The following is a 111,641-nucleotide window of genomic DNA, read 5'->3' on the forward strand; positions in this document are numbered from 1 at the left end:
TAGGCCGCGAGCTGCTCCTCGGCCTTGGCGAACGGGCGGTCGTCGGGGGTGCCGAAGGTCTCCTCCGGCGGGCGGTGGCGCTGGCCGGCCATGTACAGGCCGCACAGGACGCCGTCGTCGGCGACGAGCGTGAGCGGTCCGTAGGGGCTGTCGATGACGGTGTGCTGCTTCATGGCGGGGTCCTCGTGCGGGGTGCTCGGGCGTCGGTGTCCTGGTCTCAGGATGGCCTCAGGAGCCTTACTGGGGCAGGAAGTTGATCGGATGGCTGTCGGTCGCCCACAGGTACTGCACCGCGTACGCCCGCCAGGGCCGCCAGCTCTCCGCGCGGGCGGTGAGCGCGGCCGGGGTGGAGGGCAGGCCCAGTTCCTTGGCGGCGCGCCGGATGCCGAGGTCGGTGGGCAGGAACGCGTCGGGGTCGCCGAGGGCGCGCATGGCGATGATGTCCGCCGTCCACGGCCCGAAGCCGGGCAGCGCGAGCAGCCGGGCGCGGGCCTCGGCCCAGTCGGTGTCCACGCCCAGGCGCAGGCCGTCGTCGGCGAGCAGCCGGACCAGGGTGGTGAGGGTGGTGCGCCGGGTGCGGGGCATGGCCAGGCCCTCGGGGTCCACGGCGGCCAGTGCCTCGGGCGAGGGGAAGAGGTGGGTGAGACCGCCCTCGGGGTCGTCGAGGGGTTTGCCGTGCGCGGTGACCAGGCGGGCCGCGTGGGTGCGGGCGGCGGCCGTGGACACCTGCTGGCCGAGCACGGCGCGGACGGCGAACTCGGCCTCGTCGACCGTGCGCGGAACCCGGCGGCCCGGTCCCTGGTCGACCAGCGGGGCGAGCAGCGGGTCGGCGCGCAGCCGCTCGTCGACGGCGGCCGGGTCGGCGTCCAGGTCGAGCAGGCGGCGGCAGCGGCTGATGGCCACGGTCAGATCGCGCAGGTCGCTCAGGGTGAGCCGGCAGGCGATGTGGTCGGGCCGGGGGGTGAGGGCGGCGATGCCATGGCCGTAGGGCAGCCGCAGCGTCCGCCGGTAGGCGCCGTCCCGCCACTCCTCCACCCCGGGCACGGCGGTCGCGGCGAGGTGGCCGAAGAGGTTGGACGGGTTGAGCGGGGCGCGGAACGGCAGCCGCAGGGTGAGCACGCCGGGGGTGCCGGTGCCGCTCGCGGGCACCCGGGCGCGCAGCTCGCTCGGGGACAGGGCGAAGACCTCCCGGACGGTGTCGTTGAAGGCGCGGACCGAGGAGAAACCGGCAGCGAACGCGATCTGGGCCATGGGCAGCGCGGTGGTCTCGATGAGCAGCCGGGCGGTCTGGGCGCGCTGGGCGCGGGCGAGCGCGAGCGGGCCGGCGCCCAGTTCGGCGAGGAGTTGCCGCTCCACCTGCCGGGCGCTGTAGCCGAGCCGGGCGGCGAGTCCGGGGACGCCGTCGCGGTCCACGACGCCGTCGGCGATCAGCCGCATGGCGCGGGCGACCAGGTCGGCGCGCTGGTTCCACTCCGGGGAGCCGGGGCTGGTGTCGGGCCGGCAGCGTTTGCAGGCGCGGAACCCGGCCTGCTGGCAGGCGGCTGCGCTCGGGTAGAACGTCATGTTCTCCGGCTTGGGCGGCACCACCGGGCAGCTCGGGCGGCAGTAGATCCGGGTGGTCAGTACGGCCGTGAAGAACCATCCGTCGAACCGCGCGTCCTTGGACCGCACCGCGCGCACGCAGTGCTCCCGGTCGAGGTGAGTGCCTGTCTGCATGCGTCCAGCATCGTCCACGGCCCCTCCCTGTGCTGGCGGAATTCCGACATCAACCCGGCCTGGCCCGGGGCTTCACCGTCTCAGGGGGCGGGGGCGGGGGTGTGCTGCCGCCGGAACCCGCCGATCCACTCGGCGGTGGCGCGCAGTCCGCCGAAGGTGTAGAAGTGCACCTTCACCACGCCGTGCCGGTCGGGATCGTAGCGGTCGGCCAGCGCGTGCAGGAAGCGGTCCGGGCCGGTGGTGCCCATGAGGTTGGTCAGCGAGAAGCCGTACTTGCGGGCGACGGAGGCGCTGGTGCCGACGCCGAACCGGGTGGCGTAGCCCAGCAGCCGGCGCACTCCGGCCGGTCCGGGGACGCCCACCCGGACGGGCAGGTGCACGCCCCGGGCGCGCAGGGCCTCCAGCCAGGCGAGGACCGGGTCCGCGTCGAAGCCGAACTGCGTGATGACGTCGCCGTCGCACCGGTCGGCGCCGATGGCGGCCGCCTTGTCCGTGAGCGCCGACCACAGGGCCCGGTCGGTGATGCCGGGGTGGCCTTCCGGGTAGCCGGCGATGCCGATGTGCCGGACGCCGTGGCGGCGCAGCAGTCCGGTGCGCAGGACGGCGAGGGCGTCCTCGTAGGGGCCCTCGGGGCGGGCGGGGTCGCCGCCGACGACGAACACGTTCGCGGCGGTGCCGTCGGCCGCGAGTCCGGTGAGGAACTCCTCCAGGGCGGAGCGGGAGGACAGCCGGCGGGCGGAGATGTGCGGTACGGGGACGAAGCCGAGCCGTTTGACCGCGCGGGCCGCCGTGAGCCGGGTGGCGGTGTCCTCGCCGGCCAGGAAGGTGATGTTGATCCGGGTGCCCGGCGGGATGCCGTCGCGTGCCTCCTCCAGCCGGGGCACGTCCTTGCCGGTCATCTCCAGGGAGAAGTCGTCCAGCAGAGCGGGGTTCATCGTGCTTCTCGGCTTTCGTACGGCTGTTCCCGGACCCGGCCGATGATGTCACGCGGGGCGCCGGGGCCGGCGGGCAGGGCAGCCTTCCGCCGGCGCAGGCCCCGTGCGTCTTTTGGACCTGTGCGTCGCGCCGTGTTTGGCCCTGGCGACCGGGCCAACGGAGGGGCAGGGTGGGGTTTCCGATCACCCGAGGAGGTCCCGTTGAGTGTTCCGTCCGATTCCGGCGTGCGAGCGGTGGTGGCGTGACCGTGCGGTTCCGGCATGCCGAAGCGGTCCGGGCCGCGTATCCCGAGTTGTCCGCCGGCGTCCTGTACGCCGCCGGTGTGGGCGCCCCTGTCGACACCGGTCCGCGTGCCGCCGCGTACACCGCGCGGGCCGTGGCGCGGCTGGCGCGGGCGGCCGAGGGCGAGTTTCCCGAGGTGCTGGCCTGGCGGCGGGCCTTCAGCCGGATGGGGGTGAAGCCGACCCAGGTCCGGTCGGCCTCGGAGTCGCTGCTGCGCCGGCTGCGCAAGGAGGGCGGGCTGCCGCGCATCCATCCGCTGGTGGACCTGTGCAACGCGGTGTCGGTGGCGTACGCGGTGCCGGTCGCGGTGCTCGACGTCGACCGGATCACCGGGCCGCTGCTGGAGGTGCGGCCGGCGCTGGGGGACGAGACGTACACGCGGTTCGGCGGCGGGGACGAGCATCCCGCGCCGGGCGAGGTGACCTTCGTCGACTCGGCGGGCCGGGCGCACGCGCGGCGCTGGACCCACCGGCAGAGCGGGCACTCGGCGGTCGGCGCGGGCACGGGGCGGGTGCTGGTGGTGACGGAGGCGATGCACGACGGCGGCGCGGACACCGTGGCGGAGGTGCTGAAGGCGGTCGAGGAGGAGGTGGCGGCGCACTGGGCGGCCGGCACGGCGTCGGCCGTCCTCACCCCGGACGCGCCGGAGTTCGTGTTCGGCCCCTGACCGGGCGCGGGGCGGTGCGGGAGGCGTGACAGCATGAGCGGCGTGGACAAGGGGCGGGACACGGTGGAGCCGCCGGCGCGCGGATCCGACTTCCTCCAGCTGGCCGCCGGCGACGTGCCCGAGGGCGGCAAGGCGGAGTGGCTGGCCGGGCGGCTGCGGGCGGCGATAGCGGACGGCCGGCTCCCGGTGGGCGGCCGGCTCCCGCCGACCCGCGTCCTCGCGGCCGACCTGCGGGTCTCCCGCGGCGTGGTGACGGAGGCGTACCGCCGCCTCGCCGAGGACGGCCAGACCGCGGGCCGCCGCCGCGCCGGCACGATCGTGCTCGCGGCCCCGTTCCTTCCGCCCCCGTCACCGGCTCCGGCGCCCGGGTCCGGCCCGGGGGGTGCCAAGGAGCGGGGGGTGCGCGGGGCCGGCAGGGACGGGAGCCCGCTGGGCTTGAGGGACGGCGACGGGCCGGGGGTACGCGACACCGGCGGACACGGGGACCCACCGGGCCTGAGGAACGGCGACGAACCAGGGATACGCGAGACCGGCGGACACGGGGACCCACCGGGCCTGAGGAACGGCGACGGGCCAGGGATACGTCAGGCCCGCGGGCACGGGGGCCCGCCGGAGGTACGTGACGCCGGTGAGCCCGGGGACCGAACCCCGGTCAGATTGTCCGGCGGCGCGTCCACGGACCCTGGCCGCACCGGGCCGGCCCACGGCGTCCTCGGAGACCAAGGCCCCGCCAAGTCCTCCCCCGGCACACCCGCCCACCGAAGCCCGGCCAAGCCGACCGACGGCACACCCGCCCACCAGAGCCCCGACGGACCCTTCCACCACACACCCGCCCACCAGAGCCCCGCCAGGCCCTCCCCCGGCACACCCGCCCACCGAAGCCCGGGCCGAGCGACCGGCCGCGGTTCCGCCCACCACAGCACCGCCAGGCCGGCCCACGGCGTACCCGCCGGCCCCGACCCCGCCTCGATCTTCCGCGGGGTGCCCGGAGTCGATGTGTTCGACGCGTTGCGGGCCGCCCCCGCCGACGTGGACTTCACGCCCGGACGTCCCGATCTGACCGCCTTTCCGCGGGCGGCCTGGTTGCGGGCGGAACGTGCCGTACTCTCCGGATCGGCCGCCGACCAGCTGGGGTACGGCGATCCGCGCGGCGCGCCCCCGTTGCGGCGGGCCGTCGCCGACTGGCTGGCGCGGATGCGCGGCGTACGGGTGGACCCGGAGTCCGTGCTGATCGTCGCGGGCACCGCGCAGGCGCTCACCCTGTTGCACCCGGTGCTGCGGGCGGACGGGGTCGACGCGGTCGCGGTGGAGGACCCCGGCTCGCTGGGCGCCCGCCAGCACCTGGCGAACGGGGGCCTCGCGACCCCGCCGGTGCCGGTGGACGAGGACGGCGTACGGGTGGACGCGCTGCGGGCGACCGGCGCCCGGGCCGTCCTGCTCACCCCCGCGCACCAGTTCCCGACCGGCGTCGTCACCAGCGGTGAACGGCGGCGCGAGCTGCTGGAGTGGGCGCGGGAGGGCGGGCTGATCCTGGAGGACGACTACGACGCCGAGCACCGCTACGACCGGCCCCCGGTCCCCGCGCTGCGCGCCCTGCTCGCCGACCGGGTCTGCTATCTGGGCAGCGCCTCGAAGCTGCTCGCGCCGGCGCTGCGGACCGGCTGGCTGGTGGCACCGGCCGGATACCATTCCGCGCTGGTCGACGCCAAGCGCTTCAACGACCTGGGCAACGCGGTGCTGCCGCAGCTGGTGCTCGCCCGGCTGATGGCGTCCGGTGAGCTGGAGCGGCACCTCAGGCTGGTGCGCGGACGCCATCGCGGACGGCGGGACGCGATGATCGCCGCCCTGGCCGCGCGGTTGCCGGGCGCGGTGGTGCACGGCGCGGCGGCGGGCCTGCACCTCACGGTCACGTACGCGGGTGACGTGCCGGACACCGAGTTCGCGGCGGCGGCGCTGGCGCACGGCGTGAAGTGCCATCCGCTGTCCTGGCACCGCCAGTCCCCCGGCCCTCCCGGTCTGGTCCTCGGCTACGCGGCCGGCTCACGCGGTGTCATCGCCGACGGCGTGGCACGGCTCGGCAGGGCCCTGCGCTCGCTGCGCTGACCGGCCGGACGGGCGCCCGGCGGACACCGTCCCCGTCAGGTGTCCTCGGCGACGGCGGAGGCGGCGGCGTTGTAGCGGGCCAGCAGGGTGCGCAGGGCCCTGACCTCCTCCGGGGTCCAGCCGGTGGTACGGGCGTCGACCTCGCGGTACATCCGGGCGTCGGCGCGGGCGAGGAGTTCCCGGCCCCGGTCGCTGGGCCGCAGCAGCTGGACGCGGCGGTTGCCGGGGACGGCCTCGCGCACCAGCAGGCCGGCCCGCTCCAGGGCGGTGACCTGGCGGCTGATCGTGGACTTGTTGAGACCGTAGAGCCCGACCAGGTCGCCGGCCCGGGCCCCGCCGCGCTCGGCCATCTCGGACAGCAGTGAGTAGTCGACGAAGCTCAGATCCGGGTGGAGCCGTTCGGCGTTGGCCCGGAAGCGCCGGGAGAGGGTCACCAGCTCCCGGACGAGCCCCGGGACCTCCGTGTCGTCGTCGGTCACGTGTGTCCGTCCTTCTCCGTACGCGGTCCTGTACGCATGATCACACAGACCGTCAGACGTTGCATTTTGCAACACTCAGCCCACGGCGTTAGAGTGGCCATCAGTTGCCATTTACAACTCACCGAGCGTGCGGCCCCGCCCGACCCCCTCCAGGGACGACCGGACGAGATGTTTGCCGCACTTATGCCCCTTATGCTCCGGATAGTCCGGAGGGGGCCAGGAGAGGCAGGCGAGAGTCATGCGAGCCGAGGACGTCGTCCGTGCACCGTCGACACCGCTGGATGCCCCGGCCTTCCCGGCGGGCCCGTACCGGTTCACCGACCGCGAGTACCTGAACATCACCTACCGGACGGACCCGGAGGTCCTGCGCCGGGTGGTGCCGGAGCCGCTGCGGGTGGCCGAGCCGCTGGTCCGCTTCGAGGTCATGCGTATGCCGGACGTCACCGGGCTGGGCGACTACACGGAGGCCGGTCAGCTCGCCGTCGTGGAGCACGAGGGCGAGGCGGGCGAGTACAGCGTCTCGATGCACGTGGACGGCTTCCCCGCCATCGCGAGCGGACGGGAGACCGGCGCCTTCCCGAAGAAGGCCGGCCGCCCCCGGCTGTACGTCGACCAGGACACCCTGGTCGGCACCCTCGACCACGGCACCCTGCCGGTGGCCCGCGCCACGATGGGCTACAAGCACCGGCCGCTGAACACCGAACAGGCCCGCGAGGAGCTGACCCGGCCGGTGTTCATGGTCAAGAAGCTGCCGCACTACGACGGTTCGCCGCGCATCTGCGAACTCGTCCGGACGCAGATCGACGACATCGTCGTCAAGGGCGCCTGGACCGGCCCCGCGCGGCTCCAGTTCTTCGCCCACGCGCTGGCCCCGCTCGCGGACCTGCCGGTGCTGGAGGTCCTCTCCGCCGCCCACGTCCTCACCGACCTGACCCTGGGCCGCGCCCACGTCGTCCACGACTACCTCGCCTGACCGCACCCGCACGCCGGGGAAGAGACACCGAGAGGAGAAGGGCGCGCATGTCCGACCACGACAGCATCGCCGGAATCCGTCACGTCACCGTCGTGGGGGGAGGTGTGATCGGCGCCTCCTGGGCGGCCCTGTTCCTCGCGCGCGGGCTCGCCGTCACGGTCAGCGACCCCCAGCCGGGTGTCGACGAGGCCGTGCGCGGACACATCGCGCAGGCCGCGCCCGCCCTCGGCGCGCTCGGCCTGGACACCTCGGACCTCACCGCCCGGCTCGCCTTCGTACCGGACCTGGCGGAGGCGGTCCGGGCGGCGGACCTGGTGCAGGAGAACGGGCCGGAACGGCTCGAAGTCAAGCACGCGATGTGGCGCACCATCGAGGAGCACGCCCCCGCCGGCGCCCTGTTCGCCACCTCCACCTCCGGCATCCCCGCCACCGAGATCGCCACCGTCCTGAAGGACCCGGGGCGGCTGGTCGTGGGCCATCCGTTCAACCCTCCGCACCTGGTACCGCTGGTGGAGGTCGTGCCGGGCGAGCGGACCTCGCCGCAGACCACCGAGCGCGCCCGCGCCTTCTACCGGGCCCTGGGCAAGCGCCCGCAGGTGCTGCGCAAGGAGGTGCCGGGGTTCGTCGCGAACCGGCTCCAGTCGGCGATCTTCCGGGAGTGCGTGCACCTGGTGAGCGAGGGCGTGGTCACCATGCAGGAGCTGGACGACATCGTCACCTCCTCGCTCGGCCAGCGCTGGGCGGTCGCCGGGCCCTTCCGCTCGTTCCACCTCGGCGGCGGCGAGGGCGGCCTGCCCCACTTCATGGACCACCTCGGGGCCGGCATGGAGCGCCGCTGGGCCGGCATGGCCGAGGAGCGGGTCGCGTTCGACGAGCGCACCCGGCGGTTGCTGACCGAGCAGGCGGAGGACTTCGGCGGCAGCGTCGCGGACCTCGCCGCCGAACGCGACCGCCGGCAGATCGCCGTCATGCGCGCCCTCGGCGAGGGCTACGACAGCTGACCGTAAACCACCCGACAGAGGCCGAACATGAGCACTGAAGCAGTCACCGCACGCATCCGGAAGGCCCTCGCCCACCCCGTCAGCCAGGAAGACGACGGCTTCGACATCCACGAGGCCCTGCGCGAGGTGCTGGCCTCGGCCGGCCTGCGCCCCGAGGACAGCGGCGGCGCCATCACGTTCATCGGCAGCGACCCGGTCGTGCCGAGCATCATGCGCCTGGGCGCCGTACCCGCCCTGGGGATGACCGCCAAGTCGGTCGCCCTGGCCGCCCTGTGGCGCCGGCGGGGCGGCGAGGGCCAGGACATCACCATGGACCTGCGCAAGGCCCCGCACCGGCTGTGCCCGTTCTACGACAAGAAGTGGGAGCTGCTCAACGGCTACCCCGGCGGCACCCCGTCCGACCCGGTCAACCCGCTCGGGTTCGACTTCTACCGGACCCGCGACGGGCGCTGGGTGATGCCGCTCAACCCCTACCCGAAGATCAAGAACGCGGTCTACAAGCTGCTGCGCACCTGGCCCGAGAAGCAGGCCGTGGCCGACGCCGTCGCACGGTGGGACGCCGCCGACCTGGAACGGGCCGGTGACGAGGCCGGTGTGGTCATGCCGATGCTGCGCACCACCGAGGAGTTCCTGGAGAACCCGGCGTACGAGTACATCGCCCGGGAACCGCTCATCAAGATAGAGAAGATCGGCGACGGCGTGCCCGAGCCGCTGAGCGCCGGCGCCGAGCAGCCGCTGTCCGGGGTGCGCGCCCTCGGCATGGGTCACATCATCGCCGGGGCCGGCGTCGGCCGGGACCTGGCCCAGCACGGCGCCGACGTGCTCAACATCTGGCGGCCGAACGAGCTGGAGCACGACTCGACGTACAACAGCGCCAACGTCGGCGTCCGCTCCGCCACCATCGATCCCTACGGCGCCGAGGGGCGCGAGCGGATCCGCCGGCTGCTGCGCGACGCCGATGTGTTCTACGCCAATCGCCGCCCCGGTTACCTGGAGAAGATCGGCCTGAGCGCTCAGGAGGCCGCGGCGATCCGCCCCGGCATCATCCACTGCAGCTTCTCCCTGGCCGGCGAGAGCGGGCCGTGGGCCCACCGGGTGGGCTTCGACCAGACCGCGGGCGCGCTCACCGGCATCATGCTGATGGAGGGCGAGGACGGGGTCGCGGCCGGGCCGACCAGCACGCCGGGGCTGCCGTACATCAGTGTCGTCAACGACTACGTCCTGTCCTGGCTGGCCACCACCGGCGCGGTCGCCGCGCTGATCCGGCGCGCCGAGGAGGGCGGCAGCTACCGCGTCACCCTCAACCTCACCCGCGTCGCCACCTGGATCCTCAGCCTGGGCGTGTTCGACCGGGCCTATGCCCGCAAGACCGCGCTCGACCCCGACCCGGACTCCCCGCACGCCTACCTGGACCCGGACACGTTCACCGCCGACACGCCGTGCGGCCGCTACCAGGGCGTCACCGATCAGGTGGTCATGTCGGGGACCCCGGGCCGCTTCCGCACCGTCCTGGTGCCGCGCGGCAGCAGCGCCCCGGTCTGGCTGCCCCGGCACGGCTGACGGGGACCGGGCCGCCACTCGCCATGGGGACCGGTCGCGGGCGTCCTGCACGGAGGGCGCCCGCGCCGGCCGTGGTGGCGCATCTCCCCGCCTGTCGATCCGCGCCGTCGCGTTCGGCTGTGCTCCGCGCGTGCCGGAGACGGTCAGCCGGGTCGGCCGGGACCGCCGAGTTCCCGGGCGAAGGTCTCGTACGCGTGGGTGTCGAAGAGGACGAAACGCGCCTCCTCGACGGTGGTCGGGGTGGCGCGTACGGTCGCGATCGCGATGCGGGCCGCGTCCTCCATCGGCCAGCGGTAGACGCCGGTGGAGAGGGCGGGGAACGCCACCGTGCGGGCGCCGAGTCCGTCGGCGACGCGCAGAGACTCGCGGTAGCAGGAGGCCAGGAGGTGCGAGCGGTCCTCCGTCGGCGACCAGACAGGGCCCACCGTGTGGATGACCCAGCGGGCGTCCAGGTCACCGGCCGTGGTGGCGACCGCCTGGCCGGTGGGCAGGCCCTTGCCGTACCGGGAAGCGCGCAGCGCGCGGCACGCCGCCAGGACGGCGGGACCGCCGCGGCGGTGGATCGCGCCGTCCACTCCCCCGCCGCCCAGGAGCGAGGAGTTGGCCGCGTTGACGAGGGCGTCGGCGTGCTGCCGGGTGATGTCACCCTGGACGAGGGTGATGGTGGTCATGTCTGTCCCGCCTTTCCGGGCGGCTCGGGCTCGCTCGCGTCGGGTCAGCTCTGTCTCAGTCTCCGCCAGACCGCCTTGGCCGCGTTGTGGCCCGACATGCCGTGCACCCCGGGCCCCGGTGGCGTGGCCGAGGAGCAGATGAAGACGGCCGGGTGGGGCGTGTGGTAGGGGAACAGGGACAGCTTGGGGCGCAGCAGCAGCTGGAGCCCGGAGGCGGCACCGCAGGCGATGTCCCCGCCGACGTAGTTGGCGTTGCGCGCGGCCATCTCGGCGGGCCCGGCCGTCGCGCGGGCCAGTACCCGGTCACGGAAGCCGGGGGCGAAGCGCTCCAGCTGGCGCTCTATGGCCTCGGTGAGGTCGCCGGACCAGCCGTTGGGCACATGGCCGTACGTCCAGAAGACGTGCTTGCCCTCGGGGGCCCGGGTGGGGTCGGCCACGCTCGGCTGCACGGTGATCATGAACGGCCGTTCGGGCGCACGTCCCTCGCGGGAGGCGGCGCGCAGGGCGGTGCCGATCTCGGCCCGGCTGGCGCCGATCTGGACGGTGCCGGCGACGCGGGCCTCGGACGCGGTCCACGGCACCGGGCCGTCCAGCGCGTAGTCGATCTTGAAGACGCTGGGGCCGTAGCGGTAGTTCGCGTAGTAGTCGCCGAGGCCGGCGATGCGGGCGAGCGCGGCGGGCGAGGTGTCGAAGACGTACGCGCGCGCGGGCGGCAGGTCGTCCAGGCGCTTGACCTCGAAGTCGGTGTGCACCGCACCGCCGAGGTCCTTCAGGTACGCGGCCAGGGCGTCGGACACGGCCTGGGAGCCGCCGCGGGCCACCGGCCAGCCGCGGGCGTGCGCGGACAGGGCGAAGACCAGCCCGATGGCGCTGGTGGCGAGGCCGCCCAGCGGTGCCATCACATGGGCGACGAGGCCGGCGAAGAGGGTCTTGAACCGCTCGTCCTTGAAGCGGCGCATCAGCCAGGTGGACGGCGGGAGCCCGGCCAGGCCGAACCGGGCGAGGGTGACCGGGTCGCGGGGCAGCGCGGTCAGCGGCAGGGACATGAAGTCCCGTACGAGGGTGTCCCAGTGGGCGAGCAGGGGCTCGACCAGTCTGCGGTACGGGCCCGCGTCGCGGGGTCCGAAGGAGGCGGCGGTCTCGGCCACCGAGCGGGACAGCACGGCCGCGGTGCCGTCCGGGAACGGGTGGGCCATGGGCAGCGGGGCGTGCAGCCATTCGAGGCCGTACCGGTCGAGCGGGAGGGCGCGGAACGCCGGGGAGTTGACGCCGAGGGGGTGGGCGGCCGAGCACGGGTCGTGCCGGAAGCCGGGCAGCGTCAGCTCCTCCGTGCGGGCACCGCCGCCCACGGTGGAGTTCGCCTCGAACAGGGCGACGGAGAAGCCGCGGCGGGCCAGCTCCACCGCGGCGGTCAGTCCGTTCGGTCCCGCACCCACCACGACCGCATCGAGCATCGACGGCACCTTCGGACTCCTTCGTCAGCCGACGGCCATTCGGGATCAGGATATGCCGGGGCACCGACACTCCCGGGGCCCGGGGCCCCGGGGCGGGTCAGGCGGCGGTGCGCAGCAGGGCGGCCACCCGGCGTGCGGTGGCGGCGTCCCGCGCGGCGGTGAACGGCAGGGCGTTGCCGCCGGTGACGCGGAACGGCTCTCCGGTCAGGGTGAGGTGCGCGCCGCCGGCTTCCTCGACCAGGAGCAGCCCGGCCGCGTGGTCCCAGGCGGCCTCCCAGGAGAACGCGACGGCGTCCAGCTCGCCCCGGGCGACCGCGAGGTACTCCAGGCCCGCGGAGCCGCACGGGCGCGGGGCGAGGCCGTCGGTCCACAGGGCGCGCAGCGCGCGCTTCTGCCGGTCGGTGGTGTAGTCCGGGTGGGACGTGGCGACGACGAGGTCCCGGCCGGGCGCGGGCGGGCCGGCGAACAGCCGCTCGCCGTCCAGGAAGGCGCCCTGGCCGCGGACGGCGGTGGCGAACTGGCCGCGCGCGGCGGCGTAGGTCCAGGAGGCGACCAGGGCGCCGCGGTGGGCGAGGGCCACGAGGGTGCAGAAGCCGTCGTCGCCGTGGACGAACTGGCGGGTGCCGTCGACCGGGTCGACGATCCAGACCGGGGTGTCGCCCTGGAGCGCCTCGTAGACCGCCGGGTTGGCGTGCACGGCTTCCTCGCCGACCACCACGGAGCCGGGCAGCAGCGCGCCGAGGGTCTCGGTGAGCCGCAGCTCGGCGAGGCGGTCGGCGTCCGTGACCAGGTCGTGCGGGCCGCTCTTCTGGTCCACCTCGTGCGCGGCGAGGCGGCGGAAGCGGGGCAGGATCTCGGCCGCGGCGGCCTCGCGGACCGCCTCCTCCACGTCGGCCGAGCGGCTGGCGAGAAACTCCTCGATGGTTTCCGTCTCTTCGATCATGTCTCCCATCAGACCACGCCCCACTGACAGCCCCCGCCCCGCGGGTGGCCCCGGAGTGGAATCGACGTGAACATGAGGGGTCCCGGTAAGGGGCCCGGGGGGCGAGGAGGCACGGCACCCGGGCAGCCGAGGCCCGCCGGTGTCGTGGGGTCCACGAGAGCCACCGGGTACGACCAGGAAGGACCGTCGGCACGGAGCCCGTGAGGACCGTCGGTCCCGACCTCGGGAGGGAGCGTCAGCGGCCGACCGCGTACCCCTGCATCCCCCGTGGGTTCGCCGCCGCCGACAGGATGCCGGTGTCCGGGTCCCGGGCCACCGCGCACAGCCGGCCTTCGGACCAGGCGGGGCCGACGGTGACGTCATGGCCGCGCCGGCGCAGTTCCTCGATCACCCCGGGGTCCATGCGGGACTCCACGGTCACGCTGCCGGGGCGCCGGCGGCGCGGGTGGAAGGAGCCGGGAAAGCTCTCGTTGTGCCAGTTGGGGGCGTCGATGGCGCCCTGGAGGTCGAGACCGCCCCGGACGGGGGCGCCCAGCGCGGCGGCCAGGAAGAAGTGCAGCTGCCACTGGTCCTGCTGGTCCCCGCCGGGCGTGCCGAACGCCAGGACCGGCACCCCGTCGCGCAGGGCGAGGGAGGGCGTGAGGGTGGTGCGGGGGCGGCGGCCGGGCGTGAGGGTGCCCGGCAGGCCCTCCTCCAGCCAGGTCATCTGCAGCCGCGTACCGAGCGGGAAGCCCAGTTCGGGCACGACGGGGTTGGACTGGAGCCAGCCGCCGCTGGGCGTGGCCGCGATCATGTTGCCCCAGCGGTCGGCCACGTCCAGGTGGCAGGTGTCGCCCCGGGTCGTGCCGTCGGCGGCCACCTGGGGCTCCCCGGTCACCTGGGCCTCTCCGGTGGCCTCGGCGAGGGTGGGCGCGCCGGGCAGCGCGGCGACGGTGGGTTCGCCGGCGCCCATCGGGTCGAACCCGGGCCGCGCGCCGGCCGGCACGCGCGCGAACGCGTGGGCGGGCAGCCTCGGGGGCCGCCCGCCGGGGCAGCCGGGGCGCAGGTCGTAGGACGCCTTCGCGCCGATCAGGGCCCTGCGTCCGGCGTTGTAGGCGTCCGACAGCAGCTCGGCGAGCGGCACCTCGGCGGCGTCGCCGTACCAGGCCTCGCGGTCGGCCATGGCGAGCTTGCAGCCCTCGATCAGCAGGTGGACGTAGTCGGCGGAGCCCGGGGCGGGCAGTCCGGGCGGGAGCAGGGCGAGCTGCTGGAGCAGCACCGGGCCCTGGCTCCAGGGGCCGGCCTTGCACACGGTCCAGCCGTTCCAGTCGTACGTCACCGGGGTCTCGTAGTGGGCGGACCAGCCGGCCAGGTCGGCCTCGGTGAGGGTGCCGGTGTGCCGTTCGCCGCTGGTGTCCAGGGTGGGCCGCCGGGCCTGCCGTACCAGGGCCTCGGCGATGAACCCGGAGCGCCACACCTCGCGGGCGGCGTCGATGCGTGCCTCCCGGCCGCCCGCGCGGGCGGTCTCGGCCAGCAGCCGCTTCCAGGTGGCGGCGAGCGCGGGGTTGCGCAGCAGCGTGCCGGGCCGGGGCGGCCGGCCGCCGGGCAGGTACACCTCGGCCGACGACGTCCACTCGGTCTCGAACAGCCGCCGTACGCTCTCCACGGTCGCGCCGACGTTCTCCACGGGCGCGTGCCCGTGTTCGGCGTAGCCGATGGCGTACCCGAGGACGTCCTCCAAAGACTTGGTGCCGTGGTCGCGCAGCAGGAGCAGCCAGGCGTCGAAGGCGCCGGGCACGGCGGCGGCGAGGGGTCCGGTGCCGGGGACGAGGTCCAGCCCCAGGCCCCGGTAGTGGGCCGGGGTGGCGCCGGCCGGTGCCACGCCCTGTCCGCAGAGCACGCGCACCGCGCCGCCCGCCGGGGCGAGCAGGATCGGAACCTCGCCGGCCGGCCCGTTCAGATGCGGTTCCACGACGTGCAGCACGAACGCGCCGGCGACGGCCGCGTCGAAGGCGTTGCCGCCGTCCTCCAGCACCGCCATCGCCGACTGGGAGGCCAGCCAGTGCGTGGAGGAGACCATGCCGAAGGTGCCCTGAAGGGTGGGTCGGGTCGTGAACCGCATCTCTCACCTCGGTGTGCGCGCGTCGGCCGGCCCGCCTCGACCGGCTGCCGGATCAGAAGCTGCCCCGTCGCGCGGCCGGCTACGCGTGATGAGGCGCCGGGGTGCCGTGGACGGGCGCGGCGCTCCGGGAACACCCCGGGCGGGCCGGACGTTGATCTCGTGCGGCAGGAACGGAGGCCAAGGCAGTGCACGGTGAGTACAAGGTGCCCGGCGGCAAGCTCGTCGTCGTGGACGTGGACGTCGAGGACGGCGTGCTGCGGCACGTGCGCGTGGCGGGTGACTTCTTCCTGGAGCCCGACGAGGCGCTGGACGCGGTGAACGGCGCGCTGGAGGGCGCCCCGGCGGACACCGACGCGGCGGGGCTGGCCGCGCGCGTCGACGCGGCGCTGCCCGCGGGGACGGTGATGTACGGCCTGACCTCGGAGGGCGTCGGCATCGCGGTGCGCCGGGCGCTCGCCCGCGCCACGGACTGGACCGACTACGACTGGCAGCTGATCCACGAGGCCCCGCAGTCCCCGGCCCTGCACATGGCGCTGGACGAGGTGCTGACCGCCGAGGTGGCCGCGGGCCGCCGACCGCCGACGCTGCGGGTGTGGGAGTGGGGCGCCCCGGCGGTGATCATCGGCAGTTTCCAGTCGCTGCGCAACGAGGTCGACGCGGAGGGCGCCGCCCGGCACGGCGTCGAGGTGGTGCGGCGGATCTCCGGCGGCGGCGCGATGTTCGTGGAGCCCGGCAACACGATCACCTACTCCCTGTCGGTGCCCGAGTCCCTCGTCCAGGGCCTGTCCTTCCAGGACAGCTACGCCTATCTGGACGACTGGGTGCTGGGCGCCCTCGGCGACCTGGGCATCCGGGCCTGGTACCAGCCGCTGAACGACATCGCCACCGACCAGGGAAAGATCGCGGGCGCCGCGCAGAAGCGGATGGTCGGCCCCGACGGCGGCCCGGGCGCCGTGCTGCACCACGTGACGATGTCGTACGACATCGACGCCGACAAGATGGTCGAGGTGCTGCGGATCGGGCGGGAGAAGCTGTCCGACAAGGGGACGAAGAGCGCGAAGAAGCGGGTCGATCCGCTGCGCCGGCAGACCGGCCTGCCGCGCGAGGCCGTCATCGACCGGATGATCGAGTCCTTCCGCGCGCGCTACGGCCTGGCCGCGGGCGTGGTCACCGACGAGGAGCTGGCCCGGGCCGAGGAGCTGGCGCGGACCAAGTTCGGCTCGCCCCGGTGGACGGCGCGCGTGCCGTAGCCCCCGGAGGTCCCGGCGCGTCGCGGACGGAGCGGCACGTCATGGCCGGTGTGCGTGATCGGGTGGGTACGGAGTGCGGTGGCACTTCCGCCCGCGGGCAGTCATGTGACACTGTCGTACCCCGTCCGCCCCGCGGACCCCTCCACCCCTCTCCTCCACGAGAAGTGTGCCGTGCGTTCCCTTCCTCTGCCGCTCGCTCTCACCGCGCGTCTGTCCCCGGTCGCGGTGCTCGCCTGCACCGGCTGGGTGCTGGCCTCCGGCCCGGCCGCACCGCCCGCCGCCGCACACCGGACGGCCCTGGCCCCGGCCGCCGGAACCTCCACGGCGGCCCCGTCCGCCACCGCGGCGCCCCCCGTGCACACCACCGCGCCCGCGCCCTGCGCCGCTGTGCCCGCCGCGGCCCTGAAGTCCCTGGTGCCGGGTGCGGAGCCGGCCGGCAAGGAGATCCCCTCGACGGACACCGAGCTGCGCCGCACCTGTTCCTGGAACGCGCTCCACGGCTACGACTACCGCTGGCTGGACGTGTCGTTCCAGATCGGCGCCTCGGACCAGGAGGCGCGGGAGGAGTACGAGCAGCGGGCCGCGGAGAGGAGCGGCGGCGGGGCCGTGCCGGGGCTCGGCGACAGCGCGTACAGCTTCGTCGGCCTCACCACGCAGGACGGGCAGCAGACCCGCGAGGGCGTGGTGCTGGTCCGCGTCGCCAACGCGCTCGTCGTCGTCACCTACAGCGGCAGCGACTTCGAGACCCGTAAGGCACCGACGACGGACGAGATCAACCAGGGCGCCATCAAGGCGGCGCGGTCCGCGGTGGCCACGCTGGACGGCGGCCGGGACTGAGCCCGGCCGCGCGCCCGCCGGTCACCGGCCGGCTTCCGTCCGTCGCGGTGTTCAGGTGGTGAGGGCGGGGATGATCCGGCTGCCGTAGACGTCGATCGTCGTCTCCTGGGCGTCGTGCATGTCGTACAGCGCGAACTGGTCGACGCCCAGGGCGCGCAGCGCGGTCAGTTTCTCGATGTGCCGTTCGGCGGGGCCGAGGACGCAGAACCGGTCCACGATCTCGTCGGGTACGAACGTGGTGTCCGGGTTGCCGCTGCGCCCGTGGTGGGCATAGTCGTAGCCCTGCCGGGCCTTGATGTAGCCGGTGAGTTCCGCGGGGACCTCGGCGGAGCGCTCGCCGTACCGGGCGACGAGGTCGGCGACGTGGTTGCCGACCATGCCGCCGAACCAGCGGCACTGGTCGCGGGCATGGGCGAGGGCCTCGGGCGTGTCGTCCTCGGTGACGTAGGCCGGGGCGGCGACGCAGATCGTCACCTCGGACGGGTCGCGGCCGGCCGCGGCAGCCGCGTCCTTGACGGCCTTCACCATGTACTCGGTCAGGTACAGGTCGGCGAGCTGGAGGATGAACCCGTCGGCCTCCTCGCCGGCCGTCTTCAGCGCCCTCGGGCCGTACGCGGCCATCCAGACGGGGAGTTCGGCGCCTTCCCTGATCCACGGGATGCGGATCCGGGTGCCGCCGAGGTCGGCCTCCTCGCCCCGGCCGAGGGCGCGGATGACCTTCATGGCCTCGCTGATCCGGGCCAGGGTGTTCGGCTTGCGGCCCGCGACCCGCATCGCGGAGTCGCCGCGGCCGATGCCGCAGACGGTGCGGTTGCCGAACATGTCGTTCAGGGTGGCGAAGGTCGAGGCCGTGACCTCCCAGGTACGCGTCCCGGGGTTGGTGACCATCGGCCCGACCGTCAGCCGCTCGGTGTTCGCGAGGATCTGACTGTAGATCACGAACGGCTCCTGCCAGAGCACGGCGGAGTCGAAGGTCCAGCCGTAGCGGAAGCCGTTGCGTTCGGCCCGCCGCATCAGGGCGACGACGCGGGAGGCGGGCGGGTCGGTCTGCAGCACCAGTCCGAAGTCCATGGTGTCCGCTCCTAGTTCAGGTACTGGCAGGTGGAGCGCGGGGTGAAGACGCCGTGCCCGGCGCGGCCGGTGTACACGCGCCGGTCGATGACGGGTTCGCCGCGCGAGAGGACCGTCTCGACGCGGCCGGTGACCCGCTTGCCCTCGTACGCCGAGTAGTCGACGTTCATGTGGTGGGTCGCGGCGGACATCACCTGCTCGGCGTGCGGGTCGTAGACGACGAGGTCCGCGTCGGCGCCCGGGGCGATGGTGCCCTTCTTCGGGTACAGGCCGAACATGCGGGCCGGGGTGGCGCAGGCGATCTCGATCCAGCGGCGGCGCGAGATGTGACCGTCGACGACGGCCTGGTGGAGCAGGTCCATGCGGTTCTCGACGCCCGGGAGGCCATTGGGGATCTTCGAGAAGTCGCCCCGGCCGAGGTCCTTCTGGCCGGTGAAGCAGAACGGGCAGTGGTCGGTGGAGACCACCTGGAGGTCGTTCGTCCGCAGGCCCCGCCACAGCGCGGCCTGGTGCTCCCGGGGCCGCAACGGCGTGCTGCACACGTACTTCGCGCCCTCGAAGCCGGGTTCCGCGAGGTTGTCGGCGGACAGGAACAGATACTGCGGGCAGGTCTCGCCGAAGACGGGCAGTCCCTCGTCGCGGGCCCTGGCCAGCTCCGCGACCGCCTCCGTCGCCGAGACGTGGACGACGTACAGCGGGGCCCCGGCGACCTGGGCGAGCCGGACGGCGCGGTGGGTGGCCTCGGCCTCCAGCAGCGCCTTGCGGACCTCCCCGTGGTGGCGGGGGTCGGTCTCGCCCCGGGCCAGCGCCTGCTGGACCAGCACGTCGATGGCGATGCCGTTCTCGGCGTGCATCATGATCAGCCCGCCGTTCCCGGCGGCGCGCTGCATGGCGCGCAGGATCTGCCCGTCGTCCGAGTAGAAGACACCGGGATAGGCCATGAACTGCTTGAACGACGTGACGCCCTCTTCGATCAGCAGGTCCATCTCCTTGAGCGTCTCGTCGTTCACATCGGAGACGATCATGTGGAAGGCGTAGTCGACCGCGCAGTTGCCCTCGGCCTTGGCGTGCCAGGTGTCCAGGCCCTCGCGCAGGGTGTGGCCGACGCTCTGCACCGCGAAGTCCACGATGGTCGTCGTACCACCCCAGGCGGCGGCCCGGGTGCCCGTCTCGAAGGTGTCGGCGGCGCGCGTGCCGCCGAACGGCATCTCCATGTGGGTGTGCACGTCGACGCCGCCCGGGATGACGTATCTTCCGGTGGCGTCGATCACGCGGTCCGCGGTCCAGCCCTGCGAGCCGGGCGTGGCCAGGGCGGCGACACGGCCGTCCTCGATGAGGACATCGGCGTGGATCTCGTCCGCCGCGGTGATGACGAGACCGTGGCGGATGACGGTACGGCTGCTCATGCTGCTCCTCGGTCGCTCGGCTCGGGTCAGGACCCGTCAGCGGCCCGCACGCCCCCCCGTGCGCGGTCACGCGGAACCACGGGCTGCTGCTCTAGTACGGGCTCCTGAGCGCGTCCTCCAGGATCGCCGCGCCCTCCTCCGCCTCTGCGACGGTGAGGGACAGCGGCGGGGCGATCCGCAGGGCGCTGCTGTCGTGCCCGCCGCCCTTGCCGATGAGCAGGCCGCCCTGGCGGGCCGCCTCCAGCACGGTGGCGGCCGCCCGCGGGTCGGCCTCGTCCGTGCCCGGCTTCACCAGCTCGATGCCGATCATCAGCCCGCGTCCGCGCACCTCGCGCACCCAGGGGAGCCCGGCGGCGGCCGCCCGGAGCCGTTCGAGGAGCAGTCCGCCGACCCGCCGGGCGTTGCCCTGGAGGTCGTGTTCGAGGAGGTAGGTGAGGTTGGCGAGGCCCGCGGCCATGGTGATCTGGGTGCCGCCGAAGGTGGAGATGCTGTGGGCGTCCAGGCAGTTCATGATCTCGGCGCGGGCGACGACCCCGCCGATGGACATGCCGTTGCCGATGCCCTTGGCGAAGGTGACGATGTCCGGCGGACCGCTGCGGGCGTGCGCCTGCCAGCCCCAGAAGTGGTCGCCGGTGCGGCCCCAGCCGGTCTGCACCTCGTCGGCGATCCACAGGATGCCCTGGGCGGCGAGCACCTCGCGGAAGGCTGCGAACAGTCCGTCGGGCGGCGAGGTGAACCCGCCGACGCCCTGGACGGGTTCGGCGATCAGCGCGGCGGGGGCCCGGGTGTGGCCGAGGACGTCCTTCAGGTCGGCGACGCAGGCGTCGATGAACGCGCGGTCGTCCAGGTGGGCGAACGGGCCCCGGCTGCGCACGCCGCCGTGGACGTACAGGGTCTGGAACGGGGACAGGGAGGTCGGGGACCAGCCGCGGTTGCCGGTGATGCCGACCGCGCTGAAGGAGCGGCCGTGGTAGCTGTTGCGCATGGCCAGGACGGTGTTGCTGCGCCGGTGGGCGGTGGCGAGCAGCAGGGCGGTGTCGTTGGCCTCGGTGCCGGAGGCGGTGAAGAACACCCGGGCGTCCGGGATGCCGCTCAACCGGGCGATGCGCTCGGCGAGTTCGACCATCGGCCGGTTGAGGTAGAGGGTGGAGGAGTGGACGATCCGGCCCGCTTGCTCGGTGACCGCCTTGGTCACCTCGGGCAGGGCGTGGGCGGTCAGCGTGGTGAGGATGCCGCCGAAGAAGTCCAGGTACTTGCGGCCGGCCGAGTCCCAGACGTGGCGGCCCTCGCCGTGGGTGAGTTCGATCGGGTCGTCGTAGTAGAGGGCGAGCCAGTCCGGCATGACACCGCGGTGGCGGGAGTAGAGGTCGCTCACGGCCGCACCAGCCCTTCGTAGGCGTCGGGGCGGCGGTCGCGGTAGAAGGCCCACTGTCGGCGCACGTCCTCGATGAGCCCGAAGTCCAGGTCGCGGACGAGGAGTTCCTCGCCCTTGTCGCTCGCCACCTCGCCGACGAACTGTCCGCGCGGGTCGACGAAGTACGACGTGCCGTAGAAGTCGTTGTCGCCGTACTCCTCCTGTCCGACCCGGTTGATGGCGGCGACGAAGTACTCGTTGGCGACGGCCGCGGCGGGCTGTTCCAGCTGCCACAGATGGGCGGACAGGCCCCGGTGGGTGGCGGACGGGTTGTACACCAACTGGGCGCCGTTCAGACCCAGTTGACGCCAGCCCTCGGGGAAGTGGCGGTCGTAGCAGATGTAGACGCCGACCTTGCCCACCGCGGTGTCGAAGACGGGCCAGCCGAGGTTGCCGGGTTTGAAGTAGTACTTCTCCCAGAAGCCCTTGACCTGGGGGATGTGGTGCTTGCGGTACTTGCCGAGGTAGCTGCCGTCGGCGTCGATCACGGCGGCGGTGTTGTAGTAGAAGCCGGACTGCTCGACCTCGAAGACCGGGACGACGAGCACCATGCCGGTCTCGCGGGCCAGGTCGCGCATGCGGCGCACGGTCGGGCCGTCCGGGACGGGCTCGGCCCAGCGGTAGTGCTCCGGCTCCTGGACCTGGCAGAAGTAGGGGGCGTTGAAGACCTCCTGGAACCCGATGATCCGCGCGCCCCGGCGGGCCGCCTCGCGGGCGTGTTCCTCGTGTTTCGCCACCATGGTCCCGGTATCGCCGGTCCAGGTGGCCTGGACCAGAGCGGCGCGGACGACGTTGGCCATGAGCTGCTCCTTCGACGCGACGTCAGAGCCTCTACGCCCGTAGAGCAGGGCCGTAGAGGGACGAACGTAAGCCTCCGGACGGCCCTTGCCAAGACCATCGTCGTCAAAGCGCGGAGTCGACCGTGTTTCACACTCCGGTGGAGGAGCCGGTCACCGGGTGGCGGGCGGGCGGCTCAGACGGGCACCAGGGCGCAGCGCGCCACCAGCTCGTCCATGGACAGGCCGAGGACCCCGGCGAGCGCGGCCACGGTGAAGAACGCCGGCGTCGGCGCCCGCCCCGTCTCGATCTTGCGCAGCGTCTCGGCCGAGAGGCCCGCCGCGGCGGCGACGTCCGCCATGCTCCGGTCGCCGCGCGCCTCGCGCAGCAGCAGCCCGAGCCGCTCGCCGCGTTCGCGCTCTTCGGGAGTGAGAGGGGTGCGCACCATGCCCCCATTGTGCCCCGGGCCGACCTCCCCCGGCCCGGCCGGTGTGCACCCAATTTAAATACCGGTATAGTAATTGGCATGGTGGAACTGAAGACCGAAGCGTCGATCGACGCGATGCACGCGGCGGGCCGGGTAGTCGGCCGCGCCCTCACGGCCGTACGGGAGGCCGCGGACGTCGGCGTCACGCTGCTGGAGCTGGACGAGGTGGCCCGGGAGGTGCTGCGCGAGGCGGGCGCGACCTCGCCGTTCCTCGGCTACCGCCCCTCCTTCGCCCCGACCCCCTTCCCCGCGGTGATCTGCGCCTCGGTGAACGACGCGATCGTGCACGGCATCCCCACCGGCTACCGGCTCCGCGACGGCGACCTGCTCTCCGTCGACTGCGGCGCCGTGCTGGACGGCTGGGCCGGGGACTCGGCGATCAGCTTCGTGGTGGGCCGCCCCCGCCCGGCGGACCTGCGGCTGATCGAGACCGCCGAGCGGGCGCTGGCCGCGGGCATCGGGGCGGCCGTCGCCGGCAACCGCGTCGGGGACATCGCGCACGCCGTCGGCCGGGCCTGCCGCACGGCCGGCTACGGCATCCCGCAGGGCTTCGGCGGCCATGGCGTGGGCCGTCGTATGCACGAGGAGCCCGACGTCCCGAACGAGGGCCGCCCGGGCCGCGGCATGCCGCTGCGCCCCGGCATGGTCCTCGCCATCGAGCCCATGCTGATCGCGAGCGGCAAGGACGGCTACCACGAGGACCCCGACGGCTGGACCCTGCGCACGAACGACGGCTCGCGGGCGGCCCACGTGGAGCACACGGTGGCCGTCACGGAGTCGGGCCCCCGGATCCTCACGGAACGGTAGACGCCCCGAAGGGACGCGGGGCGGCACCGCACTCCCGTGGGCGAAATGCCCGGCCGAACGGATCGTGTCATCGTGGGCATGAGCGACCCGCCCCAGGGTTACCCGGCTGCTCCGCATGTCGTCAGCGAAGGAACCCCACGCCATGACCAACGGCTACCCTCCTGACCCCTTCGGTGATTTCCTGGCCCGCTTCTTCGGCGGAGCCGTCGGCGGGGCACCACGCCACATCGACATCGGCCGTCTGCTCAGCCAGCCGGCCCGGGAGCTGGTCAGAGGGGCCGCCCAGTACGCCGCCGAGCACGGCAGCCGCGATCTGGACACCCAGCACCTGCTGCGCGCGGCCGTGTCGGCGGAGCCCACCCGGAGCCTGCTGAGCCGGGCGGGCGCGGACCCGGACTCGCTCGCGTCGGAGATCGACGACCGGGCGGGCCCGGTGCGGCACCCGCCGGGCGAGGGCCCGCCGCCGACGTCGCTGTCGCTGACCCCGGCCGTCAAACGGGCCCTGCTGGACGCGCACGACATGGCGCGGGCGGGCGGCGCCGGGTACATCGGCCCGGAGCACGTGCTCAGCGCGCTGGCGTCGAATCCGGACTCGGCGGCCGGGCACATCCTGAACGCGGCCCGGTACTCGCCGCGCTCGCTGCCCCCGGAGGCACCGGAGAGCGCCCAGCCCCGACCGGAGCGGCAGCGGCCCACCGGCACGCCCACCCTGGACAAGTACGGCCGTGATCTGACCGAGCTGGCCCGGCAGGGCCGGGTCGATCCGGTGATCGGCCGGGACACCGAGATCGAGCAGACCATCGAGGTGCTGTCCCGGCGCGGCAAGAACAACCCGGTGCTGATCGGTGACGCGGGCGTCGGCAAGACGGCCATCGTCGAGGGGCTGGCGGAGCGCATCGCCGACGGCGACGTGCCGGACGTGCTGGCCGGGCGGCGGGTGGTCGCCCTGGACCTGACCGGGGTGGTGGCCGGCACCCGCTACCGGGGCGACTTCGAGGAGCGCCTGAACAACATCGTGGAGGAGATCCGCGCCCACTCCGACCGGCTGATCGTCTTCATCGACGAGCTGCACACCGTCGTCGGCGCCGGTTCCGGCGGCGACAGCGGCGGGATGGACGCCGGGAACATCCTCAAGCCCGCCCTGGCCCGGGGCGAGCTGCACATCGTGGGCGCGACCACGCTGGAGGAGTTCCGCCGGATCGAGAAGGACGCGGCGCTGGCCCGCCGGTTCCAGCCGATCCTGGTACCGGAGCCGACGGTCACGGACGCGATCGAGATCCTGCGCGGGCTGCGCGACCGCTACGAGGCCCACCACCAGGTCCGGTACACCGACGAGGCGCTGGTCGCCGCCGTGGAGCTGTCGGACCGGTACCTCACCGACCGGCGGCTGCCGGACAAGGCGATCGACCTGATCGACCAGGCCGGTGCCCGGGTCCGGCTCGGCGCCGGGACGAAGGGCACGGACGTGCGCGCCATGGAGCGCGAGGTCGAACAGCTGCTGCGGGACAAGGACCAGGCGGTCGCGGACGAGGACTACGAACAGGCCAAGCAGCTGCGCGACCGGATCACCGGGCTGAAGCAGCGGATCGCGGCGGCCGGCGAGCACGACAAGGCCGACGAGGGCCGGCTGGAGGTGACGGCGGAGGCCATCGCCGAGGTGGTGTCCCGGCAGACCGGCATCCCGGTCAGCCGGCTGACCGAGGAGGAGAAGGAGCGGCTGCTCGGCCTGGAGGAGCACCTGCACCAGCGCGTGGTCGGCCAGGAGGAGGCGGTCGCCGTGGTCTCCGAGGCGGTGCTGCGCTCCCGCGCCGGGCTCGCCAGCCCGAACCGGCCGATCGGCAGCTTCCTCTTCCTCGGCCCGACCGGCGTCGGCAAGACCGAGCTGGCCCGGGCGCTGGCGGAGGCGCTGTTCGGCAGCGAGGAGCGGATGGTACGGCTGGACATGAGCGAGTACCAGGAGCGGCACACCGTCTCCCGGCTGGTGGGCGCCCCGCCGGGGTACGTCGGCCACGAGGAGGCCGGGCAGCTCACCGAGGTGGTGCGCCGGCACCCGTACTCGCTGCTCCTGCTGGACGAGGTGGAGAAGGCGCACCCGGACGTCTTCAACATCCTGCTCCAGGTGCTGGACGACGGCCGGCTCACCGACTCGCAGGGCCGGACGGTGGACTTCAGCAACACGGTCATCGTGATGACCAGCAACCTGGGCTCGGAGGCGATCACCCGGCGCGGTACCGGGATCGGGTTCGGGCCGGGCGGTACGGAGGCCGACGAGGAGGCGCGGCGCGAACGCATCCTGCGGCCGCTGCGGGAGCACTTCCGCCCGGAGTTCCTCAACCGCATCGACGAGATCGTGGTCTTCCGGCAGCTGACGGGCGACCAGTTGCGGCGGATCACCGATCTGCTGCTGGAGAGCACCCGGCGGCTGCTGGAGGGGCAGGGCGTGTCGGTGGAGTTCACGCGCGCGGCCGTGGACTGGCTGGCCGAGCGCGGCTACCAGCCCGAGTACGGCGCCCGGCCGCTGCGCCGCACCATCCAGCGCGAGGTGGACAACCAGCTGTCCCGGCTGCTGCTGAACGGCACCCTCTCGGAGGGCGGCCGGGTCACCGTGGACGCCGAGGACGGCCGCCTGCACTTCCGCACCGACCAGCCGGCCCCGCCCGCCCCCGACACCCAGGCCCGGCCCCCCGCCCCGGAGCTGTAGGCCGAAGCCCGGATCCTACGGCGCGGGGCAGCGCCCACTGGGAGGCTGGGGCCCGCCGAGTCCGACCGCCTGGATTCGGCCCCGCCGGGAGGCCGGGACCCCGCCCGGTGCCACCCCGCCAGGGCGCCGGCCCGGCCGGAGCGCGGTCATGCGCGGCCGGAGCCCGTGCCGCAGGCCCGGCCCATCGAAGGGCGCAGCCGGGTCCAGAGGCTGCCGCGCCGGGCGTGCTCCCCCCTTGGCGGTTGCCGCCGTTCCGCGGGGGTGCCCCTATGCAGTCTGTCAAGGTGGCGGGTTAGCTTGCTGGTGATGTCAGCTGGGGAAGGGGATGTGGTGGGGGCGTCGGGTGGAGGGCTGAAGGCGCGGGCCGTCGAGGAGTGACGGGACGTCTGTGACCTGCTGGATGCCGTTCGGCAGCGGCCGAAGGCATGGGTGCGTAACGGCTCGTTGCAGGAACTGGCGGTGATGATGTTCGGGTACCACCTCGCACTCCAGGTCCACGATGTTGATGAGGCGTTCATCCGATGCGGCGGGGTACGAGAGGCGCCGCACTGTGGACTGGGGTGCTGGCGTCGCCTTCGCCCGGTGGGCTACGCTCTGCGGCCATGAATACCGGGACGGCATTGCGCCACACACGGATTGGTGACCCGGTGCTCTACTGAGCGCCGTGCGGGCCGGTACGGGCCCGCTCTTCGATCGACGATCTTGCGCTGCCGCGCGTGCTCCGCCTCCGTCGTGTTGATCAGAGGTTCGACACATCAACCACGACAAGAGGATCCATGCCCACCAAGACGTTGCAGATTCCCACCACGGACGGCCGGGCCGACGCCTTCGCCGCCTTCCCCGACCGCGGCGAGCGGCACCCAGGGGTGCTGATGTACGCGGACGGCTTCGGCATCCGGCCCGTGCTGCGGGAGATGGCCCGCGAACTGGCCGGGCACGGGTACTACGTGCTCGTCCCCAACCTCTTCTACCGGCACGGCCCGGCACCGGTGATCGAACTTCCCGAGCACATCGGAGAAGAGGTCAGGCCCGCGCTCATGGCCCAGGTGATGCCCTTGATCGAGGCGCACACCGTCGAACGTGTCCTGAGCGACGCCAACGCCTACCTCAGGTTCCTCACCACCCAGCCCGAGGTCGGCGCCGGGCCGGTCGCGGTGACCGGCTACTGCATAGGCGGCCTCCTGGCGACGCGCACCGCCGCGGCGCACCCCGGCCAGGTGGCAGCCCTCGCCGCATTCCACGGCCCCGTGGGCGCGGACGGGCCCGACGCCCTCGCCGGGATCACCGCCCAGGTCCACTTCGGCCACGCCGAAAGCGACCTGACGCCCCAGGCCCTCGGCGAACTCAACCGGGCCCTGGACGCCGCGAAGGTCGACTACACCTCCGAGATCTACCCCGGCACCGTCCACGGGTTCACCATGTCCGACACCGACGCCTTCGACCCCGCCGGACTGCAGCGCCACTGGGACCGCCTGCTGCCCCTCCTCGACCACGCACTGGCCAACAGCTGACCGACCGAGTAGGGGCGCCGGCTCCGTGGCGAGCGCGACCAACTGCAGCAAACTGTCCGCCGTCACCTGGGCCGACAACTCGACCGACTTGGTACTCCGGCGGGAGGCGGTCCCGCCAGGGGGCGGCCCGCCGAGGGGCGGCCCCGTCAGGGAGCTGGCCTCGGCGGGCATCCTGGTCCACCGGCCGGAGGACTACCGGGCCGGGTGTACCACCATCGCCGAGCCCCCGCCGCGGCGGGTCTTCTCGGCGGCGGCCAGCCACCTGCCGTCCGGGAGGCGCTGGACGCCGGTGGCGGCGCCGATCTCGGGGGTGGGGTTGAAGGAGTGCCCGATGGCCTCCAGGCGGCGCTTCAGGTCGCTGTCGTACAGCCCCGGTTCCAGCTCGGTCTTCGCCGTGTTGCGCTGGCTGGCGCGCGGTGCGGCGATGGCGTCGACCAGCGGCAGGTGCCGGTCGAGGAAGCCGGTCAGGGTCTGGAGGACCGTGGTGATGATGGTCGCGCCGCCGGGTGAACCGAGCGCCACGACGGGCTTTCCGTGCCGGTCCAGCACGATGGTCGGGGCCACCGAGGAGCGCGGGCGCTTGCCCGGGCCGGGCAGGTTCGGGTCGTGGACGGCCGGGTTGGCGGGGGCGAAGGAGAAGTCGGTCAGCTCGTTGTTGAGCAGGAAGCCCCGGCCGGGCACCGTGATGCCGCTGCCGCCGGTCTGCTCGATGGTGAGCGTGTAGGCGACGACGTTGCCCCACTTGTCGGCCACGGTCAGATGGGTGGTGTTCTCGCCCTCGTACGTCGTCGGGGCCGCGGTGCCGCCCTTGCCGCAGGGCGCCGGCCGGCGCGGGTCGCCGGGGGCGAGCGGGCTGGTGAGGACGGCGTCGTCCTTGATGAGGCAGGCGCGAGAGTCGGCGTACCGCTGCGCCAGCAGCTGCCGGGTCGGTACGGATTCGAAGGCGGGGTCGCCGACCCAGCGTCCGCGGTCGGCGAAGGCGACACGGCTGGCCTCGATGAGGCGGTGCAGGTACCGGACCTGGTCCGCCTTCGACAGGTCGGTCCGCTCCAGGATGTTGAGGGCCTCGCCGACGGTGGTGCCGCCGGAGGAGGACGGGGCGATGGAGTAGACGTTCAGACCGCGGTAGGAGGTCCTGGTCGGGGCCTGGAGCTTGGCCCGGTAGACCGCGAAGTCCTTCTCGGCGAGCTTGCCGGGGCGGGCCTTCCAGCCGGAGGCGGGGTCCACGGGCGGGTGTTCGACGGTCTTGACGATGTCGTCGCCTATGTCCCCGCGGTACACGGCGGCCGTGCCCTCGCGGCCCAGCTGCTCGTAGGTGCGGGCCAGTTCCGGGTTCTTCAGGGTGGAGCCGACGACGGGGAGCCGGCCGCCCGGCAGGAACAGCTTCACGGTGTCGGGGAAGTAGCGGAACCGCGTCTCGTTCTCCGCGGTCTGGGCCCGGAAAGTCTCGTCCACCGTGAAGCCGTCGCGGGCTATTCGCTCGGCCGGTTTCAGGACCGTGCGCAGATTCTCGGTGCCCCACTCCTCCAGGGCCTTCTGCCAGGTGGCGGGGGTGCCCGGGGTGCCGACGCTCAGCCCGCTGCTGACGGCCTGGGCGAAGGGGAGCGGTTTGCCGTTCTCGGTGAACAGGCCGGAGTCCGCGGCGAGCGGCGCGGTCTCGCGGCCGTCGATGCTGTGGACGGTGCGGGTCCTCGCGTCGTAGTAGACGAAGTAGCCGCCCCCGCCGATGCCGGAGGAGTAGGGCTCGGTGACGCCGAGCGCGGCGGCCGTGGCGACGGCCGCGTCCACCGCGTTGCCGCCGCGCCTGAGCACCTCGATGCCGGCGGCGGAGGCGTCCGCGTCGACGCTGGCGACCGCTCCGCCGTACCCCACGGCCACGGGTGTCTTGGTGGGCGTCTCGCTCGCCGGGGCGGCGGGCGGCGCCGCCCCCACCGACACCGACACCACGGCGGCCGAAACCGCCAGAACCGCCAGTTTCCGTTTGCCTGGGCGACCCATGCGTACCTCCCGTCGGGACAGTCCGCGCAGCGTAACCAGAACGACACTGTACCGACAGTACGCCGGGGTATCCGGGCCCACCATGCCGGGGCTCGAACACGCGTACGGCGCGGGCCTGCTCGGGCCGGTGGCGGATGTCACACCGGCGAGCACAACCCGTCCGGCGCGCAGCTGACCTTCTCCTCGCCCGGGGACGACCCGTCACAGGTGTCCGTCCCGCTCCGCGAGCAGTGATCTCCGGCTGCCGCCGGACGAGCCTGGCCCGTTGAACTGCCGCCCCCCTCAGGGTTTCGGGGCCATGGGGGGCTCCCCACCGGGCAGCAGCGCCCCAGGGCCGGCCGGGGCGTGAGCCACCGCCTCGGTCTTGGGGCTGCGCTGCTCACGGCGGGACACCCAGCCGGCGAACCACGAGAGCAGCATGCACATCCCGATGTAGATCGGCGAGATCACCATCACCACGGGGATGAACGGCAAATCGTAGTCGAGGTTGGAGGCGATGAGTTTCCCGGCATGGAGAAACTCCTCGTAGGTGATGAGGAAGCCCAGGGAGGTGTCCTTCAGCGCGACCACCAACTGGCTGATGATGGCGGGCAGCATGGCGCGCACCGCCTGCGGCACGAGGACGTGCGCCATGACCTGCGTCTTGCGCATGCCGAGCGCGAACGCGGCCTCCCGCTGGCCGCGTTCGACCGCGTGGACGCCGGAGCGGAATACCTCGGCGAGCACCGAGCCGTTGTAGAGGGTGAGCCCGGCGACCAGCGCGGGCAGCGGCTGCACCTTCAGCGCCACGAAGATGAAGAAGATCATCACCAGGACGGGCATGGCCCGGAAGAACTCCACGAGGAGCGTGGCGAGCGCGCGCACCGGCCGGTGGTCCGACAGCCGGCCGGTGGCCAGCAGCCCGCCGAGGGCCAGGGAGAGGACGGCCGCGACGGCGAACGCCTTCAGGGTGTTGCCGAGGCCGCGCAGCAACAGCATCTGGATGCCCTGGTACTCGAAGGGCGTCCACTTGGCGGCGGTGAACTGGTGGGTGTGGAACAGCAGGTACAGGATCCAGGCGAGCAGCGCGAGGAGGACGGCGGTGGACAGGACGCCGTAGATGGCGTGCCGCCGCCGGGTGTGCGGGCCCGGGACGTCGTAGAGCGCGGAGGCCTCGGTCATCGGGCGACCCCCCACCGGCGCTCCAGCGCGTGGAACAGGGCGCTGATGGCGAGCGTGATGACGAGGTAGCCGACGGCGATCCAGACGAACGTCCAGATGATGTTGTAGCCGAGTTCGTTGAGCGTCTTGTACGTGCCGAGCAGTTCGGTCACGCTGAAGGCGCCCGCGATGGCGGAGTTCTTGGCGAGCGCGATGAGGGTGGAGCCGACGGGCGGGATCACGGACCGGAACGCCTGGGGCAGTACGACCAGCGACAGGGTCTGCCCGAAGGTCATGCCGAGGCTGCGGGCCGCCTCGCCCTGTCCCTTGGGCACGGTGTTGATGCCGGAGCGCAGCGCCTCGCAGACGAAGGCGGAGGTGTAGCAGCCGAGGGCGAGGACCGCGAACACCTCGAAGGGCAGGACGAGTCCGAACCGGGGCAGTCCGAGCAGCACCGCGAAGAACAGCAGGGTGAGCGGGGTGTTGCGGAGCACGGCGACCCACACGGCGCCGAAGATCCGCAGGGAGCCGACGGGCGCGACCCGGAAGGACGCCATCAGGAAGCCCAGGGCGAGGGCCAGCAGGGAGGCGTAGACGGTCAGTTCGAGGGTGCCGAGGAAACCGGCGCGGTACGCGGGGAAGTTGTCTGTCAGTACGTTCATGCCGTCCTCGCTCAGCCCGCCGGGTAGCGGTCGATGGCGGGCGGGTGGGGTGCGGGCACGCCGGACAGGCCGAGCGTGGCGTCGTACGCCTTCTTCCAGTCGCCGTTCTTCTCGCGGGCCGCCAGGGCGTCGTCGAGGGCGAGGCGCAGGGCGGTGTCGCCGCGCGGGACGCCGATGCCGTAGGGCTCCTTGGAGAAGGGCTTGCCGGCGAGCCGGAGTTCGTCGGGGACCTTGGCCGCGTAGCCGATCAGGATGGCGTCGTCGGTGGTGACCGCGTCGACCTGGTAGGTGAGGAGGTTGTCCACGCAGACGGAGTAGGTGTCGTAGGCGACGAGGACCGCCTTCGGGTAGTCGGCCCGGATGCGCTGGTACGGCGTGGAGCCGGCCGCCGAGCAGACGCGTTTGCCGGCGAGGTCCGCCGGGCCGTGGACGGTGTGCTCGTCCTTGCGGACCAGGAGGGACTGCCCGGCCATGTAGTAGGGGCCGGCGAAGCCCACGAGCTTCTTGCGGTTGGGGTTGATGGTGTAGGTGCCCACGTAGTAGTCGATCTGGCCGTTCTGCAGGGCGGTCTCGCGGTTGGCGGAGGCGATGGTGCGGAACCGGATGGTCCGGGGCGCGAGTCCGAGGGAGGCGGACATCATTTTGGCGATCTCGATGTCGAAGCCGGAGTAGGTGCCGGTGGCGGGGTCCTTCTCGCCGAGGTAGGGCTGGTCCTCCTTGACGCCGACGATGAAGTGGCCACGCCGCTGGGCCCGGGCCCAGGTCCGGGAGGCGGGCAGGCGGACGTCCCGGGCCACTCGGTAGTGCGGGAGTCTCCCGGCGGCCGGTCCCTTGCCGGGCGGGCTGCCCTCCTTGCCGCAGGCGGCGGCCAGCAGCACGAGCAGGGCGCACAGGGCGCGGGGCACACGGGTGGTACGGCACATGGGTCGCGGTCCCCCGGTCAGTGCTTGAGGATCTTGGAGAGGAAGTCCTTGGCGCGGTCGCTGCGCGGGTCCGTGAAGAACTCTTCCGGGCTGCGGTCCTCCACGATCCGGCCGTCGGCCATGAACACGACCCGGTTGGCGGAGGCGCGGGCGAAGCCCATCTCGTGGGTGACGACGACCATGGTCATGCCCTCCCGGGCGAGCTGGCGCATGACCTCCAGCACCTCGTTGATCATCTCGGGGTCGAGGGCGGAGGTGGGCTCGTCGAACAGCATCGCCTTGGGTTCCATGGCGAGCGCGCGGGCGATGGCGACGCGCTGCTGCTGCCCGCCGGAGAGCTGGGCGGGGTACTTGTCGGCCTGGTTCAGCAGACCGACCCGGTCCAGGAGTTCGCGGGAGCGCCGGTCGGCCTCCTCCTGCCGCCGCCGGCGCACCTTGACCTGGGCGAGGGAGACGTTGTGCAGGACGGTCCGGTGGGCGAAGAGGTTGAAGGACTGGAACACCATGCCGACCTCGGCGCGGAGCCGGGCGAGGGCCTTGCCCTCCGCGGGCAGTGGCTGTCCGTCGAGGGTGATGGTGCCGGACTCGATGGTCTCCAGCCGGTTGATCGTCCTGCACAGCGTGGACTTGCCGGAGCCCGACGGGCCGATGACCACGACCACCTCCCCCTTGCCGACCGTGAGGTCGACGTCCCTCAGGACATGCAGCTCCCCGTAGTACTTGTTCACGTTGCGCAGTTCGATCAACGGATCGACGGCCATCCGCAGCCCCGCTCGCTCTCGGCTGTGTCGGTTGCCGCAACCTATCCAGCCGGTGGAGCGGTCGGGGGACGACACGCACCTTCAGGGCATTAGCCGTATTTACGTCAGCGGGCGGCCCCGGGCCTGCCGACGGGGGCCGGGGCGGGCTCAGTCCTCGGCGAGCTCGGCGTACAGCTGGGACAGCTCGGGGACCCCGTTCACGGCCCACTCCTGCCCGGCCGGCCCCACCTCCACCGTCCGGCCGGAGGCGAGCCGTACGACGGGTTCGCCGTCGGGGCGGATCCGCCAGGCGGCGCCGGGCACCGTGCGCACCAGGACCGTGCCCAGGTACAGCCCGGCGTCATGGCCCAGCCAGGGCAGGATCTCGGGGTCGTCGCGCCAGCGCGGGACCATCTGGTCCAGGGCCTCCAGGGAGGCCGGGGTGTCGTCGAGACGGACACCCCCCTCGGCCGCCTGGGCGCGCAGCAGATCGCACTCGGCCAGCAGCGCGGCCACCGCCTCGGGATCGGCGGGCGGCGCCGCCGCACCGTCCTTCTTGTGCCGGGGGCCCAGGAACGGAAGACGCATGCCCCCAGCGTGGCATCACACGTCCAGGTCGACCACCACCGGCGCGTGGTCGGAGGCGCCCTTGCCCTTGCGCTCCTCGCGGTCGACGTAGGCGTCCTTGACGGCCTGGGCGAACGGCGCGTTGCCGTACACCAGGTCGATGCGCATGCCGCGGTTCTTGGGGAAGCACAGCTGGCGGTAGTCCCAGTACGTGAAGGGCCGGTCGTACTTCAGCGGGCGGGGCACGATGTCGTCCAGACCCTCCTCGCGCAGGCCGGCGAGCGCGGCGCGCTCGGCGGGGGTGACGTGGGTGGAGCCCTCGAAGGCCGCCGCGTCGAAGACGTCGTCGTCGGTCGGCGCCACGTTGTAGTCCCCGAGGACGGCGAACGGGCGGCTGCCCCGCGCGTCGCCGTGCACGGCCGCCTTCAGGGCCTCGAACCACTGGAGCTTGTAGGCGTAGTGCGGGTGCTCCACCTCGCGGCCGTTGGGCACGTACACCGACCAGACGCGGACCGGGCCGCAGGTCGCCGAGAGGGCGCGCGGCTCGGTCACGCCCTCGTAGCCGGGGTCGCCGGGCAGACCCTTGACCACGTCCTCGATGCCGACGCGGGAGAGCACCGCCACGCCGTTCCACCGGCCCGTCGCGTGGACCGCGGCCTCATAGCCCAGCTCGCGCAGCTGGTCGAACGGGAACTGTTCCTCGGCGACCTTGGCCTCCTGGAGGCAGAGCACGTCGGTGCCGCTGCTCTCCAGCCAGGCCAGCAGCCTCGGCAGGCGGGCGGTGATCGAGTTCACGTTCCAGGTAGCGATGCGCATGTCCCACAACCTACCCGGCGCCTGTGACAACGGGCTCAGACCTCCGCCGCCGCCCCGGGTGCCAGGCGCTGGTGGTCGGTGCCGCCCAGCCGGCCGAGGTGGCCCTCGTAGATCGGCAGGGCGAGGTCGGTGAGCAGGGCGTCGTGGACGTCGAAGGCGCGCCGCGGGGCGACCTCGCGGACGTAGTCGATCACTTCGGAGATCTTGTTCCAGGGGGCCATCACCGGGACCAGCAGGGTCTGCACCGGGCGGTCGGGGACGGTGAGGGCGTCGCCGGGGTGGAAGAGGGCGCCGCCGTCGATCAGATAGCCGACGTTGGTGACGCGCGGCAGGTCGGGGTGGATCACCGCGTGCAGTTCGCCGTGCACCTGGACGTCGAAGCCGGCGGCGGTGAAGGTGTCGCCGTGGCCGACGGTGTGCACCCGGCCCGGGAAGGCCGCGGAGATCCGCCCGGCGACCGACTCGAGCGTCCAGATCTCGGCGGCCGGGTTGTCCTCCATGGCGGCGCGCAGCCGGGACTCGTCGAAGTGGTCCGGGTGCTCGTGCGTGATCAGGATGGCGTCCGCGCCGAGCGCCGCGTCCTGTTCGGAGAAGGCACCCGGGTCGATGACGAGCGTCCGGCCCTCCTTGTCGAGGCGGACGCAGGCGTGGGACTTCTTCGTGAGCTTCATGTCTCCCATCTTCACGCCCGCGTCCGTCGCGCGCGCCGCTACCCGGCGGGTGTGGTCTCCTCCCGGATGACCCGCTGGGCGACCCGGAACGCGCTGTTCGCGGCCGGTACCCCGCAGTAGACGGCGGTCTGCAGCAGCACCTCGGCGATCTCGGCCGGGGTCAGTCCGCTGCGCAGGGCCGCGCGGGTGTGGGCGGCCAGCTCCTCCAGGTGGCCGCCCGCGACCAGCGCGCTCAGCGTGACGCAGCTGCGGGTGCGGCGGTCCAGGCCCGGCCGGTCCCAGATCTCGCCCCAGGCGTAGCGGGTGACGAAGTCCTGGAAGTCCCCGGAGAACGCGTCGGAGTCCGCCAGCGTGCGGTCCACGTGCGCGTCGCCGAGCACCTCGCGGCGGATCCTCAGCCCGGTCTCGTACCGGTCGGGCGGGCCGTCGGCCTCGGCGGGTTCGGCGGCCGGGGCGATCTCGGCGACCGGCGCGGCCTGCGCCGGCACGGCCGGGGCGGGTGCCGGGACGGCGGCCGCGGCGGGGGCGGCGGCCGGCAGGGCGGTCTGCCCGGTGTCGAAGGGCTGCTGCCAGGCGGTGGAGAAGTGGTGGACGAGCAGGTCGGTGACGGCGGCGGGCTGCTCGACCGGCACCAGGTGGGAGGCGCCGGGTACGACCGCGAGCCGGGCGTCGGGGATGCCGGCGACCAGGGTACGGGCCTCGGCCGGGCCGGTGACCTGGTCGTCGGAGCCGACCAGCACCAGTGTCGGCACGCCGACCCGGCCCAGCTCGGGCCGTACGTCGAAGGTGGCCAGGGCCTCGCAGGCGGCGATGTAGCATCCCGGGTCGGTGGTGCGCACCATCTGCACGGCCCACTCGGTGATCGCGGGCTGCGCGGCGGCGAACCCGCCGGTGAACCAGCGGTCGGGCGCGGTCCGGGCGATCGGGTCGAGCCCGTTGGTACGGACCACCACTCCGCGCTGCCGGAACTCGTCCGCGGTGCCGAACCGGGGGGAGGCCGCGACCAGCGCGAGCGAGGCGAGCCGCTCGGGGTGGCGCAGGGCCAGCTCGATCCCGACGGCGCCGCCGAGCGCGCAGCCCGCGTAGCCGAAGCGCTGCACGCCGAGCGCGTCCAGCGTGGCCAGCAGCCGGCCGGTGAGATCGGCGACGGAGCCGGCGGGGTGCGCCGGGGCGCCGCCGTGCCCCGGCAGATCGAACCGGAAGACCCGCCACTGCTTGGCCAGCTCCGGCACCTGACGGTCCCACATGTGCCAGGTGGTACCCAGTGAGGGACCCAAGATCAGGACCGGCGCGTCTTCTGGCCCGTCAAAGCGGTATTGCAGCGTGTTCGGTGGTGTCTCACTCACGCATCAGACCATCTCACGTCTCACGACGGCCCCTGAAATGAGGCTTGCGACTGCACAGGTCCGACCAGGTGGAAACCCTCCCGGGCCGCGTAGCGCTTGAGGCTTCGGACTCTCTCGCGCCGGGTCTTGCCTTCCTTGTTGCGACGTTCGTAGTGGTTTTGGGTGCGTGGGTCGACGCGCAGGCGAGTCTGTACGATCCGCCGCAGGGCCGCATTCGCTTGCCGGTCGCCGCCGCGGTTGAGGCGACGGTACTGCCGGCTGTCCGAGGAACGCTCGACGGGGCTGACCCCGCACAGCGCCGCGAAGGACGCCTCACTGCCCAGGCGTTCCCGATTGCCTCCGATCGTGATCAGCAAGGGGAGATTCTGGCCGTAGCACCCGGTGATCGCGGTGGGTACGGCGATGATCGCGGCCCAGCTCGTCACCTTCTTCATGATCAGGTCCATGCTGTTGGCCTGGACCGAGAGGTTCGTCTCCATGACCGAGGCCACCAGGTCCCGCAGTGATTCCGTCCACTCGGTCGCACGCAGCACGTGGTCGTAGACGTCCTGGTAGTACGGGACGAGAGGGTCGGTGATCAGGTGCAGGCCGGGGCGCATGAGCCCGTTGACCACCTCGCGCATCGGAAGCACGACGCGGCGCAGCCGGACGAGCGACTTACGCAGTGCGAAAACCCGGCGCTGCACGGCTTCGATCTCACGGCGCCCGGCCGCGAAGAGCAGGCCCTCCAGCTCCTCGATGCTGTCGTCCAGTTGCTGGACGGCGGCGAAAAGTCCGTCCACGAGATGGTCGAGCAGACCGTGCAGCAGGAATCCGACGCCGTGGCCGGCCAGGTCCGGGCTCTCGTCCCAGCGGGCGACGACGTCCTCGATGTCGAGGCCGTCGTCCTTGCGGACGGTGATCATGGCCTGGCCGGTGAGGAATACGGCGATCTCGCTGTACGTCAGCTGCGCATCGTCCGGGCTGACGGTCACGGCTTAGGCGCTGAGGAACTCGTGGGTGCGATAGCGGTCAAGTTTCGGCCGCTGTCCACGCTGGGCGGCATCCTCCAGAGCCAGTTCGTGGATGCCGAACTCCTGACCGAGCATGGTGAGTTCAGCGGCTCCGGGCCGGTGCAGGTCCATCCACAGGACCGACGCCGGATCAGCGAGATGCGCAGGGACGTCACTGACGGGAAAGTCCTCCAGTACCAGAGTGCCGTCGTGATACAGCCGGGTACGCGTCACCATGGCCCGAGGCTAGTGTCTTATATCCCTGTCATGCCGCTTCGCCCCGATTGCCAGCGCGGCAGGTTCATAGACAGCGGCCACCCTCCGGGGAGGACCTCACGACGTCAAAGCCCGGCGACATCCGCAGGCTCGGGCCGACGAGCACCGGGGTGCCGGTCCGAAGGCAGGGGATGTGGGTACCCCGGCCGCCGCATCACATCCGGCGCACACCGCCCGACCGGATGCGGCCCGTCAGCCGGGAAGGACACGCCGACAGCATGACCGCGTATACCCCTCCCCGTCGCCCACCTCCCCCCGCAGGCGGCAGCGATTTCGCCCCCCTGTCCAAGAAGATCGCCGAGGACGACGCCCTGCCCGCCATCATCACCGTCCCCACGGCCACCCTCGTCCTCGCCCTGCTCGAAGGCAGCCCGCACACCGGCCCATGGACGCTGCGGTGGACCAGTGCCGGGCATCCGCCGCCCCTCCTGCCGGCCCAGGACGGACAGGCGCAGTACCTCGAAGCCCGGCAGGGGCTCCTCCTTGGCGCCGGTTCGAGCACCGTCGGCAGCCGACCGAACGCCGCGCAGTCGCTGCCGCCGGTTCCGCCCTGCTGCTCTACACCGACGGCCTGATCGAAATCCCCGGCAGCGACCTCGACACCGGCCTCACCCGTCTGCGCCACCACGCCCTCGCTCTCGCCCACGAACCGCTCGACACCCTGTGCGATCAGCTACTCGACCGCATGCCACCCGGCAACACCGACGACGTGACCCTGCTCGCCCAGCGGATGCCGCCCTGAACCATGACGTGTGCAACTGGAGCCGTGGACGTTTATCTTGCGGAGCGGTCGCGAAGCGTTACCCCCTGGTCGAAGACGAGGAGACGGGTTCGCGTGAGACCCGCACGCGTGCCCTTCTTGGTTGGAAGGGATCCGGTGTGACGTGGACGCGACCGCTTGCAGTACGTCGGCCACACGACCACGCACGCACCGACTCACCGACGCGAAGGCGGTTGGTTTGCAGGGGCGAAGAGTGCCTCCCGCTTGGGCGCGGAGATTCCCTGGGTGACGGGCTGTGCCTCGACCGTCAGAGCGGCGGCGTCGCCCCCTCCTTGCTTCAGGTGCTCAGGAGGGGAGAAGCCGCCCGGCCTGCGCGCGCCACCTGCGGACGCCTTCAGCTCCTCCTCGGCGGTGTCGCCCTTGAGCGCGAGCATCTCGCCTTACGGCCGCAGCAGCGGAATGCCCCAGGCGGCCGGGCGGTCGAGCGGGGCCACGGCCCGGGCGGTCACCACATGGACCGGCGGGAACTTGCCCAGGACCCCCTCGGCACGGCCACGCGAGAAGCACTTGGCCTGGACCGACGCCCTCGTGCCGGAGCTCGCGTCCCGGATCGGCCCCGACGCCCCGGACGCGGACCTCAGGGCCCACACGATGATCAACACCGCACTGGGCTGCTTCGACGTCGCCCTGGTGCGCTGGTCCGAGGCCGGCGCAGACCTCTCCCTCGCCGGGCTCGTCGACGACGTGTTCGGGTTCGTGCGCATCCCGCACGCCTGACCGGCCCGCCGGGCCGCCCCTACGCCCCCGCCGCCCCGCGACGGCCACGCGCTTCGCCCCGTCAGGCAAGCCGCTCGGCTCCGCACGGCCGGGGCGCTGCCGCGCGCCCGCGACCGAGGGCGGCCCGGCCGCCCGGTCACGCCGCCGCACGGGCGCGACGACCCGAGACTCCGACACGGACAGACGACCCGGGGCTTTGACCGCAGACAAAGGCCCGTCCCCTGCGACGCAGCGCACACCTCTCAATGTTTGCATCACTCACATCAGGCGCTAATGTGAGTGGTGTAAACATTTTCGGTGCTCCATGCGAGAGAGAGACCCTTATGACCACCGACCTGTTCTCACCTCTCCCCCTGCACTCCGGGGTGGTGCTCAAGAACCGCATAGCGAAGGCGGCCATGGAAGAGAACCTGGCCGGAGACGGTCAGCTCCCCGACGAGCAGTTGTTCACGCTCTACCGGCGCTGGGCCGCTGGCGGCACCGGACTGCTGATCACCGGCAACGTCATGGTGCACGCCGAGGCGCTCACCGGGCCCGGCGGCGTCGTGCTCGACGAGAAGGCGCCCCTGGCCCCGTTCACCGAGTGGGCCAAGGCCGGCAAGTCCGGCGGCGGTGCGATATGGATGCAGATCAACCACCCCGGCCGCCAGGTGGCCTCCGACATGCCCGGCGTGGTGTGGGGGCCGACCGACATCGGCGTCAGCCTGGGCAAGCACAGCAGCCGCTTCGGCAAGCCGACCGCCATGACCCCGCAGCAGATCCGCGAGACCGTGGCCCGGTACGCGACGACCGCTCGACGCGCCGAGGAGGCCGGCTTCGACGGCGTCGAGGTCCACGCGGCGCACGGCTACCTGCTGTCCCAGTTCCTCTCCCCCCTGGTCAACACACGCACCGACCGGTGGGGCGGATCCCTGGAGAACCGCGCCCGGATGCTGCTCGACATCGTCCGCGCCGTCCGCGCCGCCGTCTCCCCCTCCTTCGCCGTCGCGGTCAAGCTCAACTCCGCCGACTTCCAGCGCGGTGGATTCGACGCCGACGACGCCCGCCAGGTCATCGCGTTGCTCGAGCCGCTCGGCGTCGACCTGGTCGAGCTCTCCGGCGGCAGCTACGAGAGCCCCGCCATGACCGGCCGCTCCGCCGACGCCCGTACCCGGTCCCGGGAGGCGTACTTCCTGGACCTGGCCAAGGACCTGGTCAGGACCAGCCCGCTGCCCCTGATGCTCACCGGAGGCATCACCAGGCGGGCGACCGCCGAGAAGGTCCTCGACAGCGGCGTCGCGGTCATCGGCATGGGTACGGCGCTCGCCGTCACCCCCGATCTGCCGGACCGCTGGGGCCGCAAGCGCGAGGCCGACCGGCAGATACGGCAGGTGAACTGGTCCGACAAGGCCCTCGCCTCCGCCGCGAGCATGGCCCTGGTGCGCCACCAGATGCGCCGTCTCGCCCGCGGCAGCGGCACCAGGCCCGGCACCCACCCGGCGATCGCCCTGGTCTCCGAACGGCGCTTGCAGCGCAAGGCGCTGCGCGGCTACCGCACCTGGCTGTCGAAGCGCCAGAACGCGACCTGAACGGCACCGCTCCACACCGCCGAGGCACGACAGGGAGTACGGGGATGACGCAGCCGGCCCAGCACGACGAGGACCTGAGCGAGGAGCGCTCGGGCGGCGGCTCCCTGTCACGCCCCGCCCCGGCAGAGGTGTCGTCTACCGAGCCCCACGAGGCGGAGAACACGCACGAGCCCGCGGCCCCGCCCGGAGCGGTGGCCACGGTGTGGTCCAGCATCCTCTCGACCGCGTACCGGCGGCTCGGCAAGGTGCGATGAGCGGGAGCTCCCCGTTACCGGAGCGGGAGCTCGCCGTTACGCGGGGGCATCCCCGGAACATTCCGCGAGAATTGCCCCGACCTCAGTGTTGACGCTGCAAACATGGCGTCCTGCAGTTCAATGTATACACCGCTTACATCGGAGTGGGAAAAGAGCACCATGTCGTCGAACCAGAAGGACATCGTCAAGGTCGACCTGGGAGGCCACGAGGTCACCGTCCCCAAGGACGGGATGTACGACCGCTACCGCATGGCCCCGGACCTGGACGCGATCGCCCGCGACCCGCGCGTCAGCAACGTGGACTTCTTCCGGAAGCTCCCGAAGATCAAGGTCGACTCCCCGATCGGCCCCACCCTCACCCCGAACTTCTACTACACCATCTCGACCGCCCGGCTCACGATGCTCGCGCCCTCCCGCGCGATCCGCTCCCGGCTGCCCGAGGAACTCTCGCCGCTGGAGATCGTGCCCGGCCTCGGCCTGGTCTCGGTCATGTTCTTCCGCTACGACGTGTGCGACATCGACTTCTACACCGAGGCGGCCGTCGGTATCGCGGTCAAGCCCGCGCGCCACGGCAGGCTCGGCTTCTTCGACCTCGTCACCGGCCTGAAGAACGAGCACCTCGACTCCTACGTCCTGTCGCTGCCGGTCAGCACCGAGATCGCCCAGGTCCGCGGCCACGACGGCTATGGATTCCCCAAGTGGGTCACCGGCCTCGACGTCGACATCAACCACCACCGCACGACCGCCCGCGTGGCCAACGACTCCGGCGGGGTCGACCTGTCGCTGCTGGCCAACACCCCCACCCAGAAGGCCTACGTGAGCGGGGAGCGCGTCGGCTCGCTGACCTCGTACACCCGGATCGACGGCGCGTGGCACTCCACGCTGAACCAGACCAACGTGCTGAACGCCGGCACGACGCGCAACACCAGCGGCATCGCCCTCCAGCTCGGCGAGGGCCGTATGTCCGACGACCTGCGGTCGCTCAAGCCGAAGCGGACCATCCAGTTCGACGTCATGACCGAGGGTCAGGCCGCCCTGCACATGCCGGTCCCCACCTCGGTCCAGAGCCGCGACAAGTAACAAAGGAGCTCCGCCATGCCCACCTCGTCCGCTGGCCCGACGACCGGTCTTCCCGCAACCGTCACCCCGTCCTTCCTCCAGCGGCTGACCGACCGCGTCTCGGCCGCGCCGAACGCCGCACGCGTCACCACCACCGCCCCCTACACCGGCGTCCCCCTGGCCGACCTCCCGGTCTCCACCCCCGACGACGTCGAGGCCGCGTTCGTCCGCGCCCGGACCGCGCAGAAGACCTGGGCCGCCACACCGGTCTCGGAGCGCAAGAAGATCCTGTTGCGCTACCACGACCTGATCCTGGCCCGTCAGGACGAGGCGCTCGACTTGATGCAGGCCGAGAACGGCAAGACCCGCCGCGACGCATTCCTCGAGGTCGTCGACATCGGCATCGTCTCCCGCTACTACGCGCGCAACGCCGCCAAGTACCTCCGCCCCAAGCGCCGCCACGGCGCGATACCGCTGCTCACCCACACCACCGAGCTGCGCCACCCCAGGGGCGTCGTCACCGTCATCTCGCCGTGGAACTACCCGCTGAGCATGGCCGCCAGCGACACAATCGCCGCCCTCATGGCTGGCAACGCGGTCGTCCAGAAGCCCGACACCCAGACCGCCCTGACCGCCCTGTGGTCGATGGACCTCATGTACGAGGCCGGTCTGCCCAAGGACGCATGGCAGATGGTGATCGGCCGGGGCATCTCCATCGGCGACGCCCTGATGAACAACGCCGACTACATGATGTTCACCGGCTCCACCGCCACCGGCCGCCAGATCGCGGCCGACGCCGGTCGGCGCCTCATCGGCGCCTCCCTCGAACTCGGCGGCAAGAACCCCATGATCGTCCTCGACGACGCGGACATCGAGAAGGCCGCCGACGGCGCCGTCGCCGCCTGCTTCCCCTCCGCCGGGCAGCTGTGCGTCTCCGTGGAGCGCCTGTACGTGGCCGAGTCCATCCGTGACCAGTTCGTCGCGGCGTTCACCCGGCGCACCAGGAACCTCAAGATCGGCGCCGCGTACGACTACAGCGTGGACGTCGGCAGCCTCACCACCCCGGCCCAGCTCAAGACCGTCACCGAGCACGTCGACGACGCCGTCGCCAAGGGCGCCACCATCCTCGCCGGCGGAAAGGCGCGGCCCGACCTCGGTCCCCTGTTCTACGAGCCGACGATCCTCACCGACGTCACGCCCGAGATGACCCTGTACGGCTACGAGACCTTCGGTCCGGTCGTCTCCGTCTACACCTACCGTGACGTCGACGAGGCCGTCTCCCTGGCCAACGCCACCACGTACGGCCTCAACGCCAGCGTCTGGAGCCGCAACGGAGCCCGCGGCCGGTCCGTCGCCGCCCGCGTCCACGCCGGCACCGTCAACGTCAACGAGGCCTTCGCTGCTGCCTGGGGCAGCATCGACGCCCCCATGGGCGGCATGGGCGACTCCGGACTCGGCCGCCGACACGGTGCCGACGGCATCCTCAAGTACACCGAACCGCAGACCATCGCTCACCAGCGCATCCAGGGCTTCTACCCACCGTCGGGCATCAGCCCCGAGTCCTGGGCCGGTCTCCTGACCAGAGCACTCAAGGCACTCAAGGCGGCCGGCGTCCGCTGAACCGCGACCGCCATCCAGGAGCTGCCCCGACGTGGGCAGTTCCAGGGGGACAGCAGACTCACCCTCTCCATCCGGTCCGTCGGGAGATGCGTACCCGATGGCATCGCAACTGCCAAGCTCGTACAGACCGGAATTTCTTCGGGAAAATGACCGCTGAGGCTTTGGAAGGACGCCGGCGCCGACAACACCACGCAACGGTGATCTACCGGCCCACGCCGTGCGCCTCGCACAGCCAGCCGCGACAGCGACGCAAGGCGTTGCGCTGTTGGAGCCGTTGAGGTGTCAGCGCGATTGCCGGGTGATTCGGGGTTGCCTCCGAGGGCGAGGCGGATACCAGGTGACGCGCTCGCGCCTTGTTGGCGGCGGACGCGAGGGTTGTGGGACCACGTCACGGTTCCATCCGCCAGTCAGGCCGGGGCGATGCAGGAGTGACTGGAACAGGTCACTGACCACCTGCTTCCCCCTTCCCTTTTCGATCACATACGATGTATGCGACGTTCACATGAGAAAGAGAACGTAAGCGGCGTAAGCATTAGGGACTGTGACCTATGTCTCATGACACGTATCATCACGGCGACCTGCGTGCCGCCTGCCTGCGCGCCGCGCGTGAGCTTCTCGAGGAGGACGGCAGCGCGGCTCTGTCGCTGCGCGCGGTGGCCCGGCGCGCCGGGGTGTCGGCCACGGCCCCCTACCGCCACTACGCCGACCGCGACGCGCTTGTTTCTGCGGTGGCTGCCGAAGGTTACCGGGAGCTGGCCCAACACTTGGCCGAGGCTCATCCCGCGCCCTCGACCCCCGACGAACTTGCCGCGGTCGCCGTCGCCTATGTTCAGTTCGCCTTGGAACACCCGGCCTTGTTCCGGGCCATGTTTGCCGAGCCCTGCGATCCGACCAGCGCGGAACGGGTCGCCGCGACCGCCGCTATTTCGGAGTACGTCCGCAGTATCGTCCGGGCCACCTTCCCCGGCGTGGACGCGGACGCCCTGTCCACCACCGTGTGGGCCCTGGTTCACGGCCTGGCGTTCCTGCACCTCGACGGCAAACTCGACTCCTCCACTCCCGGCATCGTCGCCGCACAGGTTCAGGCTGCCGTACATGCACTGTTCAGCGCGTCCCCGGCGATGGCTCAGGGAACGACCGGGCCGACGGCGATCTAGGCTGTCCGCAGTCTTGCCTGTCGAAACCGGCTCAGCGGTAGGTGCGCATGTGGCGTCTGTCGCCGGCGAAGTGGGCGTGCTCGTTGAAGGTCAGCAGCGTGGCTCCCGAAGCGCCCACGCTGGGAGGTGGGGGCGTCGCGGGTGATCAGGGCGAGGTGGTCGTACTCGTTCCCGTGACGCCTGTGTCGACGGCTCGGGGGTCAGGGAAGCAACGATGGCTTCGACCTGGACCGGCCGGTTGCGTGCCGGTGCCTGAACACTACCCGGACGGCACAACCGATCCTGGAACTCCGTCCAACTGCCCGCCGCCGCGCCACCTCAGCGAGCACCTTGAGCTGCTGGGCAGGAACACAGGAGGGCACCACGGCCAAGGCGAGTTTCCAGCGTCCACTGTCCACCAGGGCCCGCTTGGCGCGGGCGACGTGCAGAAAGTCGCCGATCAGCTTGACAGAGTCCGCCTCGCTCGGCACCAGTCTCGGCTGCCTGCGCACCCCGATGGACACAGCAGTCTCACGCAGTTCGCGCACCCGGGCGTCCGAGATCTTCACCATGCGTTGAGCTTCGCGGCGTGCGTGGTTTGTCCGTGCCTCCGCCTCGGGCTCCAGTTCGCCGGTGGGGCCACCTGCTTCTTGGCGGCTGGCTCCGCGCAACCATTGATGAATGGTCCCCTGTACACGCCATGCCGCTGGGCAAGGACTTCGAGCTTAGACCGCTTCTCATGAGGAGCGTTCCAGTACTCCTCCCGTAACGCCCTGATCTCCCGGTTGGACACCTCCGTCAGACGATCATGCATGTTCTGCTTCTTGACCCCACCTTGAGATGGTGCGGGTTACAGCAGCCCGGACCACTGCCTCCTGGACACAGATGCCGAACAACAAGATCACTGCCAATACGCGCCAGGGTCACACCGTGGTGCAGGACATGAGCGACCCTGGCAGCCTGCGTGTGCGCAGCCGGTAGCGGACCGTGCGGACGGTCAGAATCGTGATGACGCCTTTCCGGCAAGCCCCTATCGAGACACGTCCATCAGCCCGGGACCAACAGTGCGCAGCCCCCTGGCCGGCGGTCGGCACAGTGTGATCAGGACACCTCGGGTCAGAGATCTCAGGAGTCAGACCCCGCCGTAGGACAGGCACCCCCACCTACGGTTCTCGGCCCAACCGGCTTCCAGCCACGTCAGCCCGCTCGTTCGAGCGAATTGACTCGAAGCACCGGCCGCCTACCACCGGAACTGGCACCGTACCGCCGTCGTACGTCACTGCGAGTCGAAGGCGGGCCCTTGGAACGGCGGGTCAATGAGCGGCAGCTCTCGGTGTTGCAGTGGGTGGAAGCCGGGTGTCCTGCCAACGTATGGAGGACCAACTCCTACAAGACCACCTGTCAGGCGCTCCACAACCGGGGCCTGGTGACGGTCTCCCGGAAGGCCGGGCAGTGGAGCGTCGCCCTGACGAGCGCCGGTCGGCACTACCTGGCGCACGGCACGTACCCTCCCCTCGGATCACGCCCCCGGAAGACCCAGGCCGCCGCTCCACGACCCCAGTCCACCCGAGCGCAGAGGACTCCGGCCGCCGAGCGGAAGCCACGCCCTCCGTCACGGCCTCGTGTGCGGCAGCGGTCCCGGCTTGGAGCAGTGGCCGTCCCGCGTCGCCGCCGCACGCAGGTCCGGAAGGGTTCCGGAGACGAAGGAGCTGTACGGAAGCTGGTGCCGTGACGGGTACGAGATCAAGCTCGTGGATATCCCCGCCTGGCGTCTCGCCGTCCTCGACCCCGTCCCCGTGCCCTCGCGGCTCACTCGGCCGCACACCGTAATCCGGGCCATGCAGAACGAACGCCAGCCGCTCGGCCTGACCAAGCCCGTCCAAGGACGCGCGCTCCGACTCGTCCAGGCACTGATCACCGCCGCCGAGGCCGAAGGACACACCTGCGCGGCCGGCCAAACCGGCTTCGCACCCCCACCTCATCGCCGCCGCAGGGCAAATCCCCACTTGACCATCACCGCACAGGGACAGCCAGTGGGGTTTCTCGTCCTCCAGGAGCAGGACCGGACCGAGCACGTCGCCACCGAGAAGGAACTCGCCGACGCCAAGAAGAACTCCTGGGTCAGAATCCCCCGCTTCGACTACACCCCATCCGAACGCCTCCGTTTCATCCTCAGCGGCGGTCAGCCGCACCGGGCGAGCGAATGGGCCGACGCTCCCGGCCGCGCCCTCGAAGACCAGCTCGCCGAGATCGCACAGGAGGTCACGCTTCGTGGCGAAGCCGCCGAACGCAGACGCCAGGACGAGGCCGAAGCGGCACGCCACAAGCGCATCCGCTGGGAAGCCGCCATGGAATCAGCCCGCATCCGGTACGCGGAGGCGTACCGCGTCCGGCACCTGGAAGCTCAGGAAGCGGCGTGGCGCCACGCCACCCGACTGACCCAATACGTGAGCGCCGTACGCACGCGAGTCGAGGCCATGCCTCCGGGCCAGGCCAGAACCGAAGCCGAGGAATGGATCAGCTGGGCAGCGGCCACCGTCGAGCGCCTCGACCCGTTGAACACACCGCCCCGGCTGCCCGACATTCCCAAGCCACGAGCCGACGACCTGAAACCCCTCCTCGGGCACTGGAGCCCTCACGGCCCCACCTGCTGAACGCCCGCACCGCACATGGTGCGCACACACAACCGCAGCTCAGGAGCTTTCGCGACCGGTTCAAGCTGTGAAATACCAGGTCAGAGCGCTATGTCGGCTCTCTGCCTCCCTCTCCACGTGGGCAGAGCGTCGAACGAGCGTCATGACGACCGGCTCGTCACCTCCCCGGGGGACCGGACGGCTGCCACGGCGCGGCCACCGCGCCCGTGATCAGTCCGCTTCAGTCAAGGCCGCGTGCGCGGCGGCGAGGATCTCCCCGGAGAGCGGGAAGCCCTTGGTGGCCCGGGACAGGACCAGCGCACCGAACAGAGTGCACAGGCGGACGATGCCGTCCTGGTCGTCACTGGCCAGGAAACCGGCGAAGTCGGCCACCCCCTCGGCGTAGACGCGACGGGCCTCGCGCCCCCCGCCCTCGCGCGCGATGTCGGTGGCGAGCGCGGCGACCGGGCAGCCGTCCGCCGGGGCGTCGCGGTGCTCGACGGAGAGGTATGCGTCGAGCAGCGCCTGCTGGGCGGCGGCGCGCTGCCCGTCGTGCCGCTCGAGCCCGGCGCTGTAGCGCTGGGCGAGCTCGGCGAAGGCGTGCGCGGTGGCCTCGTCGACGAGTGCCTCCTTGGAAGCGAACTGCTTGTAGAAGGCGCCGTGGGTCAGACCGGCCGCCTTCATCAGGTCGGCGACGCTGACCTGCATGCCCTGCTCCCGGAACAGCCGGGATGCAGTGTCCACCACCCGCCTGCGATTTTCCTCCGCCTGCGCCTGTGATACGCGGCCCATGACCACCTCCCATTTAGATTGCGACTGGCATCTATCATAGACTCATGCTTAGATTGCATTCATAATCTAAACAGTTGCGGGTGGCCGTCGGCGCCCGCCACGACCAGGAGTGGACATGGAACTGAAGAACGCAGTCGCAGTCGTCACCGGCGCCAACCGGGGCCTGGGGCGGCACCTTGCCGACCAGCTCGTCGAGCGCGGCGCGAAGGTGTACGGCGCGGCCCGACGCCCCGAGACGGTCGACGTGCCGGGCGTCATCCCGCTGCGGCTGGACGTCACGGACGAGGCGTCGATACGAGAGGCCGCGCGCGTGGCGTCCGACACGACACTCCTGATCAACAACGCGGGCATCTCCACCGGCGCGACGCTGATGGGAGGCGACGTGGCTGAGGTGCGCCGGGAGATGGAGACCAACTTCTTCGGCCCGCTCGCCGCGACCCGCGCCTTCGCCCCTGTCATCGAGGGCAACGGCGGCGGCGCCGTGCTCAACGTCCTGTCCGCCCTGTCCTGGTTCCACCCGGCAGGACTCGGCTCCTACGCCGCGTCCAAGGCCGCCGCTTGGGCGCTGAGCGACGCAACCCGTGAGGAGCTGGCACCGCGCGGGATCACCGTCTCGGCGCTGCACGTCGGCTACATGGACACCGACATGGCCGCCGGCGTGCCCGCCGATCAAAAGGTCGCCGCCTCCGACGTCGCGGCCCAGGCACTGTACGGCCTCGAGACCGGCCTGCCCGAGATCCTCGCCGACGAGACCAGCCGGTACGTCAAGCAGAGCCTGTCCGCGGCACCCCAGCCGAACGCGGGCTGACGCTCACCCCTCCACCCCGGCGCGACCATCCTCACCCCCCTCATGCAAGGACGTCTCATGCGCTACACGACCTTCGGCCGCCGGACCGGACTGCGCGTCTCCGAGTACGCGCTCGGCACCGCGAATTTCGGCACCGGCTGGGGTGCGGGCGCCGAGCCAGACGAGGCCCGGCGGATCTTCGACCGGTTCGCCGAGGCCGGCGGCACCTTTCTCGGCAGCGCGGACGGCTACCAGTTCGGCGAGTCGGAGGAACTGACCGGAAAGCTGATCTGCGCCGACCGCGACCACTTCGTCCTGGTCACGAAGTTCGCCCTCGGCGCCGCCCCGCAGCCGGACATCTCCAAGACCGGCAACAGCCGCAAGAACATGGTCGCCTCGGTCGAGGCGAGCCTGAAGCGCCGAGCTCACTCCGCTGGAGGAACTCCTGCGCGGGCTCGACGACCTGGTGAGTGCCGGCAAGATCCACCACGCCGCGTTGTCCAACTTCCCCGCCTGGCGCGTCTCGCGCGCGGTAACTCTCGCGGACCTGAGGAACTGGGCCCCGATCGTGGGCATCCAGCACGAGTACAGCCTCGTCGAGCGCACCGCCGACCGTGAGTTGCTGCCCATGGCCGAGAGCCTCGGGCTCGGCGCAGCCCTGTGGCCCCCGCTCGGCGGCGGACTGCTCACCGGCAAGTACCGCAGCTCCGCGGAGTGGCGCCTGAGCGACCTGGGCGTGGTCATCCACACCGAGAGCACCGGCCAGAAGACCGCCGTCGTCGACACCGTCCTGGCGATCGCCGGCAGAGGGGACGGCACACACGGAACGCGCGGCGCCCAGTGGCTCTGCATGCCGGCCACCATGCAGGCGAAGCCGGGTGCCCTGCGAACGGGCACACCGCGTCACCCCGCTTCATCCCGCGTCATCCCGAAGAAACGCGAAACTCGAATTCGGGACGGTCCCACGGCACGGCGGGCGGGTTCGCGAGCGCGGTCCCGATCCGCACTGCACCTGCACGGTGGTAGAAGCCCTCGGCGGGAAGATGCGAAACGACCTTGACACGGTCGAGCCCGGCGGCACGGGCCTCGGACTGCATGTGCGCGACGAGCAGCCGTCCGATACCCCGTCCTTGCGCTTCGTCAGCGACGAACAGCAGATCGAGCTCCGGTGGAGCGAGGACGAGCGAGTAGAACCCGAGGACCCGGCCTCCCTGCTCGCCGGCGCCGACGGCCACAAAGGCGCGGTGGGCCTCGATGTAATCAGGGCCGACCCGGTAGCCCGCGACTGCGGCTGCGTACTTACCCGCGTAGGCGCCTGAGCCACGCACGAGACGCGTGAGCCGTTTGGCATCCCGCGCAACGGCCCTCCGTATCGTGACCGGCTGGCCGATCGCGGAAGTGCGTGAACTCATCGGGAGAGTATTTCGCACCGGGGCGTGCCGTCGTACGGCGGGTCGGCTGCTCGGGCAGGATTCCTGCACCGCCCCCCGGGGACCGCCTGCCCAGACCCCGATCGACCAGGTCACTTGCCGCCGCATCGGCCGCATGCCGACAGCAACTGGGACGCCCGAACCGCTGCGGCAGAGCCGGAGAACGGGGTGGTCAACCGCTGCTTGCCCTGGCCTGCCGCAGCGCGGCTGGGACGCTCCCGTCTCCGAGATCGCCCGCCGTGCCGGGATCGGCATGGGCAGCCCCTCCCCCCGTCACCCCAGCAAGGAGCTGCTGGCGCAGCGCATGCGGATGTGCGAGCGCCGGGGGCGAGTGGTGCAAGCGCAGGGATCCGCCTGCCACGACGGTGGCCCATGACGCGTGGAGCAACGCGTTGAGGCCGGTCGCGTCGCAGAAGGTGACCGTGGTCAGGTCGACGTCGATGGTGCGGATACCGTCGCGCAGGCATTGCCCATCGCACCTCGGTTCAGGAGACCGGCCTCGCAGCGCGAAGGGCCGGACACGGATCTTCCTGCGCTCGGTACACGGTCGTGTTCGCGTGCAGAAAGGCGAATGACCGGTTCAGCAGCCTGTGTTCCAGGCACAGGGTCGGCTGGTCGCCTCGGGGGATGCCCGGGCGATCGGGCGCAGTCCACTACCGCGGACATCTGTGCCAACAGCAACGCGCACCGGGATCTGGGACAGAGCCGTTGTGCGGGAGGTACACGTTTCGGTGCCGTGCCGCGGCCGGAGCAAGCCCCGGTCGGCCGCTTCCTGTGCCGCGGTCCGGGAGGCTTCGGCCTCATGGATCAGGCAGGTCGCCGTGAGGCTCCGTGACGGGTCGGTGGCCGTGGCCATCAGCCGGGCGGCGATGGCCGGTTCTGTCTCCGGTGGGATGACCAGCAGGTCCCAGCGGCCGACGGTGTAGGAGAGCAGCAGCAGCTTGTGCGGGTCTTGCTCGAGGTCGAGGACCTCGATGAGTACCGGAAGCTCCGCCGTCAGGTCGCGGGAGCGGGGCCACCAGGCACCGTCGATCAGCGCCGGGAACGACGTCAGCGTGGAAGCCGGTGTACGGAATGCTCTCGGTAGTCACCAGGGCACTCCTCGTCGGGGGCCGACGGACCCGTTGCGGAGCGACGGCGGGCTGAACGGAGCACGAGGCGCCGGCCGCCCGCCGCCGCGGTCAGCGCAGGAGGCGACGGAGCGACGGTTCGCGGGGCCCGTGCCCGCGCCTTTGTTCATGCCGCGTCGTGCCGGGCGGCGATACCGGTCACAGTGACCGCGACGGTGACCGGCTCCGCGGCACCGTGGGTGGCGAGGTGGGCGATGACGGCGGCTGTCACCCGGTCGTGGACGTTCCGGGCGATGTCCAGTGCCCGCCGACCCTCCGTCAGGACGCAGCGCACCTCGATGTGCCATCCCGAACCGTCTGGCGCCCGGTCGGTGCGCAGGCCGGCCTCCGGCGGCATGCGGTGGGGTGTGGTGTCCGCCCGGGTGGGCTCGGCGGCTGCCGCGAGGCGCTGGGCGAGGCGGGGTTGCAGGCCGGCCACGCCGGGGACCGCGAGGGCAGCCTCGGCCGCGACGCCGGGGAGTGCGGTGGTGCCGGTGGCGGTCATCGCGTACCACCGCCGGTCGCGACGGCGTGGCCGAGGGGCGGCCACGGCTCCAGTACGTCGACCACGGTGATGTCGACGGCCGTCACCGCGAGCCCCAGGTCCTGCCCGGCCGAGTGGAGGACCGATCGGCGTACCTGGTGGACCCGGTCGGGCAGCGGGCGGTCGAGGGCGGCGGCCAGGGTCATGGTCACCCGCACGTCGGTGCCGTTGCCCTCGGGTGCCAGCCGGCAGGTCGCGGCCCTGGCGCCGGGGACCGTGCCCGCGGCCTGCCGCAGTACCTTCGCGGCGGCGCTCTCGGCGATCCGCAGGTCCCGGGCCGGTTCGGCCAGGGGAAGCAGCCGCCCCAGCCGTACCTCTGCCCTGACGATGTCCATGACGCGGTCGGCGAGCATGTAGAGGCCGGGCGGGTCCTCGGCCCGCAGTGCCCGGGTGGCCGCGTTCACCGCGGCCAGTCCCTGGACGGCCTCGCGGCAGTGAGGGCAGGACGCCGTGTGCGGGTCCGCGGCCGGTGCCGCGTCCTGCGCCTGTTCCCAGACCCGGCTGAGCAGGCGGCCGCAGGGCAGTACCTCATCGCCTGCGAACAGGGGCATGTCGGCGGCGGCCGAGCCGTTGCGGGGCCGGTCGGCTCCGGCCGGTCCGGGAGGCCGCGTGTGCGGGTCGTCTAGCGCCATGGGCCCATCGCCTCCTGCAGGGATCGGCGTGCCCTGAACAGTCTGCCGCGCACCGTCTGCTCGCCGGTGTGCGTCACCTGGGCTATCTCCTTGTAGGGCAGGCCCTGCAGCTCCCGCAGGATCCAGCAGACCCGCTGTCCGGCGTCCAGCTCGGCGAGCGCGTGGGACAGGGCGGCCGTGGCCGCGTCCTGCTCGGCGGTCCGGGCGGGCTGGCTCCACGCGTCGCCGGTCGCGGGTTCGGCGACGAAGTCCAGGGGGAGGGGCGGCGGTCGGCGGCGGCGCATGGTCAGGCAGCGGTTGACGGTGATCCGGTACATCCAGGTGCGGAACTCCGCGCCGTGACGGTATTCCGGCAGTCGCCGCCAGGCGCTGACGAATGCGTCCTGAACGGCCTCCTCGGCGTCCTGGCGGTTGCCCAGCATGCAGCGGGCCAGGCCCAGGAGGGACCGGCTGTGCCGCTGGACGAGAAGGGCGAAGGAGTCGTCGTCTCCCTCGGCCGCCCGTACGACCAGCAGTCGGTCGGGCAGGTCGGCTCCCAGTCGTGGGGAAGCAGTGTGTTCGCTCATGACGCTCCCACGCAGGCTCGGAACGAACGTGTACCCCCACCCGGAGATGTGACGCATGTCACGCGAAATGTGTGTGAGGGTGTACGCCGCACCGTGTGTCCAACCCTTTGACGGGCACCACTCCGGTGCCCGGCCGACCGATCGAGGCGACCGCCATGACGGACAACATCACCAGCGTCGGCGGGGGAAGCCGGCCCGACTCGGGCGTGAGCGCCCTGAAGGGCCCCACCGGGGCCGGAGCTCCGGCCGAGTCACGGGGGAGGACCACCATCGCCGACGGCGTCGTAGCCAAGATCGCGGGCATGGCAGCCCGCGAGGTGCCGGGCATCTACAACCTGGGAGCGGGAATGGCCCGAGCCTTCGGTGCCATGCGCGAACGCGTCCCCGGAGGCGGAGGCGGAGCCGGAGCCGTCACGCGAGGCGTGAAGGTCGAGGTCGGCGAGCGCCAGGCCGCCGTCGACCTGGACGTCGTCGTCGAGTACGGCGTCCCCATCGTCGACGTCGCCGGCGGCGTCCGCACCAGTGTCATCAGCGCCGTGGAGCGGATGACGAGCCTGGAGGTCGTGGAGGTGAACATCGCCGTCGACGACGTCCACCTGCCCGACGAAGAGGAAGCCGAACCGGACAAGGCCCGCGTGAGGTGAGCCACAGCCGCGCCCCGAGCCGACGCGGACGATCACGCGCACGGCGACGCTCCTGCGCGAGACGGGTGAGTGCATGATGAACGCAGCAACGACGGGCCTCGCGGCCGGCATGGCCCTGGGCTTCGCCGGTTACTTCGGCGGCTTCTGGGCCTTTCTGCTGGTACTGGTCCTGGGCACGGCGGGGCTGATCGTCGGTCTCGTCGTGCAGGGCGACCTCGACGTCCGGGCACGGAGGCGGCGATGAAGACCCGGCCCGGTTCCCCCGGCGAGGCGTCGGGCCCACCGGCGCCGGCCGACGGCCTGCCGCCCCCGGCCGAGCGGGGCGCCACCGTCATCCCGGACAGGGCCGTGAGGAGGACCTCTCCCACGCGCAAGCCGGTCAGCTGGGCGACCCGTTCGGCGACGTCCTGCTGGTACGGCGCCTGGTGACCGCCGCCGAGGCGAGCCGGGGGCGGGTCCGGTGAGCGGCCCCACGGCCCGGTCGGGGCACGCCGTGGGAAGGAAGGGCGATCGCGATGACACCCGATCCCGGTCCTTCGGGCCGCGGCTCCGCGTCGCCCGCTCACCGTGGCGCCGTGCCGCTGACGAAGGAGCCCGACCCGCCCGAGCGCGACGTGTTCACCTCGGATCTCCCACCCGGTGAGCCCGGCAAAGGGCACCGATCGTCCGGTTCCGAAGCCAGGACGGACGGCTGCTCGTCCGCGCCACGAACAACGTGCCCACGCTCGACTCCGCGTTCCTGCGGCACGGCCGCTTCGATCACGTGCTGCCGATCGGCCCTCCCGACCACACCGCCAGGACCGCACTGTGGGAGAGCTACCTGGCCCGAGCGGGCGCACGGGCCGGCAGCGCGGGACTCGCGTCCGCCAGCGAGGGGTCCACCCCCGCCGACATCGCCCACGCGGCGCGCACCGTCTCCCAGGCCCAGTTCGAGCGCACCTCCGACACCGGCACCCGGACCACCCCCACCACCGACGACTACCTGGACACGATCCGCGATACCAAGCCCACGGTCAGCGCCGCCATGGCCCGGGAATTCGCCCAGCAGACGGAGGAGTTCGCCCGCATCTGGCGTCCAGGCCGATGGGGAGGCGATCTGCGACGGACGTGTCAGGCCGGCGTAGGTGGCGTGTCGCTGCCCGTTTCGATGAGGATCTGCCTGGCCTCGGTGACGTTGTCGGCCCGTACGGCCCTGGCCATCGCGGCGCGTGCCGCGTCGGGCGACGTGTCCGGAGGGACCAGCATCAGGGAGAAGTGGTCCCGGTCGCCCCGGGTGATGAGGACGGTGTCGTCACCGACCGGGAAGGAGTCGACGTGCACGACCCGGTCGTCGACCATCACCCGGGTCGGCAGGTCGTCCCAGGCGCTGCCGTCCAGACCGACCCGGGTGACAGGCCCGAGATGCTCGGTCAACGCGGAGAGCAGCGAGGGCAGCTCCGCACCGATGTCCCGGGACCGCGGCCACCATGCGCCGTCCAGGATTCCCTCGCGTGCGTGTGTCGTCTCCAGCCGCAGCAGCGCCGTCCCGGGGTGCACCGACCGGTGGACGGCGTCCGGCAGGAGCCCGGGGAGGTGGTCGGGGGTGTCTGAGTCGGCCATGGTGTCCGCCCGTCCGTGGAGAAGCGTGCGACCGCGATACAACCCTGCCACCTCACCGTACTCCGCACGACGCTCGCGCGAGCGATCGCCGCAGGACGAGAAGCCGACGCGGCGGCTCAGCCACGCCCTTCCTCTTCCGTCTCCATCTGCCGGATCCCCTCGTGCGTCAGTGTGATCATCGCGGGCGTGTTGCCCCTCCCCCAGTCCACAACGACCCAGCCTTCACCTGCCAGGTACATACAGGCAGCGGCCATGTCCTGCTCAGGGATACCGAGTTCCGTGCGAAGCTTCGCCCCGTCGACGCCCAGGAGGCGATTGCCCTCGGCGGCTTGGTACAGAGCCTGCATGATCCTCTTGCGATACGTCTTCCGGTCTCGCAATATCGCCATCACGCGCCTTCCTCTACTGCCCACCGTCGGACCGAAGCCGATGTCATCCGCGGTCGCCGTCGCGGTGAGGCGCGTCGGAACGGTCGCGTCCACCGCCGGCCGACGGTGCCTACGGGGCCGACGCCCGATCCCCGGCAGAACATCGCTGTAGTGGAAGGCAGCGATCCGTTCGGCGTGCTGGCCGTTGAGCCGGCGGATCAGAACGACTCCGACGGCGATCAGAAGGAGCAGCGCGGCCGCGGCGATGACAGTCATGGTCCCCTCATCTCCGTCGAACGGTGGGCGAAGGGCCTGCCGATCCGATATACCGGGGCAGGCACGACGGCCCGGCCGGCTCCGCCGTCGGTCTCCCACGCTTCTTCCCTGATCCGGGCGTCGATCCTGTCTGCTGCTTCCTCCCGTGCCGGGGCCTCGGTGCCGTCGCCCGCCATCAGCTGCGCGGCTGCCTCCGCACGGGTTTCCGGCGGAATCACCAGCACGTCTCGGCGACCGTCGCGCAGGGAGAGAGTCAGTCTGTGCGGGTCCTGGGTCTCGGTGGACCAGTCCACCTGCACGGTACGCCCGGCGACGGACACCCAGCGTGGGATGACGGGCCAGTAGGCCGGGTGCACGGTGACACCTGTGATGCGGCCCCACTGTTCGACCAGCGCGGCCGTCAGGGCGGGCAGCTCACGGGTGAGGGCACGGGAACGCGGCCACCACATGCCGTCCAGGCCGCCCGGTGCGGGCGTGAGAGACAGCCGGGCCGGCTGGGGCGGCGCGCGCCTGCTCGATGTCGTACGGTCAATGGTCACGGGCATGGCGCGGACCTGTCCCCGGGCTCGTGGTGCGGCCCGGCGTTGTCGATCACCGGAAACGGCACCCGCAGCGGAGCCGGTACGCGAAGAACTCCCGGTGCTTTCACACTACTCCGCTCACCGGCCCGAGAAGCCGGGGGTGACCAGCTATTTCCTGCTTTCGTCCTGGTCACCCGCGCCCGGCACCGGGCCGGCCAGAGCCAGTCCTTACGCTTGAACGTCAGGTACAGCACGGGCGGAAAGGACCACGATGACGGCCGCCGCATGACCGAGGCCACCAGGTCCCGCAGTGATTCCGTCCATTCGATGGCACGCAGCACATGGTCGTAGACGTCCTGGTAGTACGGGACGAGAGGGTCGGTGATCTGTCCCAGCTCTCCGATCTGCACCAGAAGGCGGCGCCCGGTGTCTTCGGAGTGCTGGGACTCGCGGTGGAGCCGGACGGCAGCGCGCGGTTCCCGGAAGGCGGGGGCGATCAGGTCGCCGCCGGACAGGACATCGTCCGCTAGCCGGAGGCCGTGCACCCGGGCCGCCAGGCCGTCCACGGTCGCCGCGCCGATCCGACGGCCGCAGGGGGCTGCCGACGGCTTCCATACCTCCGCAGCGGGCAGCAGGTCCACCAGAGGGGTCACGCCTCCGGGGAGGGTGGCCTGGGCGTCCCCCCGCGCGTACGCGGCCGGGCCTGCTCCAGCTCCTGCGACGGCACCCCGAGTACCTGAGCGAAGGCGGAAAGTCATACGTCCGGGATGCGTTCGCCGCGTTCCCACCGGGAGACCTCGTTGCGCGTGATCGACTGGGCACCGGACACGGCGCACAGCGCGGCGGCGAACTGCCGTTGCGAGCGTCCCGAGTTCCGCCGCAGACCGGCGAGATAGGCGCCGAAGCGGCGGCGGCGCTCGGTGGTGTCGCTCATGTCGATTCCCTTCCGCGTCCAGTGTGGCCCCTCCATGGCCCCCCCGTCGGCTCCCCCGCGTGATCACGTCTGCGCGGTTACCCGTACGCGCAGCGCCCCGGCGACAACGCGGGCTCGTTGTACCGGACACTCCCGGTGCAGCGAGACTTTGCCGCGCGAGCCCGAGAGCGCCGCCCGGGCCAGACGCCTGGTCCACGTCGCACTGACCGCCTGGAACCTGCCGGATTCGGCCGACGACAGAGCCCTGATCGCCTCCGAGTTGGTGACCAATGCCGTTCGGCACGCCCGGCGGGACTCCATCCAGGTCGTCGTCGAACGCCCCGGTCGGTTGCGTGTGCGCATCGGCAGGAAGGGACACGGATGACCGGCGAGCAGAAGCCCCGCGCGTGGGTGGGTGACCTGGTCCATGACGAGGACGCCGACCGGTGCGGCATCGTCACGGACGTCTGTGGTGGCACCACGTGGGTCTTGAGGCCGGAGCGCGGGCCGGACCGTTGGACCTCGCGGCAGCCGCACCGGTTACGAGTGATCACAGCCCGCGAGGAGCGGCTGCGGGAGCGGAACGCCGGGTGACGGAACCCCGGCCGGTGATCTTCCCCGGCCGGGGCTTCCGCCTATCGGTCGCTCCCCTCCTGACGGGTCTCCCCCGTTCACGCCCGCTCAGGCCCGCGACCACCTCTGGGAGGCCCGGCCGTCGCAGGTCCACAGGACCAGCGAGGTGCCGTTGGCCGTGCCCGTGCCGTTGGTGTCGAGGCACAGGCCGGCGTGGACGTTGCGGATCGAGCCGTCGGAGCCGAGGGTCCACTTCTGGTTGTCCTGGCCGTTGCAGGGCCAGGTGATGACACGGGTGCCGTTGGCGGTGCCCTGGTCGTAGGCGTCCAGGCACTTGTCGCCGTAGACCCGGATCTCGCCGCCCGCCCAGGTGGTCCACAGCTGGTTCGCGGCCGTGTGGCAGTCCCAGAGCAGGACCGTGGCCCCGGCGGCCGTGGAGGCGTTGTCCACGTCGGCGCAGCGGCCGGACGCGCCGCCCCGCAGACGCGAGGTGGTGGCGGCCAGCGGGCTGCCACCGGTCACCCGGAACACGGCCACGCCGTGCGCGGGGACGGTCGCCGAGATCTGCCCGGACGTGCTCGACGTGGCGCCGGTCCACAGGTCCGTGAGGGTGAACGGCCCGCCGGTCAGGCCGGCTTGAGCGGCCGAGGTGGTGACCGTCGCGGCGCCGTCTCCCCTGTTGAACAGGCCCACCGCGACCGAACCGTCCGACAGGGGCTTGGCGAACACCTCGGTGGCGCCGTCGTCGCGCACCCTGCGCCCGCCCGCGCCCAGCGGATCCTGGTTCACCGCCAGCAGCCGCGGGTTGCGCAGGATGGCACTCACGTCGGCGGACATGGTGCGGATGTCGTTGCCGGCCATGAGCGGGGCGCCCAGCAGGGCCCACAGGGCGAAGTGGGAGCGGGACTCGGTCAGCGACAGTCCGGGGCGGCCGACGACCAGCATGTCGGGGTCGTTCCAGTGTCCCGGGCCGGACTGCGCCGCCAGCGGCGCGGTGACGTCGAGGACGTTGCCGACGCCCATCGGGTAGCTGTTGGTGTTGCCGTTCTGCCAGATGTCGAGCAGGTCCTCCGTGGTCCGCCACAGGTCGGCGACCTCACCCCAGTTGTACGTGGCGCCGGTGATGGCGTGCAGGCTGTTGGGGTTGATGCTGTAGACGATCGGACGGCCGGTGGCCCGCAGGGCGTCGCGCATGAGCGTGAACCGCGCGACCTGCTCGTCCCGGGTGCCGCTGGAGGAACACCAGTCGTACTTGAGGTAGTCGACGCCCCACGAGGCGAACGCGGCGGCGTCCTGGGCCTCGTGGCCCTTGCTGCCCGTCGAGCCCGGGTAGCCGCCCGTGGCCTGCGCGCAGGTGCGCTCGCCCGGCACCTGGTAGATGCCGAACTTCAGGCCCTTGCCGTGGATGTAGTCACCGAGCGCCTTCATCCCGCTCGGGAACTTGGCGGAATTCGCCCGCAGGTTGCCCTGCGCGTCGCGCTGCGGGTCGAACCAGCAGTCGTCGACCACCACATAGCGGTAGCCGGCGTCCCGCATGCCCGAGGACACCATCGCGTCGGCGGCCTGGCGGACCTGGGCCTCGGTGACCCCGCATCCGAAGCTGTTCCAGCTGTTCCACCCCAGTGGCGGGGTGAGCGCCGGGCTGCCCGGCGCGGCCGATGCGGTGGAGTGCGAGGCGGCCGTGAGGGACGCGGTGACCGTCAGCACGGCGGTCGCGAGGATGCGGAGGAGTCGTCCGCCTGATCGTCTGGGCAGCACGAAGGGTCCCTTTCCGGGAGGGGGCACAAGGAGCGTCCGAAATTTCGGATGCCGTTCGGAAACTCAGGTGCTGAGCGATGGTAGAGGTGTGGTCCGGTGTGTCAACACCGTCGGACGAACCCGCCTCGCCGCGGGCGGCGTTCAGCGGTCGTCGGCGGGCCGCGGGGACGCCGAATGTTTCGGCTGCTTCCACGATCCCTGCGAGAAGGGTTGACGAGGCCCCCCATCCCCTCGATCATCCAGGTTGACCGGCACGCCGACCGTCGTTCGATATCACGAACATTCGGCGTCGCTCCGCTCCCCGCAAGGCACCTCCAGGTAACGCCCCCCGCGCCCCCGTAACGGCCGAGCCGCAAGGAGTACGCCGCCCATGGTTCCTTCATGGCCGCACCGACCACTGTCCCGTCGCCGCGCGCTGACGGCCGCCACCGGCCTGGCCGCCGGCGCGGCCCTCCCCGCCCTCCCCCTGGCCGGGGCAGCCCCCGCCACCGCCGCCTCCGGCACCTACACCAACCCGGTGATCTGGCAGGACTTCGCGGACATCGACGTCATCCGCGTCGGCGACACCTACTACGCCTCGGCCTCGACCATGCACTACTCGCCGGGCGCGCCCGTCCTTCGCTCGTACGACCTGGTGAACTGGGAGATCGCCGGGCACTCGGTGCCCGTCCTCGACTTCGGCGCCAAGTACGACCTGAACGGCGGCCGTGGTTACGTCCGGGGCATCTGGGCGTCGTCACTGGCCTACCGGCCGAGCAACAGGACCTTCTACTGGCTCGGCCAGATCGACTTCGCCAAGACGTACGTCTACACGGCCACCGCCGCCGAGGGGCCGTGGAGCCGGCTCACGACGATCGGCACGGCGTACTACGACGCGGGACTGCTCGTCGACACCGACGACACCCTGTACGTGGCGTACGGGAACACCACCATCAACGTGGCCCAGCTGTCGCCCGACGGCCGCACCCAGGTCCGTACGCAACAGGTGTTCACCACACCGTCGAGCGTCGGCACCCTCGAGGGCTCCCGCTTCTACAAGATCAACGGCCAGTACTACATCTTCCTGACCCGTCCGGCGAACGGTCAGTACATCCTGAAGTCGTCCGGCGGCCCCTTCGGCCCGTACACCATGCGGCAGGTCCTGCTCGACCTGCGCGGGCCGATCCCCGGCGGTGGCGTACCGCACCAGGGCGGTCTGGTGCAGACGCGCGGCGGCGCCTGGTACTACCTGGCCTTCGTCGACGCCTACCCCGGCGGCCGGATGCCCGCGCTGGCGCCGGTCACCTGGACCGCGGACGGCTGGCCCGTCGTCCAGCTGGTCAACGGCGCCTGGGGCACCACCTATCCCAGCCCGGCCGTGCCCGCCCCGCCCCGCCAGGTCACCCCCATGACCGGCGTCGACACCTTCGACGGCACCACCCTCGCGCCGAGGTGGGAGTGGAACCACAACCCGGACAACACCAAGTGGTCGACCGGCAACGGGCTGACCCTGCGGACCGCGACCGTCACCAACGACCTCTACTGGGCCCGCAACACCCTCACCCACCGCATCCAGGGCCCCACCTCCACCGCCACGGTCCAGCTCGACCACTCCGCGATGCGGGACGGCGACCGGGCCGGACTCGCGCTGCTCCGTGACTCCTCCGCGTGGATCGGCCTCAAGCGCGACGGCGGCGTCACCCGGCTGGTGATGGTCGGCGGGCTGACCATGGACACCAACTGGAACACCACGGGCACCGGCACCGAACTCGCGAGCGCGCCCGTCTCCGGCGGCCGGATCTGGCTGCGCGCCGGCGCGGACATCCGCCCCGGCGCGCCCCGTACCGGCACCTTCTCCTACAGCACCGACGGGACCACGTTCACCCGCCTCGGGCCGGACTTCACCCTGGGCAACGACTGGCGGTTCTTCATGGGCTACCGGTTCGCCCTCTTCAACCACGCCACCCAGGCGCTCGGCGGCGCGGTCCGCGTCACGCGCTTCGAGCTGTCCACGCCCTGACCGGGGCCCGGACGGCGGGGCACGGCCGTCAGGCGCTCGCGCGGACGACCAGGCGGGTGGGGAGGATCAGCGGGGTGGGGTCCTGCCCGCCCACCAGCGCGACGAGCATGCGCGCCATCTCCCGGCCGAGCGCCGTGATGGGCTGATGGACGGTGGTGAGGGGCGGGTCGGCGATCCGGGCGACGGCGAGGTCGTCGAAGCCGACCACCGCGACCTCGTCGGGGACCGGCCGGCCGGCCTCGCGCAGCGTGCGCAGCGCCCCCGCCGCCATGTTGTCGTTGGCGGCGAACACCCCGTCGACGTCGGGGTGTTCGGCCAGCAGCGCCGCCATGGCGGCGGCTCCGCCGGCCTCGGTGAAGTCGGCCTCCCGGGGCGGCAGCGGATCGAGGCCGGCGCCCAGCATGGCGTCCCGGTAGCCGCGGTACCGGGCGCGCCCGGCCTCGGTGTCCATCCGTCCGCAGAGGGTCGCGACGCGCCGACGGCCACGGGAGAGGAGGTACTCGGTCGCCGCGCGCGCCCCGCCGGTGTTGTCGGCGTCCACGTACCACCGGGGAGTCGAGCCGACCGGGCGGCCGCCGAACACCACGGGCATCTCGGCCTGCCGGGCCGTCTCGGCCAGCGGGTCGCCCTCGCGCAGCGCCATCAGCATGACGCCGTCGGCGCCCTTGCCCCGCAGGAGCTCGGCGACCCGTCTGCGGCCCCGGTCGGACGCGGCCAGGCACAGCATCAGATGCAGGTCGGCCTCCTCCAGGGCGGCCGACGCGCCCACGATCACCTGGGCGAAGAACGGGTCTGCGAAGATCGACGGATCCTCTCCCGAGACGACCAGGGCGGCGGCCCCCGTCTGCCGGGTCGCGAGGGCGCGCGCGGTCGGATTGGGCACGTAACCGAGTTGCCGGACGGCCCGTTCGACCGCCTCGCGCTTGGCGCGGCTGACGTGCGGGGCGTTGTTGAGCGCGCGGGAGGCCACGGAGCGGGAGACACCGGCGCGTTCGGCCACCTCGTCGAGCGTCGGCTGCCGACGCGGCGCGGCTGCTGCCATCAACCTGCGAGCCTTTCGGTGCGGAGGCCTCCGGCCCGGGGGCCGGAAGCGCCGGACGGGACTGGGAGCGCTTCCAGTTCACGGACTCTAGAGCCTGCGACGCGTCCCGTGAAGGGCCGGGAACGGCTGTGAACTGCGGTACGCGCGGCTGCTCTTGACAGCTCCGGCAGCCCGCCACACGATGACACACCACACCCCGTAGGCCGCATGGCGCTATGGGACCGCTTCCAATGGGAGCGCTCCCAACGGGGCGTCGTACCAGTGCACCTCCGCGTCGTACCACCGCACCTCCTCAGCGCGACGCACGCCCGGGACGAGGGCGTGCGCGCCCTTCTGCCAGGAAACCGAGGTACCGTCATGCGCCGTAGGATCCGCGCCCTGGTGGCAGGCCTGTTCGCTCTGCCGCTGGCGTTCGCCGTCGCCCCGTCCGCGCACGCGGCCGACCCGACCACCATGACGAGCGGGTTCTACACGGACCCCGACTCCAGCGCGAAACGGTGGGTGGCCGCCAACCCCGGCGACGGCCGGGCCTCCGCGATCAACTCCGCGATCGCCAGCACCCCGATGGCCCGCTGGTTCGGCTCCTGGAGCGGCAGCATCGGCACCGCCACGGGGGCGTACGCGGGGGCCGCGGACGCCCAGGACAAACTGCCCCTCCTCGTCGCCTACAACATCTACAACCGCGACTACTGCGGCGGGCACTCCGCCGGCGGAGCCTCCTCGGCGTCCGCCTACGCGACCTGGATCGCCCAGTTCGCCGGCGGTATCGCGAACCGCCCGGCCGTGGTGCTCCTGGAACCGGACTCGCTCGGGGACTACGGCTGCATGACGCAGACGCAGATCGCCGAACGCCAGTCCATGCTCACCGGCGCCCTCGCCCAGTTCAGCCGCCAGGCCCCCAACACCTGGGTCTACCTGGACGCCGGCAACCCCGGCTGGGCGAGTGCGGCGACCATGGCCCAGCGCCTGGACGCCGCCGGCCTCCGTCAGGCCCACGGCTTCTCGCTCAACATCTCCAACTACTTCACCACGGCCGAGAACACCGCCTACGGCAACGCCGTCAACAGCGAACTCAGCCGCCGCTACGGCTACACCAAGCCGTTCGTCGTGGACACCAGCCGCAACGGCAACGGCTCCAACGGCCAGTGGTGCAACCCCTCGGGCCGCCGCATCGGCACCCCGACCCGGCTCGGCGGAGGCGCCGAGATGCTGCTGTGGATCAAGACTCCGGGCGAGTCCGACGGCAACTGCGGCGTCGGAAGCGGATCTTCGGCCGGGCAGTTCCTCCCCGAGGTCGCCTACAAGATGATCTACGGCTACTGATCCGCTCCCCTGGCCCCCGGCCCGGTCACGGGTGCGGGGGCCCTCCGCCCATTCCACCCGCCCCTTTGCTCCACCCGCCCATCGCTCCATCCACCCACCGACCAGGAGCAGTTCATGACAGTACGCAGCCTCAGACGCGGCACGGCCGCCGTCGTCGCCGCCCTCGCCGCCTGCGCGGCGCTCACCACCACCGGGGCGGAGGCCGCGCCGGCGCGGGGCGAGGTCAGCCCCGCCACGAGGTTCTACGTCGACCCGCACAGCAAGGCCGCCGAGCAGGCCCTCGCGGACTTCCGCAACGGCGACCTGGAGAACGCCGCGAACATGGCCAAGGTCGCCAGCCGGCCGCAGGCCACGTGGTTCACCGAGGGCACGCCCGAGGAGGTGCGGGGCAAGGTGGGCAAGCTGGTCCGCCGGGCCGGGGCCGTGCACCGCACTCCCGTGCTGGTCGCGTACAACGTCCCGGGCCGGGACTGCTCCCAGTACTCCAGCGGCGGGGCCGCCTCCTCCGCCGCCTACCGGCAGTGGATCGACGCCTTCGCCGCCGGGATCGGCGACCGCGGCGCGGTGGTCGTCGTGGAACCCGACGGCCTGGCCCTGCTCCCCCGGGACTGCGGACCGGACACCGACCCGACCGGTGAACTCACGGCCACGCGCATCGCCGACCTCGCCTACGCCGTCAAGACCCTGAAGGCCAGGCCGCACACCGCCGTCTACCTGGACGCCGGCAACGTCCAGTGGCGGGCCGTCGGCGACATCGCCCAGCGGCTGCTGGACGCCGGGGTCCGCCAGGGCGACGGCTTCTCGCTGAACGTGTCCAACATGCACCCCACCGAGCACAACGCCCGGTACGGCACCTGGGTGGCCAAGTGCATGTGGTTCGCCACCGAGGGCCCCGAGTGGGCGCGCGGCCACGCCGACTGGTGCGCCAGCCAGTACTACTCGTCCGCCGCCCCCAACGACGGCACCCCCGGCGGCAGTGTCTCGTCCACCGACCCTTCCACCTGGCGGTGGACCGACGCCTGGTACGACCAGAACGCGGGAACACCGCCGGCCGGCGAGCTGAGCCACTTCGTCATCGACACCAGCCGCAACGGCCGCGGTGCCTGGACGCCGGAGCCGGGCAAGTACAGCGGCGACCCGGAGTCCTGGTGCAACGCGCCCGGCCGTGGGCTCGGCCCGCGTCCCACCGCAGACACCGGCGTCCCGCTCGCCGACGCCTACCTGTGGGTCAAGATCCCCGGTGAGTCCGACGGCAGCTGCACGCGCGGCACCGGCGGCACGATCGATCCCGAGTACGGCATCGTCGACCCGCCCGCCGGCGCCTGGTGGCCCGACCAGGCCCACACCCTGGCCCGCAACGCGGTACCGCGCCTGACGTTCAACCACTGAGCGGCCGCCCGACCGGGAGCGGTGCCCTCCGGTCGGGAGCGATGCCCTCCGGCCGGGGCGGGGCAGGCCCGGTCGGGAGCGGTGCCCTCCGCAAGACCCACCTGCTCGGCGCGCAGATCGGCGGCTCCGACCGGGACCGCCGGTTCGCCGGTTCGCCGGTTCGCCGGTCATGCGGACGATCGGGGACCAGATCAGGGAACGCGGTCGACCAGCGCGGTGAGACCATTCCCCAGTCCGCGGAGCGGGAGGAGGTGCTCGCCCTGCTGTGGCGGAACGAGCCGAAGCCGGCGGAACCCGACCGGCCGGGTACGCGGGTGCCGCCCTGGGCCTGCATCGAGGGCAGCGGAGCGATGCTCTGCCGGCTCGCCGGACCGGGGCGGGACCTGCACGAGCGGACGGTGCTGTTCAACGAGGGGCGCGCCCCCGAGGGGGAGCACCACGCCACCCGGTGCGCCCCCTTCCTCCTGGCCGTCCTGACGGGAGAGTCCGAGCGCTGGTACTTCCCCGATCCGCCCGGCTCAGGGGAGGATCCCGGCCTCCACTCCCGCGATCCGGCCGGCCGCGTCGAAGGTGACCTCGACCGCGCTGCCGCCGGGCAGTCCGGCGACGATCCGGTCGTCGTCCGTACGGTGCGGGACCCCGTGGTGGTCGAAGTATCCGCTGACGACGTCCCGGGCCGAGTGCCCGATCAGCCGGGCGCCGGTCAGCAGCGTCCGCGGCAGGGCGACCGGGTCCAGGCCGGCGCGCGGCACCTGGGGGTCGTCGGGCAGGAAGTACACCTGAGTGGCCGGTCCCGCCGGGGCGCCGATGTAGCCGGGGGCCCCGGCCACCCCCATGCCGGTGAAGGCGAGCGTCTCGGCGGCCCGGCGCGGGTCCGGGAACCCGGACAGGTCCAGGACCTCCTCGGTCAGTTCGGTGATGCCGTGCGCCCGTCCGTACCATTCGACGGCGGCGGCCCGGGAGACCACCGGGGTGTCCCGCAGCCCCGGGTTGGCCCAGCCCCACATCCAGGACCGCTCCGCGGTGTCGTACGTCCCCAGCACACCCACGCGCAGGTCCAGCTCTCCCTGCCGGTAGCGGCAGGCCTCCAGGTCGGCGGTCCAGGGCCCCTCGGGCAGGAACGCGGTCAGGGTCTCCAACTGGACGGCGCCCCATGCGGCGTGCCGCTCGGCCTCGCGCAGGAAGGCATCGCTGAATTCACTCGCCATGGCCCCACTCTATGATCCGTGGATCACGCGGTCGGACGCGCGGGGGCTCCGCCGCGGTCAGTCGGTCGTCCGTGCCCGGGGGCGCGGCTCCGGGGCGGCGGTCCGCTCGGGCCGGGACTTGACCAGCCAGAGGCCGGTGAAGACCGCGGTGACCCAGGTGGCGACGCCGGCGGTGACGAAGGCGCTGTCGAGACCGGCTTCGAAGGACGCGCCCGAGGACTGCCGGCCGAGCACGATGGCGCCGAGCACGGCCACGCCGAGCACCGCGCCGATCTGCCGGGCCGTGCTGCTGATGCCCGAGGCGAGTCCGCCCTCCTGCGGGCCGACGCCCTGGATGGCGGCGCCGGTCAGCGGCGACATGGCGAGGGCGAAGCCGATGCCGCTGACCGCGAGACGCCACCAGATGTTTCCGTAGGGGGTGTCCGCGTGCACGAAGCCCAGGGCCAGCAGCCCCGCTCCGGCCACCGCCAGACCGGTGGTGACCACGACCCGGAAGCCGTACCGCGCGGCCAGCCGGCCCGCGAAGGGGCTGACCAGCGCCATGCCGAGCGAGATGGGCAGGGTCTTCAGGCCGGAGCCGAGGATCGAGCTGCCCTGCACGGCGACGAAGAACTGGGAGAAGAAGAACACCGAGCCCATGAGCGAGAAGCCGACCATGAGCATGGCCGTGTTGGACACCGTGAACAGCCGGCCGCGGAACAGCCGCAGCGGCATCATGGGCGCGCGCCGGCGTGCCTCCACGGCGACGAACGCGGCGGTGATCACCGCGGCGGCGGCGAAGCTGCCCAGGATGACCGGTGAGGTCCAGCCCTTGGTCCCGCCCTCGATCAGCCCGTACGTCAGGGCGCCGACACCCAGGATGGACAGGAGGGTGCCCGGGACGTCGATGGCCGGCGCGGCGGGGTTGCGGGACTCGGTCAGGGTGGGCAGCGCGGCGAGCAGCAGGGCCGCCCCGATGGGCAGGTTGACCAGGAAGATGGCGCGCCAGTCGAAGGCGTCCACGAGGATGCCGCCGGCCAGCGGTCCCGCGGCCAGGCCGATGCCGCTGATGCCCGCCCACAGGCCGATCGCCTTGACCCGCTCGTGCGGAACGGGATAGGCGGCGGCCAGCAGAGCCAGCGAGCCGGGGCTCAGCGCGGCCGCCCCGATGCCCTGGAGGACCCGGCCGAACACCAGCCAGCCCAGCGAGGGGGCGACGGCGCACAGCAGCGAGGCGAGGGTGAAGACCACCGTGCCGGAGAGGTACACCCGTTTGCGGCCGAACCGGTCGGCGAAGACACCGCCGGTCAGCAGCAGCATGGCGACCAGCAGGACGTACGCGTCCACGATCCACTGGAGGCCGGACAACTCGGTGTGCAGGCGCTGTTGCATGTCGGGGAGCGCCACACCCACGATGGTGCTGTCGAGCAGCACCATGAACTGCCCCGCGCAGCTCATGGCGAGCACCACCGCACGGTTGGACCGAGCTTCTACGGACACGAGGCGTCCCCTTCTCCACTTTTCCCGCTGCTGATCTCTTGCGCTACGTCAGGGCGCCCCGCGGCGATTCCTCGGCACACAGCCGCAGGATCACGTCCAGCAACTCCGGGAATCGTTCCCGCAGTTCGTCGGTGCGCAGCCAGATGCGCCGGTACCGGCCGTCCACGGCCATCCTGACGACTCCGGCTTCGCGCAGGATCCGCCAGTGACTGGTCAGCGTCGACTTCGGCACTCCCAGGTCCTCGACGGCACAGGTCCGCCCGGGGTCGGCGCAGGTCCGCCGCACCAGTTCCAGGCGCACCGGATCGCCGAGCGCGTACAACACGGAGGCCAGCGTCATCGACTCGGGTGCGGGCTCGGGTAGCGGTCGCATGTGCATGACCCTAGCAGACAGTTCGACAGTTCGGGATGATCGAACTATGCGTTCCGAGAAGGGAGTTCGCCGGTTCCCGGGCGAGGAGGCGCACCGGTGGGGCGAAATCGGTTGCGGCGGGAGCCGTGGGTCCGGCGAGGATAGGGCCATGGATGAGGCCACGGACGAGGTGAGCCAGGCGATCGCGGGCGAGCTGCAGCTCATGGACCCGTGTGTCCGCGCTTCCCGGGAACGCGCCGCCCGGCTTCTCGACCCGGAGTTCGTCGAGGTCGGCGGGTCGGGGCGGAGGTGGACCCATGCGGCCATGCTCGCCGAACTGCCCGATCATCCGGGCAGTTCGGCGGACGGTCCCCGCTACGAGCCCTCGGAGATCTCGGGAGTGCGGCTCGCCCCGGGCCTGGTGCATCTGACCTTCGAGACCCTGCTCGGTGAACGCAGGACCAGGCACAGTTCGATCTGGCGCAAGAGGGACGACGCCACGGGCTGGCGGATGTACTACCACCAGGCCACCCGCGTGCCGCCCGAGGTGGATTAGGGCCGCGGGGACCTCGCCGACGAGGGCGTTCCCGTGCGGACGACCGCCCACCGGCGGGGCGTCGCCGTCACGGTTCACCGGTGGCGCGCGCCGCACGCGCCGGCAGCCCCACGGCGGCCGACGCGGCGGCGGGTGCCGGTGCGTGGGGTCCGCCTGCTCCGGCGGTCCGGCAGGGGAGCCGGTACGCGGGCTTCCCCGGCCGTGGCCGGGACGCGGCGCCGCGGTGGCAGATGCGGACGCCGGCGGCGGCCGGGGTTACAGGTCGTCGGGTATGCCGAGGCCGGTCAGGGCGCCCACCGGGTCGGAGTCCGGGGTGCCCCGGGGCCACCAGTCCTCGCGGCCGGGCTCCGACTCGTAGGCGTACCACAGCCCGTCACGGCCCAGTCGCAGCTGGACGTGGCCGCGCGGATGGGTGAGGCGGTTGCGCCAGGGGCGGAACGCCGGCAGGTCGGCGGCGAGCAGCAGCGGACGGGCCCGGTCGAAACGCCCGGCCGGCGGGTCCCACGGCTCCTCCAGGACGGCCAGCCCCGCCTCCCCGCCCTGCCGCCAGGCGGCGACCGCACGGGCGAGGTCGGCCGGGGTACGGCCGGCGGCGTCGGCCAGCGTGGCGTACAGCGCGCGGGTGGCCGCGGTCAGCCCGGAACCCGGGCGGGCCGCGGCGAGACGCACCGCGTCCTGCCACAGGGACAGTCCGCCGACCGGATCGCGCCCGGTGGCGAGCAGCGCGTGGGCACGGGCGGCGGCGTCGGTCGCCAGCTGGTCCAGCGCGAACGGGTCCGGGCCGCCCGGCGCCGAGGGGTACACGGGAGGCTGCCCGGGGTGCGGCGGCACCGGCAACGGCGGGGGCGGCGGCGGTGGCTGACGGCTCGCCAGGACCTCGGCGGCCCGTACCCCCGGCAGGGTCCGCGGCTGCCGTTCGCGCGCGGCGCGGGCCGCGCGGGCGGCACTGCGCCGGGACAGCGTGTCGAGCAGTTCCTTCTCACCCCGGCCGCGCAGCAGGAGGAGCACGAAGGGGTCGGCGTCGAGCAGACGGGCCGTCTGGTAGCAGAGTGCGGCGGCGTGCTTGCAGGGGTGACCGGAGTCGGGGCAGCTGCAGCGCGGTACGAGGTCCCCGGGGCCGGGCAGCAGCGGCACACCGCAGTCGGCCAGCGACTGGGGCAGCTCCTTGTCGAGCAGCGCGGCGATATGGCCCGGCCGGTCGGCCGCGGCGTCCAGGAACCGCTCCCAGTCCGCGTCCTCCAGGGTCCGCACCCGCACCTGCACCCGGTACGGCCGGGGCCGGCTGCCCCGCACGTACGCCAGTGCCAGTCCCGGTGTGACGGTGATGGCGTCCACCTGGCCCTGGTCGGCGTACCCCCGGCCCCGCGTCAGCCGCTTGGCGTCCAGCGCGCCCCGCTCCAGCGCACGGACCCAGGCGTTGCCCCACCAGGTCCCGGCGAACGGTTCCCCGGCACCTCCGCCCTCCCGGGCGGGGAACGCCGGGAAGGTACGGCGCAGTTCACCGTCGCGGTGCGGGGTGCCCATGGTCCCGGCTCCGAAGTGCGACGCCGCCGGAGCGGTTTCCGGCGCGCCGGTTTCCGCCGGGTCCGGCGTCACCGGGGCCGGCGTCACCGGGGCCGGCGTCACCGGGGCCGGCGTCACCGGAGCCGGCTGGGCGGGGGGCGTGGCCGCGGGCGCGGTGTCCTCCGGCTCGCCGTCCGCGGTGTCGGCCTCGGACCACGCGGGCATCCGGAAGGCGGTCGCCAGGTAATGCCGCATGTCCTGTACGGCCTTGGCCCGGGCGCCGCCGGCCTCCTCCCCGGACCGGGACGAGGTGCCCGGCGCGGCGGACCGGGCCGGCGCGGACCCCCGCCGCCCGCGCCGCGCCCCGCCGGCCTCCGCGGCCTCCGTGCGCGCCGCCTCCCGCCGCGCCGCCCGCAGCGCCTCCCGGGCGACATCACCGGGTCGCCGGCCGACGGCATCCCCGGCACGCGCACCGGCGCGCGCGTCGTCCGGCCCGGCCTCCCGCACCGGGGCGCCGCCCTCCGGCGCCTCCGCGCGCACGGGACCGGCGCTCTCCGGGCCGGCATCCGCCGGACCCGGCACCGCGCGGTCCCCGCCGGCCGCGTCCGGCACCTCGTCGCCGATGTCCGCGACCGGTCCCTCGGCGGAACTCCGAGCCGCCTCCGACTCCGCGCCCGCCCCCTCGGCCGGTCCCGGAGTGCCGCCCTCCCGCTCGGTCGTCGCCCGTTGCCGGGCCTCGCGGAGGGCGCGGCGGGCCGCGTCGGCGGGGTGGGGACGGCCGGGCGGCGTCATGACGTCCTCCGCAGGGAGACGAGGTCGGACAGTTCGCGGTCCGTCAGCTCGGTCAGGGCCGCCTCGCCGGAGCCGAGGACGGCATCGGCCAGGGCACGCTTCGCGGCGAGCATCTCGGCGATACGGTCCTCCACCGTGCCCTCGGTGACCAGGCGGTGGACCTGGACGGGCTGGGTCTGGCCGATGCGGTAGGCGCGGTCGGTGGCCTGTTCCTCGACCGCCGGGTTCCACCAGCGGTCGAAGTGGACGACATGGCCCGCGCGGGTGAGGTTCAGGCCGGTGCCGGCGGCCTTCAGGGACAGCACGAGGACCGGGGTCTCACCGCTCTGGAAGCGGTCGACCATGCGCTCGCGCTCCGGCACCGGCGTGCCGCCGTGCAGCAGGTCGACCGGGACCGCGCGGGCGGACAGATGGGCGGTGAGCAGCCGGGCCATGCCGACGTACTGGGTGAAGACGAGCGCCGAGCCGTCCTCGGCGAGCAGGGTGTCCAGCAGTTCGTCGAGCAGGGCGAGCTTGCCGGAGCGGGCGGCCAGGCGCTCCGGGTCCGGCCGCTCCTTCAGATACAGCGCCGGGTGGTCGCAGATCTGCTTCAGCGCGCCGAGCAGCTTGAGCACCAGGCCCCGCCGTGCCATGCCCTCGGCCGTCTCGATGGCCAGCATCGACTCGCGCACCACCGCCTCGTACAGCGCGGCCTGTTCCCGGGTGAGCGGCACCGGGTGGTCCGTCTCGGTCTTGGGCGGCAGCTCCGGCACGATGCCCGGGTCGGACTTCTTGCGGCGCAGCAGGAAGGGACGGACCAGCCGGGACAGGCGCTCGGCCGCCTCCGTGTCCTCGCCGCTCTCCACCGCGCGGGCGTGCCGGGCGCGGAAGGACTTCAGCGGGCCGAGCAGTCCGGGGGTGGTCCAGTCGAGCAGGGCCCACAGTTCGGAGAGGTTGTTCTCCACCGGGGTGCCGGTGAGCGCCACGCGCGCGGGCGCGGGGATGGTGCGCAGCGCCTTGGCGGTGGCCGAGTACGGGTTCTTCACGTGCTGCGCCTCGTCGGCGACGACCATGCCCCAGGGCCGTCCGGCGAGGTGGGCGGCGGCGGAGCGCATCGTGCCGTACGTGGTGAGGACGAAGCCGCCCTCGACGCCGTCCAGGGTGCGGTCCTGGCCGTGGAAGCGGCGGACCGGGACGCCGGGGGCGAACCGGGTGATCTCGCGCTGCCAGTTGCCGAGGAGGGAGGCCGGGCAGACGACGAGGGTCGGTTCGGGGCGGGCCCGTTCCAGGTGCAGGGCGATGAGGGTGACGGTCTTGCCGAGGCCCATGTCGTCGGCGAGGCAGCCGCCGAGGCCGAGGGAGGTCATCAGGTCGAGCCAGGCCAGCCCGCGCAGTTGGTAGTCGCGCAGGGTGGCGTTCAGGCCGGGGGGCGCGGTGGCGGGGGTCAGGCCGGCGGTGAGCCGGTCGCGGAGGGTGGCCAGCGCGCCGACGGGGACGGCCTCGACGGTCTCGCCGTCCACCTCGGCGGTGCCGGTGAGGGCGGCCGAGAGCGCGTCGACCGGGTCCAGCAGGCCCAGTTCCCGCTTGCGGGCCTTGCGGACCAGCGCGGGGTCGACCAGTACCCAGCGGTCCCGGAGCCGTACGACCGGGCGGTGGGCCTCGGCGAGGGCGTCCATCTCGGCCTCGTCGAGCGGTTCGCCGCCGAGTGCGAGCTGCCAGCGGAAGCCGAGCAGCTCCGCGCTGTCGAAGAAGCCGGTGCCGTCGGTGGCGGAGCCGGGGGCGGGGCGGACGACCGCGGTGGCGGTCAGGTCGCGGGCGAGGTCGCGGGGCCAGTGCACGGCGACCCCGGCGGCGGCCAGCCGGCTCGCCGCGACGCCGAGCAGGTCGGTCAGCTCCTCCTCGGACAGGGCGAGGACGTCGGGCACGTCCTGCTCGGCGAGGCGGTCCAGCGGCGGCCACACCCGGGCGGCGCGCCGGACGGCGAGGGCGGCGTCCACGCGCGCGCGGGGCCCGAACGCGGGGTCGGCCTCCCCCGCCCACAGGGCCGCCGCGTCGGCGACCAGGGTGGGGTCGGCGAGGCTGTGGACCTGCACGACGGCGGCTCCGGCGGCGCGGGTGCCGTCGCCCGCGCCGGCGTCGAAGACGTCGTACGCCGACAGGTCCAGGCGCAGTGAGACGCGGACGCCCGCGTCCATCCCGGCGGCGACCTCGGCCGCCCACTCCTGGGCGGCGGGCAGGCTCTGGGGGGCCTGGGCGGCGAAGGGCCGGCCGGAGGCGTGCGGGGCGGCGGGGGTGCGCGGCAGGGTGTCGGCGACCGCGTCGAGGAAGGAGCGGACGAGGGCCTCGGGCTGGGGCAGCAGCAGCGCGCCGGGGCCGGGGAGGGGAACCGCGTGTCCCTCGGGGGGCAGGGCGGCGGCGATGGCGCGCAGGTGGGCGAGGTCGTCGGGCTCGAGCGGGCCGGCCCGCCAGGCGTCGTGCCCGGCGGGGGTCAGGCCGGGCAGCAGCCGGCCGCGGGCGACGAGCCGCAGCGCGTGCAGGGCGGCGGCGCCCCAGCAGGCGGTGGCCGGGTGGGCGGCCGGGTCGCGGCGGGCGCGCACCAGCAGCGGCAGGGCCCGGGCGAGCGGCAGGGTGAGCGCGGGCACCCGGCGCCGGCGCACCCCCGCGCCGTGGCGGCGGACGACCGTCAGCTCCTCGGTGCCGGCCCCGGGTGCCGGGGGCAGCGGGCCGCCGGCGGGGTCCCAGAAGGCGAGGCGGCCGTCGCGGGGCAGGGGCGCGGGCAGATAGACGCAGGCGAGGCGCACCCAGGCCGGGTGCCCGGGGTCCGGCCCGGGGGAACCCTCCGTGCGCTCGGCCACCGCCGCCGTGCCGTCCGTCATCCGTCCTGCCACCTCCCGTCCGTGTGTCGCGCCAGTCGTCCTCGACTCTACGGGCGGGCTCTGACAATCGGGTCCGGGGTCCGGTCGGGCCGCTGGTCAGGGGACCGTGCGGGAGACGACGTACACCATCGGGAGCTGGGGGTCGGACAGGTTGACGACCACGTCCTGGGTGGGTGCGGGGTTCTTCTGCGCGTGGGTCAGCCCCCACCAGGGGCCGGTGCCGGTGAAGGTCCAGCCGCTGACCTCGCGGTCGCGGTCGCCGATGGTGATGTCGTCCTCGCGCAGCTGCTCCCGGCGTACGCCCATGGTCCCCAGGAAGCTGTCGAGACCGGCCGGGTTGGTGCGGAACTGGACGTAGAGGCGGCTGGTCTTCCAGTTGTTCGTCTCGTAGTAGGCGACCTTGTCGGCGGGGTGCGGGACGGACACCTGGTAGAGGCGGCGCTGCACCTTGGACGGCCAGCCGGCGGTGAGGCCGGTCGCGGAGTACTTGGCCTCCTTGTCCTTGCCGCTGTCGCGGCTCTGGTTGGCGGAGATCACCAGGTAGCCGGCCGGTACGCCGATGAGCAGGACGATGATCAGCAGGGTGAGGGCCCGGCGCCGGGCCCGGTGCCGGGGGTCCTCGGCGGGCCGGTCCGGCTGTGGTGGCGGGCCTCCCTGGTGGGGCAGGGAGGGCGTCATGCGGTGTCCCGGGGGCGGCGGGCCTGGGCGTAGCGCTCGTAGCGTTCGTAGCGCTCCACCCGGCGCCGCTTGGCCCGGCGGAACCGGCGGGCGACCAGCCGGGCGAGGTCGGCGGCGCCCACCATGCCCGCCTCGGGGCCGAGCTGGGCGCGGGTGATGCGGGCCTCGGGGCGGTAGCCGCGGCCGGTGAGGTGGCGCTTGAAGGCGTCCCGGGCCGGTCCGATGAGCAGGTCGTCGGCGGCCGAGACGCCGCCGCCGATGACGAAGCAGGACGGGTCGAGGGCCGCCGCCAGGTTGGCGATGCCGACGCCGAGCCACTGGCCGATGTCCTGGAGCAGTTCCACGCACATCGCGTCGCCCTCGCGGGCCAGCTCGGTGATCATCGGGCCGGTGATGTCGTCGATGTTGCCCTTGACGTGCTCGATGATGCCGTAGGCCACCGGGGAGTCGGCGGCGGCCAGCTCCTTGGCCTCGCGGACGAGCGCGTTGCCGGAGCTGTACTGCTCCCAGCAGCCGCGGTTGCCGCACGGGCAGCGGTGGCCGCCGGGCACGACCTGCATGTGGCCGAACTCGCCGGCGACGCCGAACTTGCCGCGCTTGACCTGGCCGTCCTCCAGGATGGCGCCGCCGATGCCGGTGCCGAGGGTGATCATCACGAGGTGGTCCTCGCCGTGGCCGGCGCCGAAGCGCCACTCCGCCCAGGCGGCGGTGTTGGCGTCGTTGTCCACCAGGACCGGCACGGCGAGGCGGCCGGCGATGCGGTCGCGCAGGGGTTCGTTGCGCCAGGACAGGTGGGGGGCGAACAGGACGCGGTTGCGGTCGGCGTCGACCCAGCCGGCGGCACCGATGCCGACCGCGTGCACGTCGTGCCGGTCGGACAGGTCCAGGACCAGCTCGACGATGGTGTCCTCGACGACCTTCGGGCTCTTGGACTTGTCCGGGGTCTCCGTGCGGAGCTTCTCCAGGATGTTGCCGTCGGCGTCCACGACGCCCGCCATGACCTTGGTGCCGCCGATGTCGATGCCGACCGTGGGCACGCGGGGGGCGGTCAGGTGGGACCGGCGCTCCCTGGTGCCGACGGTGCGCAGGACGGGGGCTCGGCGGGAGCCGATGGGGGCGGTGAGGTCGCGGTAGGTGCTCATCGTTGGTCGATTCTGCCGCACGCTCACGCCGAGTGGGGTGCGGGTCGGGGCGGGAGGGGGCGCGCGTCCCTTCGGTCCGGTCTCAGTCTCGTTGCAGTTCGTGGCGCAGGGCTTCGAGGTCGGAGCCGCCGGCCATCTGCCGCGTCAGCTCGTCCAGGGTGATCTCGTCCCGTGTGTAATTTCCCACCATCGTGCCCCTCCTCAGGAGCACGAATCGGTCTCCCACGAGATACGCGTGATGCGGATTGTGGGTGATCAGAACAACACCCAGGCCCTCATCGCGTGCGGCGGCCACATACTTCAGGACCACACCGGACTGCTTGACGCCCAGGGCGGCGGTCGGCTCGTCCAGGACGAGGACCTTCGCGCCGAAGTGCACCGCGCGGGCGATGGCCACGCACTGGCGTTCGCCGCCGGAGAGGGTGCCGATGGGCTGGTCGACGTCCCTGAGGTCGATGCCCATGCGCAGCAGCGCCTCGCGGGTGGTGCGGCGCATCAGGCCGATGTCCAGGCGCTTGAAGGGACCGGCGCCCTTGCGGGGCTCGGAGCCGAGGAAGAAGTTGCGCCAGACCGGCATCAGGGGGACGACGGCCAGGTCCTGGTAGACCGTGGCGATGCCCCGGTCCAGGGCCTCGCGCGGGGAGGAGAGGCTGGTCTCCTCGCCCTCGATGCGCACGGTGCCGCCGTCGTGGCGGTGCAGGCCCGCGATCATCTTGATCAAGGTGGACTTGCCCGCCCCGTTGTCGCCGAGGACGCAGGTGATCTCCCCCGCGTGGACCTCCAGGGAGACGCCCTCCAGGGCGCGGACGGTGCCGTAGTGCTTGCTGACGTCGGTCAGCTCGACGAGGGTCATGCGGTCGCCTCCGCGCGCTTGCGGACCCAGGCGTTGAGCAGGGTCGCGAGGAGCAGCATCGCTCCGAGGAAGAACTTGAACCAGTCGGGGTTCCACTCGGCGAAGACGATGCCCTTGCTGGTCATGCCGAACAGCAGGGCGCCCACGGCCGAGCCGACCGCGCTGCCGTAGCCGCCGGTGATCAGGCAGCCGCCGATGACGGCCGCGATGATGTAGATCAGTTCGTTGCCGACGCCCTCGCCGGACTGGACGGCGTCGAAGGAGAAGAGCAGGTGCTGGCCGGAGATCCAGGCGCCGAACGCCACCCCCATGTAGAGGCCGATCTTGGTGCGGGCGACGGGGACGCCGACCGCGCGGGCCGCGTCCTCGTTGCCGCCGACGGCGAAGATCCAGTTGCCGGTGCGGGTGCGCAGCAGGATCCAGGAGGCGAGGGCGACCAGGGCGAACCACCACAGGATGGTGACCTTCACGTCGACGCCGCCGACGGTGAATGTGGAGGCGAAGACGGCGCGGGCGCTGGAGAAGCCCTCCATGTCGCCGATGGTCTTGGTGGACACGGTGCCGTCGATCAGCTTGGTGAAGCCGAGGTTCATGCCGGTCAGCATCAGGAAGGTGCCCAGCGTGATGATGAAGCTGGGCAGCTTGGTGCGGGTGAGCATGAAGCCGTTGAAGGCGCCGACGGCCAGGGTGACCAGCAGCGACACGCCGACACCGACCCAGGTGTTCGCCGTCAGCTGGTAGCTGGACATCGAGGAGATCAGCGCGGACGACGTCACCATCACGCCCGCCGAGAGGTCGAACTCGCCGCCGATCATCAGCAGCGCGACGGGTACGGCCATGATGCCGATGGTCGACGAGGCGTACAGCACCGTGCTGAGGCTGGTGGCGCGCAGGAAGCCGTCGGCGACGAAGGCGAAGAAGACGAAGACGGCCAGGGCGCCGACGACCGAGCCCAGCTCCGGGCGGGCGAGCAGCTTGCGCACCGGGGAGGTGGGCAGCAGCCTTTCGTCGAGCGGCTCGGGATCGGTGACCGTGCTCATCGGGTACCCCGATCGGTGTACTCGGCCAGCTCGGCGGCCTGGTCCTTGGTGACGATCTGCGGGCCGGTCAGCACCGGCTTGCCGCCGCCGAGGGCATCAGCGTTGTACTTGTACAGCCACAGCAGGTCCACGGCCTCGTAGCCCTGGAGGTACGGCTGCTGGTCCACGGCGAAGCCGAGGGTGCCGTCCTTGAGCGCCGCCGCGACCTTGGGGTTGAGGTCGAAGGTGTCGATCTCGGCCTTGCTGCCCGCGTCGGTCCTGGCCTTCACGGCGGTGTCGGCGAAGGGCGCGCCGAGGGTGACGACGGAGTCGATGGACCTGTCCGCCTGGAGCTTGGCCCCGATGGCGGACTGCACGTCGGGCATGTTGGTGCCGTTGACGTAGAGCTTGCTCAGCTTGCCGCGGAAGGTCTTGGCGACGCCGTCGCAGCGCTGCTCGTGGCCGACGTTGCCCTGCTCGTGCAGCACGCACAGGGCCTTCTTCCTGCCGCGCTTGTTCAGCTCGTCGCCGACGGCCTCGCCGGCGATGGTCTCGTCCTGGCCGATGTGGGTGAGGGCGCCGAAGGCCTTGGACTCCTCGGAGCCGGAGTTCACCGTGATCACCGGGATGCCGGCCTTCTCGGCGCGGGCCACGGCGGCCTTCATGGCGTCCGGCTTGGCGAGGGTGACGATGATGCCGTCGACCTTCTTGTCCACGGCCGCGTCCACCAGCTGGGCCTGCTGCTGGGCCTCGTCGTCGTGGGAGTACAGGAAGTTGATGTTGTCCTTGACGGCGGCCTGCTTGGCGCCGCTCTGGACGATGTCCCAGAAGGTGTCGCCGTCCCCCGAGTGGGTGATCATGGCGAAGGTCCAGCGCGGGGTGTTCACCGCCGCCCTGCCCTGGGCGGCGGCGGCCTTGCGCGCGTCCTCCGCCCGCTTTCCTCCGGTGCTGCTGCACGCCGCGAGGGACACGGAGAGTGCCCCCGCCAGCGCTATGCCTACCCAGGTCCGAAACCGTGCCACGAGGCCGTGCCCTTCTTGCCGCTCTTGCTCTGCTCCGAAACGTACATAAGGGGCGGGCGACCTCACCGTGGGCGCGTCCCGGCGGCGATCTCACCTGCCCCAAACACTTCAGTATCGGACATGCCGGCCGCGCGGGGCACGACCGGGGACCGGAGAGCGGTCCGTTTGTCCGGACATCGCATCGAATGCCGGGTCACGGTCAGGACCGAACCAGCAGCTGGAACTCGAAGGAGTAGCGGCTCGGGCGGTAGGTGTGGTCGCCCAGCTCCACCGCGCGTCCGGTGTCGTCGTAGGTGGTGCGCCGCATGGTCAGCAGCGGTGCCCCGGCGGGCTCGGCCAGCCGCTCGGCCTCGGCGGGGGTGGCACCCCGGGCGCCGATGGACTGGCGGGCGCTGTGCAGGGTGATCCCGGCGGACCGCATCAGCCGGTACAGGCCGGTGGCCTCCAGCCGGCCGGCGTCCAGGTCGAGCAGTCCCGTGGGCAGGTGGTTGATCAGGTAGGCCATGGGTTCGCCGTGGGCGAGGCGGATGCGTTCGACGCGGTGCACGTCATCGCCCTCGGGGACGCCGAGCGCGGCGGCGACCTCGGCGGGAGCCGGTACGACCGTGTTGACCAGCACCTGGGTGGCGGGGCGCTGGCCGGCCGCCTCCAGGTCGTCGTAGAGGCTGCTCAGCTCCAGCGGGCGCTTGACCTTGCTGTGCACGACCTGGGTGCCCACGCCCCGGCGCCGGACGAGGAGCCCCTTGTCGACGAGCGCCTGGATGGCCTGGCGGACGGTCGGCCGGGACAGCCCGAGCCGCGCGGCCAGTTCGATCTCGTTGCCCAGCAGGCTGCCGGGGGTGAGACCGCCGTGCTCGATGGCGGACTCCAGCTGCTGGGAGAGCTGGAAGTACAGCGGCACCGGGGAGCTACGGTCCACGCGGAGGCCGAGCGCCACGGTCGGGTCCACATCAGGTTTCGGCACGGGGCCGAGCGTAGTCCGGTGCCCGGTTGACGGGAAGTCGTGAAGTCCGGTTGTCCTGACATGCCCGGGAGCGGCCGGCTCTCGGAGCCGGGAGTGGCGCACGTCGTCGCCGCGGCCCCGGCGGTCCCCTACAGCCCCTCGTCGCCCTCGTCGTCCAGCGGCCCGGCGTCGTAGACCAGCAGCGCGATCTGCACCCGGTTGTCCAGGCCGAGCTTGGCGAGGACGCGGGAGACGTGGGCCTTGACGGTGGGGGTCATGGGCCTGGTGCACGAGTTCACCGGCCGGCGGGTGGGCCTGGTGCGGCGCTCCTTCCTCGACGGCTACGAGGTCTACGCGAGCGTCGCCCTCGTGGTGCCGGCGCTCGCCCTGTTCGCGGCGGCGGACAGCCGGAAGCGGCCGTGGGTGAACCCCCGGGAAAATCACCGGACGTACCGGGAAACACTCGGTGATTGACATTGACATGCCATCGTCTACGCGCGTCATCATGAGGGCATGAGATTCCCCCCACGCGCCCCGCGCATCGGTGCGGCAGCCGCCCTCCTGTCCGCCCTCCTCGTGGGCGGCACCGTCACCGCCGGCCCTGCGGACGCCGCGACGGCCTCCGTCGGCAGCGTCTGCTACGGCGCTCTGCCCGCCCAGGCCCACGACACCCTGAAGCTGATCGGACAGGGCGGTCCGTACCCGTACTCCCAGGACGGGAGCGTCTTCCAGAACCGGGAAGGCGTCCTGCCCCGGCACACGTCCGGCTACTACCACGAGTACACCGTGATCACCCCGGGCTCCTCCACCCGCGGTGCCCGGCGCATCGTCACCGGTGAGAAGTACCGGGAGGACTACTACACGGCGGACCACTACGCCTCGTTCGACCTGGTCGACTACGGCTGCTGAGCCCCTCCCCACGGGGCCGACACGAGGAACGGCGCCACACCCCGGGGCCCGGCCCGCCGTGGCCGGGCCCCGGCCCTCGCCGTTCAGCCGGCGTGGGTGGAGAACAATCCGCCGGTCGGGCCCTGCTTGTCGCCGCCCTGGGCCTTCTTCAGGGCGTTGGCCAGGCCCTCGATGGTGAGGGACTGGAGGATCACCCGGCCGTTGCCCTCCAGGGTGGCCAGGGACAGACCCTCGCCGCCGAAGACGGCGTTCATGATCCCCTGGCGGTTGAGGCCGCCGACACGCTGGACGCCGTACTGGATGCCCTCCTCGAAGGCGACCACACAGCCCGTGTCGACCTCGATGCGGCCGCCGAAGTCCGCCGGGTTCAGGTCGATGAAGTTGCCCGCGCCGGCGATGATCACCGTGCCCTGCCCGGTGAACTTCTCCAGGACGAAGCCCTCGCCGCCGCTCATGCCGGTGCGCCCGCCCGCGAACGCGATGCCGAACTCGACGCTGGACTCGGCGGCCACGAAGGCGTCCTTCTCGGCGAACCACGCGCGCGTGCCGTCCAGCTCCAGCGCCCGCATCTCCCCGGGGAGCACGCCCGCGAAACCGACCGTGCCCTCACCGCCCTGGGCGGTGAAGTACTGGAAGGCCAGCGACTCACCGGCGAGCACGCGCTGCCCGACCTGCATGGCGGTGCCCATGGCCTGGCGCAGCAGCCCGCCCATGCCGCCGGAGCCGCCCTGCTGCTGTCCGCCGCCCGACGGGCCGGACAGCCGGGTCTCCATGGTCACGTTCGCCGTCTTGAACAGGAACTTCCCGGCCTCGCAGTACACGGTCTGGCCGGGACGCAGGTTGACGACCGCCATCTGCATGGCGTTGCCGACGATCTCTTGCTGAAGGGTCACGTGAGGGACAACGCGTCAGGCGGACGGAAGAGTTCCGGACCCGCCGTACGCGGGTCCGGAAGGGTGACGCGCGGAACGCCCCGGTGCTGTCCGGCCGGGGCGCCCCACGCGAGCCCGCGGGCCGGGATCAGCCGCCCAGCTCCTGGTGGCGGGCGGCCAGGGCGCTCGCGCCGCGCTCGGTCAGCGAGCCGAACAGGCGCAGCCGGGAGATGCCGCCGTCGGGGAAGATGTCGATCCGCGCGTGCGTGCCGACCGCCGCCTCGGGCAGGACGAAGCGGTGGTTGGTGTCGGGCTGGAGCCGGGTGCGCGGCAGGACCTCGGTCCACTCGCCGTCCTCGCCGTCCCGGACGGACACCGACGCCCAGCCGGCGCTGTTGCCCTTCAGGTAGGCGGTGTCGATCTCGACGGCGCGGACGGCGGACTGGGCCACGAGCCGGTAGCGGATCCAGTCGTTGCCCTGGTCGCGGCGGCGGCGGGTCTCCCAGCCGTCGTCCATCTTGCGCGAGCGGCCCGGCTGGATGGTGTTGGTGGCCGGCGAGTAGAACAGGTTGGAGGCGTCCTCGACCTGGCCGCCGTTCTCCAGCGCGACCACGTCGAAGGTGCCGAGGGCCGCCAGCCACTCGGGGTCCGGGACGACCTCGCCGTACACCCGCAGGCGGGCGATGCCGCCGTCGGGGTGCTGGTTGATCCGCAGGTGGGTGAAGCGCTGCTCGGCACCGACCGCGAAGCCGTTGGCCGCGTGGCCGCCGACCGGGGTGCGCGGGACGAGGGTGGTCCACTTCACGTCGTCGCCGAGCAGCTCCTCGGGCGACGGCGAGCCGGGTACGCAGGCGCCCTCGACGGAGACGGCCTGCGGGTAGTTGCCGCGGAAGTGGGCGGTGTCGATCACGATGCCGCGGATCACCCCGGGCGCGCCGAGGCGGACCAGCGCCCAGTCGTGGTCCTCGGCGGTGGGCCAGGGGTGCTCGGCGGAGACACCGCGGCGGCGGCGGGTCTCCCAGCCGTCCATGATCTTGCCCTTGTGGCCGAAGTGCTCGGGGTCGAACTCGGCCCGCTCGGGCACCAGCAGGTTCTCCCGCTGGGCGAAGAACTCGTCGTTGGCGGCGATGACACCGGCGCCGAGCTGCCGGTCGGCGAGGTTGGCGTACTGGGTGAAGGGGAAGTCGGCGGTGCGGTAGTCCGCGTACGGGTCGCCGCCTCCGTAGGGGTTCGCGTCGCCGGTGAAGCTGGGTGTCGCCGTCACGGTGATCAGTTCTTCCTTTCGGGGCTCGATGGGTGGGATTCAGTGGGTCCGGCTGAGCAGCGTCCCCTTCGGTTCGGTGAACTCGCCGTCGGCGACGATGCGTTCGCCGCGCAGCCAGGTGGACTTGACGACGCCGTACAGGGTCCTGCCGGCGTAGGCGGTGACCCGGTTGCGGTGCTGGAGGCCGGCCGGGTCGACGGTGAAGGTCTCGTCGGGGGCGAGGACGGCGAAATCGGCGTCGCGGCCGGCCTCGATGGCGCCCTTCTGGGTCAGGCCGACCAGCTCCGCGGTCCGCGCGGACATCCAGCGGACGACGTCCTCCAGGGTGTGGCCGCGCTCGCGGGCCGCGGTCCACACCGCCGGCAGGCTCACCTGGAGGCCGGCGATGCCGCCCCAGGCGGTGGCGAAGTCGTCGGTCTTCAGGTCGGCGGTGGACGGCGAGTGGTCGGTGACCACGCAGTCGATGGTGCCGTCGGCCAGCGCCTCCCACAGCAGGTCCTGGTTGGCGGACTCGCGGATCGGCGGGCAGCACTTGAACTCGCTGGCGCCGTCGGGTACTTCCTCGGCGGTCAGGGTGAGGTAGTGCGGGCAGGTCTCCACCGTGATCCGCACTCCCTCGGCGCGGGCGGCGCGGATCAGCGGCAGGGCGTCACTGGAGGACAGGTGCAGCACGTGCACGCGGGCGTTCAGGCGCCGGGCCTGCGCGATGAGGTTCGCGATGGCGGTGTCCTCGGCGTCGCGCGGGCGGGAGGCGAGGAAGTCGGCGTACCTCGGGCCGCCGTGCTGCGGGGCGCTCTCCAGGTGGTGCGGGTCCTCGGCGTGCACGATGAGCAGCCCGCCGAACCCGGCGATCTCGGCCATGGACTGGGCGAGCTGGTCCTGGTCGAGGTGCGGGAACTCGTCCACGCCGGACGGGGAGAGGAAGCACTTGAAGCCGAAGACACCGGCGTCGTGCAGCGGGCGCAGGTCCTTGACGTTGTCGGGCAGGGCACCGCCCCAGAAGCCGACGTCGATGTGCGCCTTGTCCCGGGCCACGTCCTGCTTGATCCGCAGGTGCTCGACCGTCGTGGTGGGCGGGAGGGAGTTGAGCGGCATGTCGACCAGGGTGGTGATGCCGCCGGCCGCCGCCGCCCGGGTGGCGGTCCAGAAGCCCTCCCACTCGGTGCGGCCCGGGTCGTTGACGTGCACATGAGTGTCGACCAGGCCGGGGAGCAGCACATGGTCGCCGACGTCCTCCAGCCGGGCCGTGGCCGGAACCTCGGCGTCGTACGGCAGGACGGCCGTGATCTTCCCGCCGGACACGGTGACCGTGGCGGCCCGCGTCCCCTCCGGAGTGATCACCCGCGTCGAGCGCAGCACCAGTTCAGCGTCGGACACCCGAACCCCTCTCCATACCGCCGTATCGCACGTCCAGAAAACGGGATTTACACCCATGTAACGGACTTCAACGTTCTGTTGAAGGAGTCTTCACTTCCGCCAGTCCGCCGTCAAGAGGCACCCTTCGGGGTGGCATGCCAGGTACACCCACTCTGGACGTTTCCACAAAGCGGAATTAGAATTCCAACAAGCAGAACGTAGCTACGTACAAGCGGGGAGTCAACCGACTGCCGGGTAGGCTTCTGCTCTCCCGCCAGTCCCGAAAGGAACGCGCCGTGCCGACGTCCAGCGCCAGCACCACCGACTCCGCCAAGCAGCCCTCCGCCGCAGGCGGGGTGCAGTCCCTGGAGCGCGCCTTCGACCTGCTCGAGCGGATGGCGGACGCGGGCGGCGAGGTGGGCCTGAGCGAGCTGTCCGCGGCCAGCGGCCTGCCGCTGCCGACCATCCACCGGCTGATGCGCACGCTGGTCGCCTGCGGCTATGTGCGCCAGCAGGCCAACCGGCGCTACGCCCTCGGCCCCCGCCTGATCCGCCTCGGCGAGTCCGCCTCCCGGCTGCTCGGCACCTGGGCGCGGCCGTACCTGGCCCGGCTGGTGGAGGAGACCGGCGAGACCGCCAACATGGCGCTGCTCGACGGCGACGAGATCGTCTACGTCGCCCAGGTGCCCTCCAAGCACTCGATGCGGATGTTCACCGAGGTGGGCCGACGGGTGCTGCCGCACTCCACCGGCGTCGGCAAGGCGCTGCTCGCCGGCGTCCCGGACGACGAGGTGCGGGCGCTGCTGTCCCGTACCGGCATGCCGGCGGCCACCGAGAAGACCATCACCACGCCGGAGGGGTTCCTCGCGGCGCTGGAGGATGTGCGGCGGCTGGGATACGCGGTGGACGACAACGAGCAGGAGATCGGGGTGCGCTGCCTCGCGGTGTCCGTGCCCGACTCCCCCACGGCGGCGGCCATCTCCATCTCCGGGCCGGCCGGCCGGGTCACCGAGACGGCCATGGAGAAGATCGTCCCGGCGCTCCAGCAGGTCGCCCGCGAACTCTCCGCCGCCCTGGCCAGCCAGAACCAGGGCTGAGCGGCACGGCGCCGGGGCGGCCGGCCGGCCGCTGTCCCGGGTTCGGCTGAGTAGCCGTACTCATGCGCCCGGCGCGCCCCCGCGGGCAGGGTGACGGGCATGGACTCCCCGTCGCCCCACCGGCCTTCGACGCCACCGGCGGCCCCCGACCGCGGCGGTCCGCCGACCGGGGCGCCGACCTCGGCGCCGGATGCGGGCTGGTGTTCCTGGAACTGGCCGCCCTGGCCGTGATCTTCGGCCTGTGGTGGCTCTCCGGGTTCGGCCTGGACCCGGCGTCGACCGTCACGGCCGACCCGCTGTGGCACTACCTGATCGCCGTCGGCGCGGTCGGGGCGGTCGCCCGCGCGGCGGCCGTGATCGCCGCGCGGGCCGGGGCCGTCGTCACCGTGGTCACCCAGGGCCTCATGGCCGCTCTGGTCTGCCTGATCGTCGTCGGCGGGACCGCGGCGCAGTCCCACGAGGACCAGCGTGCCGTGAGATCCCGACGGCACCGGGCTGCCGGCACACCCACTGACCAGCGACCGGGCCCCGAGCGGCGCCCGGGGCCCGCTCTCGGCCGGCCAGTACCCGGGCCCGACCGCTTCCCCGCCGACACGCAGCCGCATCCGGCCGACGCGCAGCCGTGGCCACGGCCCGGCCGAAGCGCGGACACGCCCCGCCGGCGGCCGGCTAGGCCCGCGGTGGCTCGCCGAACAGGTCCACGGCGGCGCGCACCTGGGCCAGCCCCCGGGTCAGCGCGCTCATCGAGCCGATCGCGCCGGCGATCAGCAGCAGGGAGGCGCGCAGCCGCGGGATCTCCGGGACGCCTGAGGCGGCCATCGCGGCGAGGGCCGCGAGTTCGTCCTCGGCTGTCGTCCGGTCGGGGAAGTCCACGGGTAACGCGGCGAGTTGGCGGCGCAGCCGGGACACGGCGGTACGCAGTTCCGCCACTCTCGGATCCTCGTCGATGCCGGTCACCGGCCTCTGCCCCAAGCTCCGCAACGCAGCCCTCCCCGTCGGCACGCCCTTGTGCGCGGGCTAGTAAACGCCACCTGTGGGCCCGAGCGCCACAGCCCCGACCGAAATTCAGCCCAACGGAACCGGCGCCGCGCACGCGGCCGGTTTTCGTCGCCGCCGGGTATGTGCAAGCCATGACGGAGAACCGGGAATCGCCCGGCCCGGTCGCGGGGCTGCTGCTCGCCGCCGGCGGCGGCAGACGGCTCGGCGGACGCCCCAAGGCACTGCTGCCGCACCGGGGGCGCCCCCTGGTCGAGCACGCGGCGGGGGTGCTGCGCGCGGCCGGGTGCGGACGCATCCATGTGGTGCTGGGCGCGGCGGCGCAGGAGGTGCGGGCCCGCGCCGCGCTGGACGGCTGTGTGCCGGTGGACAACCCGGACTGGGCCGAGGGCATGGGCTCCTCACTGCGCGCGGGCCTGGCCTCGCTGGCCGGCACGGGGGTGCGCGCGGCACTGGTCTGCCTGGTCGACCAGCCCGGCATCGGGCCGGCCGCGGTGGCCCGGGTGCTGGACGCGTACCGGGACGAGCGGTCGCTGGTCTCGGCCGCCTACGACGGGGTACGCGGGCACCCGGTGCTGCTCGGCGCGGCGCACTGGGCGGGGGTCGCCGCGGCGGCCACCGGCGACCGCGGGGCGCGGGCCTACCTCCAGGCGCACCGGGCGGAGCTGCGGCTCGTGGAGTGCGCGGACGTGGCCGAGCCGTACGACCTCGACACCGAGGCGGACCTGAGCCACCTTGAGTGAACGGGGTGGCACCGAGCGCCACCTTCGCTCGACTCAGAGAATCTCGACATCAACACACCATTGAAGTTCCACGATGAGGAAACTACTATCCACTGTTCAGAAGCGTCCGACCGCACAGTGGGCGCTGTCTGTCCTGTTCGTGCCACTTGGCACCCGGTGCCACCGCTGAAGGAAGTGACAGCTCATGTCCGCACCAGCGCCGTCCCCGCTGGCCATCGTCGACGCCGAGTCCCTGCCCCGGCAGGAGGAGGTCCTCACCGACGCGGCGCTCGCCTTCGTGGCGGAGCTGCACCGGCGGTTCACCCCGCGCCGTGACGAACTCCTCGCCCGCCGGGCCGAGCGCCGCGCCGAGATCGCCCGCACCTCCACGCTCGACTTCCTGCCGGAGACGGCCGCCGTCCGCGCGGACGACTCCTGGAAGGTCGCCCCGGCCCCGGCCGCGCTGAACGACCGGCGCGTCGAGATCACCGGGCCCACCGACCGGAAGATGACCATCAACGCGCTCAACTCGGGCGCGCGGGTCTGGCTCGCCGACTTCGAGGACGCCTCCGCGCCCACCTGGGAGAACGTCGTCCTCGGCCAGCTCAACCTGATCGACGCCTACACCCGGAACATCGACTTCACCGACGGGCGCACCGGCAAGTCGTACGCGCTGCGGCCGAACGAGGAGCTGGCGACCGTCGTCATGCGTCCGCGCGGCTGGCACCTGACCGAGCGCCACCTCGTCGACGCCGACGGCACGCCCGTCCCCGGTGCCCTCGTCGACTTCGGCCTGTACTTCTTCCACAACGCCCAGCGGCTGCTCGACCTCGGCAAGGGCCCGTACTTCTACCTGCCCAAGACCGAGTCGCACCTCGAAGCCCGGCTGTGGAACGAGGTGTTCGTCTTCGCGCAGGACTACGTCGGCATTCCGCAGGGCACCGTCCGCGCCACCGTCCTGATCGAGACCATCACGGCCGCGTACGAGATGGAGGAGATCCTCTACGAACTGCGCGACCACGCCTCCGGGCTGAACGCCGGCCGCTGGGACTACCTGTTCTCCATCGTGAAGAACTTCCGTGACGGCGGCGCCAAGTTCGTCCTTCCGGACCGCAACGCGGTGACGATGACCGCCCCGTTCATGCGCGCCTACACCGAACTCCTCGTCCGCACCTGCCACAAGCGCGGCGCGCACGCCATCGGCGGCATGGCGGCCTTCATCCCGTCCCGCAAGGACCCGGAGGTCAACAAGGTCGCCTTCGAGAAGGTCCGCGCCGACAAGGACCGCGAGGCGAACGACGGTTTCGACGGCTCCTGGGTCGCCCACCCCGACCTGGTGCCCATCGCCATGGAGTCCTTCGACAAGGTCCTCGGCGACAAGCCGAACCAGAAGGACCGGCTGCGCGAGGACGTCCACGTCGAGGCGGCCGACCTGATCGCCATCGACTCGCTGGACGCGAAGCCGACGTACGAGGGCCTGGTCAACGCCGTCCAGGTCGGCATCCGTTACATCGAGGCGTGGCTGCGCGGGCTCGGCGCGGTCGCCATCTTCAACCTGATGGAGGACGCGGCCACCGCCGAGATCTCCCGCTCGCAGATCTGGCAGTGGATCAACGCCGGGGTCGAGTTCGACGACGGCGAGAAGGTCACCCCGGAGCTGGCCCGCAAGGTCGCCGCCGGGGAACTCGACGCCATCCGCCAGGAGATCGGCGAGGAGGCCTTCGCCGCCGGCCACTGGCAGGAGGCGCACGACCTGCTGCTCCAGGTGTCCCTGGACGAGGACTACGCCGACTTCCTCACCCTGCCGGCGTACGAGCGGCTGCGCGGCTGACCGTCACGGCTCATGTGCGGGCCCGGGGGCTTCCCCCGGGCCCTTCCGCCGTTCCCGGCTCACCCCAGGTGCGCCGACCAGTCCTGTTCCGCCGCCGGCTTGCCGTGCAGGTCGGGGACGCGCTTCAGCCAGTCCGGGCGGCCCGCCTGGGTCCGGACCGCGCGGGCGGCCTCCTCCGCGGCGAGTTGTTCACGGCTCGGGAAGTCGGTGGGCAGCCACTCGGCCGAGAGCCGGACCCTCTCCAGCAGATAGCCGACGTAGGCGTCCCGGACGTCGTCGGGCGTGGCGAACCCGGCGTCCTCGGCGAGCCAGGCGTCCGGCACCTCGGCGACGATCCCGCGCAGCAGTTCCTCGGTCACCTTCGGCGCCAGTTCGGCGTCGGCGGCGCGCACGTCGGGGCCGTAGTGGCCGAGGGCGTGGTGCCGGAAGTCGTAGCGCCTGCCCGGGGCCGTGGTGTCCCAGCGGTGGTGGAAGACGAGGGCGGCACCGTGGTCGATGAGCCACAGCCGGGCCGGCGCGGTGCCGAGCGTGGGCCAGACCATCAGGTTCGAGCTGTGGACCGTACGGTCGACGTTGACGGTCAGCGCGTCCAGCCAGACGATCCGGCCCGCCTCCAGCGGATCCACCGGGAAGGCCCGGGCGGTCTCCGGGGTGAAGTCCCGGGCGCCGGGCAGATAGTCCATGCCGAGGTTCACGCCCGCGCTGGCACCGTGCAGGTCGCGCACCTCCTGGTGCGGCTCGGCGGCGGCGATGGCGGGATCGAAGCGCACCAGCACCAGCTCGGGGAACCGCAGCCCGAGCGCCCGGGCGAGTTCCCCGACGATGACCTCGGCGACCAGCGCCTTGTGTCCCTGCGCGGAACCGGTGAACTTCACGACGTACGTGCCGAGGTCATCGGCCTCCACGACACCGGGGACGGAGCCGCCGGAGCGCAGGGGCTCGATGTAGCGGGTGGCGGTGACTTCTCTCAGCATTTCCGGAGACTCCCCCGCTCGTTGACCTTGCGTTCCATGATCACTTCAAGGGGTACGCCCCTTGCTACCAACCTCCGGCACGAAGTGAGCATAGTAACGAAGGGTGACAGCCCGCCAAGGCCGGCGCCGGCTACGTCAGCCATCTGTCTTGCCCCGACGAGCATTGAGAAGCGCCTGTGACTCTCGGGCGGGGATGCGGCATGGCAGCTATCCGACCGGTCTCAGGGTCCGCGCGAGCGCGTCGACGGTCACGCTGACGATCGCCCGGAGTTGCTCCGGGCTCGCCCCGGCCCTGCCCATCACGGCGAGAGACTGGTTCACGGCCGCTACGTGTACGGCGAAGTCCTCGGCGTTCTCGTCGGACATCCCGGCGGCCTTCAGCGCGGTGCGCACGCGCGGGCGCTGGCGGCCGAACAGTTCTTTGACCTGCTCTGCGACCCTCGGGCTCAGCGCCGGACTCGCCATGACCGACTGGGCCATCAGGCAGCCGTCGGGCACGGCGGGATCGGCGATGCGCCCCAGGGTGACCTCGAAGAACGCGCGGACGGCGGCGACGGGGTCTTCGGCCGCGCACGAGAGGGCGGCGTCGTACTTGTCGCCGTAGCGCGTGGCGTAGCGATCCAGGCAGCGGAGGAAGAGCGCCTCCTTGTCGCCGAGCGAGGAGTAGATCGAGCTGCGGTTCAGGCCGGTCGCCCGGGACAGGTCGTCGAGCGAGGTGTCGGCGTAGCCGGAGCGCCAGAACTGGATCATCGCGGCGTCGAGCACCGTGTCCATGTCGAACTGCTTCTTGCCTGCCATGCGGCCCATCCTCCCATCTTGAACTGATCAGTTCAAGACGTGCTAGCGTCGGATCACGGTCCACCCGCCTCGATGGAGGATTCCCATGACCAACCCCGTCCCCGCCCTGCCCCTGCACGACCTGGCCGGATTCACGCACCGCTGGGTCGACGCCGACGGCGTCCGCCTGCACGCCGTCGAAGGCGGACGGCCGGACGGACCCTCCGTCGTCCTGCTCACCGGGTTCCCGCAGACGTGGTGGGCCTGGCGAAAGGTCATGCCGGCTCTCGCCGATCGGTTCCGGGTCATAGCGATCGACCGGCCGGGCCAAGGCCATTCCGAGCATCCGGAGCTCAGCTACGACACGCACACGGTCGCCGCACACATCCAGGCCGCCGTGAACGCTCTCGGCGTGCGGGACTACTGGCTCGCGGGGCACGACATCGGCGCCTGGGTCGCCTTCTCCCTCGCCCTGAACCACGAGAGCCGGCTGCACGGGGTCGCGCTGCTCGACGCCGGGATTCCCGGCATCACCATGCCGGAAGCGATCCCCCTCGACCCGGCTCTGGCGTTCAAGACCTGGCACTTCGCGTTCCACGTGGTGCCCGGCCTTCCCGAGACGCTGATAGCCGGCCGCGAGCGGGAGTACATCAGCTGGTTCCTGAACACCAAGTCCCTCGCGCCCGACGCGTTCGAGGAAGCGGAGCTCGACCACTACGCCGCGGCCCTCGCCGTCGATGGCGGCCTGCGCGCCGGCCTCGCCTGCTACCGCGACGCCGCCGAGTCCGCGCGCAAGAACCGCGCGGCACTCGGGCAACGGCGACTGACCGTGCCCGTCCTCGCGATCTCCAGCAGCCACGGCTCGATCCCGGACATGGCGGCCTCCATCAGCCCGTGGGCCGAGAACGTGACCGGCGTCATCGTGCCCGACGCCGGTCACTACATCCCCGAGGAGCAGCCCGAGGCCGTCGCCGCCGCCCTCACCGACTTCTTCAGCGGCCGTTAGCGCTCTCACCGGAGGGCGATCCCCCTTGCCGTCGGGGGCGCGTCGGTCACGGGGCCGCCCCGCGCGCCTACGGACGGCCCGTGAACCGCCCGTCACCCCGCTGATGCAGTCAGCCCCGGCCGGCGAGCTGGGTCATCCTCGCCCGCAAGGGTGCCGGCCTGCCGCGTACCGAGGCGTCCAGCCCCGGCCGCTCGCCGACCGCCCTGGCCTGCGCCGGGGCGTCCGCCCCCCGCGCGATCGCCAGGATCTTGCGGTAGTCGCCGGACAGCCCGCCCTCGTCGGCCGCGTCGCCGCGGTGCGGGATGAGCAGGACTGTCCGCCTGCCCGGCCAGGCGGTTCGGCCCGCTCCGCGATCGCCAGGTCGTCCCGCTCGGCCTGGACCTCCTGGAGTTGTTCGGCCAACTCCTCGACGGAAGCGTCCAGTCCGCTCCGGCGGGCAGTGATCCACTACCGCTCCTGCGTCCCCCGCGCCCTGCCGCGTTCATACTGACCTTGCGTGAAGCGGGCATGGTGACCAAGCGTGACCGGCCGCCGCCCGGGCCCTGTTCCGCGCGCGACTGCCGTCGGTCGACGCCGACGAAGCAGTCTCAGCACTCGTTCCGTCAAAGGGGTGCGGCCCCCGGGTCCGGGGCCTCGCCCCCGCCTCAGTCCTTCCCGTGTCGCACCGGGCAGGTGAGTGGCGCGGACTCCGCCGTCGACGGGGAAGGCCGCACGTCGCGTGAGTGCACGTGGACCATGACGTCGCGCAGCGGGCGCAGGGAGATGACCGGGGAGCCGTACTGGAGGGAGTCGCCGGGGACGCGGCTGATCCGGAAGCGCTGGTTGATCATCGCGACGATGGTGCGCAGTTCGAGCAGGGCCATGAAGTTGCCGACGCACTGCCGCGGGCCCGCCCCGAAGGGGAAGTAGGCCATGCGCGGGCGCTCCTTGACGGCCTCGGGGGTGAAGCGCTGGGGGTCGAAGGCCATCGGGTTGTCCCAGTAGCGGGGGTTGTGGTGCGACACCAGCGGCGAGAGCAGGATGGAGGAGCCCGCCTCGATGCCGTAGCCGTCGAGCGTGTCCGGGCCGACGGCGGCGCGCGGGAAGATCCAGATCGGCGGGTGCATCCGCAGGCTCTCGTCCACCACCATCCTGGTGTACGACAGCTCCTCGGCGCTCCGGGCGTCCGGCAGGGTGCCGCCGAGCACGCGGCCGATCTCGCCGTCGACCTCCTCCTGGACGTGGGGGTGCTCGGCGATGGCGATCAGGGTCCAGAAGAGCGCGACGGCGGTGGTCTCGTGACCCGCGAGGTAGACGGTGAGGAGCTCGTCGCGGATCTGCTGGTCCGTCCAGGGGCGGCCGGTGGCGGGGTCCTCGGCCTGCTCCATCAGGGAGATCAGCGAACCCTCGCCGGTGCGCGCGTAGCCCGCGCGGACATCGGCGACGATCCGGTCGAAGACCCGGTGGATGCGGGCGATCTTCCGCTGCCGGTCGGTGGGCACCCAGGAGGGCAGCATCTCCGAGGCCGTGCCGCGGCGGAACATGACCTCGACGACGTCGTCGACGATGAGCTTCAGCACGCGGGAGGACGGCTTGATGTCGTAGGCGAACAGCGAGCGGCTGAGGGTGACGAGGGTGAGCCGGAGCATCTCCGTCATCAGGTCCACGGGCTCGCCGCGGGCGGCCTTGCCCTCCCACTCGTCGAGCATCTCGGTCGTGGCGCGGGCGATGTTGGGGATGATGTCGGCGACGGCGTTCTTGAGGAACACCGGCTGGACCGCGCGGCGGTGCCCGCGCCAGAACTCGCCGTCGGTGGTGAGCAGTCCCTTGCCCATGACGACGCCGAACTGCTCGTAGAGCGGGCCGCGTACGTAGTTGCCGTTGTTCTCCACCAGCACGCGGCGCACGGCTTCGGGGCTGGTGACCTGATGGACCGTCATGGGTCCGAGGCGCATGCGCACGACCTCGCCGTGGTCGCGCTGGAGGCCCAGCAGGAATTCGGCGGTGTTGCGGCGCCAGGAGCCGAGGCTGCCCAGGACGGGCACGCCCTTGGGGCCGGGGGCGGTGGCGGTGGGGCCGGCGGTGGTGACGGTCATCGTGCGTCCTTACGGGTGGTGGTGACGGTCCGTACGGGCCGGGGCGGGATCGGCCGGGCGCTCTTGCCCGGCACGGGGAAGGCGCGCCGCACGAAGAGGTTGTCGAAGACGGCATCCGGTGCCAGCCGCCGCAGCGCGAGGGTGCTGTGGGCGAGGAAGCCGACGGGGTAACGGGCGCGCGGGTGGCTGCTGCGGACCGCGCGTTCGATCGTGCGGGCCACGTCGTCGGCCTGGATGGCGAAGGTGCCGGCCAGCGTGCGGCGGCTGCCGGTGTAGATGGCGTCGAAGTATTCGGCGGTGCGGCGGCGGAAGTCCGCGTAGACCTCGCTGACGGGGCGGAGGTTCGCCACGTACGTCGCGCCGAAGTCGGTGGTGCGGACCGGGCCCGGCTCGATCAGCACCACGCGGACGCCGAAGTCGGCGACCTCCAGCCGCAGGGCGTCGCTGAGCGCCTCGACGGCATGCTTGGAGGCCTGGTAGAAGCCGCCGCCCGGGACGGCGTAACGGCCGAAGATGGACGAGACGTTGACGATGGTGCCGGTGCCCGCCGCGCGCATGCCGGGGAGGACCAGCTGGCTGAGCCGGGCCAGCCCGAAGACGTTGGTCTCGAACTGCCGGCGCATGTCCTCGATGCCGACCTCCTCGACGACCCCGGAGACGGCGAAGCCCGCGCTGTTGACCAGGGCGCCGACCGCGCCGTGTTCCGCTTCGACGGCCGCGACGGCCGCGCGCACGCTCTCCTCGTCGGTGACGTCCAGCGCCAGCGTCCGGATGCCCTCGGCGGTGAGCTCGGCCAGGGTCTCGGGCCTGCGGGCGGTGGCGTACACGACCATGCCGGACCGGTGCAGCCGCCGCGCGGTGGCCCGGCCGATACCCGATGAACAGCCGGTGATCAGCACCGAAATCGGAGACGTCATCAAACTCTCCCGCCTTTTCTCGCACCCCACTGCGAGGTGTGTTCCCGCAAGGGTTCTCGTGGTATCAATGAGGGCACCGCAGCGCGGCGTTCAGGGTTGCCGAAAAAAGATCCGAAGGACCCGGGAAAGGATCCGCATGTATCACCGAATCGTTGCCGCAAAATTACGCAAAGCCTTTGCTCAGATCGACTCCGGAGACTGGCAGTCCATGGTGGACACGCTGGCCCCGAAATTCACCTATGTCTTCTACGGGGAGCACGCGCTGTCCGGGGAACGGCACACCCGCGAAGCGATGAGCCTGTGGTGGGAGCGGGTCTTCCGGCTCATTCCGGACGCCCGTTTCGAACCGCTGGAGATCATCATTTCCGGCGGTCCCTGGCTGACCAAGGTGGCCACCCGGGTGAAGATCGGCGGCCCGCTCCCGGACGGCACCCGCTACGACAACGTCATGACGCAGTTCCTCTACCTGAAGTGGGGCCGGATCACCGAGATCCACACCCTGGAGGACACCGTCGTCCTCCAGCGCGCCCTGGACGCCATCGCCGCCTCCGGAAACGCCGAGGCGCACGCCGCGCCCATCACGGACGCGGACGCGCGCGCCGTCCGGCGCGGCTGACGCGCGGGCCCCGCCGGCCCCGGCACCACCACCGCGTGGTGCCGGGGCCGGGCCGGGTCAGCCCAGGGCGCCGAGCTGCTTGGCCAGTTCCAGGCCGTCCAGCGAGAACCAGCTCTCGACGATGATCCCGTCGCGGAACTCGTCGATGACGATCCCGCTCACGGAGAACTCCCGGCCGAGGGCCGGCACGCCCTCGTAGGGCTCACCGGTGTGGGTGCCGCTGGCGGTGAACCGGCTGACGACCTTGTCGCCCTCCAGGATCCAGTCGTCCACCACGACCTTGAGGTCGGGGAAGGACGCGCGCTGGAGCCGCACCCACTCCTTGAGGTGCTCCACGCCCTCCTTGCCGTTGGGCGCGGTGCCGTGGCTGATGTGGTCGTCACCGGCGCCCTCGTAGATGACGTCGAGATTTCCCTTGTTGAGGCACTCCTCGTAGTAGCGCTCCAACACCGCCTTGTTCTGCTGCAAGGTCGACATGCGAACCACTCCCATTTCTCTCGATAGAATTCGATGTTTATTCCAGGGGCATACGGCGACGACTCCGCAATGCCATGACGGTGGCATTGCCCGCTGGTTATGTCAACCGTTTCCGAGCGGCCTGGGAAAACCCGTGACCGTGAGTACGGGAAGCCCCGACACCACGCTTTTCGCGCGCCACACCCCGAGGGCCGGATCACCCTCGACGACGGAATTCCCCTGCTCCTCGGAATGCAGGGTGACCCGGCCGACGACCAAGGGGTCGACGGCCACCGAGAGGCCCGCCAGCGCCTTCGCGCACAGCCGCACGACGTTCTCCAGGACGGATACGGCGAGCGCCGTACGCGGCACGCTGGGCGTCGCCCAGAGGTCGTTGGAGGCGCACGGCCGCACCTCGGCCGACCAGCGGCCGTCGGGCAGCTGCGTCCAGGCGGCGGCCGGGACCACCGACGAGCGCCAGCGCAGCATCGGCGGCCCGGAACGCCAGGTGGTCGTCCGCGCGACGGCCGGCCGCGGTGGGGCGGGCGAGCGCGTGTCCCCCGGTTCGTAGACGACCCGCAGGCTCGCCCGCGGCCCGTCGGGGCCGTCGTCCGGCCGCCGGAAGGACACGTCGACGACCCAGGTGCGCCCCTCGCGGGTGCCGGTGATCTCCCGCTCCCAGACGGTGGTGGGACCGTCCAGGCGCAGCAGCTCCAGGGGTACGACGATCTCCTCGAGGCAGTCGACGCGCAGCGCGGGGAAGTCCTCCGGGACGATCCACTCGGCGCCCCGGACCGCGCTCTCCAGCAGCAGGCTCACCGGCACCGCCTCGACGCCGCCCATGAGGAAGTCCGTCAGGACGGGCGCCCGTTCGCGGTCGAAGGTGACGCGCGAGACCATCCGGCTGTGCGGCCGGTAGGTGACGACCTCCCCCAGGTGGTAGATCTTCGGGAAGGTGTCGGTGAAGCCGGGCAGGTCGGGCACGATGGGGTAGCCGATGGCCTGCCCCGGGTCGATCGCCGCGCCCAGCGGGCCCACGAAGGTGACCTCGCCGTCGGAACCCGCGGCCAGCTCCGCCTGCCACTTGGCGAGGCCGTCGGTGACGTCGATGGCGGCCATGTAGCGCAGCGTCGCCGAGAAGTTGGCGATCAGGCCGATGCGGTCCCAGGTCGGCCAGGCGAGCGTCATCACCGGGAAGCCGGCCCGGCCGCTCGCCCAGCGGCCCAGGCGCGCCAGCCCCTCGTTGGCCGCGGCGTACTCGAGCTGGCCGACCATGCCGCCCAGCCGCCCGGTGAGGGAGCCCACGCTGCAGAAGAACTTCAGCGGGTGGCCGCGGAGTTCGCCGAAGAGGTGGGCGAAGCCCTCGATCTTCGTGCGGACGGTGGCGAGGATCTCGTCGTCCGTCTTCTTGGGCAGCCGTGCCGCGGTGTCGACCCCGGCGTTGTGCACGACTCCGGTCAGGGTGGCGCCCTCGCGGGCGACGAGCTCGCGGACCTGGTCGCGGTCGGTGAAGTCACACTGGGCGTAGTCCACGCGCAGCCCGCGCGCACGGGCGCCGGTGACGTTGGCCGCGAGCTCCCACAGGCGGCGGATCCGGGCGATGTCCCGCCGGGTCCGGGCCGGCGGGCGGCCGCGGTTGTCGGCCCACACCTGCTTCTCGTAGACCTTCAGTTCGGCCTCGTCCATGCCGGCCCACGGCTCGTCACCGGTGGGGAAGGGCTCCCGGCCGGTCACGACGACCCGCAGGCCGTGGCGCTCGGCGAGGGTGCGGGCCAGCTCCCAGCCGATGCCCCGGCCGCCGCCGGAGATCAGCACGCTGTCGTCGGGGCCGAGTTCGACGACGGGCTCGCCGGCCGGGCGGGCGGAGGGGGTGAGGGTCAGGCGCTGGCCGTCGCGGTAGCCGACCTCCAGCTCGCCCGGCCTGCCCAGCTCGGCGGCGACGATGCCGGGCAGGTCGTCCACCGCGGACAGGGCGGTGTCGACGACGCGGGCGTTGCAGTTGGGGAACTCCCGGTGCAGCGTCTTCGCCAGGCCCGCCCAGATGCCGCCCAGCGGCTGCGCGAGGTCGTCCTGCGGGTGGTGGCCCATCCCGCCACCGAGATAGGTGACGGCGAGGTAGAACAGGCGGCTCGCCGAGGTCTCCTCGGCCCAGTCGTCGTAGTGCTCGCGCAGGGCGCCGACGGTGCGCAGCAGCGGTTCCCGCCAGACCTCCCCGAGGCCGTCGTCGCCGGGGACGCGGCCGACGGTGAGGTCGACGATCGCGTCCACGGGCCCGCCCGGCGCCTGCCGGCGCACGAGGGCGCCGCGCTCGGTCAGGGCCCGCTCGACGGCGGTGGCGGCCTCGGCCCGCTCCTCTCCGTCCGCGAGGAGCAGCACGCGCATGCCCGTGAGCCGGGCGGGCCCGCCGGGCCGCTGCGGCAGGCTGGTGAGCTGCCACACCATGCGGGTCATCGGCTGGACCGCGGTGTCCTTCGCGGCGGGCCCGGCCGTCGTCTGCGGGGACTCCATGGTCATGTCCCTTTCCGGTCGGGCGCGTCGAGGGCCACGGCCTCGCCTGTGCGGGCGTCGACGTAGCCGATCAAGGTCGCCTGGAGGTCCTTCATCTGGAGGAGCATGCGGCCGTCGGGCCGGGTGGCGACGAAGCGGTTGTCGACGCGGTCGGCGGCCAGGTCGAAGCCGGGCGGTGTGGCGTAGAGGTCGATCCGGTCCTCGCCGGTGGACAGCACGTGGTCGTTGGCCTCCTCGTAGAGGTCGATGCGGCGGATCGCCAGCGGTGCCGCGACGGGCACGAGGTGGCCGTCGACGAGGTCCAGCACCCCGACCCGCGCCAGGCCGTCCAGCAGGACGCACGGGACGGTGAACCGCGCCCACGCGGGGTCGTCCTCGGGGAGCGCCAGGGCGTAGCGCCCGCGCTTGCCCTGGGGGTGGATGCGGGTGTCGGCGGTGGAGACGAAGGGGCCGGTCAGCTTCACCGGTGCGCCGGGCTGGTGGTACGGGTCAGGCACCGGGGTGTCGTCGGCGGTGTCCCAGTGCTCCCAGCGGGGCGCGGCCGGGAAGGCGTCGGCGAGCAGGACGCGGGCCGCGAAGTGCACCCGGTCCGCGATCAGGACGGCGCCGCTCGGCGCGACCACGTCCTCGGTCACCAGGACCTGTACGACGGTGGCGTCGCCCTGCTCCCCGGTGATCTCGGCCTTGATGCGCTTGGGCCGGGCCGGCAGGTCGCGGTAGACGCGCAGGAAGTGCTCGAACCGCAGGTCCTCGAAGGCGATGACGTGCTTGCCGGGCACCAGGTGCCGGGCGGCCTCCGCCGCGATCTCGGTGACGAAGGTGCCGGGCAGCGTCGGTTCGCCGCGTACGGTGTGGTGCTCCAGATAGCCGTCCGTCTCCAGGTCGAAGCGGCACTCGAACACCGCGGACTTGGTGTCGGACTCGACCACGCGGCGCAGGAAGAAGCCGGGGTCGCGGCCGGTGAGGTAGCCGGGGTAGAAGGTCTCCACCGTGGCGTGCTCGGCCTCGCCCAGGTGCACGACCGAGGGCCGCCGCACGGGGGCGTGCAGTTCCCGCACGAAGTGGTGGACGCCTTCGGGGACCGGCATGTTGCTGTACGAGCCGGCCCGTTCGTAGTACGCCTTCGTCAGCTCGTTGGCACCCATGCCGACGCTCGCCCACAGGGTCCAGCCGATGGTGACCTCGGCGTGGTCCGTGGTGGCCGCGGCGTAGGTGGAGGCGCTGGCCAGGAAGTCGTTGGCCGAGGCGTAGTCGGCCTCCCCGAGCTGCCCGAAGTAGCCGAGCAGGGAACCGAAGTTGCACCACAGGCGGGGCGGCGCGGAGCGCAGCGCGTGCTTCAGGTTGAGGTAGGACTCGACCTTGAGGTCACGGATGGAGGTGAACTCCGCGTAGTCCTTGTCCCTGATGAGCGCGGAGCGCTGGAGCCCCGCGGCGTTGACGAGCAGGTCGACGCGGCCCTGTTCGGCGAGGACGCGGCCGATCGCCTTCTCGACCGCGGCGCTGTCGCGCGTGTCGCAGGTCAGATAGGTGACCCGGCCGGCGCCGCTGTGGGCGGCCATCGCGTCGAGGTTCTGCCGGGCGGTGCGGGCGTTGACCATCCGGTCGAATTCCTTGTTGATGCTCGCGACCGTCCGGCCCCCGCGCTTGGCGAGCTCGGCGGAGATGAACGCCTTGCGGCCCGCCGCGAACTCCTCGTCGCTCCCGGCGTAGACCGAGGGCGGGTAGCTGTCGAGGGAGTTGCTGCCGAGCACGTAGATCCGCGGGGCGAACCGCTCCGCGAGCGCCTTGAGCACCTCGGCGGTGATGCCCCGGGCGCCGCCGGCGACGACGACCACGGAGTCCCGGCCGAGGACGAGCGGGGTGTCCGCGCCCAGGTCGTTGGGCTCGTCCTTGAGGCGGTACACCAGGCGGACGCCGTCGGCGTCGACGACGACGGGGAAGTCCCGCCGCGCCCGGCTCTCCGCCTCGACCCGCTCCACGGCCTCGCCGGTGTCGGTGGCCGAGGTCAGCAGGGCGAAGCCGGCGGCGTCCGGGAGCTCCAGGCCCGCGGTCTTCAGCAGGCCGGTGAACAGGCCGGAGAAGGGATGCGGGGTGCCGTCGGACACCGCGCCCTGGAGCAGGACGACGAGGGAGGAGCCGGGTCCCGACAGGTCCTCGTAGGCGTGCTGCACGGCCAGGTAGGCGGCGCTGTGCAGGGCGAGGAGCGCCGGTGAGCCCTCGGTGAGGGCCTGCCCGGGGGCCACCGCGCGGCTCAGGTCGCTGAACACCCGCAGTCGGGTGACCGGCTTCCCGGAGCCCGCCAGCGCCTCGCGTACGGCCTCCGGTGTGACCTCGGGCAGGTGGTGCCAGCCGGGGCGCGGGGCGTCGAGCGGGGTGGTGGACAGGACCGTGAGCCCGGTGGCGTCCCGGCCCGCGGCACGGGCGAGGAGGCCGGGCGCGTCGGTGACGACGGCCGTGCCGGCCGCGAGGAAGGGGATCGCCTCCCGTACGGTCACGGGCGGCACGGCCTCCAGGACGGGCACGTGGCGGCGGACGCGCAGCGGCGTGCCGGCCCCCGTGCGCTCCTGCGAGAGGAAGCCCTCGGGGAGCGTGCCGGTGGTCGTGCCCGTGGTCGTGCCGGTGTCCTGGGCCGGGGCGGAGCCGGCCCTGTCCGCGGCCTCGGCGGGCTCGCCCGGCACGGTCAGCCGGAGCCGGGCACCGGCCGCGGTGCCGTCCTCGTCGCTGGAGAGGACGACCGTGCCCGCGGGACCGTGCAGTGCCCTGAGGACGGCCAGTCCCCCGGCCGCGCCCAGATAGCGGGCGTTCTCGGGGGCCGAGGAGCCGCACAGCAGGGTGTCCCGGTGTGTCTCCGTGCCGCCGAACGCCTCGTCGACGTACGCGAGGACCGGCAGGCCCGCGCGCTCGGCGCGCTCCTCGGTGGTGAGGGCGAAGAGGAAGCCCCCTTCGGCCAGTTCCGTCGCGTGCTCCGGGAGGAGCTCGCCGATCAGGGACCGGTATTCGGGCAGGCTGTTGCCGTTGATGCCGCCCGCCAGCGCGAAGCCCAGCTCACCGGTGCGCAGGTAGCGGCTGGCGGAGGTGATCGACGACAGGGCGGAGGCGAAGCCGGAGTCCATCGTCATGTTCGGGCCGTGGAGGTCGAAGTAGTTCGACACGCGGGCCGAGATGATGTTGGGCATCTGTCCGGGGAAGGAGTCCTCGTTGGACTCCGGGATCATCGAACGCACCTGCTCGCGCAGCCGGTCGAGGATCCGCGGCACGGCGGCGGAACCGGCCCGCGGCGAGTCGGCGAGCGCCCGCTCGACGTCGTCGAGGTAGCAACGGTTGGCGTAGAGCATCGCGGCCCGGGTGGGGCCCATGTGGCCGACGAAGACGCCGGTCTTGGCGGCCTGCTCGCTCCAGAAGTCGGGCATCTGGTCGCGGAGCTGGTGCGCGCACTCCAGGATCATCAGCTGGCAGCGGTCGAGGGCGCGGATCGTCTTCGGAGGGAGCCGGACCTTGCTGAAGGGCGGCGGCGGGTAGTCGGCGCCGAAGCTGTCGAGCGGCCGGCGGCCACCGGACAGCCAGTTCGCGACCTCGTCGCGCCCGTCCAGGCCGGGCAGGTGGGCGGACCAGCCGACGATGGCGACCCGGCGCTCGGTGTCCGGGGTCTTGGTGACGGGGGTCTCCGCCGCCTCGGCGGGCGGCAGCGGCTCGGAGACGATCAGGTGGGCGTTGGTGCCGCCGAAGCCGAAGCCGGAGACGGCCGCGAGGCGGGGCCCCTCGGCGCTCTGTGGCCACTGCCGCGGCTCGGAGGTCACCTCCAGCTCGGTCTCCTCGAGCCGGAAGTCGGCGCGGGGGGCGCTGAAGCGGAACTGCCCGGGGATGGTGTGCTCCTCCAGGCCCTTCAGGTTCTCGATGAGCGAGACCACGCCGGCCGCCCAGCCGGTGTGTCCGATCAGGGACTTGTTGGAGGTGACGACGGTGGGCCGGGAGGTGCCGAAGTGCTCGCGCAGGGTGGTGAACTCGGCGAGGTCGCCCGCGGGCGTGCCGGTCGCGTGCGCGTTGATCCACTGCACGTCGTCGCCGTCGACCTCGCCGGCGTCGAGCGCGCGCCGCACGGCGAGGCTCTGCCCGTCGGAGTTCGGGGCGTAGATCGCCTTGCCCTTGCCGTCGGAGGACGAGCCGAAGGCGCGCAGCACACCGAGGACACGGTCGCCGTCGCGCCGCGCCTTGCTCAGCCGCTTGAGGACGACGAGGGCGGCGCCGTCGGCGAAGATGACGCCGTCGGCACTCTCGTCCAGGGCGTGCACCTTGCCGCTCTTGGAGAGCCCCTGGAGCTTGGAGAAGAGCACCGTGCCGCGCGGCGCGAGGGCGAACGCCCCGCCGCAGACGGCGATGTCCTGCTTGCCCATCAGCAGGCCCTTGGCCGCGATGTCGATGGCGTAGAGGGACGAGGAGCACGCGGTGTCGACCATGTGGAGCTCGGTGGACGGCGGGAGGATGCCCTCCATCGCCAGCTCGCCGACCCGGTGCGGCAGGAAGCGCGCGGGGTCCTGCCCGCCGCGCCGGTAGCGCCGGGCCAGCGCCTCGTCGATGTCGTCGCGCAGTCCCTGCCGCTCCCCCGCCGGTACGTCGAGGTCGTCGACGATGCCGTGGGTGAGCCGGGTCAGGCTCTGCAGGACCCCGGCCTCCTCCAGGTGCTGGCTGCCGTCGGGGGTGTAGCCGATGACGAAGGAGGCACTGTCGGTGGGGCTGTGGCTGACCCCGTCGAGCGCCTGCACCAGGCTGTGGCGCAGCCACTGCGTGGTCAGCTCCTGCTGGTCCGCGCCGCCGGGCATGCCGTCCAGGGCGCCCTCGGCGGGGGTGAAGCCGGTGATGAAGACGCAGCGGTCGGCGTACGCCTTGTCCTCGGCCGCCAGGTCGGGCGAGTGGAAGCTCTCGTGCTGCCAGCGGTCCTGGGGGACCTTGACGAAGAGTTCGTCCCCCGTCATCCGCAGCTTCCAGAACTCCTCGGGGCTGTTGGCCCCGGCCACGGCCATGCCCATGCCGACGATGGCGATCACGTCGTCGCCGTCCTCGGGCTCGGGCTCCGCCTCGGGCACGGACACGAGCGCGGGCCGTACGGTTTCGGCCGTCTCCCGCGCCGCCGAGTACCGTTCCACCGGCGACTCCTCCACCGGCGACTCCTCCACCGGCGACTCCTCCACCGGCGGCTCTTGCGCCGCGCCGGGCGCCGGCGGGGAGAGCAGGGACGCGCCGAGGGTGAGGCCGCCGTCGGCCAGGATGACCTGGCCGGTGATCCACCGGGACTCGTCGGAGGCGAGGAAGGCGACGACGGAGGCGAACTCCTCCGGCGTGCCGAGCCGCCCCAGCGGTGTGGCCCGCGCGATGACCTCCTGCATCTCGGCGGCCCGGGGGAACTTGTCCGCCACCTCGCTGCTCAGCATGGCGGCGGAGGCCGTGTTGACCCGGATGTTCAGCGGTGCCAGTTCGACCGCGAGGTAGCGGGAGGCGGCCTCGGCCGCGGCCTTGGCCGGTGCGCAGGCGAGGTAGTTGGCCATCACCATCTGGGAGCCGCCCAGTGCGGAGACCGTGACGATGGAGCCGCCGCCCGACCTGCCCATCAGCGGTGCCGCGGCCCGCGCGCAGCGCAGTCCGCCCTTGAGGTTGGTGTCGAGGGCCTTGTCGAGGTGGGCGTCGGTGGTCTGCTCGAGCGGGAGCAGGGCGCCGTCTGCCGCATTGTTGATCAGGATGTCGAGGCGGCCGTGCAGCCGGTCGATCTCCGCGAACATCCGGTCGACCTGCTCCTGCCGTGCCACCGAGGCACGGATCAGGTCGACCCGGACGCCCTCGGCGACCAGCTCGTCACGGGTCTGCTTGGCCTGGTCGTGCGAGTGGAAGTAGTTGAGGACGATGTCGGCACCGCGTGCGGCGAGTTCCCGCACGATCGCCTTCCCGATCCCCTTCGACCCGCCGGTGACCAGGGCCACCTTGCCGGTGAGGTCTTTCATGGAGCCATGTCCTTACTCACGTCTAGCGAGGAAACGAGCGGGGCTGTTGGGACGTGCGGTGGTCAGGCCGCGCCGGCGTGCTCGCGGGCGCCGTTCAGCTCGGCGATCACGAAGTCGGCGATCGTGTCCATCGTGTTGTAGTGGGAGAGACGGAAGCCGGACGCGCGCGGCGGCAGGCCGTAGCGCTCGGAGACGCGGGAGAGCAGCTCCACCTGCTTGACGGAGTCGACGCCCAGTTCGGCCTCCAGCTGCACGCCGCCCTCGAAGACCTCCTCGGGGTACTCCAGGGCCTCGGCGTACAGGGCGCGCAGGGCGGCGAAGACCTCGTCGCGGTCGAGTCCGGTGTTCGCGGCGGGCGCGGCCGCGGGGGCGGCGGCCGTCTCGGCGGGGGCGGCGGGCGCGGCGGCGGGCGTGTTCTCCCGCTGGAAGGCGGCGAGTTCGTCGCGCACGTAGGTCAGGACGTCGTCGCCGTGCTTCGCCCAGTAGGCCTCGAAGACGTCGGCCGGCACGGCCGGGGCCAGCAGCCCGCCGAGGGTGGGGGCTCCGGCGGCGCGGGCGAGGCCCGCCTCCCGCAGGACCTCCAGGGTGGCGCCGAGGGCGGGGCGGCCGCCGCCGTCGAGGACGAGCGTGGACAGGGCGCGCACGTCGGAGCCCTGGGTGAGCCGGGTGACGAGCTTGGTCAGCGCGGCGCGCCCGCCCGCCTCCACGAAGGTGGTGACACCGGACTGCTGGAGGTGGCGCACGGCGGTAGCGAACCGGACCGGCTTGACGAAGTGCTCCGCCAGCAGGTCGGCCAGGGCGTCGTCGGGCTCGTAGTAGCGCTGGAGGATCGGCGAGTACACCGGGCGGCGCAGCGGGTGCTGGTCCAGCTTGCGGACGTACGCGGCGAACTCCGGGGCGGCCGGGGCCAGGGCGGGGGTGTGGAAGGGGAAGGGCGCGTCGATCGCTATCGCGTTGATGCCCAGCTGCCGGGCTATGGCCGTGACGCGGTCCAGGACCTTGTCCGGGCCGCTCACCACGGTCTGCTCGTCGTGGTTCTCGGTGGCGACGGCCAGCAGCGGCTCGCCCACCAGGTCCAGCAGCAGGCGGACGCGGTCGGCGCCGGCGGTGAGGGCCAGCATGCGGCCGTCTATGCCCTGCTGCCGCTGGATGACCGCCACGCGCTGCGCGACGATGCGCACGCCGTCCTCGACCGAGAAGGCGCCCGCGGCCACGAGGGCGGTGATCTCACCGAGGCTGTGGCCCACGAGGACGTCCGGCTCGAAGCCCTGGGCGGCGAGGGTCTCGTACGCGGCGAGGCCCGCGGCGTAGATGGCCACCTGCGAGACCCACGGGTCGTCGGCGAGCAGCTCGCCGAGGTCCGCCTTCTCCTGGCCGAACAGGGTGTCCGTGATCCGCCGCGCGAAGAGGTTCTGCGTCTCCGCGTCGATCTGCTCGAATACCCGGCGGATCTGGGGGTAGCTCTCCTTGGCCGCGCGCAGCGCCTCGCTGTCGAAGCCGCCCTGGCCGGGGAAGAGGAGTGCGGTGTTCTGTGCCATGCCGATGTCTCCGTTGCTCGGGTGAGTGGGGGTGGGGGTGGTTTCTCGGTGCACACGGCTGCGCCGCGTGTCCTCGGTCGCCGGAGGTCGCCGGACGGGCTCGGGTGAGCGCGGTGCGGTCCGCGGCCTGCGGGCATCACGTGGCTGAGGAAGGGGACCGGGGCGGAACCCGCGAGAAGAGGAGCTGGGCCGCCTGGGGAAAAGGGGCGCTGGGCCGCCTTGGGAAAGGGGAGCTAGGCCGCCTGCCGCGCCGGTGCGGCCAGGAGGTAGTCGCCCATCGGGCCGAGGTTCTGGGCTATCAGGCGGTCGGCGAGCCGTGCCGCCGGAGGGACGTGCCGCGGCAGGCCGCGGGCCAGCCACTGGACGAAGCGCAGCTTCCAGCCGGGGCCGGGGCCCGGTTCGAGGTGGTCCAGGAGCGCGTGGATGTTGCGCGCGGAGTAGAAGTGCGCCGGATCGACGGCGGTGGCGAACATCCCCACCATGTCCCGCCCGTGTGTGGGGCTGCGGCTCATGGCGCGGATGAAGGCGATCTCCTCCCGCGTGTGGTTCGCGATCACGGCGTGGTCGCAGGTGTAGCGGTAGTGCCCGGTCACCATCTCGTCGCGCCGCCGCTCGTAGCGGGCGAGCGCGTCCGGCAGCGGGGTGCGTCCCGACAGGCCTGAGTCGATGGCCTCGGCGAGGAGTTCGGCGCCCCGCAGCCCGTAGGTGATGCCGGAGGCGGTGATCGGGTCGCGGGTGTAGCCGGCGTCGCCGACGAGCGCCCAGCCGGGGCCGTGCGAGCGGCGCAGGAAGTTGGGCACCGCGCCCGTCAGCCACTTGTCGGCCCGCTTGGTCTCGCGCAGCAGCTGGGCCCGCTCGGGGTCCACCTCGGCGAACGCGGAGATGACCGTACGGTCGCGCTCCTCCTCGCTGCCGGCCTTGAAGTCGGCGACGGGCAGGGCCACTCCGACGATGGTCAGGCCGTCGTGCGTCGGCCAGGTGAAGGTGTGCTTGCCCGCGTGGCGGTAGGTGCGGACCTTCCCGTCGTGCGGGATGCCCTCCCAGTAGGACCAGTGGCTCTTGTTGAGCACGGGCTGTGTGGCGTACTTCTCCGCGCCGACGAGGCGGGCGACGGTCGAGTTGGAGCCGTCGGCGCCCACCACGAGACGGGCGTGCTCGACGGCGGTGACGCGCTCCCCGGACTGGCCGCGTACGCCGGTGACGGTGCCGTCCTCGTCCTTGAGGAGCTCGCGGAGGGAGAAGCCCTCACGGAACTCGGCACCGGCCGCGACGGCCGCCTCCAGCAGGATGCGGTCGAGTTCGGCGCGGTCCGGGGAGTACGCCTCGTCCACGCCGTCGACGGCCGGGAGGCGGGCCATCAGCTGCGCCGGGCCGCTCTTGAGGCCGTACTCGTGGATGGGCGGGCAGCCGGTGGCGGTCAGCCGGTCGAGCAGGCCCCAGTTCTTCAGCCGGAGGATGCCCGGCGGGTGGACCAGGTTGGTGGCCGCGGCCTTCCCGCCGGGGAAGGTGGCGCGGTCGAGGAGCAGGACCTTGTATCCCGCTCTGGCGAGCAGCATGGCCGTGGAGGCGCCGCCGACCCGCGCTCCCACCACAATCACGTCGTACATGTACGTCCCCCAAGTCGTGCGGTTTTCCGGCTGATTGCCGGAGAACCGGTGGTGCTTGTCCTGCGGCCTGGCTCAGCGCGGGTTCTCCACGAGCGCGCCGTCCCGCGGCAGGCCCGTCTCCTGTGTCCCGCCCCGTGCCGCGACGTGCTCGCCCCGGGAGCGGCGGGGGGCGACGAGGATGGCGAGACAGCCCAGGGCGGCGAAGCCGGCGCCCACCCAGGAGGCGGGGACCAGGCCGTCGACGAACCGCTGCGGTGTCCCGTATCCGCCCTGCGCGGTGAAGACCGAGGTGAGGACGGCGACTCCGAAGACGCCGCCGAGTTCGCGGAAGGTGTTGTTGGCTCCGGAGGCGATGCCCTGGTCGCGCGGGGCGACGATGTTCATCGCCATCTCGGCCACGGGCGCGAAGAACAGCCCGAGGCCGATCCCGCCCAGCACCAGGCCGGGCACCTCGTCGGAGTAGGCGGTGTGCGTGCCGACGACGGAGGCGAGCCAGCCGAGCGCGACGGCCTCGGCCAGCAGGCCGAGCGCTACCACGAGGCGGTTGCCGATCCGCGCGGTGAGCAGGGCGGCGATCGGGGCGATCACGACCGGCATGGCCGTCCAGGGCAGCATCCGTACGCCCGCTCCGAGCGGGGAGAAACCCTGGATGTTCTGCATGAACTGGGTCAGCAGGAACACGAGCCCGAACATCGCGGCGAACATCAGCAGGCTGGCCACGTTGACAGCGCTGAACGAACGGTTGCGGAACAGCCGCAGCGGCAGCATGGGATGGCGGGTGCGCGCTTCCCAGAGCACGAAGGCGATGAGCAGCACCACCCCGCCGATCAGGGAGACCAGCACCTTGCCGCTGGTCCAGCCGTCGTCGGTGGTGCGCACCAGGGCGAAGACCACGCCGAACATGCCGAGGATGACCAGCACGGTGCCGCCGATGTCCAGGGAGCTCTCGGGGTGGGTGCTCTCGGCGAGCTTCCAGGCGCCCAGCAGCAGCACCGCGATGCCGATCGGCACATTGATCCAGAAGATCCACTGCCAGGAGATCTTCTCGACGACGGTGCCGCCGATCACGGGGCCGAGGGCGACGGCGAGACCGCTGAGCGCGCCCCAGATCCCGAGGGCCATGCCGCGCTTGCGCTCGGGCACCGCGGCGGTCAGCAGGGTCAGGGTCAGGGGCATCACGATGGCCGCGCCGAAGCCCTGCACGGCGCGGGCGACGATCAGCTGCCCGGAGGAGTCGGACAGGGCACAGGCGGCGGACGCCGCGGTGAAGACGACCAGGCCCACCAGGAACATCCGGCGGCGCCCGAAGCGGTCACCCGCCGCGGCGCCGGCCATCAGGAACACCGCGAAGGCCAGGGTGTAGGCGTTGACCGTCCATTCGAGGTCCTGGAGGCTCGTGTCGAGGGACTCCCGGATGGCGGGCAGCGCGGTGATCACGACGAGGTTGTCGAGCGCTGCCATGAAGACCGCGAGCCCGGTCACGACGAGGGTCCAGACGGGGTTCCCGCGTGGACCTGACCGACTCAGCATGAGGGACCCTTCGTACGAGTGGACGGCGTGGGGGTGCCGGTTGGGGGGGCGGCGGGCCCGGACGGCGCGGACAGGGTGTCCAGTGCCTCGCGCCACAGGGCCGCCAGCCGGTCGGCCCCGGGAAGTCTGCGGTCGTACAGGAAGCTCACCCGGACCCGGGAGCCGCAGCAGAGCAGCGTCACGGAGAGGGCGTTGCCCGGCAGGAGCACGCCGAGCGGTATCGCGTCGATCACAGGGTCGCCCTTGAAGGACAGGTATTCCGGCTGGCGGTAGTTGGAGGCGTAGAGCGGGGAGGAGCGGGGGCTGAGCAGGCGCCTGACGATCCATCGGGTCAGGGCCGCCGGCAGCAGGGCGACCAGCGCCCTGCTCGCCGGCCGCAGGCCCCGCGAGCGCATCCGGTGGGTGCCCTCGACGAGTTCCGCGAAGGCCGCGTCGGTGCGCAGCCCCTGGCCGGGGAGCGCGACGACCGCCGTCGTGAGGTGGTTGCCGGGTGCCGCCTCCTCGCCCGTGGACCGGGTGTTCAGGGGCATCCGGACGGGTACGGGCGACGTGCGGAAGACGGACCGCACCCCGTCCTTCTCCCCCGTGGCGCTCCAGGTGGCGAGCGCGCTCCAGAGCGCCATGAGGAAGGCGTCGTTGAACGTGCCGCCGAACCGCTCCCCGAGCAGGCCGAGTTCGCGCTGGGTCGCGCTGGTGCTGCACACGGCGAGGTGGCCGGGGCGGGGTTTGGGGGCCTTGGGCCAGCGCCGGGCGGGCAGCAGTCCGCGCACCAGGCCGGCGCCCACGGTCAGCGTCCCGCGGACCAGTTCGTCGGGGCACGCCCCGAAGAGCGGTCCCTGCTCGTCCCGGCCCGTCCGCTCCGGTTCCGTACCGTCGCCGAACAGGGACCCGACGACGTGCACGGCACCCATGCCGTCCTCGGTGCTGTGGTGGACGCGGTAGCACACCGCGTACTCCCTGGGTGCGTAGCCGTGGACGAGGTGGAGGGACCACATCGGTCCGCCGCCGCGCGGCAGCGGCAGTCGTGCGAGGGCGGTCAGCACTTCGTCGAGCGTGGTGCCCGCGGGGAACTCCTCCTCGCTGAGGTGGTCGCGTATGTCGAAGCACGAGCTGGGCACTTGGTACGCCCGGCCCGATGCGGTGGTCGTCCGGTAGGTCAGCCGTGGCAGGCCGGGCAGCCTGGCCATGAGGTGGTCACGCAGCTCCGCCAGTGAGGGCGGGCTGCCGCGGAACCTCAGGAACTGGCCGTGGATCAGGCCGGGTTCCCGGCCCATGGAGAGGAAGACCTCGTCGATCGGGTTGAGTGGGCGTTTCAATTCCGCTCCCAGTCGAGCACTCAGGGCGTCACATCGACGTGGTCAACGGCCCTGCGGGCGACGCGGGACGCGCCGTGCGCGGCCGGGGCGTGTGGACACGCGGCAACGGTGCAGGACACGGGAATTCTCCCTTTCGACGACGCTGGGGCGTGGGGACGACCGGCTTTCACGACACCCAGTATCAAAGGATCACGGCACGGCCTGTCAAGGAATCCCGGGACTCTCCCGCGGGGCGAGAAACGGGTCCGCGCTATCCAGTTTCCCGCCCCGCGAGAAACGGCATTTCAGGAGCGCGGTGCCACGTTTCCCGCGTTATTCCGCAATGAAGAGTTAACCTTGGGGAAACTCAGTACGAGCTGGCGGTCTCCGCCGACCAGGCGCCGTGGCCGCCCGCCCGGCTGAATCCGTCGGCCGCCCGCTTGGTGGCGCGGGCCAGGCTGGGCCAGGACGGGAGGCAGTCCTTGGGCTTGAGCACCGCGACGGCCCCCATGATGAATCCGTCCCAGCGCACCGGGGCCGCACAGCCGAGCCACCCGGCCGCGCACTCCTCCATGTCGAGGGCGACGCCCTTGCTCCGTACGTCCTCCAGGGACAGCATGAGTTCGGCGTTGTCGCGGTAGGCACCCGGGCCCGCGCCCGCGGGGGCCGGCTCCTCCAGGACGGCCTCCTGGAGGATCCCGGGGAGGTGGGCGAGGATGGCACGGCCCGCGGCGCCCGTGCGCAGCGACTGCGAGATCTCGAGGAAGGCCCGGTGGCCGATGCCCAGTTCGGAGAGGTCGGAGTCGCCGACGGCCATGTCCAGGCACTGCTTCCTGGCCCCGCCGAAGGGCGCCAGCGCGAAGAGGAAGACCAGCCCCTCGTCGGTCTCCGCGCGCAGTTCCTCCAGGAGAGCGTGCGAGACGCGGGTGTTGGGGGCGTGGGACAGCGCCTTCAGGCCGAGCCGCGCGGCACCGAAGCCGAGCCGGTACAGGCCGCGGCCCTCGCGGGCGAACGTGCCGTCGTAGACACCGGACTGGAGGATCCGGTGGACGGTGGAGTCGTCCAGTCCGGTTATCTCGGCCAGTTCACCCGGACCGTGCACCTGCCCCTCGATCTCGGTGAACGCCCGCTGGACCCGGAATACCCGGTCAGCATGGGTACTTCCCCCTAAAGCGCCGTTCCTGCCCATGAAGTCCACTCCCCCCTGGTTGGCCCCACACGGTGATCAACACGGTCAACAGGCTAACCACTATCGGCCGCGAACCAGGAGTTCGCCCGGGCACGAACGGACAAGCGGAACGTGAAACGGAATCTTTGCCCTGGGCTGCGCGGCGGGGCGGCGGGCAGCACCTGACGGGCCGGTCCGGGGGCGGCCAGGGCTACATCCCCAGCATGCCCGCGCCGGGGACGCCTGGCGGGGCCGTCCGCAGCGCGAGGGTGCAGCCGCGACCGCCGCGCTGGTGAGCGGCACCGCGCACACCGGCATCGGCAGCGGGGCCCGCGGCGCGCCGACCACGGTGAACGGCACGACGGCCAGGGCCGCGAGCGGCGCGCCGGCGAGGGCCGGGACGACCGCGTGCGGGAGCATCGGC

General features: G+C 72.4%; 98 protein-coding genes and 7 pseudogenes (1 of these 105 only partly in view). 39 read left to right on the forward strand and 66 right to left on the reverse strand.

Going from position 1 to position 111,641, the window contains the following annotated elements; genetic code table 11:
• From AB0E62_RS12645 to AB0E62_RS12655, 3 genes are all read right to left on the reverse strand, one after another.
• Positions 1-173 carry the 5' end (the start) of a methylated-DNA--[protein]-cysteine S-methyltransferase gene (locus tag AB0E62_RS12645; protein WP_362191595.1) on the reverse strand. It extends 316 nt beyond the left edge of the window, so only the first 173 of its 489 coding nucleotides appear in the window; its start codon is at positions 171-173; its stop codon lies beyond the left edge, outside the window.
• Between the two features lie 64 nt (positions 174-237).
• Positions 238-1,716 (reverse strand): AlkA N-terminal domain-containing protein, encoded by a 1,479-nt coding sequence (locus tag AB0E62_RS12650; RefSeq protein WP_362191597.1) that lies wholly within the window; start codon positions 1,714-1,716, stop codon positions 238-240.
• Between the two features lie 80 nt (positions 1,717-1,796).
• The gene (locus tag AB0E62_RS12655) at positions 1,797-2,651 is read right to left on the reverse strand and encodes a methylenetetrahydrofolate reductase (RefSeq protein WP_362191599.1); all 855 of its coding nucleotides are present in this window, start codon (positions 2,649-2,651) and stop codon (positions 1,797-1,799) included.
• A 242-nt stretch (positions 2,652-2,893) separates the two neighbouring features.
• Here AB0E62_RS12655 and AB0E62_RS12660 point away from each other — a divergent pair, with 242 nt between their 5' ends.
• A complete protein-coding gene (locus tag AB0E62_RS12660; protein WP_362191601.1) occupies positions 2,894-3,601 on the forward strand; it encodes a phenylalanine--tRNA ligase beta subunit-related protein in 708 nt (235 codons plus the stop codon).
• 33 nt (positions 3,602-3,634) lie between these two features.
• Positions 3,635-5,704: an aminotransferase class I/II-fold pyridoxal phosphate-dependent enzyme gene (locus tag AB0E62_RS12665; protein ID WP_362191603.1), complete on the forward strand. Its 2,070-nt coding sequence runs from the start codon at positions 3,635-3,637 to the stop codon at positions 5,702-5,704.
• Between the two features lie 35 nt (positions 5,705-5,739).
• Here the strand turns inward: AB0E62_RS12665 and AB0E62_RS12670 are convergent, their stop codons facing one another.
• Complete coding sequence (locus tag AB0E62_RS12670) at positions 5,740-6,183, reverse strand: MarR family transcriptional regulator (RefSeq protein ID WP_362191605.1); 444 nt, start codon at positions 6,181-6,183, stop codon at positions 5,740-5,742.
• 238 nt (positions 6,184-6,421) lie between these two features.
• Here AB0E62_RS12670 and AB0E62_RS12675 point away from each other — a divergent pair, with 238 nt between their 5' ends.
• Genes AB0E62_RS12675 through AB0E62_RS12685 form a run of 3 tightly spaced genes read left to right on the forward strand, consistent with a single transcriptional unit; the run spans position 6,422 to position 9,717 of the window.
• Positions 6,422-7,156 carry an acetoacetate decarboxylase gene (locus AB0E62_RS12675; RefSeq protein ID WP_362191607.1) on the forward strand — a complete coding sequence of 245 codons (735 nt, stop codon included), beginning with the start codon at positions 6,422-6,424 and terminating at the stop codon, positions 7,154-7,156.
• Between the two features lie 47 nt (positions 7,157-7,203).
• Positions 7,204-8,157: a 3-hydroxyacyl-CoA dehydrogenase NAD-binding domain-containing protein gene (locus AB0E62_RS12680; RefSeq protein WP_362191609.1), complete on the forward strand. Its 954-nt coding sequence runs from the start codon at positions 7,204-7,206 to the stop codon at positions 8,155-8,157.
• A gap of 27 nt (positions 8,158-8,184) precedes the next feature.
• Positions 8,185-9,717 (forward strand): CoA transferase, encoded by a 1,533-nt coding sequence (locus AB0E62_RS12685; RefSeq protein ID WP_362191611.1) that lies wholly within the window; start codon positions 8,185-8,187, stop codon positions 9,715-9,717.
• 143 nt (positions 9,718-9,860) lie between these two features.
• Here the strand turns inward: AB0E62_RS12685 and AB0E62_RS12690 are convergent, their stop codons facing one another.
• From AB0E62_RS12690 to AB0E62_RS12705, 4 genes are all read right to left on the reverse strand, one after another.
• Positions 9,861-10,388: an O-acetyl-ADP-ribose deacetylase gene (locus AB0E62_RS12690; RefSeq protein WP_362191613.1), complete on the reverse strand. Its 528-nt coding sequence runs from the start codon at positions 10,386-10,388 to the stop codon at positions 9,861-9,863.
• A gap of 44 nt (positions 10,389-10,432) precedes the next feature.
• Positions 10,433-11,842, reverse strand: coding sequence for an NAD(P)/FAD-dependent oxidoreductase (locus tag AB0E62_RS12695; RefSeq protein WP_362191615.1), 1,410 nt, complete (start codon positions 11,840-11,842; stop codon positions 10,433-10,435).
• Between the two features lie 97 nt (positions 11,843-11,939).
• The gene (locus AB0E62_RS12700; RefSeq protein WP_362191617.1) at positions 11,940-12,785 is read right to left on the reverse strand and encodes an inositol monophosphatase family protein; all 846 of its coding nucleotides are present in this window, start codon (positions 12,783-12,785) and stop codon (positions 11,940-11,942) included.
• 235 nt (positions 12,786-13,020) lie between these two features.
• A complete protein-coding gene (locus AB0E62_RS12705) occupies positions 13,021-14,886 on the reverse strand; it encodes a gamma-glutamyltransferase (RefSeq protein ID WP_362191619.1) in 1,866 nt (621 codons plus the stop codon).
• A gap of 185 nt (positions 14,887-15,071) precedes the next feature.
• On the opposite strand from AB0E62_RS12705, the gene AB0E62_RS12710 reads away from it, so the two are divergent.
• Both AB0E62_RS12710 and AB0E62_RS12715 read left to right on the forward strand, forming a co-directional pair.
• The gene (locus AB0E62_RS12710) at positions 15,072-16,136 is read left to right on the forward strand and encodes a biotin/lipoate A/B protein ligase family protein (RefSeq protein WP_362191621.1); all 1,065 of its coding nucleotides are present in this window, start codon (positions 15,072-15,074) and stop codon (positions 16,134-16,136) included.
• Between the two features lie 171 nt (positions 16,137-16,307).
• Positions 16,308-16,973, forward strand: a complete 666-nt coding sequence (locus tag AB0E62_RS12715) for a hypothetical protein (protein WP_362191623.1) — start codon at positions 16,308-16,310, stop codon at positions 16,971-16,973.
• Between the two features lie 51 nt (positions 16,974-17,024).
• Here the strand turns inward: AB0E62_RS12715 and AB0E62_RS12720 are convergent, their stop codons facing one another.
• The 5 genes from AB0E62_RS12720 to AB0E62_RS12740 all read right to left on the reverse strand — a co-directional run bounded on the left by AB0E62_RS12720 (position 17,025) and on the right by AB0E62_RS12740 (position 22,089).
• Complete coding sequence (locus tag AB0E62_RS12720; protein ID WP_362191625.1) at positions 17,025-18,044, reverse strand: TIGR03842 family LLM class F420-dependent oxidoreductase; 1,020 nt, start codon at positions 18,042-18,044, stop codon at positions 17,025-17,027.
• An 11-nt stretch (positions 18,045-18,055) separates the two neighbouring features.
• A complete protein-coding gene (gene hydA, locus AB0E62_RS12725) occupies positions 18,056-19,450 on the reverse strand; it encodes a dihydropyrimidinase (protein ID WP_362191627.1) in 1,395 nt (464 codons plus the stop codon).
• A 91-nt stretch (positions 19,451-19,541) separates the two neighbouring features.
• The gene (locus AB0E62_RS12730) at positions 19,542-20,792 is read right to left on the reverse strand and encodes an aspartate aminotransferase family protein (RefSeq protein WP_362191781.1); all 1,251 of its coding nucleotides are present in this window, start codon (positions 20,790-20,792) and stop codon (positions 19,542-19,544) included.
• A gap of 29 nt (positions 20,793-20,821) precedes the next feature.
• On the reverse strand, positions 20,822-21,664 hold the full coding sequence (locus tag AB0E62_RS12735) for a nitrilase-related carbon-nitrogen hydrolase (RefSeq protein ID WP_362191629.1): 843 nt from the start codon (positions 21,662-21,664) through the stop codon (positions 20,822-20,824).
• Between the two features lie 173 nt (positions 21,665-21,837).
• The gene (locus AB0E62_RS12740) at positions 21,838-22,089 is read right to left on the reverse strand and encodes a helix-turn-helix transcriptional regulator (protein WP_362191630.1); all 252 of its coding nucleotides are present in this window, start codon (positions 22,087-22,089) and stop codon (positions 21,838-21,840) included.
• A gap of 78 nt (positions 22,090-22,167) precedes the next feature.
• Here AB0E62_RS12740 and map point away from each other — a divergent pair, with 78 nt between their 5' ends.
• The 3 genes from map (at position 22,168) to AB0E62_RS12755 (ending at position 27,147) form a co-directional block, all read left to right on the forward strand.
• Positions 22,168-22,935, forward strand: coding sequence for a type I methionyl aminopeptidase (map, locus tag AB0E62_RS12745; RefSeq protein WP_362191632.1), 768 nt, complete (start codon positions 22,168-22,170; stop codon positions 22,933-22,935).
• A gap of 142 nt (positions 22,936-23,077) precedes the next feature.
• A complete protein-coding gene (locus AB0E62_RS12750; protein ID WP_362191634.1) occupies positions 23,078-25,636 on the forward strand; it encodes an ATP-dependent Clp protease ATP-binding subunit in 2,559 nt (852 codons plus the stop codon).
• A gap of 776 nt (positions 25,637-26,412) precedes the next feature.
• Positions 26,413-27,147: a dienelactone hydrolase family protein gene (locus AB0E62_RS12755; RefSeq protein ID WP_362191636.1), complete on the forward strand. Its 735-nt coding sequence runs from the start codon at positions 26,413-26,415 to the stop codon at positions 27,145-27,147.
• 192 nt (positions 27,148-27,339) lie between these two features.
• On the opposite strand, the gene ggt is transcribed toward AB0E62_RS12755, so the two are convergent.
• The 10 genes and pseudogenes from ggt to AB0E62_RS12805 form a co-directional block, all read right to left on the reverse strand.
• Complete coding sequence (gene ggt, locus AB0E62_RS12760) at positions 27,340-29,145, reverse strand: gamma-glutamyltransferase (protein WP_362191638.1); 1,806 nt, start codon at positions 29,143-29,145, stop codon at positions 27,340-27,342.
• A gap of 282 nt (positions 29,146-29,427) precedes the next feature.
• Positions 29,428-30,306, reverse strand: a complete 879-nt coding sequence (locus AB0E62_RS12765) for an amino acid ABC transporter permease (RefSeq protein WP_362191640.1) — start codon at positions 30,304-30,306, stop codon at positions 29,428-29,430.
• Positions 30,303-30,947: an amino acid ABC transporter permease gene (locus tag AB0E62_RS12770; RefSeq protein WP_362191642.1), complete on the reverse strand. Its 645-nt coding sequence runs from the start codon at positions 30,945-30,947 to the stop codon at positions 30,303-30,305. Before AB0E62_RS12770 ends, AB0E62_RS12765 begins: the two co-directional genes overlap by 4 nt.
• A gap of 11 nt (positions 30,948-30,958) precedes the next feature.
• On the reverse strand, positions 30,959-31,870 hold the full coding sequence (locus tag AB0E62_RS12775) for a glutamate ABC transporter substrate-binding protein (RefSeq protein WP_362191644.1): 912 nt from the start codon (positions 31,868-31,870) through the stop codon (positions 30,959-30,961).
• A 17-nt stretch (positions 31,871-31,887) separates the two neighbouring features.
• Entirely contained in the window at positions 31,888-32,631 is a 744-nt protein-coding gene (locus tag AB0E62_RS12780) for an amino acid ABC transporter ATP-binding protein (RefSeq protein WP_362191646.1), read from the reverse strand.
• A 147-nt stretch (positions 32,632-32,778) separates the two neighbouring features.
• A complete protein-coding gene (locus AB0E62_RS12785) occupies positions 32,779-33,198 on the reverse strand; it encodes a DUF6278 family protein (RefSeq protein ID WP_362191648.1) in 420 nt (139 codons plus the stop codon).
• Between the two features lie 15 nt (positions 33,199-33,213).
• Positions 33,214-33,993 (reverse strand): exodeoxyribonuclease III, encoded by a 780-nt coding sequence (locus tag AB0E62_RS12790; RefSeq protein ID WP_362191650.1) that lies wholly within the window; start codon positions 33,991-33,993, stop codon positions 33,214-33,216.
• Positions 33,994-34,028: 35 nt separating this feature from the next.
• Positions 34,029-34,664, reverse strand: a complete 636-nt coding sequence (locus tag AB0E62_RS12795; protein ID WP_362191652.1) for an MBL fold metallo-hydrolase — start codon at positions 34,662-34,664, stop codon at positions 34,029-34,031.
• Between the two features lie 38 nt (positions 34,665-34,702).
• Complete coding sequence (pcaC, locus tag AB0E62_RS12800) at positions 34,703-36,010, reverse strand: 4-carboxymuconolactone decarboxylase (RefSeq protein ID WP_362191654.1); 1,308 nt, start codon at positions 36,008-36,010, stop codon at positions 34,703-34,705.
• 20 nt (positions 36,011-36,030) lie between these two features.
• A pseudogene (locus AB0E62_RS12805) lies at positions 36,031-37,239 on the reverse strand (CorA family divalent cation transporter).
• Positions 37,240-37,496: 257 nt separating this feature from the next.
• On the opposite strand from AB0E62_RS12805, the gene AB0E62_RS12810 reads away from it, so the two are divergent.
• The gene (locus AB0E62_RS12810) at positions 37,497-37,853 is read left to right on the forward strand and encodes a SpoIIE family protein phosphatase (protein ID WP_362191656.1); all 357 of its coding nucleotides are present in this window, start codon (positions 37,497-37,499) and stop codon (positions 37,851-37,853) included.
• A complete protein-coding gene (locus AB0E62_RS12815) occupies positions 37,853-38,020 on the forward strand; it encodes a hypothetical protein (RefSeq protein WP_362191783.1) in 168 nt (55 codons plus the stop codon). The genes AB0E62_RS12810 and AB0E62_RS12815 overlap by 1 nt, the downstream gene beginning before the upstream one ends.
• 194 nt (positions 38,021-38,214) lie before the next feature.
• Here the strand turns inward: AB0E62_RS12815 and AB0E62_RS12820 are convergent, their stop codons facing one another.
• Positions 38,215-38,433, reverse strand: a complete 219-nt coding sequence (locus tag AB0E62_RS12820; protein WP_362191658.1) for a hypothetical protein — start codon at positions 38,431-38,433, stop codon at positions 38,215-38,217.
• A gap of 9 nt (positions 38,434-38,442) precedes the next feature.
• A pseudogene (locus AB0E62_RS12825) lies at positions 38,443-38,556 on the reverse strand (16S rRNA (guanine(527)-N(7))-methyltransferase RsmG); the annotation flags it as partial.
• Positions 38,557-38,566: 10 nt separating this feature from the next.
• On the opposite strand from AB0E62_RS12825, the gene AB0E62_RS12830 reads away from it, so the two are divergent.
• From AB0E62_RS12830 to AB0E62_RS12855, 6 genes are all read left to right on the forward strand, one after another.
• Positions 38,567-38,776 carry a hypothetical protein gene (locus AB0E62_RS12830; RefSeq protein ID WP_362191801.1) on the forward strand — a complete coding sequence of 70 codons (210 nt, stop codon included), beginning with the start codon at positions 38,567-38,569 and terminating at the stop codon, positions 38,774-38,776.
• Positions 38,777-39,099: 323 nt separating this feature from the next.
• Positions 39,100-40,344: an NADH:flavin oxidoreductase/NADH oxidase family protein gene (locus AB0E62_RS12835; protein ID WP_362191660.1), complete on the forward strand. Its 1,245-nt coding sequence runs from the start codon at positions 39,100-39,102 to the stop codon at positions 40,342-40,344.
• Positions 40,345-40,388: 44 nt separating this feature from the next.
• Positions 40,389-40,598, forward strand: coding sequence for a hypothetical protein (locus AB0E62_RS12840; protein ID WP_362191662.1), 210 nt, complete (start codon positions 40,389-40,391; stop codon positions 40,596-40,598).
• A 159-nt stretch (positions 40,599-40,757) separates the two neighbouring features.
• Complete coding sequence (locus tag AB0E62_RS12845) at positions 40,758-41,678, forward strand: acetoacetate decarboxylase family protein (RefSeq protein ID WP_362191664.1); 921 nt, start codon at positions 40,758-40,760, stop codon at positions 41,676-41,678.
• 15 nt (positions 41,679-41,693) lie between these two features.
• Entirely contained in the window at positions 41,694-43,277 is a 1,584-nt protein-coding gene (locus tag AB0E62_RS12850) for a succinic semialdehyde dehydrogenase (protein ID WP_362191666.1), read from the forward strand.
• A 548-nt stretch (positions 43,278-43,825) separates the two neighbouring features.
• On the forward strand, positions 43,826-44,434 hold the full coding sequence (locus AB0E62_RS12855; protein WP_362191668.1) for a TetR/AcrR family transcriptional regulator: 609 nt from the start codon (positions 43,826-43,828) through the stop codon (positions 44,432-44,434).
• Between the two features lie 200 nt (positions 44,435-44,634).
• Here the strand turns inward: AB0E62_RS12855 and AB0E62_RS12860 are convergent, their stop codons facing one another.
• Positions 44,635-44,985, reverse strand: a complete 351-nt coding sequence (locus AB0E62_RS12860) for a hypothetical protein (RefSeq protein WP_362191670.1) — start codon at positions 44,983-44,985, stop codon at positions 44,635-44,637.
• A gap of 1,266 nt (positions 44,986-46,251) precedes the next feature.
• Here AB0E62_RS12860 and AB0E62_RS12865 point away from each other — a divergent pair.
• A complete protein-coding gene (locus tag AB0E62_RS12865) occupies positions 46,252-47,067 on the forward strand; it encodes a hypothetical protein (RefSeq protein ID WP_362191672.1) in 816 nt (271 codons plus the stop codon).
• 210 nt (positions 47,068-47,277) lie between these two features.
• Here the strand turns inward: AB0E62_RS12865 and AB0E62_RS12870 are convergent, their stop codons facing one another.
• The gene (locus AB0E62_RS12870) at positions 47,278-47,838 is read right to left on the reverse strand and encodes a TetR family transcriptional regulator (protein WP_362191673.1); all 561 of its coding nucleotides are present in this window, start codon (positions 47,836-47,838) and stop codon (positions 47,278-47,280) included.
• 115 nt (positions 47,839-47,953) lie between these two features.
• Here AB0E62_RS12870 and AB0E62_RS12875 point away from each other — a divergent pair, with 115 nt between their 5' ends.
• From AB0E62_RS12875 to AB0E62_RS12885, 3 genes and pseudogenes are all read left to right on the forward strand, one after another.
• Positions 47,954-48,646 carry an SDR family oxidoreductase gene (locus AB0E62_RS12875; RefSeq protein ID WP_362191675.1) on the forward strand — a complete coding sequence of 231 codons (693 nt, stop codon included), beginning with the start codon at positions 47,954-47,956 and terminating at the stop codon, positions 48,644-48,646.
• 57 nt (positions 48,647-48,703) lie between these two features.
• Positions 48,704-48,985 (forward strand): annotated as a pseudogene (locus AB0E62_RS12880) (aldo/keto reductase); the annotation flags it as partial.
• Positions 48,986-49,091: 106 nt separating this feature from the next.
• Positions 49,092-49,277: pseudogene (locus AB0E62_RS12885) on the forward strand (aldo/keto reductase); the annotation flags it as partial.
• Positions 49,278-49,548: 271 nt separating this feature from the next.
• Here AB0E62_RS12885 and AB0E62_RS12890 read toward each other — a convergent pair.
• The 5 genes and pseudogenes from AB0E62_RS12890 to AB0E62_RS12910 all read right to left on the reverse strand — a co-directional run bounded on the left by AB0E62_RS12890 (position 49,549) and on the right by AB0E62_RS12910 (position 52,906).
• Positions 49,549-50,037, reverse strand: a complete 489-nt coding sequence (locus AB0E62_RS12890) for a GNAT family N-acetyltransferase (protein WP_362191677.1) — start codon at positions 50,035-50,037, stop codon at positions 49,549-49,551.
• Between the two features lie 802 nt (positions 50,038-50,839).
• A pseudogene (locus tag AB0E62_RS12895) lies at positions 50,840-51,109 on the reverse strand (DUF5994 family protein); the annotation flags it as partial.
• Between the two features lie 182 nt (positions 51,110-51,291).
• The gene (locus tag AB0E62_RS12900; protein ID WP_362191679.1) at positions 51,292-51,669 is read right to left on the reverse strand and encodes a hypothetical protein; all 378 of its coding nucleotides are present in this window, start codon (positions 51,667-51,669) and stop codon (positions 51,292-51,294) included.
• Positions 51,666-52,340 (reverse strand): hypothetical protein, encoded by a 675-nt coding sequence (locus AB0E62_RS12905; protein WP_362191681.1) that lies wholly within the window; start codon positions 52,338-52,340, stop codon positions 51,666-51,668. The genes AB0E62_RS12900 and AB0E62_RS12905 overlap by 4 nt, the downstream gene beginning before the upstream one ends.
• On the reverse strand, positions 52,331-52,906 hold the full coding sequence (locus tag AB0E62_RS12910) for an RNA polymerase sigma factor (protein WP_362191683.1): 576 nt from the start codon (positions 52,904-52,906) through the stop codon (positions 52,331-52,333). Before AB0E62_RS12910 ends, AB0E62_RS12905 begins: the two co-directional genes overlap by 10 nt.
• Before the next feature lie 155 nt (positions 52,907-53,061).
• Between AB0E62_RS12910 and AB0E62_RS12915 the strand changes: the two genes are divergently transcribed.
• The 3 genes from AB0E62_RS12915 to AB0E62_RS12925 all read left to right on the forward strand — a co-directional run bounded on the left by AB0E62_RS12915 (position 53,062) and on the right by AB0E62_RS12925 (position 53,979).
• Positions 53,062-53,550 carry an Asp23/Gls24 family envelope stress response protein gene (locus tag AB0E62_RS12915; protein ID WP_362191685.1) on the forward strand — a complete coding sequence of 163 codons (489 nt, stop codon included), beginning with the start codon at positions 53,062-53,064 and terminating at the stop codon, positions 53,548-53,550.
• A gap of 73 nt (positions 53,551-53,623) precedes the next feature.
• Positions 53,624-53,794 (forward strand): hypothetical protein, encoded by a 171-nt coding sequence (locus AB0E62_RS12920; RefSeq protein ID WP_318216459.1) that lies wholly within the window; start codon positions 53,624-53,626, stop codon positions 53,792-53,794.
• Positions 53,791-53,979: a hypothetical protein gene (locus AB0E62_RS12925; RefSeq protein ID WP_362191687.1), complete on the forward strand. Its 189-nt coding sequence runs from the start codon at positions 53,791-53,793 to the stop codon at positions 53,977-53,979. Before AB0E62_RS12920 ends, AB0E62_RS12925 begins: the two co-directional genes overlap by 4 nt.
• A gap of 681 nt (positions 53,980-54,660) precedes the next feature.
• Here AB0E62_RS12925 and AB0E62_RS12930 read toward each other — a convergent pair.
• The 3 genes from AB0E62_RS12930 to AB0E62_RS12940 all read right to left on the reverse strand — a co-directional run bounded on the left by AB0E62_RS12930 (position 54,661) and on the right by AB0E62_RS12940 (position 56,338).
• Positions 54,661-55,149 carry a DUF5994 family protein gene (locus AB0E62_RS12930; RefSeq protein ID WP_362191689.1) on the reverse strand — a complete coding sequence of 163 codons (489 nt, stop codon included), beginning with the start codon at positions 55,147-55,149 and terminating at the stop codon, positions 54,661-54,663.
• Positions 55,150-55,265: 116 nt separating this feature from the next.
• A complete protein-coding gene (locus AB0E62_RS12935) occupies positions 55,266-55,538 on the reverse strand; it encodes a hypothetical protein (protein ID WP_362191785.1) in 273 nt (90 codons plus the stop codon).
• A gap of 251 nt (positions 55,539-55,789) precedes the next feature.
• The gene (locus AB0E62_RS12940) at positions 55,790-56,338 is read right to left on the reverse strand and encodes a DUF5994 family protein (RefSeq protein WP_362191691.1); all 549 of its coding nucleotides are present in this window, start codon (positions 56,336-56,338) and stop codon (positions 55,790-55,792) included.
• A 317-nt stretch (positions 56,339-56,655) separates the two neighbouring features.
• On the opposite strand from AB0E62_RS12940, the gene AB0E62_RS12945 reads away from it, so the two are divergent.
• Complete coding sequence (locus AB0E62_RS12945) at positions 56,656-56,844, forward strand: hypothetical protein (RefSeq protein ID WP_362191693.1); 189 nt, start codon at positions 56,656-56,658, stop codon at positions 56,842-56,844.
• Positions 56,845-57,068: 224 nt separating this feature from the next.
• Here AB0E62_RS12945 and AB0E62_RS12950 read toward each other — a convergent pair whose 3' ends face one another.
• Positions 57,069-57,248 carry a helix-turn-helix transcriptional regulator gene (locus AB0E62_RS12950; protein ID WP_362191695.1) on the reverse strand — a complete coding sequence of 60 codons (180 nt, stop codon included), beginning with the start codon at positions 57,246-57,248 and terminating at the stop codon, positions 57,069-57,071.
• 34 nt (positions 57,249-57,282) lie between these two features.
• Here AB0E62_RS12950 and AB0E62_RS12955 point away from each other — a divergent pair, with 34 nt between their 5' ends.
• Complete coding sequence (locus AB0E62_RS12955) at positions 57,283-57,612, forward strand: ATP-binding protein (RefSeq protein WP_362191787.1); 330 nt, start codon at positions 57,283-57,285, stop codon at positions 57,610-57,612.
• Positions 57,613-57,908: 296 nt separating this feature from the next.
• On the opposite strand, the gene AB0E62_RS12960 is transcribed toward AB0E62_RS12955, so the two are convergent.
• Positions 57,909-59,555: an RICIN domain-containing protein gene (locus AB0E62_RS12960; RefSeq protein WP_362191789.1), complete on the reverse strand. Its 1,647-nt coding sequence runs from the start codon at positions 59,553-59,555 to the stop codon at positions 57,909-57,911.
• A gap of 373 nt (positions 59,556-59,928) precedes the next feature.
• Here AB0E62_RS12960 and AB0E62_RS12965 point away from each other — a divergent pair, with 373 nt between their 5' ends.
• Positions 59,929-61,557 carry a glycoside hydrolase 43 family protein gene (locus tag AB0E62_RS12965; RefSeq protein WP_362191697.1) on the forward strand — a complete coding sequence of 543 codons (1,629 nt, stop codon included), beginning with the start codon at positions 59,929-59,931 and terminating at the stop codon, positions 61,555-61,557.
• 28 nt (positions 61,558-61,585) lie between these two features.
• On the opposite strand, the gene AB0E62_RS12970 is transcribed toward AB0E62_RS12965, so the two are convergent.
• Positions 61,586-62,599 (reverse strand): LacI family DNA-binding transcriptional regulator, encoded by a 1,014-nt coding sequence (locus AB0E62_RS12970; protein ID WP_362191699.1) that lies wholly within the window; start codon positions 62,597-62,599, stop codon positions 61,586-61,588.
• A 357-nt stretch (positions 62,600-62,956) separates the two neighbouring features.
• Here AB0E62_RS12970 and AB0E62_RS12975 point away from each other — a divergent pair, with 357 nt between their 5' ends.
• Together AB0E62_RS12975 and AB0E62_RS12980 are read left to right on the forward strand one after the other, a co-directional pair.
• Entirely contained in the window at positions 62,957-63,922 is a 966-nt protein-coding gene (locus tag AB0E62_RS12975) for a glycoside hydrolase family 6 protein (RefSeq protein ID WP_362191701.1), read from the forward strand.
• Between the two features lie 114 nt (positions 63,923-64,036).
• Complete coding sequence (locus tag AB0E62_RS12980) at positions 64,037-65,311, forward strand: glycoside hydrolase family 6 protein (protein ID WP_362191703.1); 1,275 nt, start codon at positions 64,037-64,039, stop codon at positions 65,309-65,311.
• Between the two features lie 518 nt (positions 65,312-65,829).
• Here the strand turns inward: AB0E62_RS12980 and AB0E62_RS12985 are convergent.
• From AB0E62_RS12985 to AB0E62_RS12995, 3 genes are all read right to left on the reverse strand, one after another.
• Positions 65,830-66,519, reverse strand: coding sequence for a DUF6882 domain-containing protein (locus tag AB0E62_RS12985; RefSeq protein ID WP_362191705.1), 690 nt, complete (start codon positions 66,517-66,519; stop codon positions 65,830-65,832).
• A 57-nt stretch (positions 66,520-66,576) separates the two neighbouring features.
• A complete protein-coding gene (locus AB0E62_RS12990; RefSeq protein WP_362191791.1) occupies positions 66,577-67,956 on the reverse strand; it encodes an MFS transporter in 1,380 nt (459 codons plus the stop codon).
• An 85-nt stretch (positions 67,957-68,041) separates the two neighbouring features.
• Positions 68,042-68,371: a helix-turn-helix domain-containing protein gene (locus AB0E62_RS12995; RefSeq protein WP_362191707.1), complete on the reverse strand. Its 330-nt coding sequence runs from the start codon at positions 68,369-68,371 to the stop codon at positions 68,042-68,044.
• 148 nt (positions 68,372-68,519) lie between these two features.
• Between AB0E62_RS12995 and AB0E62_RS13000 the strand changes: the two genes are divergently transcribed.
• Complete coding sequence (locus AB0E62_RS13000; RefSeq protein WP_362191709.1) at positions 68,520-68,906, forward strand: DUF4440 domain-containing protein; 387 nt, start codon at positions 68,520-68,522, stop codon at positions 68,904-68,906.
• Positions 68,907-69,161: 255 nt separating this feature from the next.
• Here the strand turns inward: AB0E62_RS13000 and AB0E62_RS13005 are convergent, their stop codons facing one another.
• The 9 genes and pseudogenes from AB0E62_RS13005 to AB0E62_RS13045 form a co-directional block, all read right to left on the reverse strand.
• The gene (locus AB0E62_RS13005; protein WP_362191711.1) at positions 69,162-71,201 is read right to left on the reverse strand and encodes an SWIM zinc finger family protein; all 2,040 of its coding nucleotides are present in this window, start codon (positions 71,199-71,201) and stop codon (positions 69,162-69,164) included.
• Positions 71,198-74,056, reverse strand: a complete 2,859-nt coding sequence (locus AB0E62_RS13010; RefSeq protein ID WP_362191713.1) for a DEAD/DEAH box helicase — start codon at positions 74,054-74,056, stop codon at positions 71,198-71,200. Before AB0E62_RS13010 ends, AB0E62_RS13005 begins: the two co-directional genes overlap by 4 nt.
• A gap of 96 nt (positions 74,057-74,152) precedes the next feature.
• Entirely contained in the window at positions 74,153-74,734 is a 582-nt protein-coding gene (locus tag AB0E62_RS13015) for a sugar kinase (protein WP_362191715.1), read from the reverse strand.
• Positions 74,731-75,876, reverse strand: coding sequence for an ROK family glucokinase (locus AB0E62_RS13020; RefSeq protein WP_362191717.1), 1,146 nt, complete (start codon positions 75,874-75,876; stop codon positions 74,731-74,733). Before AB0E62_RS13020 ends, AB0E62_RS13015 begins: the two co-directional genes overlap by 4 nt.
• An 82-nt stretch (positions 75,877-75,958) precedes the next feature.
• Positions 75,959-76,729, reverse strand: a complete 771-nt coding sequence (locus tag AB0E62_RS13025) for an ATP-binding cassette domain-containing protein (RefSeq protein WP_362191719.1) — start codon at positions 76,727-76,729, stop codon at positions 75,959-75,961.
• The gene (locus tag AB0E62_RS13030; RefSeq protein ID WP_362191721.1) at positions 76,726-77,769 is read right to left on the reverse strand and encodes an ABC transporter permease; all 1,044 of its coding nucleotides are present in this window, start codon (positions 77,767-77,769) and stop codon (positions 76,726-76,728) included. Before AB0E62_RS13030 ends, AB0E62_RS13025 begins: the two co-directional genes overlap by 4 nt.
• Entirely contained in the window at positions 77,766-78,770 is a 1,005-nt protein-coding gene (locus AB0E62_RS13035) for a sugar ABC transporter substrate-binding protein (RefSeq protein ID WP_362191723.1), read from the reverse strand. The genes AB0E62_RS13030 and AB0E62_RS13035 overlap by 4 nt, the downstream gene beginning before the upstream one ends.
• A gap of 199 nt (positions 78,771-78,969) precedes the next feature.
• The gene (locus tag AB0E62_RS13040) at positions 78,970-79,707 is read right to left on the reverse strand and encodes a GntR family transcriptional regulator (RefSeq protein WP_362191793.1); all 738 of its coding nucleotides are present in this window, start codon (positions 79,705-79,707) and stop codon (positions 78,970-78,972) included.
• Between the two features lie 155 nt (positions 79,708-79,862).
• A pseudogene (locus AB0E62_RS13045) lies at positions 79,863-79,982 on the reverse strand (DNA-binding response regulator); the annotation flags it as partial.
• Between the two features lie 7 nt (positions 79,983-79,989).
• Between AB0E62_RS13045 and AB0E62_RS13050 the strand changes: the two are divergent.
• Positions 79,990-80,187 carry a hypothetical protein gene (locus AB0E62_RS13050; RefSeq protein WP_362191725.1) on the forward strand — a complete coding sequence of 66 codons (198 nt, stop codon included), beginning with the start codon at positions 79,990-79,992 and terminating at the stop codon, positions 80,185-80,187.
• 39 nt (positions 80,188-80,226) lie between these two features.
• Positions 80,227-80,622 (forward strand): ribonuclease domain-containing protein, encoded by a 396-nt coding sequence (locus tag AB0E62_RS13055; RefSeq protein WP_362191727.1) that lies wholly within the window; start codon positions 80,227-80,229, stop codon positions 80,620-80,622.
• A gap of 83 nt (positions 80,623-80,705) precedes the next feature.
• Here the strand turns inward: AB0E62_RS13055 and AB0E62_RS13060 are convergent, their stop codons facing one another.
• From AB0E62_RS13060 to allB, 3 genes are all read right to left on the reverse strand, one after another.
• Positions 80,706-81,515, reverse strand: a complete 810-nt coding sequence (locus AB0E62_RS13060) for an AIM24 family protein (protein ID WP_362191729.1) — start codon at positions 81,513-81,515, stop codon at positions 80,706-80,708.
• A gap of 127 nt (positions 81,516-81,642) precedes the next feature.
• Positions 81,643-82,758, reverse strand: coding sequence for an allantoicase (alc, locus tag AB0E62_RS13065; RefSeq protein WP_362191731.1), 1,116 nt, complete (start codon positions 82,756-82,758; stop codon positions 81,643-81,645).
• Between the two features lie 39 nt (positions 82,759-82,797).
• Positions 82,798-84,135 (reverse strand): allantoinase AllB, encoded by a 1,338-nt coding sequence (gene allB, locus AB0E62_RS13070; protein ID WP_362191733.1) that lies wholly within the window; start codon positions 84,133-84,135, stop codon positions 82,798-82,800.
• A gap of 275 nt (positions 84,136-84,410) precedes the next feature.
• Here allB and AB0E62_RS13075 point away from each other — a divergent pair, with 275 nt between their 5' ends.
• The gene (locus AB0E62_RS13075; protein WP_362191735.1) at positions 84,411-85,211 is read left to right on the forward strand and encodes an IclR family transcriptional regulator; all 801 of its coding nucleotides are present in this window, start codon (positions 84,411-84,413) and stop codon (positions 85,209-85,211) included.
• A 62-nt stretch (positions 85,212-85,273) separates the two neighbouring features.
• Positions 85,274-85,624, forward strand: a pseudogene (locus AB0E62_RS13080) (DUF6234 family protein); the annotation flags it as partial.
• Between the two features lie 256 nt (positions 85,625-85,880).
• Here the strand turns inward: AB0E62_RS13080 and AB0E62_RS13085 are convergent.
• Positions 85,881-86,168, reverse strand: coding sequence for a DUF5955 family protein (locus AB0E62_RS13085; RefSeq protein ID WP_362191795.1), 288 nt, complete (start codon positions 86,166-86,168; stop codon positions 85,881-85,883).
• Between the two features lie 173 nt (positions 86,169-86,341).
• Here AB0E62_RS13085 and AB0E62_RS13090 point away from each other — a divergent pair, with 173 nt between their 5' ends.
• Complete coding sequence (locus AB0E62_RS13090) at positions 86,342-86,950, forward strand: nucleotidyltransferase family protein (RefSeq protein ID WP_362191797.1); 609 nt, start codon at positions 86,342-86,344, stop codon at positions 86,948-86,950.
• A 184-nt stretch (positions 86,951-87,134) separates the two neighbouring features.
• Complete coding sequence (gene aceB, locus AB0E62_RS13095) at positions 87,135-88,760, forward strand: malate synthase A (RefSeq protein WP_362191737.1); 1,626 nt, start codon at positions 87,135-87,137, stop codon at positions 88,758-88,760.
• A 59-nt stretch (positions 88,761-88,819) separates the two neighbouring features.
• Here aceB and AB0E62_RS13100 read toward each other — a convergent pair whose 3' ends face one another.
• Both AB0E62_RS13100 and AB0E62_RS13105 read right to left on the reverse strand, forming a co-directional pair.
• Complete coding sequence (locus tag AB0E62_RS13100) at positions 88,820-89,734, reverse strand: HipA family kinase (protein WP_362191739.1); 915 nt, start codon at positions 89,732-89,734, stop codon at positions 88,820-88,822.
• A gap of 207 nt (positions 89,735-89,941) precedes the next feature.
• The gene (locus AB0E62_RS13105; protein ID WP_362191741.1) at positions 89,942-90,532 is read right to left on the reverse strand and encodes a TetR/AcrR family transcriptional regulator; all 591 of its coding nucleotides are present in this window, start codon (positions 90,530-90,532) and stop codon (positions 89,942-89,944) included.
• Between the two features lie 85 nt (positions 90,533-90,617).
• Between AB0E62_RS13105 and AB0E62_RS13110 the strand changes: the two genes are divergently transcribed.
• The gene (locus AB0E62_RS13110) at positions 90,618-91,517 is read left to right on the forward strand and encodes an alpha/beta hydrolase (RefSeq protein WP_362191743.1); all 900 of its coding nucleotides are present in this window, start codon (positions 90,618-90,620) and stop codon (positions 91,515-91,517) included.
• A gap of 644 nt (positions 91,518-92,161) precedes the next feature.
• On the opposite strand, the gene AB0E62_RS13115 is transcribed toward AB0E62_RS13110, so the two are convergent.
• Positions 92,162-93,592, reverse strand: coding sequence for a cytochrome P450 (locus AB0E62_RS13115; protein WP_362191745.1), 1,431 nt, complete (start codon positions 93,590-93,592; stop codon positions 92,162-92,164).
• A complete protein-coding gene (locus AB0E62_RS13120) occupies positions 93,589-94,509 on the reverse strand; it encodes an SDR family NAD(P)-dependent oxidoreductase (protein WP_362191747.1) in 921 nt (306 codons plus the stop codon). Before AB0E62_RS13120 ends, AB0E62_RS13115 begins: the two co-directional genes overlap by 4 nt.
• A 136-nt stretch (positions 94,510-94,645) precedes the next feature.
• On the opposite strand from AB0E62_RS13120, the gene AB0E62_RS13125 reads away from it, so the two are divergent.
• Entirely contained in the window at positions 94,646-95,125 is a 480-nt protein-coding gene (locus tag AB0E62_RS13125) for a nuclear transport factor 2 family protein (protein ID WP_362191749.1), read from the forward strand.
• A gap of 57 nt (positions 95,126-95,182) precedes the next feature.
• Here AB0E62_RS13125 and AB0E62_RS13130 read toward each other — a convergent pair whose 3' ends face one another.
• From AB0E62_RS13130 to AB0E62_RS13165, 8 genes are all read right to left on the reverse strand, one after another.
• Positions 95,183-95,602, reverse strand: a complete 420-nt coding sequence (locus tag AB0E62_RS13130) for an ester cyclase (RefSeq protein ID WP_362191751.1) — start codon at positions 95,600-95,602, stop codon at positions 95,183-95,185.
• Positions 95,603-95,704: 102 nt separating this feature from the next.
• A complete protein-coding gene (locus tag AB0E62_RS13135; RefSeq protein ID WP_362191753.1) occupies positions 95,705-98,095 on the reverse strand; it encodes a KR domain-containing protein in 2,391 nt (796 codons plus the stop codon).
• Positions 98,092-104,079 carry an SDR family oxidoreductase gene (locus AB0E62_RS13140; protein WP_362191755.1) on the reverse strand — a complete coding sequence of 1,996 codons (5,988 nt, stop codon included), beginning with the start codon at positions 104,077-104,079 and terminating at the stop codon, positions 98,092-98,094. The genes AB0E62_RS13135 and AB0E62_RS13140 overlap by 4 nt, the downstream gene beginning before the upstream one ends.
• A gap of 62 nt (positions 104,080-104,141) precedes the next feature.
• On the reverse strand, positions 104,142-105,617 hold the full coding sequence (locus AB0E62_RS13145) for an acyltransferase domain-containing protein (RefSeq protein ID WP_362191757.1): 1,476 nt from the start codon (positions 105,615-105,617) through the stop codon (positions 104,142-104,144).
• A gap of 233 nt (positions 105,618-105,850) precedes the next feature.
• A complete protein-coding gene (locus AB0E62_RS13150) occupies positions 105,851-107,224 on the reverse strand; it encodes an NAD(P)/FAD-dependent oxidoreductase (protein ID WP_362191759.1) in 1,374 nt (457 codons plus the stop codon).
• A 72-nt stretch (positions 107,225-107,296) separates the two neighbouring features.
• A complete protein-coding gene (locus tag AB0E62_RS13155; RefSeq protein WP_362191761.1) occupies positions 107,297-108,754 on the reverse strand; it encodes an MFS transporter in 1,458 nt (485 codons plus the stop codon).
• Positions 108,748-110,070: a wax ester/triacylglycerol synthase domain-containing protein gene (locus AB0E62_RS13160; RefSeq protein WP_362191763.1), complete on the reverse strand. Its 1,323-nt coding sequence runs from the start codon at positions 110,068-110,070 to the stop codon at positions 108,748-108,750. Before AB0E62_RS13160 ends, AB0E62_RS13155 begins: the two co-directional genes overlap by 7 nt.
• A 346-nt stretch (positions 110,071-110,416) precedes the next feature.
• Positions 110,417-111,238 (reverse strand): IclR family transcriptional regulator C-terminal domain-containing protein, encoded by an 822-nt coding sequence (locus AB0E62_RS13165; protein WP_362191765.1) that lies wholly within the window; start codon positions 111,236-111,238, stop codon positions 110,417-110,419.
• Positions 111,239-111,641 lie beyond the last annotated feature (403 nt).

The organism is Streptomyces sp. NPDC038707 (genome assembly GCF_040636485.1).
GTDB lineage: Bacteria > Actinomycetota > Actinomycetes > Streptomycetales > Streptomycetaceae > Streptomyces.

Excerpts from the sequence above, each read along its gene's own strand:
- AB0E62_RS12650 (WP_362191597.1), bottom strand. The coding sequence starts at position 1,716 with ATGCAGACAGGCACTCACCTCGACCGGGAGCACTGCGTGCGCGCGGTG.
- AB0E62_RS12655 (WP_362191599.1), bottom strand. The coding sequence starts at position 2,651 with ATGAACCCCGCTCTGCTGGACGACTTCTCCCTGGAGATGACCGGCAAG.
- AB0E62_RS12665 (WP_362191603.1), top strand. The coding sequence starts at position 3,635 with ATGAGCGGCGTGGACAAGGGGCGGGACACGGTGGAGCCGCCGGCGCGC.
- AB0E62_RS12675 (WP_362191607.1), top strand. The coding sequence starts at position 6,422 with ATGCGAGCCGAGGACGTCGTCCGTGCACCGTCGACACCGCTGGATGCC.
- AB0E62_RS12680 (WP_362191609.1), top strand. The coding sequence starts at position 7,204 with ATGTCCGACCACGACAGCATCGCCGGAATCCGTCACGTCACCGTCGTG.
- AB0E62_RS12685 (WP_362191611.1), top strand. The coding sequence starts at position 8,185 with ATGAGCACTGAAGCAGTCACCGCACGCATCCGGAAGGCCCTCGCCCAC.
- AB0E62_RS12690 (WP_362191613.1), bottom strand. The coding sequence starts at position 10,388 with ATGACCACCATCACCCTCGTCCAGGGTGACATCACCCGGCAGCACGCC.
- AB0E62_RS12695 (WP_362191615.1), bottom strand. The coding sequence starts at position 11,842 with ATGCTCGATGCGGTCGTGGTGGGTGCGGGACCGAACGGACTGACCGCC.
- AB0E62_RS12700 (WP_362191617.1), bottom strand. The coding sequence starts at position 12,785 with ATGATCGAAGAGACGGAAACCATCGAGGAGTTTCTCGCCAGCCGCTCG.
- AB0E62_RS12705 (WP_362191619.1), bottom strand. The coding sequence starts at position 14,886 with ATGCGGTTCACGACCCGACCCACCCTTCAGGGCACCTTCGGCATGGTC.
- AB0E62_RS12720 (WP_362191625.1), bottom strand. The coding sequence starts at position 18,044 with ATGGACTTCGGACTGGTGCTGCAGACCGACCCGCCCGCCTCCCGCGTC.
- hydA (WP_362191627.1), bottom strand. The coding sequence starts at position 19,450 with ATGAGCAGCCGTACCGTCATCCGCCACGGTCTCGTCATCACCGCGGCG.
- AB0E62_RS12730 (WP_362191781.1), bottom strand. The coding sequence starts at position 20,792 with ATGCCGGACTGGCTCGCCCTCTACTACGACGACCCGATCGAACTCACC.
- AB0E62_RS12735 (WP_362191629.1), bottom strand. The coding sequence starts at position 21,664 with ATGGCCAACGTCGTCCGCGCCGCTCTGGTCCAGGCCACCTGGACCGGC.
- AB0E62_RS12740 (WP_362191630.1), bottom strand. The coding sequence starts at position 22,089 with ATGGTGCGCACCCCTCTCACTCCCGAAGAGCGCGAACGCGGCGAGCGG.
- map (WP_362191632.1), top strand. The coding sequence starts at position 22,168 with ATGGTGGAACTGAAGACCGAAGCGTCGATCGACGCGATGCACGCGGCG.
- AB0E62_RS12750 (WP_362191634.1), top strand. The coding sequence starts at position 23,078 with ATGACCAACGGCTACCCTCCTGACCCCTTCGGTGATTTCCTGGCCCGC.
- AB0E62_RS12755 (WP_362191636.1), top strand. The coding sequence starts at position 26,413 with ATGCCCACCAAGACGTTGCAGATTCCCACCACGGACGGCCGGGCCGAC.
- ggt (WP_362191638.1), bottom strand. The coding sequence starts at position 29,145 with ATGGGTCGCCCAGGCAAACGGAAACTGGCGGTTCTGGCGGTTTCGGCC.
- AB0E62_RS12765 (WP_362191640.1), bottom strand. The coding sequence starts at position 30,306 with ATGACCGAGGCCTCCGCGCTCTACGACGTCCCGGGCCCGCACACCCGG.
- AB0E62_RS12770 (WP_362191642.1), bottom strand. The coding sequence starts at position 30,947 with ATGAACGTACTGACAGACAACTTCCCCGCGTACCGCGCCGGTTTCCTC.
- AB0E62_RS12775 (WP_362191644.1), bottom strand. The coding sequence starts at position 31,870 with ATGTGCCGTACCACCCGTGTGCCCCGCGCCCTGTGCGCCCTGCTCGTG.
- AB0E62_RS12780 (WP_362191646.1), bottom strand. The coding sequence starts at position 32,631 with ATGGCCGTCGATCCGTTGATCGAACTGCGCAACGTGAACAAGTACTAC.
- AB0E62_RS12785 (WP_362191648.1), bottom strand. The coding sequence starts at position 33,198 with ATGCGTCTTCCGTTCCTGGGCCCCCGGCACAAGAAGGACGGTGCGGCG.
- AB0E62_RS12790 (WP_362191650.1), bottom strand. The coding sequence starts at position 33,993 with ATGCGCATCGCTACCTGGAACGTGAACTCGATCACCGCCCGCCTGCCG.
- AB0E62_RS12795 (WP_362191652.1), bottom strand. The coding sequence starts at position 34,664 with ATGAAGCTCACGAAGAAGTCCCACGCCTGCGTCCGCCTCGACAAGGAG.
- AB0E62_RS12810 (WP_362191656.1), top strand. The coding sequence starts at position 37,497 with ATGACCGCGTATACCCCTCCCCGTCGCCCACCTCCCCCCGCAGGCGGC.
- AB0E62_RS12820 (WP_362191658.1), bottom strand. The coding sequence starts at position 38,433 with ATGCTCGCGCTCAAGGGCGACACCGCCGAGGAGGAGCTGAAGGCGTCC.
- AB0E62_RS12835 (WP_362191660.1), top strand. The coding sequence starts at position 39,100 with ATGACCACCGACCTGTTCTCACCTCTCCCCCTGCACTCCGGGGTGGTG.
- AB0E62_RS12840 (WP_362191662.1), top strand. The coding sequence starts at position 40,389 with ATGACGCAGCCGGCCCAGCACGACGAGGACCTGAGCGAGGAGCGCTCG.
- AB0E62_RS12845 (WP_362191664.1), top strand. The coding sequence starts at position 40,758 with ATGTCGTCGAACCAGAAGGACATCGTCAAGGTCGACCTGGGAGGCCAC.
- AB0E62_RS12850 (WP_362191666.1), top strand. The coding sequence starts at position 41,694 with ATGCCCACCTCGTCCGCTGGCCCGACGACCGGTCTTCCCGCAACCGTC.
- AB0E62_RS12855 (WP_362191668.1), top strand. The coding sequence starts at position 43,826 with ATGTCTCATGACACGTATCATCACGGCGACCTGCGTGCCGCCTGCCTG.
- AB0E62_RS12860 (WP_362191670.1), bottom strand. The coding sequence starts at position 44,985 with ATGGTGAAGATCTCGGACGCCCGGGTGCGCGAACTGCGTGAGACTGCT.
- AB0E62_RS12865 (WP_362191672.1), top strand. The coding sequence starts at position 46,252 with ATGCAGAACGAACGCCAGCCGCTCGGCCTGACCAAGCCCGTCCAAGGA.
- AB0E62_RS12870 (WP_362191673.1), bottom strand. The coding sequence starts at position 47,838 with ATGGGCCGCGTATCACAGGCGCAGGCGGAGGAAAATCGCAGGCGGGTG.
- AB0E62_RS12875 (WP_362191675.1), top strand. The coding sequence starts at position 47,954 with ATGGAACTGAAGAACGCAGTCGCAGTCGTCACCGGCGCCAACCGGGGC.
- AB0E62_RS12890 (WP_362191677.1), bottom strand. The coding sequence starts at position 50,037 with ATGAGTTCACGCACTTCCGCGATCGGCCAGCCGGTCACGATACGGAGG.
- AB0E62_RS12900 (WP_362191679.1), bottom strand. The coding sequence starts at position 51,669 with ATGACCGCCACCGGCACCACCGCACTCCCCGGCGTCGCGGCCGAGGCT.
- AB0E62_RS12905 (WP_362191681.1), bottom strand. The coding sequence starts at position 52,340 with ATGGCGCTAGACGACCCGCACACGCGGCCTCCCGGACCGGCCGGAGCC.
- AB0E62_RS12910 (WP_362191683.1), bottom strand. The coding sequence starts at position 52,906 with ATGAGCGAACACACTGCTTCCCCACGACTGGGAGCCGACCTGCCCGAC.
- AB0E62_RS12915 (WP_362191685.1), top strand. The coding sequence starts at position 53,062 with ATGACGGACAACATCACCAGCGTCGGCGGGGGAAGCCGGCCCGACTCG.
- AB0E62_RS12920 (WP_318216459.1), top strand. The coding sequence starts at position 53,624 with ATGATGAACGCAGCAACGACGGGCCTCGCGGCCGGCATGGCCCTGGGC.
- AB0E62_RS12925 (WP_362191687.1), top strand. The coding sequence starts at position 53,791 with ATGAAGACCCGGCCCGGTTCCCCCGGCGAGGCGTCGGGCCCACCGGCG.
- AB0E62_RS12930 (WP_362191689.1), bottom strand. The coding sequence starts at position 55,149 with ATGGCCGACTCAGACACCCCCGACCACCTCCCCGGGCTCCTGCCGGAC.
- AB0E62_RS12935 (WP_362191785.1), bottom strand. The coding sequence starts at position 55,538 with ATGGCGATATTGCGAGACCGGAAGACGTATCGCAAGAGGATCATGCAG.
- AB0E62_RS12940 (WP_362191691.1), bottom strand. The coding sequence starts at position 56,338 with ATGCCCGTGACCATTGACCGTACGACATCGAGCAGGCGCGCGCCGCCC.
- AB0E62_RS12945 (WP_362191693.1), top strand. The coding sequence starts at position 56,656 with ATGGTCGTAGACGTCCTGGTAGTACGGGACGAGAGGGTCGGTGATCTG.
- AB0E62_RS12950 (WP_362191695.1), bottom strand. The coding sequence starts at position 57,248 with ATGAGCGACACCACCGAGCGCCGCCGCCGCTTCGGCGCCTATCTCGCC.
- AB0E62_RS12955 (WP_362191787.1), top strand. The coding sequence starts at position 57,283 with ATGGCCCCCCCGTCGGCTCCCCCGCGTGATCACGTCTGCGCGGTTACC.
- AB0E62_RS12965 (WP_362191697.1), top strand. The coding sequence starts at position 59,929 with ATGGTTCCTTCATGGCCGCACCGACCACTGTCCCGTCGCCGCGCGCTG.
- AB0E62_RS12970 (WP_362191699.1), bottom strand. The coding sequence starts at position 62,599 with ATGGCAGCAGCCGCGCCGCGTCGGCAGCCGACGCTCGACGAGGTGGCC.
- AB0E62_RS12975 (WP_362191701.1), top strand. The coding sequence starts at position 62,957 with ATGCGCCGTAGGATCCGCGCCCTGGTGGCAGGCCTGTTCGCTCTGCCG.
- AB0E62_RS12980 (WP_362191703.1), top strand. The coding sequence starts at position 64,037 with ATGACAGTACGCAGCCTCAGACGCGGCACGGCCGCCGTCGTCGCCGCC.
- AB0E62_RS12985 (WP_362191705.1), bottom strand. The coding sequence starts at position 66,519 with ATGGCGAGTGAATTCAGCGATGCCTTCCTGCGCGAGGCCGAGCGGCAC.
- AB0E62_RS12990 (WP_362191791.1), bottom strand. The coding sequence starts at position 67,956 with ATGAGCTGCGCGGGGCAGTTCATGGTGCTGCTCGACAGCACCATCGTG.
- AB0E62_RS12995 (WP_362191707.1), bottom strand. The coding sequence starts at position 68,371 with ATGCGACCGCTACCCGAGCCCGCACCCGAGTCGATGACGCTGGCCTCC.
- AB0E62_RS13000 (WP_362191709.1), top strand. The coding sequence starts at position 68,520 with ATGGATGAGGCCACGGACGAGGTGAGCCAGGCGATCGCGGGCGAGCTG.
- AB0E62_RS13005 (WP_362191711.1), bottom strand. The coding sequence starts at position 71,201 with ATGACGCCGCCCGGCCGTCCCCACCCCGCCGACGCGGCCCGCCGCGCC.
- AB0E62_RS13010 (WP_362191713.1), bottom strand. The coding sequence starts at position 74,056 with ATGACGGACGGCACGGCGGCGGTGGCCGAGCGCACGGAGGGTTCCCCC.
- AB0E62_RS13015 (WP_362191715.1), bottom strand. The coding sequence starts at position 74,734 with ATGACGCCCTCCCTGCCCCACCAGGGAGGCCCGCCACCACAGCCGGAC.
- AB0E62_RS13020 (WP_362191717.1), bottom strand. The coding sequence starts at position 75,876 with ATGAGCACCTACCGCGACCTCACCGCCCCCATCGGCTCCCGCCGAGCC.
- AB0E62_RS13025 (WP_362191719.1), bottom strand. The coding sequence starts at position 76,729 with ATGACCCTCGTCGAGCTGACCGACGTCAGCAAGCACTACGGCACCGTC.
- AB0E62_RS13030 (WP_362191721.1), bottom strand. The coding sequence starts at position 77,769 with ATGAGCACGGTCACCGATCCCGAGCCGCTCGACGAAAGGCTGCTGCCC.
- AB0E62_RS13050 (WP_362191725.1), top strand. The coding sequence starts at position 79,990 with ATGGGCCTGGTGCACGAGTTCACCGGCCGGCGGGTGGGCCTGGTGCGG.
- AB0E62_RS13055 (WP_362191727.1), top strand. The coding sequence starts at position 80,227 with ATGAGATTCCCCCCACGCGCCCCGCGCATCGGTGCGGCAGCCGCCCTC.
- AB0E62_RS13090 (WP_362191797.1), top strand. The coding sequence starts at position 86,342 with ATGACGGAGAACCGGGAATCGCCCGGCCCGGTCGCGGGGCTGCTGCTC.
- aceB (WP_362191737.1), top strand. The coding sequence starts at position 87,135 with ATGTCCGCACCAGCGCCGTCCCCGCTGGCCATCGTCGACGCCGAGTCC.
- AB0E62_RS13100 (WP_362191739.1), bottom strand. The coding sequence starts at position 89,734 with ATGCTGAGAGAAGTCACCGCCACCCGCTACATCGAGCCCCTGCGCTCC.
- AB0E62_RS13105 (WP_362191741.1), bottom strand. The coding sequence starts at position 90,532 with ATGGCAGGCAAGAAGCAGTTCGACATGGACACGGTGCTCGACGCCGCG.
- AB0E62_RS13110 (WP_362191743.1), top strand. The coding sequence starts at position 90,618 with ATGACCAACCCCGTCCCCGCCCTGCCCCTGCACGACCTGGCCGGATTC.
- AB0E62_RS13115 (WP_362191745.1), bottom strand. The coding sequence starts at position 93,592 with ATGACCGTCACCACCGCCGGCCCCACCGCCACCGCCCCCGGCCCCAAG.
- AB0E62_RS13120 (WP_362191747.1), bottom strand. The coding sequence starts at position 94,509 with ATGACGTCTCCGATTTCGGTGCTGATCACCGGCTGTTCATCGGGTATC.
- AB0E62_RS13125 (WP_362191749.1), top strand. The coding sequence starts at position 94,646 with ATGTATCACCGAATCGTTGCCGCAAAATTACGCAAAGCCTTTGCTCAG.
- AB0E62_RS13130 (WP_362191751.1), bottom strand. The coding sequence starts at position 95,602 with ATGTCGACCTTGCAGCAGAACAAGGCGGTGTTGGAGCGCTACTACGAG.
- AB0E62_RS13135 (WP_362191753.1), bottom strand. The coding sequence starts at position 98,095 with ATGACCATGGAGTCCCCGCAGACGACGGCCGGGCCCGCCGCGAAGGAC.
- AB0E62_RS13140 (WP_362191755.1), bottom strand. The coding sequence starts at position 104,079 with ATGAAAGACCTCACCGGCAAGGTGGCCCTGGTCACCGGCGGGTCGAAG.
- AB0E62_RS13145 (WP_362191757.1), bottom strand. The coding sequence starts at position 105,617 with ATGGCACAGAACACCGCACTCCTCTTCCCCGGCCAGGGCGGCTTCGAC.
- AB0E62_RS13150 (WP_362191759.1), bottom strand. The coding sequence starts at position 107,224 with ATGTACGACGTGATTGTGGTGGGAGCGCGGGTCGGCGGCGCCTCCACG.
- AB0E62_RS13155 (WP_362191761.1), bottom strand. The coding sequence starts at position 108,754 with ATGCTGAGTCGGTCAGGTCCACGCGGGAACCCCGTCTGGACCCTCGTC.
- AB0E62_RS13165 (WP_362191765.1), bottom strand. The coding sequence starts at position 111,238 with ATGGGCAGGAACGGCGCTTTAGGGGGAAGTACCCATGCTGACCGGGTA.